General features: G+C 67.8%; 116 protein-coding genes and 1 tRNA gene (2 of these 117 cut by a window edge). 66 read left to right on the top strand and 51 right to left on the bottom strand.

Features of this window, described 5'->3' with window-relative positions:
- On the top strand, positions 1-328 hold the end of the coding sequence (locus tag OYT95_RS08600) for a PucR family transcriptional regulator (RefSeq protein ID WP_268791182.1). It extends 1,199 nt beyond the left edge of the window; the window shows 328 of its 1,527 coding nt (coding positions 1,200-1,527); the start codon falls outside the window, past its left edge; it ends in the stop codon at positions 326-328.
- A gap of 24 nt (positions 329-352) precedes the next feature.
- Here the strand turns inward: OYT95_RS08600 and OYT95_RS08595 are convergent, their stop codons facing one another.
- The 5 genes from OYT95_RS08595 to OYT95_RS08575 all read right to left on the bottom strand — a co-directional run bounded on the left by OYT95_RS08595 (position 353) and on the right by OYT95_RS08575 (position 7,671).
- Positions 353-1,714, bottom strand: coding sequence for a flavin monoamine oxidase family protein (locus OYT95_RS08595; protein ID WP_037243721.1), 1,362 nt, complete (start codon positions 1,712-1,714; stop codon positions 353-355).
- A gap of 51 nt (positions 1,715-1,765) precedes the next feature.
- Positions 1,766-4,948 carry an NAD-glutamate dehydrogenase domain-containing protein gene (locus tag OYT95_RS08590; protein WP_268791181.1) on the bottom strand — a complete coding sequence of 1,061 codons (3,183 nt, stop codon included), beginning with the start codon at positions 4,946-4,948 and terminating at the stop codon, positions 1,766-1,768.
- A gap of 149 nt (positions 4,949-5,097) precedes the next feature.
- Entirely contained in the window at positions 5,098-6,258 is a 1,161-nt protein-coding gene (locus tag OYT95_RS08585) for an MFS transporter (RefSeq protein ID WP_268791180.1), read from the bottom strand.
- A gap of 4 nt (positions 6,259-6,262) precedes the next feature.
- Positions 6,263-6,727, bottom strand: a complete 465-nt coding sequence (locus OYT95_RS08580) for a hypothetical protein (protein ID WP_037243727.1) — start codon at positions 6,725-6,727, stop codon at positions 6,263-6,265.
- A 14-nt stretch (positions 6,728-6,741) separates the two neighbouring features.
- Positions 6,742-7,671: an AEC family transporter gene (locus tag OYT95_RS08575; protein ID WP_268791179.1), complete on the bottom strand. Its 930-nt coding sequence runs from the start codon at positions 7,669-7,671 to the stop codon at positions 6,742-6,744.
- A gap of 141 nt (positions 7,672-7,812) precedes the next feature.
- Between OYT95_RS08575 and OYT95_RS08570 the strand changes: the two genes are divergently transcribed.
- From OYT95_RS08570 to OYT95_RS08560, 3 genes are all read left to right on the top strand, one after another.
- Positions 7,813-8,865: a serine hydrolase domain-containing protein gene (locus OYT95_RS08570; protein ID WP_268791178.1), complete on the top strand. Its 1,053-nt coding sequence runs from the start codon at positions 7,813-7,815 to the stop codon at positions 8,863-8,865.
- 81 nt (positions 8,866-8,946) lie between these two features.
- Complete coding sequence (locus OYT95_RS08565) at positions 8,947-9,336, top strand: DUF6153 family protein (RefSeq protein ID WP_268791177.1); 390 nt, start codon at positions 8,947-8,949, stop codon at positions 9,334-9,336.
- 71 nt (positions 9,337-9,407) lie between these two features.
- Positions 9,408-10,001 (top strand): DUF305 domain-containing protein, encoded by a 594-nt coding sequence (locus OYT95_RS08560; protein WP_268791176.1) that lies wholly within the window; start codon positions 9,408-9,410, stop codon positions 9,999-10,001.
- A 61-nt stretch (positions 10,002-10,062) separates the two neighbouring features.
- Here OYT95_RS08560 and rpsR read toward each other — a convergent pair whose 3' ends face one another.
- From rpsR to rpmB, 4 genes are read right to left on the bottom strand one after another with little or no spacing between them, the layout of a single operon-like run.
- Complete coding sequence (gene rpsR, locus OYT95_RS08555; protein WP_005238639.1) at positions 10,063-10,317, bottom strand: 30S ribosomal protein S18; 255 nt, start codon at positions 10,315-10,317, stop codon at positions 10,063-10,065.
- Between the two features lie 9 nt (positions 10,318-10,326).
- Positions 10,327-10,632: a 30S ribosomal protein S14 gene (rpsN, locus tag OYT95_RS08550; RefSeq protein WP_005259913.1), complete on the bottom strand. Its 306-nt coding sequence runs from the start codon at positions 10,630-10,632 to the stop codon at positions 10,327-10,329.
- A 12-nt stretch (positions 10,633-10,644) separates the two neighbouring features.
- The gene (gene rpmG, locus OYT95_RS08545) at positions 10,645-10,812 is read right to left on the bottom strand and encodes a 50S ribosomal protein L33 (protein WP_268791175.1); all 168 of its coding nucleotides are present in this window, start codon (positions 10,810-10,812) and stop codon (positions 10,645-10,647) included.
- Positions 10,812-11,048, bottom strand: a complete 237-nt coding sequence (gene rpmB / locus OYT95_RS08540) for a 50S ribosomal protein L28 (protein WP_268791174.1) — start codon at positions 11,046-11,048, stop codon at positions 10,812-10,814. The genes rpmG and rpmB overlap by 1 nt, the downstream gene beginning before the upstream one ends.
- A 97-nt stretch (positions 11,049-11,145) precedes the next feature.
- Here rpmB and mrf point away from each other — a divergent pair, with 97 nt between their 5' ends.
- The 12 genes from mrf (at position 11,146) to OYT95_RS08480 (ending at position 21,779) form a co-directional block, all read left to right on the top strand.
- A complete protein-coding gene (gene mrf, locus OYT95_RS08535; protein ID WP_268791173.1) occupies positions 11,146-12,411 on the top strand; it encodes a ribosome hibernation factor-recruiting GTPase MRF in 1,266 nt (421 codons plus the stop codon).
- Complete coding sequence (locus tag OYT95_RS08530) at positions 12,408-12,662, top strand: type B 50S ribosomal protein L31 (protein WP_037243740.1); 255 nt, start codon at positions 12,408-12,410, stop codon at positions 12,660-12,662. The genes mrf and OYT95_RS08530 overlap by 4 nt, the downstream gene beginning before the upstream one ends.
- Positions 12,663-12,726: 64 nt before the next feature.
- The gene (gene rpmF, locus OYT95_RS08525) at positions 12,727-12,900 is read left to right on the top strand and encodes a 50S ribosomal protein L32 (RefSeq protein ID WP_268791172.1); all 174 of its coding nucleotides are present in this window, start codon (positions 12,727-12,729) and stop codon (positions 12,898-12,900) included.
- Positions 12,901-12,924: 24 nt separating this feature from the next.
- On the top strand, positions 12,925-13,533 hold the full coding sequence (locus tag OYT95_RS08520) for a trimeric intracellular cation channel family protein (protein WP_037243742.1): 609 nt from the start codon (positions 12,925-12,927) through the stop codon (positions 13,531-13,533).
- 68 nt (positions 13,534-13,601) lie between these two features.
- The gene (locus tag OYT95_RS08515; protein WP_005238656.1) at positions 13,602-14,288 is read left to right on the top strand and encodes a response regulator transcription factor; all 687 of its coding nucleotides are present in this window, start codon (positions 13,602-13,604) and stop codon (positions 14,286-14,288) included.
- Positions 14,288-15,766, top strand: a complete 1,479-nt coding sequence (locus OYT95_RS08510; RefSeq protein ID WP_037243744.1) for a sensor histidine kinase — start codon at positions 14,288-14,290, stop codon at positions 15,764-15,766. The genes OYT95_RS08515 and OYT95_RS08510 overlap by 1 nt, the downstream gene beginning before the upstream one ends.
- Before the next feature lie 122 nt (positions 15,767-15,888).
- Entirely contained in the window at positions 15,889-17,376 is a 1,488-nt protein-coding gene (locus OYT95_RS08505) for a S1C family serine protease (protein WP_268791171.1), read from the top strand.
- On the top strand, positions 17,376-17,936 hold the full coding sequence (locus OYT95_RS08500; RefSeq protein WP_005567398.1) for a MogA/MoaB family molybdenum cofactor biosynthesis protein: 561 nt from the start codon (positions 17,376-17,378) through the stop codon (positions 17,934-17,936). The genes OYT95_RS08505 and OYT95_RS08500 overlap by 1 nt, the downstream gene beginning before the upstream one ends.
- Before the next feature lie 799 nt (positions 17,937-18,735).
- On the top strand, positions 18,736-19,356 hold the full coding sequence (locus tag OYT95_RS08495) for an MspA family porin (RefSeq protein WP_037243746.1): 621 nt from the start codon (positions 18,736-18,738) through the stop codon (positions 19,354-19,356).
- A gap of 65 nt (positions 19,357-19,421) precedes the next feature.
- Positions 19,422-20,123, top strand: a complete 702-nt coding sequence (locus OYT95_RS08490; RefSeq protein WP_037243748.1) for an MspA family porin — start codon at positions 19,422-19,424, stop codon at positions 20,121-20,123.
- A 251-nt stretch (positions 20,124-20,374) separates the two neighbouring features.
- On the top strand, positions 20,375-20,995 hold the full coding sequence (locus tag OYT95_RS08485; RefSeq protein WP_112300809.1) for an MspA family porin: 621 nt from the start codon (positions 20,375-20,377) through the stop codon (positions 20,993-20,995).
- 82 nt (positions 20,996-21,077) lie between these two features.
- Complete coding sequence (locus OYT95_RS08480; protein ID WP_112300810.1) at positions 21,078-21,779, top strand: MspA family porin; 702 nt, start codon at positions 21,078-21,080, stop codon at positions 21,777-21,779.
- Positions 21,780-21,847: 68 nt separating this feature from the next.
- On the opposite strand, the gene mscL is transcribed toward OYT95_RS08480, so the two are convergent.
- The 4 genes from mscL to OYT95_RS08460 all read right to left on the bottom strand — a co-directional run bounded on the left by mscL (position 21,848) and on the right by OYT95_RS08460 (position 24,201).
- Positions 21,848-22,315, bottom strand: coding sequence for a large conductance mechanosensitive channel protein MscL (gene mscL, locus OYT95_RS08475; protein ID WP_037243754.1), 468 nt, complete (start codon positions 22,313-22,315; stop codon positions 21,848-21,850).
- 82 nt (positions 22,316-22,397) lie between these two features.
- Positions 22,398-23,111 (bottom strand): SAF domain-containing protein, encoded by a 714-nt coding sequence (locus OYT95_RS08470; RefSeq protein ID WP_268791170.1) that lies wholly within the window; start codon positions 23,109-23,111, stop codon positions 22,398-22,400.
- A gap of 97 nt (positions 23,112-23,208) precedes the next feature.
- Complete coding sequence (locus tag OYT95_RS08465; RefSeq protein WP_005238679.1) at positions 23,209-23,517, bottom strand: FmdB family zinc ribbon protein; 309 nt, start codon at positions 23,515-23,517, stop codon at positions 23,209-23,211.
- Positions 23,518-23,622: 105 nt separating this feature from the next.
- Complete coding sequence (locus OYT95_RS08460; protein ID WP_037243758.1) at positions 23,623-24,201, bottom strand: 5-formyltetrahydrofolate cyclo-ligase; 579 nt, start codon at positions 24,199-24,201, stop codon at positions 23,623-23,625.
- 105 nt (positions 24,202-24,306) lie between these two features.
- On the opposite strand from OYT95_RS08460, the gene OYT95_RS08455 reads away from it, so the two are divergent.
- The 8 genes from OYT95_RS08455 (at position 24,307) to OYT95_RS08420 (ending at position 31,367) form a co-directional block, all read left to right on the top strand.
- A complete protein-coding gene (locus OYT95_RS08455) occupies positions 24,307-25,227 on the top strand; it encodes a UTP--glucose-1-phosphate uridylyltransferase (protein ID WP_009478891.1) in 921 nt (306 codons plus the stop codon).
- 19 nt (positions 25,228-25,246) lie between these two features.
- The gene (glp, locus tag OYT95_RS08450) at positions 25,247-26,506 is read left to right on the top strand and encodes a molybdotransferase-like divisome protein Glp (RefSeq protein ID WP_005238688.1); all 1,260 of its coding nucleotides are present in this window, start codon (positions 25,247-25,249) and stop codon (positions 26,504-26,506) included.
- A gap of 25 nt (positions 26,507-26,531) precedes the next feature.
- Entirely contained in the window at positions 26,532-27,167 is a 636-nt protein-coding gene (locus OYT95_RS08445; RefSeq protein ID WP_037243762.1) for a GNAT family N-acetyltransferase, read from the top strand.
- 274 nt (positions 27,168-27,441) lie between these two features.
- Positions 27,442-28,182: a divisome protein SepX/GlpR gene (gene sepX / locus OYT95_RS08440; protein WP_037243764.1), complete on the top strand. Its 741-nt coding sequence runs from the start codon at positions 27,442-27,444 to the stop codon at positions 28,180-28,182.
- Positions 28,183-28,279: 97 nt separating this feature from the next.
- Positions 28,280-28,355: transfer RNA gene (locus OYT95_RS08435), tRNA-Ala, on the top strand.
- Positions 28,356-28,921: 566 nt separating this feature from the next.
- Positions 28,922-29,845, top strand: a complete 924-nt coding sequence (locus tag OYT95_RS08430) for a cell surface protein (RefSeq protein WP_268791169.1) — start codon at positions 28,922-28,924, stop codon at positions 29,843-29,845.
- A gap of 2 nt (positions 29,846-29,847) precedes the next feature.
- Positions 29,848-30,348, top strand: coding sequence for an ImmA/IrrE family metallo-endopeptidase (locus OYT95_RS08425; RefSeq protein ID WP_011597782.1), 501 nt, complete (start codon positions 29,848-29,850; stop codon positions 30,346-30,348).
- The gene (locus OYT95_RS08420) at positions 30,348-31,367 is read left to right on the top strand and encodes a hypothetical protein (RefSeq protein WP_112300814.1); all 1,020 of its coding nucleotides are present in this window, start codon (positions 30,348-30,350) and stop codon (positions 31,365-31,367) included. The genes OYT95_RS08425 and OYT95_RS08420 overlap by 1 nt, the downstream gene beginning before the upstream one ends.
- On the opposite strand, the gene OYT95_RS08415 is transcribed toward OYT95_RS08420, so the two are convergent.
- Together OYT95_RS08415 and OYT95_RS08410 are read right to left on the bottom strand one after the other, a co-directional pair.
- Positions 31,348-32,766 (bottom strand): glucose-6-phosphate dehydrogenase, encoded by a 1,419-nt coding sequence (locus OYT95_RS08415; RefSeq protein ID WP_268791168.1) that lies wholly within the window; start codon positions 32,764-32,766, stop codon positions 31,348-31,350. The genes OYT95_RS08420 and OYT95_RS08415 overlap by 20 nt on opposite strands.
- A 132-nt stretch (positions 32,767-32,898) precedes the next feature.
- Complete coding sequence (locus OYT95_RS08410) at positions 32,899-33,315, bottom strand: helix-turn-helix domain-containing protein (RefSeq protein WP_005238699.1); 417 nt, start codon at positions 33,313-33,315, stop codon at positions 32,899-32,901.
- Positions 33,316-33,959: 644 nt separating this feature from the next.
- On the opposite strand from OYT95_RS08410, the gene OYT95_RS08405 reads away from it, so the two are divergent.
- Positions 33,960-34,103, top strand: a complete 144-nt coding sequence (locus tag OYT95_RS08405; RefSeq protein WP_005561362.1) for a hypothetical protein — start codon at positions 33,960-33,962, stop codon at positions 34,101-34,103.
- 140 nt (positions 34,104-34,243) lie between these two features.
- On the top strand, positions 34,244-35,083 hold the full coding sequence (locus OYT95_RS08400; protein ID WP_037243772.1) for an SDR family oxidoreductase: 840 nt from the start codon (positions 34,244-34,246) through the stop codon (positions 35,081-35,083).
- 3 nt (positions 35,084-35,086) lie between these two features.
- Here OYT95_RS08400 and OYT95_RS08395 read toward each other — a convergent pair whose 3' ends face one another.
- The 7 genes from OYT95_RS08395 to OYT95_RS08365 all read right to left on the bottom strand — a co-directional run bounded on the left by OYT95_RS08395 (position 35,087) and on the right by OYT95_RS08365 (position 44,836).
- The gene (locus tag OYT95_RS08395; RefSeq protein ID WP_268791167.1) at positions 35,087-37,135 is read right to left on the bottom strand and encodes an ABC transporter ATP-binding protein; all 2,049 of its coding nucleotides are present in this window, start codon (positions 37,133-37,135) and stop codon (positions 35,087-35,089) included.
- A 76-nt stretch (positions 37,136-37,211) separates the two neighbouring features.
- Positions 37,212-37,841, bottom strand: coding sequence for a hypothetical protein (locus OYT95_RS08390; RefSeq protein ID WP_268791166.1), 630 nt, complete (start codon positions 37,839-37,841; stop codon positions 37,212-37,214).
- Between the two features lie 76 nt (positions 37,842-37,917).
- The gene (locus OYT95_RS08385) at positions 37,918-39,153 is read right to left on the bottom strand and encodes an RNA polymerase sigma factor (RefSeq protein ID WP_268791165.1); all 1,236 of its coding nucleotides are present in this window, start codon (positions 39,151-39,153) and stop codon (positions 37,918-37,920) included.
- Entirely contained in the window at positions 39,150-39,554 is a 405-nt protein-coding gene (locus OYT95_RS08380; RefSeq protein ID WP_268791164.1) for a YciI family protein, read from the bottom strand. The genes OYT95_RS08385 and OYT95_RS08380 overlap by 4 nt, the downstream gene beginning before the upstream one ends.
- 107 nt (positions 39,555-39,661) lie before the next feature.
- Positions 39,662-41,101, bottom strand: a complete 1,440-nt coding sequence (locus OYT95_RS08375; protein WP_037243782.1) for an HAD-IB family hydrolase — start codon at positions 41,099-41,101, stop codon at positions 39,662-39,664.
- Between the two features lie 4 nt (positions 41,102-41,105).
- A complete protein-coding gene (locus OYT95_RS08370; protein WP_037243784.1) occupies positions 41,106-43,364 on the bottom strand; it encodes a glycerol-3-phosphate 1-O-acyltransferase in 2,259 nt (752 codons plus the stop codon).
- Positions 43,365-43,381: 17 nt separating this feature from the next.
- Positions 43,382-44,836, bottom strand: coding sequence for a wax ester/triacylglycerol synthase domain-containing protein (locus OYT95_RS08365; protein WP_037243786.1), 1,455 nt, complete (start codon positions 44,834-44,836; stop codon positions 43,382-43,384).
- 124 nt (positions 44,837-44,960) lie between these two features.
- Here OYT95_RS08365 and OYT95_RS08360 point away from each other — a divergent pair, with 124 nt between their 5' ends.
- Positions 44,961-45,404: a GNAT family N-acetyltransferase gene (locus OYT95_RS08360; RefSeq protein ID WP_268791163.1), complete on the top strand. Its 444-nt coding sequence runs from the start codon at positions 44,961-44,963 to the stop codon at positions 45,402-45,404.
- A gap of 50 nt (positions 45,405-45,454) precedes the next feature.
- On the top strand, positions 45,455-45,949 hold the full coding sequence (locus OYT95_RS08355) for a DUF2505 domain-containing protein (RefSeq protein WP_128639412.1): 495 nt from the start codon (positions 45,455-45,457) through the stop codon (positions 45,947-45,949).
- 3 nt (positions 45,950-45,952) lie between these two features.
- Here OYT95_RS08355 and soxR read toward each other — a convergent pair whose 3' ends face one another.
- Both soxR and OYT95_RS08345 read right to left on the bottom strand, forming a co-directional pair.
- Entirely contained in the window at positions 45,953-46,432 is a 480-nt protein-coding gene (gene soxR / locus OYT95_RS08350) for a redox-sensitive transcriptional activator SoxR (protein WP_112300822.1), read from the bottom strand.
- A 42-nt stretch (positions 46,433-46,474) separates the two neighbouring features.
- Complete coding sequence (locus OYT95_RS08345) at positions 46,475-47,005, bottom strand: FABP family protein (protein ID WP_128639410.1); 531 nt, start codon at positions 47,003-47,005, stop codon at positions 46,475-46,477.
- Positions 47,006-47,112: 107 nt separating this feature from the next.
- On the opposite strand from OYT95_RS08345, the gene arcA reads away from it, so the two are divergent.
- Positions 47,113-48,330 (top strand): arginine deiminase, encoded by a 1,218-nt coding sequence (arcA, locus tag OYT95_RS08340; RefSeq protein ID WP_128639408.1) that lies wholly within the window; start codon positions 47,113-47,115, stop codon positions 48,328-48,330.
- Positions 48,331-48,341: 11 nt separating this feature from the next.
- Here arcA and arsC read toward each other — a convergent pair whose 3' ends face one another.
- Positions 48,342-48,698, bottom strand: a complete 357-nt coding sequence (gene arsC / locus OYT95_RS08335) for an arsenate reductase (glutaredoxin) (RefSeq protein WP_037243798.1) — start codon at positions 48,696-48,698, stop codon at positions 48,342-48,344.
- A gap of 86 nt (positions 48,699-48,784) precedes the next feature.
- On the opposite strand from arsC, the gene OYT95_RS08330 reads away from it, so the two are divergent.
- The 4 genes from OYT95_RS08330 to OYT95_RS08315 all read left to right on the top strand — a co-directional run bounded on the left by OYT95_RS08330 (position 48,785) and on the right by OYT95_RS08315 (position 52,105).
- Positions 48,785-49,468 (top strand): NAD(P)H-binding protein, encoded by a 684-nt coding sequence (locus OYT95_RS08330; RefSeq protein ID WP_268791162.1) that lies wholly within the window; start codon positions 48,785-48,787, stop codon positions 49,466-49,468.
- Positions 49,469-49,526: 58 nt separating this feature from the next.
- Positions 49,527-49,901, top strand: coding sequence for a GntR family transcriptional regulator (locus OYT95_RS08325; protein WP_016883479.1), 375 nt, complete (start codon positions 49,527-49,529; stop codon positions 49,899-49,901).
- A 50-nt stretch (positions 49,902-49,951) separates the two neighbouring features.
- A complete protein-coding gene (locus OYT95_RS08320; protein ID WP_011597793.1) occupies positions 49,952-50,383 on the top strand; it encodes a DoxX family protein in 432 nt (143 codons plus the stop codon).
- A gap of 90 nt (positions 50,384-50,473) precedes the next feature.
- The gene (locus OYT95_RS08315) at positions 50,474-52,105 is read left to right on the top strand and encodes a BCCT family transporter (RefSeq protein WP_370184603.1); all 1,632 of its coding nucleotides are present in this window, start codon (positions 50,474-50,476) and stop codon (positions 52,103-52,105) included.
- Between the two features lie 63 nt (positions 52,106-52,168).
- Here the strand turns inward: OYT95_RS08315 and OYT95_RS08310 are convergent, their stop codons facing one another.
- On the bottom strand, positions 52,169-53,677 hold the full coding sequence (locus tag OYT95_RS08310) for a dolichyl-phosphate-mannose--protein mannosyltransferase (RefSeq protein WP_268792219.1): 1,509 nt from the start codon (positions 53,675-53,677) through the stop codon (positions 52,169-52,171).
- A gap of 74 nt (positions 53,678-53,751) precedes the next feature.
- Between OYT95_RS08310 and rsmI the strand changes: the two genes are divergently transcribed.
- Positions 53,752-54,582, top strand: a complete 831-nt coding sequence (gene rsmI / locus OYT95_RS08305; RefSeq protein WP_268791161.1) for a 16S rRNA (cytidine(1402)-2'-O)-methyltransferase — start codon at positions 53,752-53,754, stop codon at positions 54,580-54,582.
- A gap of 14 nt (positions 54,583-54,596) precedes the next feature.
- Here rsmI and OYT95_RS08300 read toward each other — a convergent pair whose 3' ends face one another.
- From OYT95_RS08300 to OYT95_RS08290, 3 genes are all read right to left on the bottom strand, one after another.
- Complete coding sequence (locus OYT95_RS08300) at positions 54,597-55,772, bottom strand: DUF2786 domain-containing protein (RefSeq protein ID WP_112300526.1); 1,176 nt, start codon at positions 55,770-55,772, stop codon at positions 54,597-54,599.
- Between the two features lie 108 nt (positions 55,773-55,880).
- Complete coding sequence (gene metG, locus OYT95_RS08295) at positions 55,881-57,440, bottom strand: methionine--tRNA ligase (RefSeq protein ID WP_112300525.1); 1,560 nt, start codon at positions 57,438-57,440, stop codon at positions 55,881-55,883.
- A gap of 53 nt (positions 57,441-57,493) precedes the next feature.
- Positions 57,494-58,387 carry an SDR family oxidoreductase gene (locus tag OYT95_RS08290; RefSeq protein ID WP_268791160.1) on the bottom strand — a complete coding sequence of 298 codons (894 nt, stop codon included), beginning with the start codon at positions 58,385-58,387 and terminating at the stop codon, positions 57,494-57,496.
- A 35-nt stretch (positions 58,388-58,422) separates the two neighbouring features.
- Between OYT95_RS08290 and OYT95_RS08285 the strand changes: the two genes are divergently transcribed.
- A complete protein-coding gene (locus tag OYT95_RS08285) occupies positions 58,423-59,265 on the top strand; it encodes a TatD family hydrolase (RefSeq protein WP_268791159.1) in 843 nt (280 codons plus the stop codon).
- Between the two features lie 138 nt (positions 59,266-59,403).
- The gene (locus OYT95_RS08280; protein WP_112300522.1) at positions 59,404-59,844 is read left to right on the top strand and encodes a DoxX family protein; all 441 of its coding nucleotides are present in this window, start codon (positions 59,404-59,406) and stop codon (positions 59,842-59,844) included.
- 50 nt (positions 59,845-59,894) lie between these two features.
- Here OYT95_RS08280 and OYT95_RS08275 read toward each other — a convergent pair whose 3' ends face one another.
- Positions 59,895-60,665 (bottom strand): amino acid ABC transporter ATP-binding protein, encoded by a 771-nt coding sequence (locus OYT95_RS08275; protein WP_112300521.1) that lies wholly within the window; start codon positions 60,663-60,665, stop codon positions 59,895-59,897.
- A complete protein-coding gene (locus tag OYT95_RS08270; protein ID WP_370180812.1) occupies positions 60,662-62,131 on the bottom strand; it encodes an amino acid ABC transporter substrate-binding protein/permease in 1,470 nt (489 codons plus the stop codon). Before OYT95_RS08270 ends, OYT95_RS08275 begins: the two co-directional genes overlap by 4 nt.
- A 241-nt stretch (positions 62,132-62,372) precedes the next feature.
- Here OYT95_RS08270 and OYT95_RS08265 point away from each other — a divergent pair, with 241 nt between their 5' ends.
- From OYT95_RS08265 to OYT95_RS08245, 5 genes are all read left to right on the top strand, one after another.
- Positions 62,373-63,488 carry a resuscitation-promoting factor gene (locus OYT95_RS08265; RefSeq protein ID WP_268791158.1) on the top strand — a complete coding sequence of 372 codons (1,116 nt, stop codon included), beginning with the start codon at positions 62,373-62,375 and terminating at the stop codon, positions 63,486-63,488.
- A gap of 22 nt (positions 63,489-63,510) precedes the next feature.
- The gene (locus tag OYT95_RS08260) at positions 63,511-64,638 is read left to right on the top strand and encodes a resuscitation-promoting factor (RefSeq protein WP_128639396.1); all 1,128 of its coding nucleotides are present in this window, start codon (positions 63,511-63,513) and stop codon (positions 64,636-64,638) included.
- Positions 64,639-64,648: 10 nt separating this feature from the next.
- Positions 64,649-65,539 (top strand): 16S rRNA (adenine(1518)-N(6)/adenine(1519)-N(6))-dimethyltransferase RsmA, encoded by an 891-nt coding sequence (gene rsmA, locus OYT95_RS08255; protein WP_112300518.1) that lies wholly within the window; start codon positions 64,649-64,651, stop codon positions 65,537-65,539.
- Positions 65,540-65,618: 79 nt separating this feature from the next.
- Positions 65,619-65,804, top strand: coding sequence for a hypothetical protein (locus tag OYT95_RS08250; protein WP_128639394.1), 186 nt, complete (start codon positions 65,619-65,621; stop codon positions 65,802-65,804).
- Between the two features lie 213 nt (positions 65,805-66,017).
- A complete protein-coding gene (locus tag OYT95_RS08245; protein WP_005255446.1) occupies positions 66,018-66,221 on the top strand; it encodes a cold-shock protein in 204 nt (67 codons plus the stop codon).
- A gap of 89 nt (positions 66,222-66,310) precedes the next feature.
- Here the strand turns inward: OYT95_RS08245 and OYT95_RS08240 are convergent, their stop codons facing one another.
- Positions 66,311-66,745, bottom strand: coding sequence for a hypothetical protein (locus OYT95_RS08240; protein WP_128639392.1), 435 nt, complete (start codon positions 66,743-66,745; stop codon positions 66,311-66,313).
- A gap of 107 nt (positions 66,746-66,852) precedes the next feature.
- Positions 66,853-67,821, bottom strand: coding sequence for a helix-turn-helix transcriptional regulator (locus OYT95_RS08235; RefSeq protein ID WP_268792218.1), 969 nt, complete (start codon positions 67,819-67,821; stop codon positions 66,853-66,855).
- Positions 67,822-68,048: 227 nt separating this feature from the next.
- On the opposite strand from OYT95_RS08235, the gene OYT95_RS08230 reads away from it, so the two are divergent.
- Complete coding sequence (locus OYT95_RS08230) at positions 68,049-68,891, top strand: YdcF family protein (RefSeq protein ID WP_037244232.1); 843 nt, start codon at positions 68,049-68,051, stop codon at positions 68,889-68,891.
- Here the strand turns inward: OYT95_RS08230 and OYT95_RS08225 are convergent.
- Entirely contained in the window at positions 68,885-70,270 is a 1,386-nt protein-coding gene (locus tag OYT95_RS08225; RefSeq protein WP_037243830.1) for a cation:dicarboxylate symporter family transporter, read from the bottom strand. The two genes, OYT95_RS08230 and OYT95_RS08225, sit on opposite strands and share 7 nt — an antisense overlap.
- A 138-nt stretch (positions 70,271-70,408) precedes the next feature.
- On the opposite strand from OYT95_RS08225, the gene OYT95_RS08220 reads away from it, so the two are divergent.
- From OYT95_RS08220 to OYT95_RS08185, 8 genes are all read left to right on the top strand, one after another.
- Positions 70,409-70,711: an urease subunit gamma gene (locus tag OYT95_RS08220; protein WP_037243832.1), complete on the top strand. Its 303-nt coding sequence runs from the start codon at positions 70,409-70,411 to the stop codon at positions 70,709-70,711.
- Between the two features lie 8 nt (positions 70,712-70,719).
- Positions 70,720-71,034, top strand: a complete 315-nt coding sequence (locus OYT95_RS08215) for an urease subunit beta (protein WP_128642177.1) — start codon at positions 70,720-70,722, stop codon at positions 71,032-71,034.
- Positions 71,031-72,752, top strand: coding sequence for an urease subunit alpha (locus OYT95_RS08210; protein WP_128639390.1), 1,722 nt, complete (start codon positions 71,031-71,033; stop codon positions 72,750-72,752). Before OYT95_RS08215 ends, OYT95_RS08210 begins: the two co-directional genes overlap by 4 nt.
- Positions 72,752-73,384 carry an urease accessory protein UreF gene (locus tag OYT95_RS08205; protein WP_112300515.1) on the top strand — a complete coding sequence of 211 codons (633 nt, stop codon included), beginning with the start codon at positions 72,752-72,754 and terminating at the stop codon, positions 73,382-73,384. The genes OYT95_RS08210 and OYT95_RS08205 overlap by 1 nt, the downstream gene beginning before the upstream one ends.
- A gap of 34 nt (positions 73,385-73,418) precedes the next feature.
- Positions 73,419-74,108 (top strand): urease accessory protein UreG, encoded by a 690-nt coding sequence (gene ureG / locus OYT95_RS08200; RefSeq protein ID WP_112300514.1) that lies wholly within the window; start codon positions 73,419-73,421, stop codon positions 74,106-74,108.
- Positions 74,108-74,761 (top strand): urease accessory protein UreD, encoded by a 654-nt coding sequence (locus tag OYT95_RS08195; protein ID WP_128639388.1) that lies wholly within the window; start codon positions 74,108-74,110, stop codon positions 74,759-74,761. Before ureG ends, OYT95_RS08195 begins: the two co-directional genes overlap by 1 nt.
- A gap of 73 nt (positions 74,762-74,834) precedes the next feature.
- Positions 74,835-75,770, top strand: a complete 936-nt coding sequence (locus OYT95_RS08190) for a 4-(cytidine 5'-diphospho)-2-C-methyl-D-erythritol kinase (RefSeq protein ID WP_037243841.1) — start codon at positions 74,835-74,837, stop codon at positions 75,768-75,770.
- Positions 75,770-77,554 (top strand): ABC-F family ATP-binding cassette domain-containing protein, encoded by a 1,785-nt coding sequence (locus OYT95_RS08185; protein WP_037243842.1) that lies wholly within the window; start codon positions 75,770-75,772, stop codon positions 77,552-77,554. The genes OYT95_RS08190 and OYT95_RS08185 overlap by 1 nt, the downstream gene beginning before the upstream one ends.
- Positions 77,555-77,567: 13 nt before the next feature.
- On the opposite strand, the gene OYT95_RS08180 is transcribed toward OYT95_RS08185, so the two are convergent.
- Positions 77,568-78,746, bottom strand: coding sequence for an FAD-dependent oxidoreductase (locus OYT95_RS08180; protein WP_128639386.1), 1,179 nt, complete (start codon positions 78,744-78,746; stop codon positions 77,568-77,570).
- A gap of 52 nt (positions 78,747-78,798) precedes the next feature.
- On the opposite strand from OYT95_RS08180, the gene OYT95_RS08175 reads away from it, so the two are divergent.
- On the top strand, positions 78,799-79,359 hold the full coding sequence (locus tag OYT95_RS08175; protein ID WP_128639384.1) for a PadR family transcriptional regulator: 561 nt from the start codon (positions 78,799-78,801) through the stop codon (positions 79,357-79,359).
- A 10-nt stretch (positions 79,360-79,369) separates the two neighbouring features.
- Here OYT95_RS08175 and OYT95_RS08170 read toward each other — a convergent pair whose 3' ends face one another.
- Complete coding sequence (locus tag OYT95_RS08170) at positions 79,370-80,866, bottom strand: acetyl-CoA acetyltransferase (protein WP_268791157.1); 1,497 nt, start codon at positions 80,864-80,866, stop codon at positions 79,370-79,372.
- Between the two features lie 428 nt (positions 80,867-81,294).
- Between OYT95_RS08170 and OYT95_RS08165 the strand changes: the two genes are divergently transcribed.
- From OYT95_RS08165 to OYT95_RS08155, 3 genes are read left to right on the top strand one after another with little or no spacing between them, the layout of a single operon-like run.
- Complete coding sequence (locus tag OYT95_RS08165; protein WP_009478940.1) at positions 81,295-81,771, top strand: nuclear transport factor 2 family protein; 477 nt, start codon at positions 81,295-81,297, stop codon at positions 81,769-81,771.
- A gap of 45 nt (positions 81,772-81,816) precedes the next feature.
- On the top strand, positions 81,817-82,230 hold the full coding sequence (locus OYT95_RS08160; protein WP_005238756.1) for a VOC family protein: 414 nt from the start codon (positions 81,817-81,819) through the stop codon (positions 82,228-82,230).
- 28 nt (positions 82,231-82,258) lie between these two features.
- Entirely contained in the window at positions 82,259-82,936 is a 678-nt protein-coding gene (locus OYT95_RS08155; RefSeq protein ID WP_005238757.1) for a pyridoxine/pyridoxamine 5'-phosphate oxidase, read from the top strand.
- Between the two features lie 19 nt (positions 82,937-82,955).
- Here OYT95_RS08155 and OYT95_RS08150 read toward each other — a convergent pair whose 3' ends face one another.
- From OYT95_RS08150 to OYT95_RS08120, 7 genes are all read right to left on the bottom strand, one after another.
- The gene (locus OYT95_RS08150; protein ID WP_037243851.1) at positions 82,956-83,462 is read right to left on the bottom strand and encodes a hypothetical protein; all 507 of its coding nucleotides are present in this window, start codon (positions 83,460-83,462) and stop codon (positions 82,956-82,958) included.
- 110 nt (positions 83,463-83,572) lie between these two features.
- Positions 83,573-84,370: an IclR family transcriptional regulator gene (locus OYT95_RS08145; protein ID WP_052033786.1), complete on the bottom strand. Its 798-nt coding sequence runs from the start codon at positions 84,368-84,370 to the stop codon at positions 83,573-83,575.
- Between the two features lie 72 nt (positions 84,371-84,442).
- Entirely contained in the window at positions 84,443-85,603 is a 1,161-nt protein-coding gene (locus OYT95_RS08140) for an enolase C-terminal domain-like protein (protein ID WP_037243853.1), read from the bottom strand.
- A gap of 27 nt (positions 85,604-85,630) precedes the next feature.
- The gene (locus tag OYT95_RS08135; RefSeq protein ID WP_037243855.1) at positions 85,631-86,953 is read right to left on the bottom strand and encodes an ABC transporter substrate-binding protein; all 1,323 of its coding nucleotides are present in this window, start codon (positions 86,951-86,953) and stop codon (positions 85,631-85,633) included.
- Positions 86,954-86,979: 26 nt separating this feature from the next.
- Positions 86,980-87,861 (bottom strand): carbohydrate ABC transporter permease, encoded by an 882-nt coding sequence (locus OYT95_RS08130; protein ID WP_037243858.1) that lies wholly within the window; start codon positions 87,859-87,861, stop codon positions 86,980-86,982.
- Positions 87,862-87,866: 5 nt separating this feature from the next.
- A complete protein-coding gene (locus OYT95_RS08125) occupies positions 87,867-88,826 on the bottom strand; it encodes a carbohydrate ABC transporter permease (RefSeq protein ID WP_268791156.1) in 960 nt (319 codons plus the stop codon).
- 269 nt (positions 88,827-89,095) lie between these two features.
- Positions 89,096-90,181 carry a hypothetical protein gene (locus OYT95_RS08120; protein ID WP_128639373.1) on the bottom strand — a complete coding sequence of 362 codons (1,086 nt, stop codon included), beginning with the start codon at positions 90,179-90,181 and terminating at the stop codon, positions 89,096-89,098.
- A 57-nt stretch (positions 90,182-90,238) separates the two neighbouring features.
- Between OYT95_RS08120 and OYT95_RS08115 the strand changes: the two genes are divergently transcribed.
- Positions 90,239-91,420 (top strand): hypothetical protein, encoded by a 1,182-nt coding sequence (locus OYT95_RS08115; RefSeq protein ID WP_128639372.1) that lies wholly within the window; start codon positions 90,239-90,241, stop codon positions 91,418-91,420.
- A gap of 46 nt (positions 91,421-91,466) precedes the next feature.
- On the opposite strand, the gene OYT95_RS08110 is transcribed toward OYT95_RS08115, so the two are convergent.
- Positions 91,467-92,291, bottom strand: coding sequence for an NAD-dependent epimerase/dehydratase family protein (locus tag OYT95_RS08110; protein ID WP_037243863.1), 825 nt, complete (start codon positions 92,289-92,291; stop codon positions 91,467-91,469).
- A 173-nt stretch (positions 92,292-92,464) separates the two neighbouring features.
- Here OYT95_RS08110 and OYT95_RS08105 point away from each other — a divergent pair, with 173 nt between their 5' ends.
- Positions 92,465-93,544, top strand: coding sequence for an ABC transporter ATP-binding protein (locus tag OYT95_RS08105; RefSeq protein WP_037244246.1), 1,080 nt, complete (start codon positions 92,465-92,467; stop codon positions 93,542-93,544).
- A gap of 52 nt (positions 93,545-93,596) precedes the next feature.
- Entirely contained in the window at positions 93,597-94,502 is a 906-nt protein-coding gene (locus OYT95_RS08100) for a 5-dehydro-4-deoxyglucarate dehydratase (protein WP_037244248.1), read from the top strand.
- A gap of 68 nt (positions 94,503-94,570) precedes the next feature.
- Here OYT95_RS08100 and OYT95_RS08095 read toward each other — a convergent pair whose 3' ends face one another.
- On the bottom strand, positions 94,571-96,274 hold the full coding sequence (locus OYT95_RS08095) for a peptide chain release factor 3 (RefSeq protein ID WP_128639370.1): 1,704 nt from the start codon (positions 96,272-96,274) through the stop codon (positions 94,571-94,573).
- Positions 96,275-96,486: 212 nt separating this feature from the next.
- On the opposite strand from OYT95_RS08095, the gene OYT95_RS08090 reads away from it, so the two are divergent.
- Entirely contained in the window at positions 96,487-98,118 is a 1,632-nt protein-coding gene (locus OYT95_RS08090; protein ID WP_128639369.1) for a fatty acyl-AMP ligase, read from the top strand.
- Positions 98,119-98,184: 66 nt separating this feature from the next.
- Here the strand turns inward: OYT95_RS08090 and pth are convergent, their stop codons facing one another.
- Together pth and OYT95_RS08080 are read right to left on the bottom strand one after the other, a co-directional pair.
- Positions 98,185-98,757 carry an aminoacyl-tRNA hydrolase gene (gene pth, locus OYT95_RS08085; RefSeq protein ID WP_037243869.1) on the bottom strand — a complete coding sequence of 191 codons (573 nt, stop codon included), beginning with the start codon at positions 98,755-98,757 and terminating at the stop codon, positions 98,185-98,187.
- 107 nt (positions 98,758-98,864) lie between these two features.
- Positions 98,865-99,491 carry a 50S ribosomal protein L25/general stress protein Ctc gene (locus OYT95_RS08080; protein ID WP_128639368.1) on the bottom strand — a complete coding sequence of 209 codons (627 nt, stop codon included), beginning with the start codon at positions 99,489-99,491 and terminating at the stop codon, positions 98,865-98,867.
- A 288-nt stretch (positions 99,492-99,779) separates the two neighbouring features.
- On the opposite strand from OYT95_RS08080, the gene OYT95_RS08075 reads away from it, so the two are divergent.
- Both OYT95_RS08075 and OYT95_RS08070 read left to right on the top strand, forming a co-directional pair.
- A complete protein-coding gene (locus OYT95_RS08075) occupies positions 99,780-99,938 on the top strand; it encodes a hypothetical protein (protein ID WP_268791155.1) in 159 nt (52 codons plus the stop codon).
- A gap of 348 nt (positions 99,939-100,286) precedes the next feature.
- On the top strand, positions 100,287-101,537 hold the full coding sequence (locus OYT95_RS08070) for a GAF domain-containing protein (RefSeq protein WP_052033788.1): 1,251 nt from the start codon (positions 100,287-100,289) through the stop codon (positions 101,535-101,537).
- Between the two features lie 6 nt (positions 101,538-101,543).
- Here OYT95_RS08070 and OYT95_RS08065 read toward each other — a convergent pair whose 3' ends face one another.
- The 3 genes from OYT95_RS08065 to OYT95_RS08055 form a co-directional block, all read right to left on the bottom strand.
- Positions 101,544-103,016 carry an FAD-dependent oxidoreductase gene (locus OYT95_RS08065; RefSeq protein ID WP_268791154.1) on the bottom strand — a complete coding sequence of 491 codons (1,473 nt, stop codon included), beginning with the start codon at positions 103,014-103,016 and terminating at the stop codon, positions 101,544-101,546.
- A 96-nt stretch (positions 103,017-103,112) separates the two neighbouring features.
- Entirely contained in the window at positions 103,113-103,556 is a 444-nt protein-coding gene (locus tag OYT95_RS08060) for a PPOX class F420-dependent oxidoreductase (RefSeq protein ID WP_268791153.1), read from the bottom strand.
- Positions 103,557-103,596: 40 nt separating this feature from the next.
- A complete protein-coding gene (locus OYT95_RS08055; RefSeq protein WP_128639366.1) occupies positions 103,597-104,772 on the bottom strand; it encodes an aminotransferase class V-fold PLP-dependent enzyme in 1,176 nt (391 codons plus the stop codon).
- A 146-nt stretch (positions 104,773-104,918) separates the two neighbouring features.
- On the opposite strand from OYT95_RS08055, the gene egtA reads away from it, so the two are divergent.
- The 6 genes from egtA (at position 104,919) to OYT95_RS08025 (ending at position 110,948) form a co-directional block, all read left to right on the top strand.
- Complete coding sequence (egtA, locus tag OYT95_RS08050; RefSeq protein ID WP_037243878.1) at positions 104,919-106,133, top strand: ergothioneine biosynthesis glutamate--cysteine ligase EgtA; 1,215 nt, start codon at positions 104,919-104,921, stop codon at positions 106,131-106,133.
- Positions 106,133-107,437: an ergothioneine biosynthesis protein EgtB gene (gene egtB / locus OYT95_RS08045; RefSeq protein WP_268791152.1), complete on the top strand. Its 1,305-nt coding sequence runs from the start codon at positions 106,133-106,135 to the stop codon at positions 107,435-107,437. Before egtA ends, egtB begins: the two co-directional genes overlap by 1 nt.
- Position 107,438: 1 nt before the next feature.
- The gene (egtC, locus tag OYT95_RS08040; protein WP_268792217.1) at positions 107,439-108,185 is read left to right on the top strand and encodes an ergothioneine biosynthesis protein EgtC; all 747 of its coding nucleotides are present in this window, start codon (positions 107,439-107,441) and stop codon (positions 108,183-108,185) included.
- Complete coding sequence (egtD, locus tag OYT95_RS08035) at positions 108,182-109,156, top strand: L-histidine N(alpha)-methyltransferase (protein WP_268791151.1); 975 nt, start codon at positions 108,182-108,184, stop codon at positions 109,154-109,156. The genes egtC and egtD overlap by 4 nt, the downstream gene beginning before the upstream one ends.
- 73 nt (positions 109,157-109,229) lie before the next feature.
- Positions 109,230-110,438: a PQQ-dependent sugar dehydrogenase gene (locus OYT95_RS08030; protein ID WP_268791150.1), complete on the top strand. Its 1,209-nt coding sequence runs from the start codon at positions 109,230-109,232 to the stop codon at positions 110,436-110,438.
- A 24-nt stretch (positions 110,439-110,462) separates the two neighbouring features.
- A complete protein-coding gene (locus tag OYT95_RS08025; RefSeq protein ID WP_112300496.1) occupies positions 110,463-110,948 on the top strand; it encodes a hypothetical protein in 486 nt (161 codons plus the stop codon).
- Positions 110,949-111,023: 75 nt separating this feature from the next.
- Here the strand turns inward: OYT95_RS08025 and OYT95_RS08020 are convergent, their stop codons facing one another.
- Positions 111,024-111,965: the 3' portion of a flavin monoamine oxidase family protein gene (locus tag OYT95_RS08020; RefSeq protein ID WP_328286557.1), read on the bottom strand. Its footprint extends 459 nt past the window's final position; 942 of the gene's 1,401 nt are visible here — the last part of the coding sequence; its start codon lies off the right edge, out of view; it ends in the stop codon at positions 111,024-111,026.

Here is a 111,965-nt window from a genome sequence, read left to right as displayed (position 1 = left end):
GGGGGCGGAGCCGTTGGAGTTCGCGGCGCTGACCGGTAGCGCGCTGCTCGCCTTCAGCTCGACGCGGGAGGTGCTGAACTCCCTGGCGGACACGATGATCGCGCCGATCGACGATTACGACCGCACCAACGGCACGGAACTGCTGGGATCGCTGCGGGCGTTTCTCGAGGCGAACGGGCACTGGGAGTCGGCGGCGGCGGCGATGGGCGTGCACCGGCACACCCTGCGCAGCCGCATGGCGCGGATCGAATCGTTGATCGACTGCCGGCTGGACGTGGCGCGGGTGCGGGCCGAACTGCTGCTCGCGATCATCGCCCGGCAGTCGTGACTGCCGGGCGATGATCGGACGGGACTACTTTCCGAGGCGGGCGACGATGTCTGCGGCGGTGCGCTGACCCATCCGCACGGCGCCGTCCACGTGCTGGTAGCCCTCGGCGGCGATGTCCGAGCAGGAGAAGTGGAACGGTCCGACCGGCGTCCGCGAGTCCTTGCCGTACCGGTGCAGGCCACCGAGGTCGAAGCTCGCGGCGTACGCGCCCCGGGTCCATTCCTCGGAGCCCCAGTCGGACTCGTAGTAGACGACCGGCTCGGCGGCCTTCGGTCCGAGGTAGCGGGCGAGCGAGCCGAGAATGGTGGCGCGACGCTCCTCCTCGCTCAGTTCGAACATCGCGTCGGCCTTCTCGTCCGACACGAACGCGACGAGGGTTCCCCGGGTGTCCTCGTGGTTGGTGTTGTCGTACACCTCCTGGACGACCTCGGACGCGCCGAATCCGGTGCCGGCGAGGCCGTCTTCACGCCAGAACGGGGTCTCGTACACGGCGTGCACCTTGATGACGAGTCCCAGCGACTGGTGCTGGTGCATCTGGTGCTGGCGGCGCGGCAGCGGCGGGTCGTAGGAGATGCGGGAGTACAGGTTCGGCGGGACGGCGAGCACGACGCGGGACGCTTCCACGCGAATGTCCCCGTCCGCCAGCACTACTGCGCCGTCCTCGCTCCACTGGACGGTGCGCACGGGCGCGTTCAGGAAGACGTCGTCGCCGAGGGCGGCCGCCATCCGGATCGACACCTGCTGCATGCCGCCGATGACGCGCTTGTCGAGGATGAAGTCCTCGTCCACCAGGTGCGAGAACGATCCGGCGGACGCGGCCATGAGCACGGCCTGCAGCGCCGAGAACGAGTGAGCGGGCTTGGTCAGCATGCCGCCTGCGATGAACAGGCCGATGTTGTCGCGGGCCTCCGCGTCGTCGGACTGCTCGATCAGCCAGTGCTTGAACGAGATCGTGTCCAGTTCGCGGGCCAGCGGGTGCGCCCAGGGCTCCTCGGCCCCGACCTGCGCGGCGAGGTCGTCGAGGATCTGGATCAGCCGGTCCATCTCCTTGCGGGTCGTCTCGTCGACGGGGAAGGATTCGCCGGTGTAGCGGGTGCGTTCGCCCGCGGCGGAGATGTAGACGGACTCACCCTCGCGGTACCGGTCGAACGTCTCGAGGCCGAGTTCGTCGAGCAGGGCGATGAGCGTCGTCTGGTCGGGGGAGACCCACTGGCCGCCGATCTCCAGCATCGCGCCGTCGATGGTGTCGGTCCAGGTCCGACCTCCGACGCGGTCGCGCGCCTCCAGGACCGCGACGGACAGCCCCGCCTTGCGCAGCGCGGTGGCTGCGGCCAGGCCGGACGGGCCGGCGCCGACGATGGCGACATCACGTTGGAGAGTAGGCACTTTCGAGCTCCTTTGGTTGAAGTGCTGACGGGTTCGTGAAAGGGGGTTCTGTTAGCAGCGGGTGAGCGCGAGCGACAGTTCGGCATCGATGACGCAGATGCTCGAGTTGTCCACGCGGTCGTGGCTCCGCAGCTCGCCGAGCATCTGTGCCAGGCGGTCCGCGGCGGTGGTGTGTTCGGTCAGCCACTGGGCGACGGCGTCGGCGGCGGACGTCGCGGGCGAGGCGTCGCGCAGCACCAGTCCGATCAGGCCGTGCCAGTGTTCCTGCAGGTTGTCGACGAGGACGGCGCCCGCCATCGCCTCCCAGTACGCGGTCCCGGTCTCGCCGACGGAGAACCGTTCCGACAGCCAGTCGAGGCCCACGACACGGCCGAATTCGCGGTACGTCTCGGCGACCTGGGTGATCGGCAGGTCGAGTGACTGCGCGGTGGTCTCCAGTGCGAAGGCCTGCGCGAGGATCCGCAGCGTGCCCAGGTCCTGGGCGGGGGCACCCGTGAGTCGGGGCAGCGCCGCGGCGAGTTCCTGGACCGGCTTCGCGAAGCGCTCGATCAGCTGCTGCGCGTCCGTGCCCGCGGCGCGATGCCGCAGCAGCCAGGACGTGGTGCGCTCGATCAGGTCCTGGATGCCGAAGTGCAGGTTCAGCCGGGTCCGGTGGGACGCGCCGGGCAGGGTGAGGACCTCGTTCCACAGGCGGTCGATGTCGAACACCTGCCGCACCACCGCGTACGCGACGGTGATCTCGGGGGTGCCGACGCCGAGCCGCTCCTCGAGGCGGTGGATCAGGCCCGGTCCGACACGGTCGATCATGTCGCCGGCCACGATGACGGCCACGATCTCCCGGGCGAGCCGGTGACCGCTGATCTGCTGGGGAACGCGTTCGCGGATGGACGCCGGGAAGTAGTCGGCGAGAACACCGTCGAACACGGCGTCGTCGAGCACGGGGGAGGCGAGCAGTTCGGTGACGACGAGGTTCTTCGACTGTGCGAGCAGAACCGCGATCTCCGGCCGGACCAGTCCCTGGCCGGCGCGGTGCCGCGCGGACAATTCCGCCGCCGACGGCAGGACCTCCGCGGCCCGGCTGATCCCGGCGTCCCGCTCGAGGTTCTCGATCAGCCGCTCGTGACGTCCGAGCAGGAACGGTGCGTGGACCTCGGCGAGGCTGATGGCGAGCGTCTGGGAGGCGGCGTCGGCGAGCACCGATTCGCCGATCTCGTCCTGCACGCGGGCGAGCAGCGTGTTCCGTTCCGCGGCGGGCAGTTCGCCCGCCGCCACGGCCGCGTCCAGCGCGACCTTCAGGTTCACTTCCCGATCCGAGGTGGCGACCCCGGTGGCGTTGTCGATGAAATCGGCGTTGATCCGGCCGCCGTTCAGCGCGTACTCGATCCGGGCGCGCTGCGTGAGACCGAGGTTGCCGCCCTCGCCGATCACCGCGGCGCGCACGTCGCTCGCCTCCACCCGGACGGCGTCGTTGGCCGGGTCCGCGGCGTCGGCGTGCCCCTCGGTGGAAGCCTTGACGTACGTGCCGATTCCGCCGTTCCACAGCAGGTCCACGTCCGCGGTCAGCAGTGCCTTCACCACCTCGTGCGGGGGCAGTTCGGTGGCGGTGACGCCGAGGCGTTCACGCACCTGCGGCGACAGCGGGATCTTCTTCGCGGTCCGCGGCCACACGCCGCCGCCCGCCGAGACGAGGTTCCGGTCGTAGTCGTCCCAGCTGCTGCCGGACACGGACGCGAGGCGCTCGCGTTCGCGGTAGGAGGCCTCGGAATCCGGTTCGGGGTCGAGGAAGATGTGCCGGTGGTCGAACGCGCCGACCAGCCGGATGGCGCGGCTGAGCAGCATGCCGTTGCCGAACACGTCGCCGGACATGTCGCCGATGCCGACCACGGTGAACGCGTCGGTGTCGACGTTCTTGCCCATCTCCGCGAAATGCCTGCGGACGGAGACCCATCCGCCGCGCGCCGTGATGCCCATCGCCTTGTGGTCGTAGCCGGCGGAGCCGCCGGACGCGAACGCGTCGCCGAGCCAGAATCCGCGGCGCGTCGCGATGCTGTTGGCCAGGTCGGAGAATCGGGCCGTGCCCTTGTCCGCGGCCACCACCAGATACGGGTCGGCGTCGTCGTAGATCACCGTGTCGCGGGGATGGACCACCTCACCGTCGACGATGTCGTCGGTGACGTCGAGCAGTCCGTCGATGAAGCTCGTGTACGCCGCGCGGACCGCGTCCGGGGTTGTCTCGGTGCGCACCACGAACGCGCCCTTCGCGCCCATCGGGACGATCAGCGAGTTCTTCACGTGCTGCGTCTTCATCAGACCCAGAACCTCGGTGCGGAAGTCGTCCTTGCGGTCCGACCACCGCAGGCCTCCGCGCGAGACCGGACCGCTGCGGACATGGCTGCCCTCGACGATCGGCGAGTGCACGAAGATCTCGCGATACGGAGTCACGGCCGCGGACAGCGACAACAGCGACGGGTCGATCTTGAACGCCGCGGGGGCGGCGCTGATCGTGCGGTCGTGCTGGAACCAGTTGGTGCGCAGCACGGCCGACGTGAACGACAGCAGGCCGCGGAGCAGACGGTCCTCGTCCATCGTCGCGGTGCGATCGATCGCGGTGAGCAGCACGCGCTCCGCGTCCGCGACGGCGCTGTCGCGGTCGGTGCCGGTGACGGCGGGGTCGAAACGGGCGGTGAACAGGTCGCGGAATCCGCGCACGAAATCGTTGTGCCGCAACAGGATCGCCACGATGTTGGGTTCCGACAGTCCCAGCCCCACCTGGCGGAGGTAGCGGCAGGCCGCCCGGACCAGGACGGCGTCCGTCCACGTCAGGTTCGCCGCGGCGACGAGCCGGGTGAATCCGTCGACCTCCAGATGACCGGCGGCCGCGGCCTCGAACGCGTCGGACAGCAGGCCCGGAGTGTCCGCGTCCCAGGCGAAGTCGCCGGTGCTGAAGTCGAACCGGTGGACCAGCGGGCTGCCGGGCTCACCCGCGGGCAGTTGTTCGTGGGACGCGACCCGCAAACCGAGGTCCGCGAACAGCGCGACCAACTCGGCGAGCAACGGGGTGCCCTGCGGCCAGACCATGACGGCGGCCGGTTCGGGCGGTGCATCCGCCGTGTCGACGAACCGCAGCCGCGGAGTGGTCCCTCCGGACGCCAGGACCGCGCTCGACACGGCGGCCTCGTCCTGGCGTGGACGGGGTGTGTCGGTCGTGCTCGGAATGACACCGGTATAGCTCATCGTGTGGCTCCTGACCCCTGATCTGGCAAACGCGTGACTTGGGAACCAGTGTGTCGAGAAGAGACGCACGCCACATCCGACGAAGTGGAGCGTCGTGCCGCGGCGGACGCGACGTTTCGGAGCTGTGAGTACTTGTTAACCGCGGGCGGTTAACAAGTACTCACAGCTCGCCAGGTGGAGACCGCTGCCGTGCCGAGCAGCCCGCCGGTGATCACGAAGATCGACGACGTGCCCGCGACCCCCGCCGCGGCGCCCGCGGTCAGCGGAATCAGTACCTGCCCGAGCCGGTTGCCGGTCAGGCGCAGCGACAGCGCCGCCGCCCGGTTGGCGGCGGTGACGAGCCCGGCCACCCACGTCATCGTCAGTGGTTGACCGATGCCCCAGAAGAATCCGGCCACGACGAGGAGCAACGCCATCCCGACCGGGTCTGGGACAAATGGCAGCAGGGCGGTGGGCAGTGCCGAGCACAGCGTGGCGGAGATCAGCAGTTTCTGCCGCGGCACGCGGGTGAGCAGCCACGGCAGGAACGCGCGCGACACGATCGACGCCGCGGTACGCGCGGTCAGCAGCAACGTCACCAGCAGAACGCTGAAACCGAACTCGTGCCCGAGAACGGGGAGATACGCGACGACGACGTCGACCGACGCCAGCACGATCAGGCTGCTGAACACGGCAGGCCGCATCCCCGTCGTCGAGATCATGCTGAACACGGACTGCCGGTCGCCCTTCGACGCCGACTCCGCCGGCTGCGGGCGTTCGCGGATCGGCCAGGCGAACGGGATCGCGGCCAGCGACACCACCCCCATCACCGTCAACGCCAGAGTGGTCTCGACGCCGCCGCCGTCCGAGCTTCCCGCCGCGATCAGCCCGACCAGCGGAACTCCGATGGCCTGGCCGACCGAGACGCCGAGCGTCAATCCGGCGAAACCCCGGTCCAGCTCACCGGGTGGGGAGAGGAGCGTGACGAATCCCTGCGCGGCGACGGTCACGAGGATCTGGCCGAATCCGAGGATCACGTTGCCGAGCCCGAGGACGATCAGGTCGCTGCTGACGGCGATCACCAGGACCCCGAGCGACGTCAGCACCACACCGGTCCGGAGGATCGCGGCGGCGTGCCGCCGGTCCACGGCGCGTCCGATCCGGACCGCCACGAGCAGCGGTGCCAGCGAGAACAGGGCGGTGACGATGCCGATCGTGACGGCGTCGCCGCCGAGCGCGAGGACGCGGTAGGAGACGAGAACGCGGACGGCGTGATAGACGGCCTGGAGCAGAGCAGTGGCGATGCAGACGTTGAGGAACCAGTGCTTCACCGGGTCATCCGTTGATCACCTGGCGATTGCCGAGTGGCGCCTGCAACGGGACTTCGAGGGTGCCGAACACGGCGACGAGAATGCACATCTTGTCGGCTGCCTCCGGGAGGGTGCCGGTGCGCAGCGAGATCGTGACCGTGGTGTCGGTCTCGGTGACCGTCGCGGCGGCGCCGTAACACTCCGGGGTTCCGGTGACGAAGTGGATCGCCACCATGTTGCCGTCCGCACGGGACCACGACTCGAACGGCGTGGGATTCGCCCGGACGATGTCGGGTCGCGACTCGAAGACGGTGCCGAACTCGTCGCCGGGCACTTCGGAGGGAATGGGCATCCCCGACGACGGATTGGTCGGGCTGGGATCCACTGCGGACGCGATCTCCGGGGGAATCGTCGGTTCGTCGGTGCTCGAACCGGACCCGCATCCGGCGAGGGCGAGGCAGGCCAGCACTGCGAGGGCGATTACGCGCATATGCCACGGTAACCTCATCCCGCGAGCAGGCCGGAGACCAGCGCAATCCCCGGAATCGCAGCCAAAGTGGTGACGAAAGCGGTGTCCCGCGCCAGGACGGTTCCCACCCCGTACCGGCTGGCGTAGACGAAGACGTTCTGTGCCGTCGGCAGCGTCGCCACCACCACGATGGCGAACAGTTCGTGGCCGTCGAGCCCGAGCAGATAGCGCGCCATCAGGTAGGCCAGCACCGGTTGCACGACGATCTTGAGCACCGACGCCAGCGCGACGTCGCGTCGCGGACTCGTCCCCTTCTCCAGCACCCGCACCCCGTAGAGCGAGATGCCGAATGCGAGCAGCGCACCCGGAACCGACGCGCCACCCATGAGCCGGAACGGCTGCATCAGGGCTTCCGGGGGTGTCCACCCGAGGAGAGCGATCAGCAGTCCCGCGGCGCCCGCCACGACGATCGGGTTCTTGAACGGCGCGGTGATCGTGTCGAGTCGCGACGCACCGCGGCGGAGCGTGGTGACGTCGAGGATGGTGAGGGCGATGGGGGAGTACGCGATGATCTGGAACAGCAGCAGCGGTGCCACGAACGACGCGTCGCCCAGGACGAACACCGCGATGGGGATGCCGAGATTCGCGGAGTTCACGTACGACGCCGACAGTGCGCCGATCGTCAGTTCCGGAAGGGACCTGCGTAGCCACACCCGCGCGACGACCATGTACAGTGCGCCGACCGTCAATGCCGTGACAGCCGCGACGGCCAGAGTGGGCGAGAAGATCACGGAGAGGTCGGACGATGCGAGCGAATCGAACAGCAGCGCCGGTGTGGCGACGAAGAACACCAGCCTGCCCAGGACGGATTCGCCCTCCGCGCCCAGCGTCCCGCGACGGCCGAGCAGGTAGCCGATGGCGATGATGACGAATATGACGGTGAATCCCGCAACCACTCCCGACACGCTGCGGGGCACCTCCTCGACAGGTCAGCCTCCTGTCGGCAAACCTTCCGAAGTCTAGTGCTCGGCATTCGGGTGGGTGACAATAGCCTCCGGTCGGGGAGATCGTCTGTGCGCGTGTTCCGTCGCGCTCGAGGAGTCGCAATGCTGCGTCGAACGACCGTCCTCTGTGCGCTGTTCTGCGCGTGGATCCTCGCCTGGGGTGCCGCTCCCGTGGCGTCCGCGCTCGCCCCGCCGTCGAGTGGGGATCCGCAACTGATCGCACTCGCCGGGCAGGTCCTCGGGCGCAGCTACCGCGAGAACGCGAGCGTCGCGTACATCGACGCGTCCGGCACCCGGTTCGCGAATTTCGGGGCCACCGAGGACACCGACTTCGAGATCGGTTCCGTCACCAAGACGTTCACCGCGGAGCTGTTCGTCGACGCCGTCGCCCGGGGCGAGGTGCGCGAGGACACGAAGGTCGGAGATTTGCTTCCGCTGCAGGGCGCACCGGTCGGCGACGTGACGCTGCTCGAGCTGGCATCCCACACGTCCGGGCTGGCGCAGTTCCCGATGAGCACCGACACCGTGGTGGCCGTCGGGCACTGGGTGGTCGCGTCCAACCCGTTCACCTACGACCGGGCGACGCTGCTGCAGCAACTGCAGTCGGCGCCGCTCGCCACCCGCGGCAGCTACTCGTATTCGACCGTCGGCTTCGCGCTGCTCGGTCAGGCGCTGGCCGCTGCCGCGCACACCGACTACCCGTCGCTGCTCCGCGAGCGCATGCTCGTCCCCCTCGGACTGTCGCAGTCGTGGATGCCGCTCACCGCCGCCGACCTGCCCCCGAACGTCACCCGCGGATTCGACGTCCTGCACCGGTCGCAGGACCCGTGGCCGCTGGACGCGTACGCCCCGGCCGGCGGATTGCGGTCCACGGCGAACGACATGTCGACGTACGTCCGGGCACTCCTCGACGGGACGGTCCCCGGCGCCGCGGCCATGGACCCGCGGTGGATCGGCGACAACTACCGCGCGCTGACGTGGTCGATCGTCCCGTTCGAAGGTCGCGACTACACGCTGCACGGCGGCGCGACCGGTGGTTTCCAGTGCACCGTCGTGCTCGACCGCGCGAACGACCGCGGGCTCGTCATCCTCACGGACACCATCGGCGGACTCGAGCAGCAGGGTCTGGAGATCCTCGCCCACACCCCCATGTGAGTGCTTCCGCGTCCCGGGACACACAACGCCACTCACATGCGCTGATACCCCCGCTGGGTATGTCCGGTTACAGTGGGTGGTGTGGAGACGGCAACCGGGCGGAGGCGCACAGTCGTGGCGCGTGCCGCGCTGCTGATCGCCGTCGCCGCCGGGGTGCTCCTCATGCACAGCCTGATCGCGCCGACCGCGATCGCGGCGGTGCACGAGCAGCCCCCGGCCGCCGCGTCCCACGCCGAGGACCCCCACGGTTGCGGCGGGGACGGCTGCGAGCAACCCCATCTCACCGGACATCAGTGTGCCGGGGTGATCGTGGTGATCGCCGCGCTGACGTCGGTGATGTTGCTGTGGTGGCATTCCGCCGATCCCGTCGGCCGACGGTCCCGGGTGAGCGCCGCCCGTGTGCAGTCGGGGCGCGGTCCACCACCGTGGACGGTGTTCTCTTTGGCGGAACTCTCGATTCTGCGGGTGTGACAGGGAGCCCGGGGCGTGTGCCCCGGCGGATCCGACTGTCATTTTCCCGAACTGATCTCGAGGAGTTCCTCATGCGTACCACCAACACTGTCCTGATCGCCGCCGCTGCAGGCGCGGCTCTCGTCCTGACCGGCTGCGGCACCGACTCGGCAGGCACCTCGTCGACGTCCGGTGCCTCGACGTCCGTGGTCGAATCGCAGGCGCGGTTCAACGACGCCGATGTCGCGTTCCTGGAAGGGATGTACCCGCATCACGCGCAAGCGGTCGAGATGGCCGACCTGGTCGCCGGCCGCACCGACAACGCCGACGTGGTGGCTCTCGCCGCCGCGATCAAGGCGGCGCAGCAACCCGAGATGGACCGGATGACGACCTGGCTCCAGCAGTGGGGGAAACCGGTTCCGACGCCCGACATGTCCGGCATGCACGGCATGAGTCACGGCGACGGAATGATGTCGGCCGATCAGATGGACGCCCTGACGGCACTGTCGGGCACGGAGTTCGACCGGCAATGGCTGACCATGATGATCGAGCACCACGAGGGCGCGATCGACGTGGCGAACACCGAACTGGCCGACGGTGAGAACCCGGAGGCCAAGCAGATGGCCACCGACATCGTGACCGCCCAGCAGAAGGAGATCGCCGACATGCAGGCCGCGCTCGGCTGACCGGAATGACGAAAGGCCGCGTAATCCGAGGATTACGCGGCCTTTTCGGTGCCTGCGCGAGTTACCGGCTCGTGAAGGGCAGCAGAGCCATCTCGCGAGCGTTCTTGACGGCGACGGCAACCTGACGCTGCTGCTGCGGGGTCAGGCCCGTGACGCGGCGGCTACGGATCTTGCCGCGGTCCGAGATGAACGTGCGGAGGAGGTTGATGTCCTTGTAATCGACGTACTCGATCTTGGCCGCGAACAACGGGTTCTTCTTGGGCTTGCGGCCCTCGACGGGACGCGGCTTCTTCGACGGTGCTCTCTTGACTGCCATCTTCTTCCTTTACCAGCTCGACTTGTGGACGCCTGGCAGCTCCCCGCGGTGCGCCATCTCGCGAACACGCACGCGAGAGAGCCCGAACTTCCTCAGGTGGCCGCGCGGACGTCCATCCGCAGCGTCTCGATTGCGCAATCGTACCGGACTCGCGTCGCGGGGCAGACGCTGCAGTGCCGCCCGGGCCTCCGCGCGCTCGTCTTCGCTGCTCGACGGACGGCGGATGGTCTCCTTCAGCTCCGCGCGGCGCTCGGCCCAGCGAGCCACGACGATCTTTCGCTGCTCGTTCTTTGCGATCTTCGACTTCTTGGCCATGTGCGGTGTCTGCTACTTCTCTTCTCGGAAATCGACGTGCTTCCGCACGACCGGGTCGAACTTCTTCATCACGAGACGATCGGGATCGTTGCGGCGGTTCTTGCGGGTCACGTACGTGTACCCGGTGCCTGCCGTCGACTTCAGTTTCACGATCGGGCGGATCTCGTTGCGGGTGGCCATCAGGTCTTGTCCCCGCGGGCGCGGATCCGGGCGACGACGGCCTCGATGCCGTCCCGGTCGATGGTTTTGATGCCCTTGGCGGAGAGCGTGAGGGTGACCCGCCTGCCCTCACTGGGCAGGAGGTAGGTCTTCTTCTGGATGTTGGGATCCCAGCGCCGGTTGGTTCGCTTGTGGGAGTGCGACACGGACTTGCCGAATCCTGGCTGGCGTCCGGTCACCTGGCAGTGCGCCGACATGGTGTTCCTCTCCTGTCCCCTCGCGGAACCGCCACGAGAGGTTATGACAATCATTTTCGACAACGACGAGATTCCAATGTAGCGTTCTGCCCACGTAATGACAATCGTTATCGAAAGGGTGCTCGTGAGTGAGATACTCGACGGCCGGACGCCGCTGATCCTGGTTTCCGGGTGGAACGGCCCCACCGAGGGCGCGGCTCGGTCGCTGCTCCGCGAAGGCACCGTCGTCGTGCATCACGACCTCGACCTCGTGCACGAAGGCGTCGTCCGCCGGACCGTCACCACGCTGGAGTCGGGGGCGCCGCTCGAGCGCCTCGGCGTCCTCGAACTGGCGCACGGCTGCATCTCCTGCACGCTCCGCGAGGACCTTCTCCCGCTGCTCCGCCGCCTGCACACCCGCAGTTCGGTGCAGCGCATCGTGCTGCACCTCGACCGCAGGCTCGAACCCGAGGCGGTGTGCTGGGCGCTCGAGCACGTGGCGGTGTCCGGCGTGGTGGGGCAGATCGACGGTCCGGCATCGCGGGACGTGCGCGTCGACGGCGTCGTCACCTGCCTCGACGCGGGATCGTGGCTGGCCGACGCCACCGGCGACGAAGCGCTGGACGACGACCGCACCGTTGCGCAGGTCACGGTCGGGCAGGTGGACTTCGCCGACGCACTGGTGGTGTCGGGCAGTGCGGGCGACGGCTGGCAGCAGGCCCGGCTCCACGCCGTCCTGTCCCGGCTCGCACCGGGCGCGCCGATCGTCTGGGGCGGGGACCCGCCCGACGTCGAGCGCCTGCTCCTCGACATCCCGGCCGGCGCGCGGCGGGGTGAACCGTCCCACGCCCACTCACCACTGCTGCGCGGGCAGCCGCCGCTGTCCCACGACTGCGGCGTCATGCTCGTCGAGTTCACCGCCACCCGGCCCTTCCATCCGGAGCGACTACACGAGGCCGTCGACGTGCTCCTCGACGGAGTCGTCACGTCTCGCGGGCGCATATGGGTCGCGACGCAGCCCGACGAGGCGCTGTGGCTCGAATCAGCCGGTGGGGGACTGCGGGTGGCCGGTGCCGACCGATGGCTGGCCGCGATGACCCCGGAGGAACAGGAACAGGTCGGGGTCGCGCGCCGCGCGATGGCAGCGCTGTGCTGGGACGAGCGCTTCGGCGACCGGCACACGTCGATGGTGGTGCTGGTGCATGCCGCCGACCCCACCGAGATCGACCGCACGCTGCAGTGGGCGCTCGTCACCGACGACGAACTCGCGGACGAGGCCGCCTGGCAGTCGTGGCCCGACCCGTTCGGGCAGTTCCACGAAGACCCCTGCGAGAGCAGCGAATCACCCTACGCAGAACCCGAATCGAGAGAGGGACACGAATGAAGCCCCACATCCACCCCGACTACCACCCCGTGGTGTTCCAGGACGCGAGCACCGGAACGACGTTCCTCACGCGGTCGACGGTGACCAGCGACCGCACCCTCGAATGGGCGGACGGTAACACCTATCCGCTCGTGGTCGTGGACGTGACCAGCGAGTCGCACCCGTTCTGGACCGGCGCGCAGCGCGTGATGGACACCGCGGGCCGCGTCGAGAAGTTCGAACGCCGCTACGGAGTGCGCAAGCGCCCGTGAGTACTTGTTAACCGCGGGCGGTTAACAAGTACTCACGGGTCGACGACGAAGGAGGAGACACACCATGGCAGTACCGAAACGCAGAATGTCGCGGTCCAATACGCGCAGCCGGAGATCGCAGTGGAAGGCCCAGGCGACCGACCTCGTCGACGTGACGGTGGGCGGCGCCACGCATCGCGTGCCGCGCCGGCGGGTGAAGGCCGTGAAACTGGGATTGGTGGACCCGGCCGGGAAATGACGCTCCTCGTGCGAACCTTGGCGGGTGCTGCTGTACATCCTGGAACTGGTGGGCATCGCGGTGTTCGCGGCCTCGGGCGCCCTGGTGGGGGTGACGAAGCGCCTCGACATCTTCGGTGTGTGCGTGGTCGGTGTCTTCACCGCTCTCGGTGGCGGCATCGTCCGCGACGTCCTGCTGGGCATCCACCCGCCGACGTCGCTGGGCAGCTGGCCGAACCTCGGTACGTCGTTCGGCATGTCGTTGCTGGTGTTCTTCCTGCATTCGACTGTCGGGCGACTGCGCCGGGAGATCCTGGTGCTCGACGCTCTGGGCATGGGCCTGTTCGCGAGCACGGGCGCGGTGATCGCGCTCGAGCACGGGGCGAGTCCGCTCGCGTCGTGTCTCATCGGCGGGACGGCGGCGATCGGCGGCGGGATCTTGCGCGACGTGCTGGTGAACGAGGTCCCGTTGCTGCTGCAGCGGGACTTCTACGCGGTGCCGGCGCTGCTCGGTTCGGCGCTGGTGGTCGTGGTGAGCGAGTGGGGTTCGGGCACCGACGTGGCGCTGGTGGTGGGCACGGTGTTCGCGTCGGCGCTGCGGGTGCTGGCGTTGTGGCGGAACTGGGGTCTGCCGGGCCCGCGGGTCCTCGAGTGACCGGCGCCATCGCACTTCGATGATCCCTTCTCAGACATATCTCAGTTGATCGGGCCAAACTGTCGGGTATGCGCATTTTGGTGGTCGACGACGATCGCGCCGTGAGGGAGTCCTTACGGCGGTCTCTCAGCTTCAACGGATACTCGGTGGAACTGGCCGTCGACGGTATCGATGCCCTCGAGAAGGTCGCGAACGCGCGCCCCGACGCGCTCGTGCTCGATGTGATGATGCCGCGCCTGGACGGTCTCGAGGTGTGCCGACGGCTGCGGAGTACCGGCGACGACCTCCCGATTCTCGTCCTCACGGCGCGCGACTCCGTGTCGGAGCGGGTGTCGGGCCTGGACGCCGGAGCCGACGACTACCTGCCGAAACCCTTCGCCCTGGAGGAGTTGCTGGCCCGGCTGCGCGCACTGCTGCGCCGCGCCGCACCGGAGCCGGGCATCGACTCGGAGAAGATGACGTTCGAGGACCTCACGCTCGACCCGGTCACCCGCGAGGTGACGCGTGGCGAGCGGTCCATCAGTCTCACCCGCACCGAGTTCTCGCTTCTCGAGATGCTGATGGCCAACCCGCGCCGGGTGCTGACCCGCGGCCGCATCCTCGAGGAGGTGTGGGGTTACGACTTCCCGACGTCCGGCAACGCGCTGGAGGTGTACGTCGGGTATCTGCGTCGCAAGACGGAGGCGGACGGAGAGACCCGCCTGTTGCACACCGTCCGCGGAGTCGGCTACGTGCTGCGGGAGACTCCTCCGTGATGGCAGTTCCGTTCCACAAGACCGCCGACAAGTCGGGGTCGGCGAAGCACGACTCGCACCACATTTCCCGGCACCCCACAGGTCCGATCCCGTTACCACCCGAGATGCGGCCTCCGATGCCGTTGACGCGGTCGGTGTCGCTGCGGTGGCGGGTGACGCTGCTCGCCGCGTCCGTGGTGGCCATCGCGGTGGCCGTGATGGCCATCGCGGCGTACGCCGTGGTGTCGCGGGCTCTGTACGCGGATGTGGACAACCAGCTGCGCACCCGGGCGTCGGCGCTCATCGACAGCAATCTCGTGACGTTCGATCCGCGCTACATCGCGGGCGCGACGCTGTACACGACGGATATCAGTGTGGCGCTGATCTTCCCGGACCTCGACACGTACACGCCGCCGGGGTCGAGTGTCCCCATCGGAGAACCCGAACTGTCGGTGGCCCGCGGCGAGCGCGACACGTCGTTGCGGACGGCGGAGAATCAGCGGGTGCTGGCCGAGCGCACCCAGGACGGCAGCACGCTGGTGATCGCGCAGCGACTGGCGCCGACGGGTGCTGTGCTCGACCGGCTCGCCTGGGTGCTGTTCATCGTCGGCGGGTGCGGAGTGGTCCTCGCGGCTGCCGCCGGAACGACGGTGGGGCGCACCGGTCTGCGTCCGATCGCCCGGCTCACCGCCGCCACGGAACGGGTGGCTCGGACCGACGACCTGACGCCCATGCCGGTGACGGGCAACGACGAACTCGCCCGGCTCACCGAGAGTTTCAACACGATGCTGAGGGCGCTCGCGGAGTCGCGGGAGCGGCAGAGCAGGCTCGTCGCCGATGCGGGACACGAACTGCGGACCCCGCTGACGTCGCTACGCACCAACATGGAGTTGCTGATCGCATCGAGTCGTCCTGGCGCACCGCATATTCCGGACGAGGACATGGCCGAGTTGCGTACCGACGTGGTGGCGCAGATCGAGGAACTCTCACAGCTGGTGGGCGACCTCGTGGATCTTGCCCGTGAGGACGCGCCGGAAACCATCTTCGAGAGAGTCGATCTCAGCGAAGTGGTGGAACGGAGCCTCGAGCGGGCACGCCGCCGGCGCAACGAGATCGACTTCACCGCAGTCACCGTGCCCTGGTTCGTCTACGGCGACCACGCGGGACTGTCGCGGGCGGTGCTCAACGTGCTCGACAACGCGGCCAAGTGGAGTCCCACCGGTGAGCAGGTGCGTGTGGCGATGAAGCCGGCAGGCGACGGACTTCTCGAACTCACGGTGGACGACGCGGGACCGGGCATTCCGGAGGAGGATCGGGAGCTGGTGTTCGACCGCTTCTACCGGTCGACGGCCTCGCGCTCGATGCCCGGCTCCGGGCTGGGCCTGGCCATCGTCAGGCAGGTCGTGGTCAAGCACGGCGGCACGATCGCCGTCGACGTCTCCGAACGGGGCGGTGCGCTCATCCGGATCGTCCTTCCGGGCGAACCCGAAGCGGAATAGTCTCAGGGTCTCGGCTAACTCAAAGGCCGGTCTCAGGACCTTCTCAGTCCCACCGGGCACTCTCGTACACAGAGACGGTGCGACTGCCCCTGCGGGCGGTCGCAGGAGATGGAAGTGATGCGATGACCGAAGATCGAAACAGTCACGACGGCAACAGCCGCGACAATGCCGGTGGCGACCAGGGCGCGCGCCCCGATCAGCCCGCCCACCCGCAGTCGACGCCGGGTTACCACCCGACCGAGCAGTTTCCGGCCACTCCGCAGAACCCCGCGGGCGGTCCGATGGGGCAGCAGGCCTACGGCGCGGCCGGGTACCCCCAGGGCAATCCGTACGGTGCGCCGCACCAGCCCACACAGCAGTTCGGACAGCCTCAGCACGGCGCCTCGGGACATCCGGGTGCCCAGCACGCGGCCGGGCAGCACGGTGCGCCTCAGGGCCCGTTCCCCGGCCTTCAGGGCCCCGGACAGGCCGGGGAGGGATCGACGGCGACCGTGACCAAGCGTCCCGCCCGCACCGCCATCGTGGTGGGCGCTGTGGCGCTCGCCCTCGTGAGCGGTGGCATCGGTGGCGTCGTGGGCTCCCTGGCAACCGACCGGAACGGTAGCGGCGCCGCGGTGACCAACTCCCTCGACGCCCCCAAGAACAACACCGCGACCCCGGCCGCGAACGCACCGGCCGGTTCGGTGCAGGCGGTCGCGAACAAGGTGGTCCCGAGCGTCGTCCAGATCGAGGTGGCGACGGCGGGCGGTTCCGGTGGAGAAGGATCCGGCATCGTCATCTCGTCCGACGGCATGATCCTCACCAACAATCACGTCGCTGGCGCGGCCGCCAAGGGTGGCAAGCTGACGGTCGCCTTCTCGGACGGCAGCACGGCGGACGCCAAGCTGGTCGGCGCCGACCCCGTGTCCGATCTTGCGGTCATCAAGGTGGACGGCAAGACCGATCTCACTCCGATCGAGCTGGGAACGTCCGGCAACGTGCAGGTCGGACAGCAGGTCGTGGCGATCGGGTCGCCCCTCGGCCTGGCCGGGACCGTCACCGAGGGCATCATCTCGGCGCTCAATCGCCCGGTGTCCACCAGCGGTGAGTCCGGCAACCAGAACACCGTCATCGACGCCCTCCAGACGGACGCGGCGATCAACCCGGGCAACTCCGGCGGCGCCCTCGTCAACATGGACGGCCAGCTGATCGGCATCAACACCGCCATCGCGAGCATCGGTGGTTCCGGTGCGGGTGAGCAGAGCGGATCCATCGGCCTCGGCTTCGCGATCCCGGTCGACCAGGCCCGGCGCATCGCGGACGAGCTGGTCAAGACGGGCAAGGCCACCCAGGCCGTCATCGGGATCCAGGTCCCATCGCAGGACGCCGCCAACGGTGCCACCGTCGTCGAGGTCACGTCGGGCAGCCCGGCGGAGAAGGCGGGAATTCCGAAGGGGTCGGTGATCACCAAGGTCGACGATCGCGTCATCACCAGCGGCGACGCACTCATCGCCGCCATCCGTTCACACGCACCGGGAGACAACGTGTCCATCACTTACACCGACGGGAACGGATCCAATACGAAGACCGTCGACGTCACGCTCGGAACCGCCGAACAGGGTGGCCGCTGATGAACACGGGGATTCTCGGGCAGGTCGAGTCCGTTCTGAACGGGGCCACTACGGTAGGGACCATGGACATCGAAGCCTCGCTGGCCGGCCGCGCGCTGGTGGTAATCGTCGACGACCGCACCGCTCACGGTGACGGCAAGGACTCCATCGGGCCTCTGGTGACGGAACTGCTGAACGAGGCCGGCTTCATCGTCGACGCCATCGTGGCGGTGGCGGCCGACGAGGTGGAGATCCGCAACGCGCTCAACACGGCCGTCATCGGTGGCGTCGACCTCGTCGTCTCCGTCGGCGGCACCGGCGTGTCGCCCCGCGACGTCGCTCCCGACGTCACCGCCGAGGTCCTCGACCGCGAGATTCCGGGAATCTCGGAGGCCCTCCGGTCTTCGGGTCTCGCCGCCGGTTCCCTGGACGCAGGGCTCTCCCGCGGGCTCGCCGGAGTGTCCGGCAGCACACTCGTGGTAAACCTCGCTTCCTCCCGCGCCGCGGTCCGGGACGGCATGGCCACCCTGACGCCGCTCGCGGCGCACGTGATTTCCGAATTGTCCGGTCTGGAAGGCTGAGACGATTTCTCGTTCCGACGAGCCGGACTCGCCCAGCGAGCCCGACGAGCAGGCAGTTCCGAGCCGGGCCCCGATCGACAGGGCCCGGCTCGAACGCATCTTCGGGGACGTCTTCCCCGACACCACCGCGGACGAACGCGAACCCGGGGACGGGCCCGGCGCCGCTGCCGGCGACGAATGGCTGCGCCGTCAGCGCCCCCCACATCACGGGTAGTTATCTTCGAAACCCTCACCTTAAGCGAATCGTGATCTGCGGTCGCGCCCTGCGATCACCCTGAGTTTTTGTGCGTCCGCCCGGGCTGAATTTTCCCGGGCCCGGGGTGCTCTTCAGCGTTCTTTCAGGCATCACATTCCGGTCAGAACAGACATCCTTCGAGCTTGTGAACCGAATGTAAACGTTACCGAACTTAACGTGAACAGCCAGTGAACCTGCAGGTCAGGGGAGTGGCAAGTGGTCGGAATTCTCGCGCAAATCCCACACGTTGGACACGTTTTCGGGTGTGGCATACATCACGATTCCGTTTCCGATGGAATTAATTGCTTAGGCAACCACCTGCCGGTTACTGTCCTCGGCGAGTCAGTACTGGAGATGGAGGGCAGGGTCGATGTGCCGTTGCCCAGTCGGAACTCTGACAGTTCGTCAGTGATTTCGTCTTCAGCGCGGTTATCGAGCTGTGATCATCCGTAGTTCACTCTGCGGACATCACAGCTCTGGATACTGCGCTGGGCCCGACATGGACCACTCCTCAGTCTCGAAGGTCGTGACTGGGAACCAGCAGAATCCTGATGAGGGGAACGAATGAGCGAGAACCGAAAGACCGGCCTGCGCCGTGGAGCCCGCATTGCCGGCCTTGGTGCCGCTGCGGCTGTAGTCCTCGGCCTGATGTCCACGGGTGCGGCCAACGCCGACACCTTCGTGCCGCTGCCGGGTGGCGAAAAGGTCGTCAACGCGGGAAGCGTCACGGCCAAGATCGCCCGCAACGCGGAGAGCGCTCTGGTTTCTCCGTCGCTCGCCGCCAATGGTGCGGGCCGCACAGCATGGGTGTCGGGTGATGTGTTCGCCGAGCTCGGCGGCGAGATCCCGGAGGAAGGCGCGACGCTGACCACCGGTTACATCGTGGGTTGCCAGGCCGACATCACCGGCCTCGAGGGTGGTCTGAGTGCCGATCTCGGTCTCGACTCGCTCGGCCTGGGTGGTTCGCTGTCGATTCCGATCAGCGCCGGTGAGGTGAAGTTCGCGAAGGTGAAGTCCAAGACGGACCTGAAGCCGGGTGTGTCCGCGATTCAGTACCGCGACCAGCAGATCGAGGTCCAGGGTTGCGGCGGCTACGCGCAGGCCCGCGCGTACACGGTCCTCGAGATTCCGGGGAACCACTACGTCAAGTCGACCCTCTACGGGCAGCCGTTCAGCATCGGCTGATTGCTCGTCAGCAGATCCCACTTCACGACTTCTCGCGTCAGCGACTTTCACCCTAGAGGGGAACAATGAACAGCAAGACCCTGCGCCACGGCGCCAAGGCTGCCGGCGTGGTCGCCGCGGCCACCGTCGCGATCGGCCTCTTCTCCACCGGTGCGGCCAACGCCGACACCTTCGTTCCGTTGCAGGACGGCACCGTCACGCAGACGCTGCTCGACGGCACCGTGGTGACCGTGCGCCAGACCGGCAACACCGCGAACATCAGCCCGTCGATGGGTTCGACGCCGCTGCACCGCAACGTGTGGACGTCGGGCTCGATCGACGTCTCGCTCGAGGGTGGCACCGCCAAGGGCGGCACCATCGACGCCGGGTACATCGTGGCGTGCCAGCTCAACTTTGGCGGCTCCGTCGACGCCGAGGCCGGCGCGAGCATGGCGCCGTCCGACCTCATCGGCGCAGCCACCGGCGGCGCTGCTGCCGCGATTCCGGCCGAGGGTGGTGCCGGCAGCGGCATCACGATCGGACCCGGCCAGGCCACCAACGTGCCGATCCTCGACATCGAGTACGAAGACGACTACGGCGCCGAGGCTCACAAGAGCAGCTTCAAGTTCACCGGCAAGAGCGGTGGATTCACGTACTCGGACGAGACGTTCGGTATCTCCGGTTGCGCCGGCTACGCGCAGGCCCGCTCCTACGTCAAGGTCGCGGTCTCGACCGACTCGGTCGACGGCACCGTCACCCTGTGGGGACAGCCCTTCAGCCTCGGCTGACGCAATGACGCCGAAGAAAAATTGAACAATGTAGTACCTCGAGGTTGGGGGCGTACGGCACTTCCGTACGCCCCCAACCTCGCTCTATGCGCTGTTGTGCATGTCACAGTTAGGACACGGGGGCTGGCGCGGAGGCAGATTCGGACACGTGGCTATAACATTTGGACGTTGTTTCAGCTAACTTTATCCCGTCAAGAGGTAAAGACTGCCTAACCGAACGCCGGGTAGGTGGTACCTGATGAGGGGAAAGAATGAGCGAGATCCGTAAGTCAGGCCTGCGCCGTGGGGCCCGCGTTGCCGGCCTCGGTGCTGCCGCGGCTGTTGCACTCGGCCTGATGTCCACCGGTGCAGCCAACGCCGACACCTTCGTGCCGCTGCCGGGTGGCGAAAAGGTCGTCAACGCAGGAGGCGTCACTGCCAAGATCGCCCGCAACGCCGAGAGCGCTCTGGTGTCGCCGTCGCTGGCCGCCAATGGTGCGGGCCGCGTTGCGTGGGTGTCGGGTGACGTGTTCGCCGAGCTCGGTGGCGAGGTGCCCGAGGAAGGCGCCACGCTGACCACCGGTTACATCGTGGGTTGCCAGGCCGACATCACCGGCCTCGAGGGTGGTCTGAGTGCCGATCTCGGTCTCGACTCGCTCGGCCTGGGTGGTTCGCTGTCGATTCCGATCAGCGCCGGTGAGGTGAAGTTCGCGAAGGTGAAGTCCAAGACGGACCTGAAGCCGGGTGTGTCCGCGATTCAGTACCGCGACCAGCAGATCGAGGTCCAGGGTTGCGGCGGCTACGCGCAGGCTCGTGCGTACACGGTCCTCGAGATTCCGGGGAACCACTACGTCAAGTCGACCCTCTACGGGCAGCCGTTCAGCATCGGCTGATCAGCGCGCACCCGAACAACCAACCTTTTCGAGTCGTGTGGGCTGCCACTGTGCCCACTGTAAGAAACCCTAGAGGGGAACAATGAACAGCAAGACCCTGCGCCACGGCGCCAAGGCTGCCGGCGTGGTCGCCGCGGCCACCGTCGCGATCGGCCTCTTCTCCACCGGTGCGGCCAACGCCGACACCTTCGTTCCGTTGCAGGACGGCACCGTCACGCAGACGCTGCTCGACGGCACCGTGGTGACCGTGCGCCAGACCGGCAACACCGCGAACATCAGCCCGTCGATGGGTTCGACCCCGCTGCACCGCAACGTGTGGACGTCGGGCTCGATCGACGTCTCGCTCGAGGGTGGCACCGCCAAGGGCGGCACCATCGACGCCGGGTACATCGTGGCGTGCCAGCTCAACTTCGGTGGCTCCGTCAATGGTGAAGCAGGTGCCAGCCTGACGCCGTCCGAGGTGATCGGTGCAGCTACCGGCGGTCCTGCCGCATCGATCCCGGCCGAGGGTGGCGCCGGTAGCGGCATCACGATCGGACCCGGCCAGGCCACCAACGTGCCGATCCTCGACATCGAGTACGAAGACGACTACGGCGCCGAGGCTCACAAGAGCAGCTTCAAGTTCACCGGCAAGAGCGGTGGATTCACGTACTCGGACGAGACGTTCGGTGTCTCCGGTTGCGCTGGCTACGCGCAGGCCCGCTCCTACGTCAAGGTCGCGGTCTCGACGGCTTCGGTCGACGGCACCGTCACACTGTGGGGACAGCCCTTCAGCCTCGGCTGATAATTCGTTCCACCCATGACTCCGGGCCCGTGCACGCAGCTGCTGCACGGGCCCGGAGTCGTCGGAAGCTACTCGCGAGTCTGCTCGAGGTTCGCTGCCTTGTCGGAGGTCATGGCATGCGCTCCGTCGGAACTCGCTGCCGCTCCGTCGGGTTGGAGGCTCACTTCGAGGATGTCGCGGATCTGGATCAGCAGGTCGGCCTCACTGGCCTTCTTGTCTGCGGGCTCGGTGATGAACCGCTTCTTCGCGGCGTTTGCCGGGACGATGAGAATGAAGTACACGACCGCGGCGATGATCACGAAGTTGATCACGGCCGTGATGACGGCGCCGATGTTGATGAAGGTGGCCGGGTTGTCGGAGAGAATCTGGTAACCCCAGCCCAGATCGTTGGCGCCGCCCGCAACGGCGATCAACGGATTGATCACGTTGTTCGTGAACGCTGTGACGATGGCGGTGAACGCGGCTCCGACTACGACCGCGACGGCGAGGTCGAGGACGTTCCCCCGGAGCAGGAAGTCCTTGAATCCCTTGAGCATGTCGACGTCTCCTCGAGTGGGGGGCAAGTCATCCAGCACTATTCGGAGAAAAGCCTAGATCAGCGCGGCTCCGCGTGACGGATCACTGAAAGGTCACGGTGATCGCGCTCGTGAGGGATGCGGCGGCCACCGTCGTGGCCTCGGATGCCGGAAGGGCCAGCATTACCACGCGTTCGCGCTGGTCACGTCCATTCTCGGACGGTGTCACCAACACCACGACGGCGCGGGACGCCAGCACGGTGGCGCCGGACCGCCGGTCCGGATTCGCTGGTGTGTCGGGATCGACCGTGAGCACGTCGACGCGATCGCCCTCACGCAGAAGTTCCGTGACCGCGGGATCGGCGAGCCGGACGGGGACGATCCGGGCGTCGTCCATGCCCGCCGCGGCCGCGGCCAGGCGGGGTCCCAGTACTCGGACGTCGGTGAGGGCTTCACCGGCGCGTGTCGGTCCGGCGAGGGTGCGCCCGTCTATGTCGGACACTGCGGTGACGGCGCCGTCGGGCAGGGTCCCGACCTCGAGTTCCACCAGTTTCACGTCGGCCTGCGTGAGAACGACGCCTGGTTGCAGATCGTGGGCGGCCACCACGACTGCGGAGCGGGCCGAGTCGGGGTCTCCGCGGGCGAGGAGAGCCAGTGCGAGGCAGACCAGCGCGGCGGCCAGGACGCGTCTGGCGACGAGGGCGCGGGCCCAACCGGGATGGGCGAGATCCGACAGCCGGTCGGCCCACGACGGGCTCAGACTTCGGTGTGCTCGGTTCGACCGGCGGCGACCGGTCTGGACAGGGTCGAACGACATGGTTCGACGCTACGAGACCGGCGGGCCCGTGGGTACGCCGAAAGGGCCCGCCTGTGGATGGACGAGAAGTTGTGGATAACTCGCGGAGAAGCGAGAACTAGCTGGCAGCGGCCTTGGCCGGTGCGGCAGTCGCGGTGCTCGACGAGCTGGACGAGGCAGTCGACGAACTTTCCGACTTCGCGGCGGGAGCAGAATCGGTCTTGGCCGGCTCGCTTGCTGCGCCGGACGTGCCGCGGCTGTCGGTGCGGTAGAAACCGCTGCCCTTGAAGACGATGCCGACGGAGTTGAACAGTTTGCGAAGCTTGCCCGAGCATGCGGGGCAGACGGTCAGGGAGTCATCACTGAACGACTGGACGATGTCGAAACGGTTGTCGCATGCCGTGCACGCATATGAATAAGTGGGCACCGGGGTTCCTCCGCACTGTGTAGTCAAACCGCAGGTTTTAGCACTCTACAGTCGACAGTGCCAACAACGCTAATCAGAGAACTATTCCGGGCCGGAAACGCGTCGTCAGCGGTCGCCGAGCGGGACGAGGCCCGATCCGGGGGTGAGTGCCCATCCCATACGTACGTCATGGGGATCCTCGGGCAGCTCCGACACCAGTTCCTCGTCGCGGACCACCGTGATCAGCCGCGCGTCGGAGGCGGCGAGGCCGAGCGTCCGGTCGTAGAAGCCCGCGCCGCGGCCGAGCCGCACGCCCCGCCGGTCGACGGCCAGGGCGGGAACGAAAATGGTTTCGGCCGAACGTATCTCGTCGGGTTCCCACACCGGACCGGTCGGCTCGCGCAGGCCGTAACGTGCGTCGGTGAGACCGTCCGCGCCCGTGAACTCGGACCAGTGGAGCGGACCCGGTTCACGGGTGACGGGCACGAGGACACGTCCGGCGACCTGTCGGAGGGCGTCGAGAAAATCCACCGATCCGGGCTCGAGCGCGGTGGGAACGTAAGCGCAGACGGTCGCTCCGCCGGCGATTCCCTGTGTGACGAGTGCGACGAGCGCCCGGTCCTCGGCGGTGCGGAGTTCGGGGGTCAGGGCGCGCCTCCCGGAGAGCACCAGTTGCCGCCACTCGTCCTTCGTTCGTGCGTGCATGCCCCAACCTTAGAGCCGGCCGGAGAGCGTCCCCGACGGGTTCCGGGAGGTTACTGACAGGATCTTGGTGACTGTCGAGTAGGTCCGCACAGTTATGGTGTGGGCATGACAGACGCCGCACCGCACACCGCCAGCGCCTTTCGCACGGCTGTAGTGCCCGCAGCGGGAATGGGTACGCGATTCCTCCCCGCGACCAAGACCGTGCCGAAAGAGCTGCTCCCGGTGGTGGATACCCCGGGTATCGAACTCGTGGCCGGAGAGGCCGCGGATTCGGGTGCCGGCCGGCTCGTGATCGTGACGTCGCCGGGCAAGGACGGAGTGGTCGCCCACTTCGTCGAGGACCTCGTTCTCGAGAGCAAGCTCGAGGCCAGCGGCAAGTATCACCTGCTCGAGAAGGTGCGCAAGGCTCCCGGCCTGCTCGAGGTGGAATCCGTCGTCCAGGACGAACCTCTCGGCCTGGGCCACGCGGTCGGCTGCGCGGAGTCGGTCCTCGACGACGACGAGGACGCCATCGCCGTGCTCCTCCCGGACGACCTGGTGATGCCGCGCGGAGTGCTCGAGACGATGTCGCGGGTCCGCCGCAAGCGTGGCGGCACCGTCCTCTGCGCCATCGACGTCCCCAAGGATCAGGTGAGCTCGTACGGCGTCTTCGAGGTCGAGACGGTTCCCGACGCCACCAACCCCGACGTCCTCAAGGTCATCGGCATGGTCGAGAAGCCGGCTATCGAGGATGCGCCGTCCACGTTCGCCGCCGCAGGTCGCTATCTCCTCGACCGCGCGATCTTCGATGCGCTGCGGCGGATCGAACCCGGCGCAGGCGGCGAGCTCCAGCTCACCGACGCCATCGCCCTCCTCATCAAGGAAGGCCATCCCGTTCACGTCGTCGTGCACCGAGGCACGAGACACGATCTCGGAAATCCCGGCGGCTACCTCCGAGCTGCGGTTGACTTTGCGTTGGACATGGACGAGTACGGCCCATCGTTGCGCGAATGGCTGATCGACCGATTGAAGCGGACGGATTCCTAGAAGCTCGGGAGGCAAGAACTTGCGGTCGGTCGAGGAGCAACAGACGATCGTGACCGCGGCCGCGGTGGCGCCGCGGCCGGTCCGTGTGGCGATCTCCGAAGCCCAGGGGCTGCTGTGTGCCGAAGAGGTGGTCACCGAGCGTCCGCTTCCCGGTTTCGACCAGGCCGCGATCGACGGCTATGCCGTGCGCAGCGTCGACGTCCAGGCTGCCGGAACCGACATCCGGGACGACGACGGTGCGCCCGTCGAACTGTCGCTTCCCGTGGTCGGTGAGGTCACGGCCGGTTCGCGGCAGCCGATCCGGCTGCAGCCGCGTCAGGCCGTCAAGGTCGACACGGGTGCTCCGCTCCCGACGCTCGCCGACGCCGTCCTTCCGCTCGACCGCACGGACGGTGGCCGGGCCCGCGTCAAGATCTACAAACCGGTCCGTTCCGGCGACTACGTGCGCCGGGCCGGCGACGACGTGCAGCCGGGAGACGTCGCAGTCCGGGCAGGCACCATCATCGGAGCCGCGCAGGTGGGGTTGCTGGCGGCGGTGGGTCGCGACAAGGTGCTCGTGCATCCCCGGCCCCGGCTGTCCGTCATCTCGGTCGGTGGCGAACTCGTCGACGTCGACCGGACCCCCGGTCCCGGCCAGGTCTACGACGTCAACTCCTACGCTCTGGCCGCGGCCGCCCGCGACGCAGGAGCCGACGTCAACCGGGTCGGTATCGCGAACGCCGACGCCCGCCGCCTGCGCGAGGTGGTGGAAGGTCAGCTGATCCGGTCCGAGATCGTCGTCATCGCGGGTGCCGTCGGCGGCGGCGCCTCCGAGGACGTGCGGGACGCACTCGCCGATCTCGGCAACCTCGAGGTCGACCGGGTCGCGATGCATCCGGGATCGGTCCAGGGTTTCGGTCAGCTGGGCCGGGACGAGGTCCCGACGTTTCTGCTCCCGTCCAATCCGGTGAGCGCGCTGGTGGTGTTCGAGGTGATGGTGCGCCCGCTGATTCGCATCGCGCTGGGGCGCAGGCAGCCGATGCGACGCGTCGTCACCGCCCGCACCGTCGCGCCGATCACGTCCATCGAGCACCGTAAGGGGTTTCTGCGCGGTCAGCTCATGCGCGACGAGGCCACGGGGGAGTACCTCGTCCAAGCTCTCGGCGGGGCGCCGGGCGCCTCCTCGCACCTGCTCGCCACGCTGGCCGAGGCCAACTGCCTCGTCCTCATCGACCCTGAGATCACCGAGGTCCGGACCGGTGACCAGGTGGACGTGGCCTTCCTGGCGCAGCGGGGCTGATGACACCGCGACAGTGTGAGACGGGATGACACAGCATCCGGGTTGGCCGCCGCATCTCGGGCCCCTGCGGGTGAAGGGTGGCGTCGTGACCGTGCGCGCCATCAGGTTGCGTGACGCGGCCGCGTGGAGCCGTCTGCGCACCCGTGACCGTGCGCACCTCGAACCGTGGGAGCCGACGGGGGAGGCGCCCTGGGAAGCGCGCCACCATATTTCGGGATGGCCCGGACTGTGCAGCAGTCTGCGTTCGGAGGCCCGGAAGGGTCGCATGCTGCCGATGGCCATCGAACTCGACGGCAATTTCTGCGGCCAGATCACGATCGGCAACGTGGTGCGGGGTGCACTGCGCTCCGCCTGGATCGGTTACTGGGTAGCCAGCGACGTCAACGGGCTCGGGGTGGCCACGGGCGCACTCGCGCTGGGGCTCGACCATGCGTTCGGGCCCGTGGGTTTGCATCGCGTGGAGGCCACCGTGCGGCCGGAGAACCTGGCGAGCCAGGCGGTGCTCCGCAACGTCGGCTTCCGCGAGGAGGGTCTCCTCGAGCGCTACCTGGATGTCGACGGGCAGTGGCGCGATCACATCCTGGTCGGCATGACCGTCGAGGACGTGCCCGGCACGGTCGCGGATTCGCTCGTGCGGAGTGGCAAAGCCACCTGGGCCTGACCGACGTAGCGGACATGGACAAACGTCCAGCTACGCGGCAGTTATCTCACGGTATCAAAGCTTCCCGACCGGGACTCGGCTTTCGGCGAGTCTTTGCCGGATCGTTTCCTCTGCCTCCTCGAGGCATGTCGAGCACCACATTTTCGCGTTACGCATGTGACACCTGAGTATGGTGAGATCGGCGCGTCTGCGAAGATGTGCGTGTTCATGCGGTTAGCCTGGGTGGGTCAACAGCGGTATCCATGCTGGTAGACGATTGGGAGGAGGTCGCCGTATGCCGAACTCGTTTCTCTGGATCGGGCTCGTCGTCGTGTGGCTCTTCGTCCTGGTCCCGATGCTGGTGAACAACCGCCCCCGGATTCGGCAAACCAGTGACGCAGCACTCGCGACGCGTGTGCTGCACCGCGGTGACGAACGTCCCGTGCAGCGTGGACCCGCGGCTGGACACCGCAGCGACCCGTACTGGCAACCGGAACCGGACCACTACGGCTACGACGCGGAGGACCTTGTGGACACTCACGCAGAGGAAGACGAGTTCGACGGTGAGCGGGCACCGGTGGGTGAGTACGTACCGGCGCGCCGGGGGCGTGGCGGCTTCGATCCCGAGGCCGATGCCATCGCGCGCGAGGCCCGGTACGCGTTCCGCCAGCGGTCGGTTCTCGGACTGGTGTTCGCGACGATCATGTCGGCGGCGCTCGGGCTGATCATCTCCCCGCTGATGTGGTGGGCGTTCGCGGCCGGTGTGATCGGACTCTTCGGCTACTTGGCGTATCTGCGCCGGCAGGTTCAGATCGAGCAGGAGATCCGTCGTCGGCGGACCGCGCGTCTGAATCGTTCGCAGTTGGGTGTCGAGTCCCGCAGTGACGAGGAGCTCCGCCTCATCCCGGCCCGGTTGCGGCGTCCAGGTGCCGTCGTCCTCGAAGTGGACGACGAGGACCCCGAATTCGATCATCTCGAACACTTCGACGACGCGCCGATGCAGCAGGCCACGATGCGCCGAGCTGCCGGTGAGTAGCCGGCCGAATCGGGCCGAAAGCCACGCCGGTGTAGGCGATTCGCTCCCGCCGCGGGTGGCCTGCTAGAGTTTGCCGAGCGGATCGCAGGATCCGCACGGGGCTGTGGCGCAGTTGGTAGCGCGCTTCGTTCGCATCGAAGAGGTCAGGGGTTCGATTCCCCTCAGCTCCACCACAGAAGAGGCACTCACTCCAATCCGGAGAGAGTGCCTCTTCTGCATTCCGGCGCCCTTTTCTGGGTTCCGGCCCAGGTGGGCGCCGTCGCCGGGGGTGCAAGAGCGTGGCGCAGCGCGAACCCCCGCCTCTTGGATTTGCCAAAAGGTAACTGAATGCTGTGTACTGTCCGTAGGTCATCAAGGGGTCGATCGCACGGGGTGGAAATACATGCAGGCAATGGACAAGATCTCGAAGTTCTTGGAGCCGGCGACAGTGGTCGCGACCATCACCGCGACGATGTTGCTGGTGAACGTCCTGTGAACTCCGGCCGACCAACCGACGTCGCGAGGGCCGCGTCGGAGACGCCGACCTTCCGCTGACCGATCCGCACCTCCAGGCGGCAACGCCGAACCCGCAGGGGTTCTCGGAAGCTGCTCGAGTCCCACCTGGCTCGGGCACCGCTGGTGGTGCCGGTTCCCCGACACCGGCACCACCAGTACCTCCGCTCGGTTCGCTCGATACCATGACACCGGCGACGTCGCCGTAGACGTGGTGTCGTGTCGTGAATACGAGGGGGGGTGCACAGTGAGCGCGCGTCGTGTTGTTCGAAGGCTGACCATGGTCGGACTGGCGCTGGCCTTCTTGTCCGGGCTCGGCTGGGTCACCGTCTCGGTGTTCCCGTCCGACGCCTCCGCCGACCCCCAGTACCACGACTGCGCCAGCAGCCGTTGCGACGACGGTTCCTCGGAGTCCACCGGCGGCGGCAAGCCTCAGCATCCTCACCCGCCGTGCGAGAGTCGTCGCGGCTGCGGGGGCGGAGAGCCCAGCGAGACACGGGAACCCAGCGAGACCCGGGAACCCAGCGAGACTCGGGAACCGAGCGAGAGCACGAAACCGTCCGAGACGGCCGAGCCGTCGGAGACCACGGAACCGTCCGAGACCGCCGAACCCACGGAGACGCCGACTCCTTCCACGTCACGGGTCGTTGTCGCCCCGCCCCGTTCGATCAAATTGCCGCCGGTGGCCGAACCGGACATCGCGCGCCCGGACACGTCCGGGGACGGTGATTCCGGAAACGACTCCGGTTCCGATGCTGCTGATGCCGCCCCGGGCTCCGAGGGTCCTGCCGCACCCCCGGCGTTCGGGGGAGCGCCGGCCGGAGGTTCCGGCACCGGTCCCGGAGCCGCCGCGGCAGGCCAGGGGGCGAGTGGTCCCGCGGATTCCGCACCCCAGGATCGGCCTGCCGGGGAGACCCCGGGCAGCGGCGGACCGCCGCCCGCCGCGGAGGTACCGGCTCAGGGCGATCCGGCTGCTGCGCCGCCGGGAATGGTTCCGGTGGTCCACAGCGAGCCGTTGCCTGCGATCACCGTTCTCGGTGGGGTCGGCGTGCTGCTGTGCTTCGCCGGCGGCGCGGGTGCGCTGACCTTCAAGGGTGCTCGCGCACAACAGGCGCGCATCGCGGCCGCGCGGGCGGAATTCTTCCCGCCCGCTTCGAGTGGAGGGATGTAGTCGTGGGGGCGAACAGATCTCATCGTCGGGTGGCAGCGGCCGTGGACGCGGTGTGTGACGCGGCGGCCCGGGCCGAAGCGGTGTCACTCCGGCACGTGGTGGACGCGGTGGCCCGCGAACGGCAGCGTCCCATCGAATTGGATTTCACGAAGCCGATGGCGCCCGGAGTGTGCGGCCAGAGGCGCGCGTACCCGGATCGGGACGTGATCGTGCTGGCGCCGGGCCTACCGGACCTCGACCGCACGCTCGCGCATGAGCTGGGTCACATCGTGTTTCGGCACGAGGGAGCCGAGATCGTCGCCGCGACGCTCGAAGCCGGCGACGATCTGATCGCCTACATGCTGAGCCAGCGGTCGCGGCGGCGGGGAGACGAGCAGCCGTCCGACGAGGTGGCCGAGTGGGAGGCCGAGACGTTCGCGTCGATGCTGCTCATCCGGTTGAACACGATGCAGGGGCGCGGAACTCCCGTGTCCGTGCTCCGCTACGACGAGGCGATCGGCTGATGGGCTGGCTGGTTGCGCTCGTCGTCTGGACTGCCGCGGGTGCCCGGATCGGCCGGGTCGCCGCGCGCCAGCCGACGCCGCTGCGCGTGGCGATGGTGGTGGCGGTGTCCAGTGCGGCCCTCGCATCGACGCTGGCAGTCCCGGACGTCGCCGGGCGCCTCGACACCGTGGCCCCGACGGTCGGCCTGTCGGAGATCCTCCTCGAACTGGCGTGGACGCTGTTCGCCGCCGCGAGCGCGGTCGGCGCGGTCTCCGTGTGGCCGATACTCCCGCGTCCTGCGCTGCGTGCCGTCGCCGTGGTCGTCTACACCGTGGCAGTGGTGCTCGGAATCGGGCTGGCCGGTGGGTATCCCGTTCCTGCGCTCGTGTTCATCGTGATCGCACTGACCGCGGTGGTCGTGACCGGGATCCGGCACGTCGCGTGGACACCCCTCGGCCGCGGAATCTCACTGATCGTCGTCGGATCGGCGATCGTGCTGGCGGCGGCGGTCGTGGGACTGGTGCGTGAGGTGTCGGGGGAGACGTGGGCGGTCGGCTCCTCCTCGGCGTACACCGTCGCGGCCGTGGTCGTGTCGGTCGGAACCGTCTGGGTGCTCGTCGAAACCTGGCTGCGCGCACGGCAGGACCTGCGCCGCATGGACACTCTGCATTCGGTGCTCGTCGCACGGTTCCCCGAGGTGGTCGAGGGCGACGGCAAGGGGAGCACGACCGTTCTCCGCGCCTCCGACGCCGTCGCGCACGTCATGGATGCCCTGTACCTGCAGGCGGGTGCGGGCATGCTCGATACGGACGAACAGGATCTTCCGGAATCGACGGCCGAACGCACCTGGATTCTCGCGCACTGGATCGACGACCCGGTCGCCTCGGACGTCCTCGACACCGAGTGGATCGCGCCGCCCCAGGGCACGTCGCCGCGCCGATGGGTGCTCGATCTGGCGGACGCGTACGCCGAGTTCCGGAAGTCGGCCCCGATTCCTGCGGACCAGCCGGAGCCGCCGGTCAGTCCGGCGAACCGGTAACGAGCCACCCGCAGGGCGAGGCGAGGTCTTCTGCCTCCGGCGGTCCCATGGATCCCGCGGGGTAGGGCTTGGCAGGGGGAGGGTCACGCAGCAGCTCGTCGGCGACGGTCCAGACGTGCGCCAAGCCGTCGGGGCGCGTGAACAGCGACCGGTCGCCGTGCAGGACGTCGAGGATGAGCCGCGAATAGGGTGCGAGGGCGTGGGCGAGCGGCACCGTGTCGAGGGGCAGGCCCAGATGACCCACCGACAGACTGTCGTCGGGTCCGGGTTCCTTGACGACCATGGAGATGTCGATCTCGCCGTCCCCGGACAGATCGAATGTCAGGACGGCGCCGTCCGGCGGAATGTCCGTGAGCGGTCCCTGGGGACTTCGGAAGACCAGACTGACCCGTTGCCTGCTGACGCCCAGCATCTTTCCGGTCCGGAGGAGGAACGGCACCCCACGCCAGCGGTCCGTGTCGACCCACAGCCGGGCGGCGACGAACGTCTCCGTCGTCGAATCGTCCGCGACGCCGTCGACGTCGCGGTACCCCTCGTACTGGCCGAGCACCACGTCGGCCGTGTCGAGGGGACGGAACGCCCCGATCACGGATTCCCGGGCGGATTGGAGGTCGTCGGCGCCCAACGTCTGCGGCGGCTCCATCGCGATCTCGGCGGCGACCTGGAACAGATGGGTCACCAGCATGTCGAGGACGGCGCCGGTGGCGTCGTAGAACCGGGAGCGGTCGTCGATGTCGAGCGTCTCCGGCACGTCGATCTGCACCTGCTCGACGTGTTCCCGGTTCCAGACGCCCTCGATCATCCCGTTGGCGAAGCGCAGGATGTGCAGATTCTGGGTGCTCTCCTTGCCGAGGAAATGATCGATCCGATAGATCTGCTTCTCGTCGAGGACGTGGTGCACGGCTTCGTCGAGTTCGGTGAACGCCGCCTGGGACGTCCCGAACGGCTTCTCGTAGACGACGCGTGCGCCACGGGCCAGGTCGTGAGCGCCGAGCGCACGGGTGGTCTCGGCGAATGTACTGGGGGGCAGGGCCAGGTAGTGCACCAACTGCGCGTCTGCCGCGTGAAGGTCTTCCCGCGCCTGCCGAACGGCTGCGGGTAGCGTTCCCGGGTTGTCGGGGGTGAAACCGCCGCCGGCGAATCTCAGCCGCCGCGCGAACGCCTCCCAGTCGGTGTCGTCGTGCGGTACTCCGAACTGGTGCAGGACGTCGCGCACGTGGTCACGGAACTGATCGTCGGAGACGTTGCCGCGGCCCGTGCCGATCAGCATCCACTCGGAGTTCAGGAGCCCTGACTGGGCGAGCTGGAAGAACGCGGGGATGACCATGCGTTTGGACAGGTCCCCGGTGGCGCCGAAGAGGACGAAGATCGTGGGACCGAGCTGCGGTCTGTCAACCATTGCTCCATCATGCGCCACGTGGACACACCGGGCAGGGCATTCCGGCGGTGTCGTCTTGTGCGCCCGGTGACTTCTACCCGGATGTCGGGTGCGACCTGCGGCGAACTCGTTGCCGCCCAACGGATCCGGTGATCAGCGGGACGCGTCCGGTGGGACCTCCGGCAAACCCTCGCTGGCGCGGAGTTTCTCGGCCATCGTGGTGAGCAGGTTCTGCGACTCTTCGGAGAGGTCGAACGCGCGGCTGGAGAGCTTGCGAAGTCCGTATCCCTGGAGTTGAGAGAGAAGCTCGAGATCGTGGTCGATCTTCGCGGCGTAGATGTCGTTGAAGAAGTAGTCGGGCTTCACCTTGAAGAAGCGAGCGAATGCCGCGACCGTTTCGTCGGAGGGATTGGTGCGTTGTCCTGATCGGAGCTGGGAGATGTAGGGCTTCGAGATCTGATGCCCGTCCGCGATGAGTGCCGCCGCGACCTCTGCGTTGGTATGCGGTTTACGTCCCGGAGGGTGGACCGTGTCGAAGAGCTTGTTCAACCGCGCAGCAAAATCTGCCATTGTGAGCCGCCGGGTCCTCTCTCGTGCGCGCGTCAGTCGTGTGAACGACACCGTACCACGATGATAACCGATTGATAACTCACGGACATAGAGGCAAAACGTCGCTCGTCGACGCCGGGCTTATCTCATATATGTTTCAACGATCGCCTGCTCCTCGCTTGCGGATCGCCGACAATTCGGGCGCCCTCTGTGCTCGTCACGCGCGTTCTACCGTTGAAAGTTCAAGAGAGGCGTCGGTGCGGGGCGCGAGACGGCTGCCTCGTCGGTGGCGGCCGCCGGCGCGGCTGCGTGGTTGCCCTTTCAATCACTGGGAGTTAGCTGGCAACGTCGCAGGGGTGTCTGCCGTCGGGTTGCGGTGCCTATACCCCCAGTTCAGGGCAATTGTGTTGCGTTGCGCATCGCAACGTCGAGAGGTCGCTCGCGGCCCGCGGGGCTTTGTGAACAGTACTGTGAAGGAGGGGCAACCGCACGGGCGCCGGGCCGCGCGCCGCCGATCCGCCCCCCGTTCGCCGGGTGATCCCGGTGGATTCCCTCCGTCCAGCTGGACGATTGTCCAGCTCAGATGGGGTTCCGCCACTGCGGCGCACCCCTCGAGTCTGGCCAAATCTGAAGCCGTCGGGGATGATTGTGATATGGAACACAGAATGAGTGACGCCGAGCTTCGGAAGGCGATTCGAGTTCTGCGCGAGCGCGCCGACGACGCCCGGCACCGAGGAAACGACGACGACGCCAACGGAATCGAGAGGACGATTCGCACCTATCAGGAAGAAATGACCCAGCGGTTGTGAACCGTCACGAACCGGCCCGGAGAGGGCCGGTTCGCGTTTTTCCTCGGGAAAGGCGCCCGTGCAGTTGCGTGCGCGCAATCAGATTGCGTGCGTAGACTTCCAGCCGACACGGATCGGTGACGACGGGGGCGCGCACGGCTATGGCGATCAAAACTCTGGACGGCAAGAAGTGCCTGATCACGGGTGCAGGTAGCGGGATCGGGCAGGCGACCGCACTGGCGGCCGCGGCGGAGGGCGCCGAACTCTTCCTCACCGACATCAACGAGGTCGGCCTGGCGCAGACGGTCGAACAAGTCGGCAGCCGCGGGGGCACCGTCAGTTTCTCGCGCGCCCTCGACGTGTCCGACTACGACGCCGTCGCCGCATTCGCCGCCGATGTCCACGATCAGTTCGGCAGCCTCGACGTCGTCATGAACGTCGCCGGTATCTCCGCGTGGGGGACCGTCGAGAATCTCGAACACCGCCACTGGAAGTCCATGGTGGACGTGAATCTGATGGGTCCGATCCACATCATCGAGAGCTTCCTGCCGCCGATGGTGCGGGCGGGACGCGGCGGTCACCTGGTCAACGTCTCTTCCGCCGCCGGTCTGCTGGCACTCCCGTGGCATGCGGCCTACAGCGCAAGCAAATTCGGGCTCCGCGGAGTGTCCGAGGTTCTGCGGTTCGATCTCAAACGGCACGGTATCGGCGTGAGCCTGGTGGTTCCCGGGGCAGTCAAGACGCCGCTGGTGGGCACCGTCGAGATCGCCGGGGTCGATCGCGACGACCCGCGCATCCAGAAGGCGATCCACCGCTTCGAGAAGCGGGCCGTCACGCCCGAGAAGGTCGCGTCCTGCATCATCGCCGGCGTCAAGAAGGACCGGTACCTGGTGTACACGTCGCCGGACATCCGGTTCGGCTACTGGTGGGCCCGCAAGTTCTCGCCGCCGTACGACTTCGTGATGCAGAGGGCCAACGACCAGTTCAGCAAGTTCCTGTAGAACCTAGAACTCTCCGCCCCGGGTGGGGGCGCTCGGGGCGAGCACCGTCCCGTCGGTGAATCGGACGCCGTCGGTGCACCGGCACTCGACCTGACCGCCGCCGAACTGCTCGGCGTGGAGCCGTGCGTACAACCCTTGCCGTGCAAGGAGTTCGGTGTGCGTGCCGCGCTCGATCAGCGTTCCTTCGTCGATCACGAAGATCACGTCGGCGTGCTGAATGGTGGACAGCCGGTGGGCGATCGCGAGGGTGGTGCGTCCGCGCATCACCTCACCGAGAGCTCGCTGGACGAGTCGCTCGGAGACCGTGTCGAGCGCGGACGTCGCCTCGTCGAGGATCAGTACGCGGGGGTTCTTCAGCAGCACCCGCGCGATGGCCAATCGCTGCTTCTCCCCACCGGACAGGCGGAATCCTCTTTCGCCGACCAGGGTGTCGTATCCGTCGTCGAATCCGAGGATGCGGTCGTGAATGTTGGCGGCCTCGGCCGCGGCCTGCAGTTCGGCATCGGTCGCGTCCGGTTCGGCGTATCGAAGGTTGTCGGCGATCGAGGCGTGGAACAGATACGGGTCCTGAGTGACCATTCCGACCGCCTCGGCGAGCGAGCTCATGGTCAGGTCGCGCACGTCGTAGCCGTCGACCCGGACGGCGCCACTGTCCACCTCGTACAGGCGCGGCACGAGGTAGCAGAGCGTGGTCTTGCCCGCGCCGGACGGTCCGACGAAGGCGGCGAGCTGACCAGGCTCGATCTCCAGGGACGTGCCCGCGACCGCCCAGCGCCGGCTGCGGCGTTCCGCGGGTTCGGTTTCGGGCGCCGCCGCTGCCGGAAGGCGAGGTGCGACGGTCGCGACGCCGCGCATGCCGCCGCCCCCGCCGCCGCGACCCAGGCTGCGCAGTGCCACCGGGTCGGGATCGGCGGTGGCCAGCCGGATGGGCGCGGGATACGCGAAGTACACGTCGTCCAGCTCCACCCGTCCGGGTGAGTCCGCGGGCAACTCGACGGCATCCGGGCGGTTCACGATCGCGGGTTGCAGATCGAGGTACTCGAAGATGCGGCGGAACAACGCCATCGACGTCTGGACGTCGAGGGTGACCCGCATCAGCGAGACCAACGGTTGCAGCAACCTGGCCTGCAGGGTCGAGAACGCGACGAGTGTGCCCGCCGAGAGCGCCGCGGAACCGCCACTGACGAGATAGCCCGCCAGCAGGTAGACGAGAGCGGGAGTGATCGCCATGAACGAGCTGACGACGGCGAAGAAGCCCTGACCCGTCATGGCCTGCCGCACCTGCAGTTCGGTCTGCCGGGCGTTCTCGGTTCGATACCGGTCGAGTTCGGTGTCTGCCTGGTTGAACACCTTCGTCAGCAGCACACCCGAGACGCTCAGCGCTTCCTCGGTGATTGCGGTCATGTCCGACAACGACTCCTGCGTCTTGCGCGCGAGAACCCGTCGCCGGGCGCCGACCCGCCGCTGCAGGTACACGAAGCCGGGGAGCAGCGCGACCGCGAGAAGCGTCAGCTGCCACGACAGCAGCAGCATCGCGATGAGGGACGCCGTGACGGTGACGACGTTCGACAGGATGCTCGATGCCGTGGACGTGAGGACCGACCGCACCCCACCGACGTCGTTGGCCAGACGCGATTGGATCGAGCCGGTCTTGGTGGACGTGAAGAATGCCAGTTCCATCTTCTCGAGATGGGCGAACAGGCGTTCCCGGAGATCCGCCATCGACAGGTTGCCGACCTTGGTGGTGAGGTAGCTCTGGCCGACGCCGATCAGCGAACCCGCCAGCGTCACCGCGATCATCGCCACGACCAGCCACAGCAGCAGTGTCAGATGGACACCGCTGCCGTCGGTGGGAAACAGGGCGCGGTCGAACACCGCCTTCGTGAGGAACGGGTTCACGATGCCGAGCAGTGAGGACACGACGATGGCGGCCGCGACGAGCACCAGCCACCCGCGGTAGGGACGCAGGAGCGCCCAGATGCGGGGGAGCAGCGAAGGCTCGGCGGGTGCCTCCGGGGCCTGCTGGGTGGATGTGGGACCGGTCGCGGGCATCTCCCCATCGTGCCCATCCGCCGCGGTCCTGGCGAGCGGATTGGACGCGACCCGTCCTGCTGCATCGGTCCGGTGGTTACGGAAGGTCCCCGTGCTCGGGGATGCCGAGCTCGTTTCGCACCGCGGTGAGGAAGTCTTCCTGGGCGCTGATCCCGGCCTGGAAGTGGTCGGCGAACTGTTGCTGACTGGCGGCCAGGGCGTCCGCAGCCACGACGTCATCGGTCGCGAAGTCGGTAGTCAGCCAGCCGATCGTCTCGGATCCGGCGAAGTATTCGACCACCATTCGCCGTGCCGATTCCACGACCGGTTCGGAGCCGATCAACTCCACCGCGGTGAACTTCGAGCCGAGGACGATGTTCTGCCGAGGTAGCGGGCGGAGGACGTCGACGATCATGGTCTGGAGGTCGGTGCCGTCGAAGCGATCGAAGGCCACCGAGACGGAACCCGAGGTGATGCGCACCTCGTTGGCCGCGGTCAGGAGTTCCGAGTAGATCTGCTGCCGCTGCGTACGCAGGAACTCGTTCGAGGATTGGTTCACCGCCGCCTCGACCTGATTCGACGTGTTCAGCAAGGTGAACACCCCTCCACACACGGAGCCGATCAGGGTGCCGACGATGGCCATCGAGGCCACGAGCACGCTGAGCCGAAACTCGTGGCGCCGCACGTCCGTTCGGTCGAGGGGTTTGACGCCGTCACGCTCGTTCATCGTCCTGCTCCTTTCGGCCCACCACCGCTTTCCCCTGACCTTCCCGTGCGGCCGGCGTCCCGTCGCGCGTAGTCGACTACTCAGGTTGTGACACCCCGTCGAGAGCGCTGAGCCGGGCCACCTGCGCCGCGAGGTACTGCTGCTCCGGCACACTGGTGGTGCGGTTGGCCGCCGAGCGGTAGTGCGTGCGGGCCGATTCCGGGTCGCCGGCCATGTCGAACAGGTGAGCGCGCACGGCGTCGAGGCGATAGTGCCCGGCCAGGGTGTCGTCGAGGGGCTCGAGCATCGTCAGCCCCGTGGCCGGTCCGTGCACCATCGCGGCGGCCACGGCGCGGTTCAGTGTCACCATCGGGTTGTCCGACATACGCTCGAGCACACCGTACAGCGCGAGGATCTGCGCCCAGTCGGTGTCTTCGACCCGATCCGCGTCGTCGTGCACCGCCGCGATTCCGGCCTGCAGTTGGTAGGCCCCAATCGAGCCGTGGGCGACGGCGTCCATGACCACCCGCTGACCCTCGACGATCAGTTCCCGGTTCCACAGCGTGCGATCCTGCTCGGCCAGCGGGATCAGCTCGCCGTGCGGGCCGGTACGGGCGGGGCGGCGGGCATCGGTCAACAGCATCAACGCCAGCAGCCCACCCACCTCACCGTCGTCCGGCAGCATCGCGTGCACCGCCCGCGTGAGCCGGATCGCCTCGGCGGACAGTTCGGTGCGATGCAGCTGATCGCCGATGCTGCTGGCGTAGCCCTCGTTGAAGATCAGATACAGCACGTGCAGCACCGACCGCAGGCGTTCCGTCCACTCGTCACTCGTCGGCCGTCGGAACGGTATCCCCGACGCCGTGATGCGTTGCTTTCCGCGACTGATCCGTTGTGCCATAGTCGCTTCCGGAACCAGGAACGCGTTGGCGATCTCGGCGGTGGTGAGCCCCCCGACCGCGCGCAGTGTCAACGCGATGGCCGAGGCCGGCGTGAGCGCAGGATGGCAGCACAGGAACAGCAGGAGCAGCGTGTCGTCGCTGTCCGGCACGTCCGGCGCCGGCGGCACCTGCCGGGCGACCACTTCCTCTCGCGTGCGGCGGGCGATCTCGCTGCGGATCTGATCGGTCATCTTGCGGGTGGCGGTCTGGATCAACCAGCCACGCGGATTGTCCGGCAACCCCTCCAGTGGCCAGTGCCGGGCCGCCGCGAGCAGCGCCTCCTGCACCGCGTCCTCGGACCCCTCGAAATCACCGGACCTCCGCACGAGCGCGCCGAGGACCTGCGGCGCGAGTTCGCGCAGCAGGCCCTCGAGAGCGGCGTCGGTTCTCACAGATCGCTGTCGGGAGCGCCCATCACCTGCCGGACCTCGATCGGTTGCCGGATCGGCAGCCCGTCGGGGCCCGGTGCCGCCGACGTCCGCGCGGCGATCTCCAGCGCCCGCTCCTCGGATTCGACGTCGATCATGCGGTACCCGGCGAGCAGTTCCTTCGATTCGGGGAACGGTCCATCGGTCACCACCGGAGCGCCCTTGCCGTCGAACGTGACACGTTTCGCGACGTCCGGTCCGGCGAGCCCCTGCGCGTCGACGAGTTCACCCTGCGCGACGAGCTCCGCGTTGAGGTCCTGCTGAAACCGGATGTGCGCCTGCACGTCCTCCGGCTTCCACTCGGTCATCGGCACGTCGCACCCCGCGCCGCCCTCGTAGTGCTGCAGCAACATGAACTTCGGCATCTCTGTCTCCTCACCCGGTGTGGCGCCCATTCTGGCGCTTTCAGGAACAGGACGGAGCACATCCGAGGTTCTCTACACACTTCGGGAACTTTCTTCGAAGAATTTCTTCAGCGGTGCCCGGCGTGCAGACAGTCCTCGAACAGGGTCCGCACCTCGTCGACGTGCCGGTCGAGATCCGCGAGGTCCCAGCCGTCGGTCGGCACGGGTGCGAGTACGTCGACGTCGACGGTGCCGGGATGCGCGACGAGGGAGTTCCGCCACATCCGTTCGCCCGCGTTGTGGATGACGATCGGCACGATCGGCACGCCCGCCTGCATCGCCAGGTGGAACCCGCCCTTCTTGAACTTGCCGAGGCGCGGAGTCGGCGAGCGGGTGCCCTCGGGGGCGATCGCGATGGAGATCCCGGACTGCAGTTTCTCCACGGCCGGGCGGAGGGCAGCCCTCGCCTTCGTGCTGTCCGCCCTGTCGATGTACGCGACGTCGAGCAGCGCCCCCACGGGAATGAACCGGGGATCGCGCGCGGCCTCCTTCTTCGCGACGCCGGTGACATCGCGACGGATGACGCTGCCGATCACCAGCATGTCGAGCGAACTCTGGTGATTGAACATGAAGACCGCGGGCCTGGCCGACCACGCATTCTCCTTGCCCTTGATGCGCACGTTGATCCCGCAGATCGCGAGCGCGAGATCCGGGCCGAAGCTGCCGACCAGGTTGGCGCCCGTCTGCCGGTTCTGGGTGAGCAGGCCGGCGGAGACGCCGAACGCGGCCGCCCCCATCAGGGCGCCGATCGCCGTGGTGGTGCGGGCGATGGACATCGGGTCGGCGCCGCTCTCCGGCGGTCGCAGATTCACCGACGGCCACCCGTTCTGCCGCGCCGTCGCCGCCAGCTTGCGGTCGGGGTTCAGTGCCACGGGATGTCCTACCGACTTCAGCATCGGAATATCTTCTGCGCCGTTGGAGTACGCGAAGCTGTCACCCAGATCCGCTCCGTACTTCTCGGCGTACTCGCGCAGTGCCTCGGCCTTGGCCGGACCCCACAGCGGCGGCGATTCGAGCTTCCCGGTGAGCATCCCGTCCAGAACCGCGGGCCGGGTGCACAGCACGTCCTCGGCGTCGATGTCGAGGTCCGCGGCCACCGACAGTGCCTGATAGGGGGTGGCGGAGGTGGCCATCACCACCCGGTGACCGGCGTGCCGGTGCGCGGCGAGCAGTCCGCGGACCTCCGAGAAGATCATCCTCGCGATCTCCTGGCGGAACAGCCGCTGCCCCCACTCCTGCATCTCGTCCTCCATACGCCCCGCCAGGCTCTGCACTCCGATGCGCATCAGGTTGCCGACATCGGCGCCCCGGAAGCGGGTCTCCACCGCGGCGCCCGTGGTGCGCAGAAGCTCGGCCACGCTGATGTCGAAGCGACGCAGACGGTCCCGGTAGACGACGCTCGCCGAGTACCCGCTGATCAAGGTCCCGTCCAGGTCGAACGCGGCGAGGGTGCCCGGGCCGGGAACGGCGGCCGCGATGTCGTCGTGGAGACTGCGGAGATCGCTCATCTACTCACCTACCACCCATCTGGTCGAGATTCTCGTGCGCGATGGCCCGGATGCGCAGCACCTGATCGATCAGGGTCTGGAGTTCGGCGTCGAACTCGACTCGCCGTGCCGCCATGTTCTCGGCGTTCGGTTCGACGAGCCCCCGATTTCGTGCCAGCTTGAGCGCAGTTGTGAAGAGTTCGGCCGAAATCGACTCGCTGCTCCCGATCTGCTGCCGGAGGCGCCGCTGCTCGGCGAGCGCGAGGCACGACGTCATGAACGCCTTCTCGTCGAACTTCCGGTCCACGGGAGTGCGGAGCAGCTGACCCGCGACCACGGCATACGCCTCCAGGAACGGCTGCAGAACCCGGTGTGCCAGGTGAATACGCATACCGGACAACAGGTTCGCCGCATGTTGCGGGTCACCGAGATTCGACTCCCATGCCGGGTCGATCAGATCCAACTCGGCTCGCAGTTCCTTCCGGAAGCTGTCCTTCTCGCTGAAGAAGAATTCGAACTTGAGGAGATCGCGAATGCGCAGCGCCGCATCCCATCCGTCGTTCAGCGGATCGGTGAACTGCTGATCGACGGCCGCCCGTAGCACCATCTCCGCGATCGCCCGCATCACCAGGAAGTGAATCGTGTTGTTGCGGTAGAACGCTGCCACGAGATGCTGATCCCGGCCGAGGTAGAACACCCGTTCGCTGCCCTGATCGAAGCTCTTCAATACCCCGGAGTCGAGGTGGGTGCGGACGGCCTTGCGGATCACCTGCGGATCGGTCAGGTCCACGTCGCCGGCGGTCGGCAGCGAGCGCGCCGTGATGTAGTCCACGAGGGGTCCGAGAATGGCACCGACCTCGGCGACGGTGAGCGCCCGGTCCTCGATGCCGAGGAACGCGAGCATGACGAGCGACGACGCCGTGACAGGGGTGACCTCGTTGATGCGGTGACACACCTCGAACGCCGTCTTCTGCACCGCCAGCCGCAGGTCGTCCTCCTGGCCCAGGTAGTCCGCCAGCGACATCGGCCTGCCGACGTTGACGTGCGCGACACCGTGCCGTTGACCCTGGGCCCGAACGTATCCGAAGAGCCAGCGCAGACTCTCCTTGCTCTTCGCCTGGCCGTGCGCCTCCGCCGCCATCGCCCCGACCTCGTAGAGCTGGTCGTACGTCAGCGACACCGGGACGAGGTACACGTCGGACATCCCGCTGTCCTGGAAGGCTTTCGCGAGGTAGTTGAGCAGACCGAACCGCGGCGGCCGCAGCTTCCCGGTGCGGCTGCGCCCGCCCTCGATGTACCACTCGAGGTTGAACCGCTTCGTGAGCAGGTAGCGCATGTACTCGCGGAGCGTCCACTTGTAGATCTCGTCGCCCTCGATCTTCCGGCGGATGAACACGGTGCCGCTGCGCTTGCCGATCGGTCCGATCGGCCAGAAGTTGATGTTCAGACCGCCCATCACGTGGTTGAGCGGAAGGTCGTTCGCGAGCAGCGCCGGGCGCAACACCAGAGGGTCGAGGTACGAGCGGTGACTGGGCAGGAACACCAGGGAATGTTCCTTGTTCAGCTCCCGCAGCTCGTCGAGGCGGGTGGTGTCGACGTCGAGTCGGTAGGCGCGGGAGAAGTAGCGGCCCAACTGGTCCCACAGCGCGATGGCCCGCCTGCTCTGCGCGGCGACCATCTCGTCCAGCGCCCCCCGGGCCCGGCGATCCACCTCGGCGACGGGGAGGTTCAGTTTCGCGGACAGCTCCCTGGTGCCGGCGTGGTACCGGCTGGCGTCGGTGATCTCGTCGACGACGAACTTCGACACCTTGTACTGCGTGCCCAGGAGGGTGCGTTCCGCCCGCTCCAGGGTCAGCGCTGCCTGGCGGCGAATGAAGTCCGGAAGCGACCCGCCACCGTTCTCGGCGAGCCGGCGTTCGAGGTCGCTGAGCGGGGCCGGGTCGCCTTCCAGGACCTGGCAGCGGGCCGGGTCGTCGCGCATCACCCGGCGCTGCATGTTCTGGCCGGGGTGCAGCGGATCGCGCAGCGACAAGGTTTCCCGGAATCGCTGCGCGCCGTCCGGATGGGTCTCCTTCGGCAGCCAGACCACCCGGAGCGGGGTGAGCAGCGGGTCATCCTTCCGGCGTACGAGATCGGCGAGGGCCTGGTCGGTGACGCGGACCGTCGGCGGCGGCTGACCGGAGTCGTTCGCCTGCCGCTCCAGCCACGTGCGGAGAACGTCGTCCTCCATGTCGCTCATCGTCTCGATGAGATAGACCCGCGGCCGTGTCGTCTGCTCGTCCATCGCGCCAGCCTTTCCTTTCACCCGCGGCCCAGTTCGACGATCTCGTCGAGACTCTCCTGCAGGCACATCATGAACCGCGCCGGCTCGGTGACGGCGGCGGTGTCGAGATTGACGCCGATGCAGCACGTGCCGACGTGGGAGACGAGGGTGGCCATCACCGCGCAACCGGGGGCCGGGCCGAACGGGAACATCCGCTCGATCCGGGCGCCCGCCAGGTACACGGGCACGGGGACGCCGGCGACGTTGCTGGCCTGCAGATCGAGACCCGTCGACTGCGAGAGGTACCAGTTCGCCAGCACCACCGTCGGAAGCCGGACCAGGAGCGGGGCGGCCGAATCCAGCAGTCCGAGTGCGGGTTCCTGGCGCAGCCCCAGGATGATCGCGCGCACCTTCTTGATTCGCGCGACCGGGTCGCGCTCACCGACCGGTCCGGCGAATCGGGCCGCCGCGAATCGGTTGCCGCCCGTCGGATCCGACGCCGAACGCATGCTCACCGGCATGCCCACCGGAATCGTCTCGAGGTCGTGGCCGAACGATTCGTGGTAGCGGCGGAAGCCGCCCAGCAGGGCCGCCACGTACGCGTCGTTCAGTGACCCTCCCGCGACGTGAGCGGCGGAACGCAGTTCGTCGACACTCACCTCCAGCACCCCGAACCAGCGTCCGAGCCCGCGGTCGCGCAGCAGGTCCGAACCCGTGGTCGGGGGAGGGGTCACCACCCTGCGGATCGAGTTCGCGTAACCGGCGACCTCCGTGACACTGCCCACCGGGTCGCCGACGACGGTCATCGCCGTCCGCACCGCGCCCCGGATCAGGCCGCCGAGTCGGCCGGGGGCGCTGCGCACGTTGTCGAGCGCCTGCTCGAACAGGGCGCCGCCGCCCGACATCTGCTCCGGCAACGGCGCGGGCCGATCCGGTTTGTCCGGCGACGGTTCGGGGCGCCTGCTGTGCAGCAGCGTCATCAACTGGATGCCGCCGAGTCCGTCGGTGATGCTGTGGTGCGTCTTCACCACGTAGACGGCGCGGCCGTCGTCGAGTCCCTCGATGAGCATGGCGCTCCACGGCGGCCGGGCGCGGTCGAACGGCTCGGTCGCCATGTGCCTGCACATCCGCAGCGCGTGGTCGAACGTCGCAGGCTCCGGCAGCCGCACCCGCGACAGGTGATAGTCGAGGTCGAACTCCGGGTCGACCGACCACATCGGATTGCCCAGCCGCAACGTCGGCTCCACCACCCGCATCCGGATGCGCGGCACCATGTGCGACGCCCACTCGTGGGCGCGCACCAGGCGGTCCCAGTCCGGCGGTTTGTCGAGGACGTCGACCGCGACGATCGGTGAGCGCAGCTTCGGCTGCACCTCCTCCATCCGCCACATCCCGGTCTCGAAGTCGGACATCGTACGGTCCGCTCCCCAGGCGACGTCGGAGAAATCCACGTCGACGGCACTCGGCGGTATCAGAGGTTCGCCGTCGGCCATGCCCACCCTCATTCGGTTGCTCGAGTTGCCCTCAGCTGCTGCTTTTCCAGTGTGGACCCGCCCCGCAGATCGCGCCCCTGGTTCCGGCGGATTGCGCACCGGACTTTCTGTCTAAGGTGAGGACGTGCCGACTCTCCACCACGCGACGCTCGACAGGATCGACCCGGCCACGCTCTACCGGATCATGGTCCTGCGGACCGACGTGTTCGTCTTCGAGCAGGGCATCGTGTCGGAACCCGAACTCGACGGACGCGACCTCGAACCGACCACCACCCAGTTCTGGGCGGAGGAGGACGGCGAGGTTCTCGCGACTCTGCGGGTGCTGGCCGACGAACCGACACTGCACCTCGGACGCGTCGCCACCGCAGCCCACGCCCGCGGTCGGGGACTCGCGGGGCAGCTGCTCGAAGCCGTGTTCGAGGCGTTCCCGGGACCCGTCGAGATCTCCGCTCAGGCCTACCTCGAAAACTGGTACGGCCGTTACGGTTTTCGCAGAACCGGCGCGAACTACCTCGAGGTCGGCATCGACCACCTGCCGATGAGGCGCTCCGCGCCCGTGCGTGGCTGACGAGTCTCCGGACTCCTTCGCCGCTCACGGAGTTGTCGTAGGCTGCCGTCATGGCGAAGAGCTTCGAATACTCCGAACAGATCGCGTACCCCGTCGCGCGCGTGCACGCGACCGTGACGGATCGGGCGTTCTGGCAGCACCGGTTCGAAGAGGCGCCGGAGAAACTCACCCTCGACGACAGCCGCGGCCCCGGCACGCTGACGGCGACGATGCGCGACACCATCGGCGCGTCCTCCCTCCCCGGGCTGGTCCGCAAGGTCGTCTCGGGTGAACTGAAGGTCGAGCGTGCCGACGAATGGGGCACCCTCGACGGCGACCACGCCGACGGCCGGATCAGTGGCAGCTCCACCGGGATCCCGGTGAAGATCGAGTGCACGTCGGTGCTCCGTGCGTCGGGCGACGTCACCGTCCTGGATGTCGCCGGATCGGTGCAGGTCAAGATTCCGCTCGTCGGCGGACAGATCGAGTCCCTCGTCAGGAAACTGGTCGGCGACATGGTCGGCCAGGACCGCGACGCGATCGAGAAGTGGCTGGGCGACAGCTGACGTTCACGCCCCGGACACCGGGCGGTCGAGTTCGACGTCCAGCGTGCGGGCACCCGGCCCCGCCGTGCCCAGCCGGTCGTGGGAGTTGACGATCGCGCAACTCCCGAGCGACAGGCACCCGCAGCCGATGCAGCCGGTCAGGTTGTCGCGGAGCCGGATCAACTGCTCGATCCGCTGATCCAGATCGGCGTGCCACCGCGTCGACAGTTTCTCCCAGTCCTTACGGTTCGGTGTGCGGCCCTCGGGAAGGGTCCCGAGGGCGTCCCGGATCTCGGCCAGCGGAATCCCGACCCGCTGAGCGATGCGGATGAACGCGACCCGCCGCAGCGTGTCCCTGCGATAGCGACGCTGATTGCCGGACGTCCGCCTGCTGGTGATCAGCCCCTCGCGCTCGTAGAAGTGCAACGCCGACACCGCCACGCCACTGCGCTCCGACAGCTGTCCCGGCGTCAGTTCCTTGGCTCTCCACTCGGGCATCTCCACGACAGGCAACCTTTCACGCGGTTACCTGAACAATACTCGAGGTCAGTTGCGGCGGAGATGTCCGTGGAGGTGGTGTGTGAGCGGAGTCAGGTCGTGCGCCATCCACAGGTCGTACGTGAGGTCGCCGCCACGCACCGACAACTGTCGCCGGATGCTGTGCACCGGTTTCGCGTCCGGGGACGCGCTCAGCGCCACCATCGACAACTCGATGGTCCCCTCCCGGATCTGACCACGGTGGATCTCGGTGAACCCGGTCGGCTGGGCCACGAGCAGTTCCGCCTCGTCCTCGGCGACGAGCCGCAGAAACCCGGACTCCGAGTGCAACGGCCGCCCGCTGCCCGACTCCCGCGTCCGAGACCGGTACGCCAGGAACGGTTTACCGGTGGGGGCGAATTCGATCTCCTCGGTGTACGCGAACTCGTCGATCGTCGGGTACGCGCCCTCACCCTCGCCGCGCCACAGACCGGCGAACGGCGCCAGGGCTGACGGCACCGACGGAAAGGGGGGCGTGTCCGCAGACGAACTCGCCGCCGCATCCGAGTGCGCCGGCGAGAGAGTCGAGTTCTCGTCCATGAGATACCTCCGCCGTTTCACGGTACTCGCCTGCGGCGCCGAGGGACACGGTCGGCAGCGGAGCGTTTGAGCGTGCCTGCCGGGCCCGCCGGCATTACCGTCTAGACATGAACGCGTCCGGTTCTGCACCGCTGGGAGCCAACTCCGAAGTCGGGCAGCTGCGTGCCGTCCTCCTGCACCGGCCCGGGGACGAACTGAAGCGGCTCACGCCCCGCAACAACGACCAACTGCTCTTCGACGGACTGCCCTGGGTCGACCGCGCGCAGGAAGAGCACGACGCGTTCGCGGACCTCCTGCGCAGCCGCGGCGTCGAGGTCCTGCTGCTGTCCGACCTGCTCACCGAGACACTCGGCGCCAGCGGCGCCGCCCGCATACAGGGCATCGGCGCGGCCGTTGACCCACGCAAACTCGGGCACACCCTGGCGCAGGAACTGGCCGCACATCTCCGCGGTGTCCCGGCCCCCGAACTCTCCACCATCCTCACCGCGGGCATGACCTTCGACGAATTGCCCGTCGCCGCCAACACGGCGTCGCTGGTCCGTCGCATGCACCACGGCGGCGACTTCGTCATCGACCCGCTGCCCAACCTGCTGTTCACCCGGGACTCGTCGTTCTGGATCGGACCCCGCGTCGCGATCACGTCCCTCGCCCTGCCCGCCCGGGTCCGCGAAACGTCCCTCACCGACATCATCTATGCCCACCACCCGCGTTTCCGCGGCGCCCGGCGCGCCTACGAATCCCACACGGCCCCCGTCGAAGGCGGCGACGTCCTGCTCCTCGCACCGGGAGTCGTCGCCGTCGGGGTGGGGGAGCGCACCACGCCGGCCGGTGCCGAGGCGTTGGCGCGCAGCGTCTTCGAAGACGAACTGGCGCACACCGTGCTGGTGGTGCCCATCGCGCAGGCCAGAGCGTCGATGCACCTCGACACCGTGTGCACGATGGTCGACCACGACGCCGTCGTGATGTACCCGGTCATCCAGGACACGCTGTCGGCGTTCACCATTCACCGTGAGGACAAGGGCGTGTCGATCCGCGGAGCCGATCCGTTCCTGACCGCCGCCGCCGAGGCGATGGGCATCGGCAAGCTGCGCGTCATCGACACCGGACTCGACAACGTCACCGCCGAACGCGAACAGTGGGACGACGGAAACAACACGCTCGCACTCGCACCCGGCGTCGTCGTCGCGTACGAACGGAACGTCGAGACCAACGCCCGGCTCGAGGCGTCGGGCATCGAGGTACTGCGGATCGCCGGTTCCGAACTCGGCTCGGGCCGCGGCGGCCCCCGATGCATGTCCTGTCCGGTGGCCCGCGACCCGCTGTAGGCGCGAAGCGCCTAGAGGACCTCGCGGACCTTCTCGGCCGGGCGGGCGAGGACGGTGCCCTTGTCCGTCACGACGATCGGTCGCTCGATGAGGATGGGGTTGTCCACCATCGCTTCGAGCAGTTCGTCCTCGGACGCCTCGGCGAGCCCCAGTTCCTTGAAGACGGTCTCCTTCTTACGGATCGCCTCGCTCGGCTTCAGACCGGCGTCGTCGAGAAGTTTGCGCAGCCCGTCCCGGGAGGGCGGCGTCTCGAGGTACTTCACGACGGTCGGTTCGATGCCCGCGTCCCGGATCAGCCCGAGGACGGTGCGGGACGTGTTGCATCGCTGGTTGTGGTAGATGGTCGCGGTGTTCGCCATACCCGACATTCTGCACCGGGGAACAAACGCGCCCGCAGGGAGCGCTGAACCAGGGGTAGTAACTCGTGAATAGTCGACGAAAGAGGAGATCGATCATGGCCGAGCACAGGGACGCGACTCCGCGGCGCATCGTCATTGCGGGTGGGCACGGGAAGATCGCCCGCCACCTCGTCAAAATTCTCACCGCGCGCGGTGATCGGGCGGTCGCGCTGATCCGCAACCCCGACCACGAACACGAGGTGGCGGCACTCGGCGCCGAACCGGTGGTGATCGATCTGGAGACGGCGAGCGCGGACGACGTGGCGAAGACCCTCGTCGGTGCGGACGCCGCGGTGTTCGCCGCGGGCGCAGGCCCGGGCAGTGGCATCGCACGCAAGGACACCGTCGATCGCGGGGCCGCGGTTCTCCTCGCGGACGCCGCCGAGAAGGCGGGAACGCGGCGATTCGTCCAGATCAGTTCGTTCGGGGCGGGGGAGCCGATCCCCGAGGGCACCGACGAGGTGTTCGCCGCCTACCTCGTCGCGAAGACGGCCGCCGAGGAAGACCTGCGCGCCCGCACCCACCTCGATTGGACGATCCTCCGTCCGGGCGGTCTGCTCGACGACGACCCGACGGGTCACGTCACGCTCACCGCGCCTCCCCTCGAACCCGGCACCGTGACCCGAGCCGACGTCGCCGCAGTGGTCGCGGCGCTCCTGGACCACCCGGTGACTGCCAAGAAGACGCTGATGCTGACGTCCGGCCCGACGCCGATCGAGGATGCCGTCGCCGCGGTGTAAGCATTGCGGCGCCGCAACCGCGCAACTACGGTCTGATACAACGCGTGGAACAACGGAGGTGGCGCCGGCCGTGGACATCGACATCGATCCGGATTCGTCGACCGCCCCGTTCGATCAGTTGCGATTGCAGATCATCGAGCAGGTGCGCAGTGGGCAGTTGATCGCGGGAACCAAGATTCCCACGGTCCGCGCACTCGCCGTCGAGGTGGGTCTGGCCCCGAACACGGTGGCGAAGGCGTACCGGGAACTCGGCGAGCAGGGTGTCATCGAAACCCGGGGCAAGCAGGGGACGTTCATCGCGAGCGGCGGTGACCCCATTCGCGCCGGGGCCGAGAAGGCCGCAACACGGTATGTGCAGGACCTGCGGAAGCTGGGGGTGTCCGACGAGGAGATCCTCGGCTTCGTGCAGTCCGCTCTCCGCGGCGCCGAATGAGGACGGCGCCGCATCCAGAAGGTGTGACCCCAGAAAGGTAGACGCTCGGTATGGCTTCCGCACTCTTCCGCGACCTCGCACTACTGATTGCCCGGATCGGACTCGGCGTCGTCTTCGTCGCGCACGGCTGGCAGAAGTTCTTCGACTACGGAGTGAAGGCCACACAGGCGTCGTTCGCCGACATGGGCGTCCCACTGCCCGACATTTCGGCTGTTGCGGCCGCCACTATCGAACTCGCGGGTGGATTTGCTCTCATCGTGGGAGTGGCCACGCCGATCGCCGGAATCCTGCTGTTCCTCGACATGCTCGGAGCGCTGATTCTGGTACACGCGGACAAGGGCGTCTTCGTCGCGAACGGCGGGTACGAACTCGTTGTCGCACTCGGCGTCGGGTCACTTCTTCTCGCCGTGATCGGTGCCGGACGCCTCAGCATCGACGGGCTTCTCGGAAGAGGCTCGGGATGGGGAAAAACCGCAGCGTAACGATGCCGTAGGCTGGGTCTCGATTCGGTGTGAAGCGGTGGGCTAGCTTGCTTTTACCATCGAAAATGACCAACGTAGTTGTTCATGGCAATGAATACTGATCTGCCTGATCAAGGTTCCGAGACCGCTGACGCGAGCGTCGGCGGAGGGCTCAAACGGGTCGGTGTTCGCACCGACCACGTGGTGTTCTCCGCCGCTGCCGCCGCGGTCTCGGCAATCGTCGTCTGGGGGCTCGTGGCCCCCGACAATCTCGACTCCACGACCGGTAAGGCGCTCGACTGGCTGGTCACCGACATGGGCTGGTTGTTCGTCCTGTCGGCGTCCGGGTTCGTCCTCTTCTCACTGTGGCTCGCGTTCAGCAAGTTCGGCCAGATTCCGCTCGGCAAGGACGGCGAGAAGCCCGAGTTCCGGACGGTCAGCTGGATCGCGATGATGTTCAGCGCCGGCATGGGCATCGGACTGATGTTCTTCGGTGTCGCCGAACCGCTCGCGCACTACGTGACGCCCCCTCCGGGTTCCAACGGGGGCATCGGAACTGCGATGGCCACCACCATGTTCCACTGGAGCCTGCACCCCTGGGCGATGTACGCGGTTGTCGGACTGTCGATCGCGTACGGCTCGTACCGCAAGGGTCGCAAGCAGCTGTTCAGCTCCGCATTCATCCCGCTGCTCGGCCGCCGCGCGGAGGGGCCGATCGGCAAGTTCATCGACGTCCTCGCGATCTTCGCGACACTGTTCGGCACCGCCGCTTCGCTGGGTCTCGGCGCACTGCAGATCGGTTCCGGCTTCCAGGTCGTCGGGTGGATGTCGGAGGTCAGCACATTCCTGTTGGTCGCCATCGTCGCCCTGCTGACCCTCGCGTTCGTGGCGTCCGCCGTGTCGGGTGTCGCCAAGGGCATCCAGTGGCTCTCCAACACCAACATGGTGCTCGCCGTCATCCTGGCCCTGTTCGTGTTCGTCGTCGGACCGACGGTCCTGATCCTCAACCTGCTGCCCACGACGATCGGCGCCTACGCCGCGCAGCTCGCGCAGATGTCCGCCCGCACCGGAGCGTCGTCCGATCCGGCGACCGGCGAATGGTTGTCCTCGTGGACCATCTTCTACTGGGCGTGGTGGATTTCCTGGACCCCGTTCGTCGGCATGTTCCTGGCCCGCATCAGCCGCGGCCGGACAATCCGCCAGTTCGTGGTCGGCGTGATCGTGGTCCCGAGTGCCGTGAGCCTCGTGTGGTTCGCGATCTTCGGTGGTGCCGGAATCAGCGAGCAGCGTGACGGAATCGACCTCGCCGGACAGGACACCCAGGAGGGGCAGCTGTTCGGCATGCTCAACCACCTGCCGCTCACCGGCATCACGACCGTCCTGGTGATGATCCTCGTGGGGATCTTCTTCGTCTCCGGCGCCGACGCCGCGTCGATGGTGATGGGCACCTTGTCGCAGCGCGGTTCGCTGGAGCCGCAGCGCTGGGTGGTCGTGTTCTGGGGTGTGCTCACCGGTGGCGTGGCCGCGCTCATCTTGTGGACCGGCGGCGACACCGCGCTCGACGGACTGCAGACGATGACGATCATCGCCGCGGCGCCGTTCGTCCTCGTGATGATCGGGTTGTGCTTTTCGCTCTACAAGGATCTGTCCCGTGACCAGATGATCGTCGACGGCCGGGAAATGCGGAGAGAGATGCGGAGAGTGGCGGCGAAACGTCGTCGCGACCGGATCTCGTCCCGCTAGAGAAACAGTCTGCGAGCCGCTCGGTGTCCCACGGGGACCCGGGCGGCTCGACTCATTCCGGTGTCAGCGCCAGCTGGGGAGCCACAGTTGGTGCTGCCACGTGTCCGGGGTGATCGGGACGGCCGTGAGGATCGGCCACAGCCAGATGAAGTTGGCGACCACGAGCCCCACATAGAGGCAGACGGCGAGCAGGCCCGTGGTGCGGCGTTCGAACGACGCCTTCGCGCTGCCCAGTATGTCGCCAAGGATCAGCGCGAGACCCATCACCATGAACGGCGCCAGCGCCACCGCGTAGAAGTAGTACATCTGGCGGTCCAGGGTGGTCAGCCACGGCAGGAACGCGGCGCCGTAGGCGGTGAGGACGGTGGCGTAACGCCAGTCCTTCCGCACCACGGTCTGCCACAGCGCCCACGCGAGCATCGGCAGTGCCAGCCACCACATGGCGGGCGTCCCGATGAGCATGACGGCTTTGACGCAACTCGACGCGCCGCAGCCGGTGACGTGATCACCCTCGGCGAAGTAGTACAGCATCGGGCGCAGACCCATCGGCCACGTCCACGGCTTCGACTCCCACGGGTGATGATTGCCCGCCGAATTGGTGAGGCCCTCGTGGAATTCCAGGACGTTGCCGCTGTAGTACCACAGTGAGCGGAGCGCGCCCGGCACGAACGACCAGGTGCCGCCCGTTCCGATCTCATTGCCCACCGCATGCCGGTCCACACCCGTCTCGCTGGCGAACCACGCCCAGTAGCTGGCGAGGTACACGAACAGCGGCACGACGACGAGCGCGTACAGCGCCGGGCCGACATCGCGGACGCCGGCACCGAACCACGGGCGCCGCACCCCGTAGGCGCGCCGGGCCGACACGTCGAACGCGACGCTGAGCAGTCCGAAGAACACGATGAAGTAGACGCCCGACCATTTGGTGCCGCACGCCAGACCCAGCGTGATCCCGGCGCCGAACCGCCACCAGCGCACACCGAGCCGCGGTCCCCAGTCGCTGTCGCCGATCCGGCCCTCGTCGTACGCGCGGGCCATCCGCTCGCGGACCTGGTCGCGGTCCACGATCAGGCAGCCGAGAGCGGCGACCGCGAACAGTGCCAGGAAGATGTCGAGCATGCCGAGCCGGGAGGACACGAACGTGACGCCGTCCGCGACCAGCAGGATCCCGGCGAGTCCGCCGATCAGAGTGGATCGGGTGAGCCGGCGGACGATGCGGATCACCAGCAGGACCATGATCGTGCCCGCCACCGCGGAGGCGAAACGCCAGCCCCAGCCGTTGTAGCCGAAGATCGCCTCGCCCACCGCGATCAGCTGTTTGCCGATCGGCGGATGCACCACCAGCCCGTAGCCGGGGTTGTCCTCGAGCCAGCCGCCGGTGAGCACCTGCCATCCCTGCGGCGCGTAATGCTTCTCGTCGAACACGGGAGTGCCCGCGTCGGTCGGGTAACCGAGCATCGTGAACCGGGTGATCGCCGCGATCGCCGTGACGAACAGGGTGACCACCCAGCCGCGGGCGCGGTCGACGGGACCGAAGTCGGGGGGCGGCACGAGCGGCGCCGGTCCGAGCATGGACGGCTGTCGTGCGGAGGGCGTCGGTCGCTCGTCCGTCAGCATCGTCACGCCGCAATCGTAGGCTGTGGGTCATGACTGGTCGCCTAGTGCTCGCCGCAACACCGATGGGGGACGTGGGTGACGCCTCGCCGAGGCTGCGTACGGCGCTCGGGACGGCCGACGTCGTCGCCGCCGAGGACACCCGCCGCACCAAAGCTCTCGCCTCCGCTCTCGACGTGACGATCACCGGCAAGGTCGTCAGCTTCTACGACCAGGTCGAGACGGCCCGGCTGCCCGCCCTCGTCGCCGACGTCGCGTCCGGCAAGACCGTTCTCCTCGTCACCGACGCCGGCATGCCCTCCGTCAGCGACCCCGGGTACCGGCTGGTGTCGGCGTGCGTGGCCGAGGATCTGGCGGTGACGTGCCTGCCCGGACCGTCGGCGGTGACGACGGCGCTAGCGCTGTCCGGACTGCCCGTCGAACGGTTCTGCTTCGACGGTTTCCCGCCCCGGAAGCAGGGGCAGCGCAAGACGTGGTTGCAGGCCCTGGTCGCCGAGCAACGCGCGTGCGTGTTCTTCGAGGCGCCGCATCGGCTCGCCGACTGTCTGGCGGACGCGGTCGAGGTGCTCGGGGGAACCCGTCGCGCCGCCGTCTGCCGGGAACTGACCAAGACGTACGAGGAGGTCCGCCGCGGCACTCTCGCCGAACTCGCCGAGTGGGCCGCCGAGGGTGTCCGCGGCGAGATCACGGTGGTGGTGGAGGGTGCCACCCTCGTCGCGTCCGACCCCGCCGACCTCGTCGACGAGGTGGAGCGACTCGTCGCGGACGGCACCCGGCTCAAGGATGCATGCGCGCTCGTCGCCACCACCGGCGTGTCGAAGCGGGAACTCTACGAAACGGTGCTGGCGGCCCGGAGGGACTAGACGGCCAGCGGGCCCTACCGCCGGAGGGCGCGCTCCCCGGGAGCCAGGGAGGCGTCGTCGGCGGCCGCCTGCCCGGCGTACCAGCCGTTGGCGTCGACGGCCCTGCCTCGTGCCTTCTTGGTCCGCGGAAACAGACGGTCGAACTCGGCGTCGACGGCCTCGGACTTGGTGGCCAGAATCGGGAGCAGAGCGTCGACGGGAATCGACGCCTCGTCGGCGGCCTCGGCCGTTGCCCGGCTGTCGGCGTCGCGCAACCGCTGCCCGATGCGGCTGGCGAAGCCCGCGAGGAAACCCTTCCGGAACGACGTGGTGCGTGAACCGCCGCGACTGTCGGCGTCCGCGAATTGCATTGCGCGCGTCGCCTGCACGAGCAGCGACGTGAACAGCATGTCGACCTGCTGGAGGTCGAGGGGGGTTCCGACCACGGTCGCGATGGCGAGAGAGCTGAACCACACGGTGCGCACCCGGTTGGAGTCACCGATCTCGGTGAGAAGGTGCACCTTCTCCTTGACGTACGGATTCTCCAGGTGGATGCGGCGACTGTGCACCGCCGTGTTGCCCACCCCGTTCTGGGTGTGGAGGAGGGCGGCGTTGATCGCGTAGCGCGTCATCAACTCCTGCGCCTTCGCGGTGAAGATCTCCGCCTCCTCAGCGAAGTCGGTGGCCTCGGCCTTCGCGAGCAGCCCGCGGATCCTGTTGAGCACCTTCGCGTCGGCCTCGGTCTCGCCCGGCACGGCCGCGGTGGGGTCGGCGACCCGCACGACGGGCCACGTCGACGGTGGGGGAGCGAGCACCGTCCAGCCGGGCAGATTCGTCCACGTCAGGGACAGGTCGGTGAGCTGATAGACGGAGTGGTACGGATCTTCGAACAGCAGCCCGGCGGCCAGGGCCCGAACGTCGGGACCGTCGACCGGAACCCGCCCGGCCAGGTGCGACGCACCCGGGTACTGCTCGCCGATGGTGCGGAGTTGCTCCACCCAATCCCGCGGCGCCCGGTGCGCGGCCCGCGTGCGCTCCGCCTCGTGCAGCACCAGGGCTGCCGCCAGCGCCGCGTCGGACGGCTCCTTCGATCTCCGCGCCAGATGCACGACGTCGGCGGGCTGCCACCCACGCTCGTACGCGGCCGACAACTCACCCATCAGGGTGTGGACTGCCGCGGCGGCCTGGGGGCTCACTTCGTCGTCGAACACGCGCGCTCCGTTCCCGAATCCACCGTGAGGAGATCGAATGTATGTTCTATTCGGCGTCATGGGGGAGAGTGTGCATGCGGGGTCCGACAAGAACGAACCCCGCCCGGATCAGTCCTCCACGTAACGCGGGAACACGCCCGACGGCGCGGGCAACGGGGTGCCCGCCACGATGCGCGTCGGAAGGTCGCCGAACTGCCGCGCGTCGGCCTTCTGACCCAGCAGGTCGAGGATCTTCTCCGCTGCGTCCGGCATCACCGGCTGCACGAGGATGCCCACGATCCGCACCACCTCGAGCGTCACGTACAGCACCGTCGCCATCCGCTCCGGATCCGTCTTCCGCAGAACCCAGGGCTCCTGCTTGGAGAAGTACCGGTTGGTCTCGCCCAGAACCGACCAGATCGCCTCCAGCGCGAGATGCAGTGCCTGGACGTCGTATTCGGCGCGAACCCGCTCGAGCAGCGCATCCGCCTGCGCGAGCATCGCCGTGTCGTCCTCCGTCAGCTCGCCGGGGGCCGGGACCTGGGCGTCGCAGTTCTTCGCGACCATCGACAGCGACCGCTGCGCGAGGTTGCCGAGCTCGTTCGCCAGGTCGGCGTTGATCCGGGTGACGATGGCCTCGTGGCTGTAGCTTCCGTCCTGACCGTAGGAGATCTCGCGGAGCAGGAAGAAGCGCACGGCGTCGAGGCCGTACTGCTCCACCATGGCGACGGGGTCGACGACGTTGCCGACCGACTTCGACATCTTCTCGCCCTTGTTGTAGAGGAATCCGTGCACGAAGACGCGCTTCGGCAGTTCGATTCCCGCCGACATCAGGAACGCCGGCCAGTACACGGTGTGGAACCGGGTGATGTCCTTGCCGATGATGTGCAGGTTCGCCGGCCAGTACTTGCCGAACTGCTCGGAGTCGGTATCCGGGTATCCGGCGCCGGTCAGGTAGTTGGTGAGCGCATCCACCCACACGTACATGACGTGCTCGGGATGGTCGGGAACGGGAACGCCCCAGTCGAACGTCGTGCGGGAGATCGACAGGTCCTTCAGTCCGCCCTTGACGAAGCTGACGATCTCGTTGCGCCGCGTCGCGGGTGCGATGAAGTCGGGGTTCTCCTCGTACAGCCGGAGCAGCTTGTCCTGGTACTCGGACAGCTTGAAGAAGTACGTGGACTCCTCGGTCCACTCGACCGGGGTGCCCGTCTCGGTGGACAGGCGTGAACCGTCGTCCTGCAGCGTGGTCTCGGCCTCGGTGTAGAACGCCTCGTCGCGGACCGAGTACCAGCCCGAGTACGTGTCGAGGTAGATGTCGCCGTTGTCGAGCATCTTCTGCCAGATCGCCTTGCTGGCTTCTTCGTGATCGGCATCCGTGGTGCGGATGAACCGGTCGAAGGAGATGTTCAACGTCTTGTCCATGGCCTCGAACACGTCCGAGTTCCGCGCGGCGAGCTCACGGACGTCGATGCCTTCCTTGGCCGCCGTCTGCTGCATCTTCAGACCGTGCTCGTCGGTTCCCGTCATGAAATAGACGTCGAACCCGTCCAGACGCTTGAAGCGTGCGAGGGCGTCGGAGGAGATGTACTCGTAGGCGTGGCCGATGTGCGGGACGCCGTTCGGGTACGCGATCGCCGTCGTCAGATAGAAAGGTGGCCGCGAGGCGGTGGAATCAGCAGCATTCATGGTGCGACCACTCTATCTGCGCGCCACCGTTTCGTGACGCGCAGATTCGGGTTCTAGGCCGGTCCGGTGCCGTCCTCGTCGGTGACGGCGCGTGACTCGTACGCCGCGCGGGCCGACTTGTTCGTGGACCTGACCTGGTCGGGGACCATCCGTCTGATCGCGAAGTCCCGGGCGAACTGCGGAAAGACGGTGACCAGCCGGGCGAGCGGGCCGACGTACCGGGGGATGGTCACCTCGAACCGGGGCCGGTGGATCACCGCGACCACGGTCTTCGCGACGTCGGCGGGTGTCAGCAGTTTTGCCGCCCCCGTCGCCGTTCCGGCGGCGAGTTCGGTGTCGACGACACCCGGCATGATCACCGAGATCTGCACGCCCGACCCGCGCAGCTCCTCGCGGACACCGGTCAGGTAGCCGAGCACGCCGTGTTTCGTCGCTGCGTACGTCGACTCGCCGGGTGGTGCGACCTTCGACGCTGCCGACGCGACCGTGACGATCTGACCGTGGCCGCGCGCACGCATCGCCGGCGCCGCCAGTCTCACCCCGCGGATGACCCCGTGCAGGTTCACGGCGAGCTGCCGGTCCGTCGCGGATTCGGGTTCCTCGTCGAACCTTCCGACCCACATGACGCCCGCGTTGTTGACGAGCACGTCGATCGGGCCCCAATGGTCCTCGACGGCCGTGAGGAATGCCGAGAACGACCCGGTGTCGGTGACGTCCAGTTCGAGGCCCTCCACCGTCCCGCCCGCCCGGCCGAGTTCGTCCGCGGTCCGGCGGGCCGCGGCGCCGTCGACGTCGCCGATCGCGACCCGTGCACCGGCCAGTGCCAGCTGTCGGGCGATCTCCCTCCCGATTCCCCTCGCACCGCCGGTCACCGCGATCACGCGGCCGTTCATCGAGCTCGAAGTCATGGACACGGCTCCCTCCCCGTCCGGGAGAAAGTACCGCATGTGACACGTGCGGCGGCGGCGTCGACAATGTCCGCATGAGCAAAGACCGTCCCGCCCCGGATGCCCCTGCGCCGCTGTTCCCGCTCGTCGATTCGCACACCCATCTCGACGCGTGTGGAGCATCGGACGCCGCGAGCGTCACGGCGATCGTCGACCGGGCCGCCGCGGTCGGAGTGGAGCGGGTGGTCACGGTGGCCGACGACCTGGCGGCCGCGCAGTTCGCCGTCGACGCGGCCCACTGGGATTCCCGCGTGTACGCGGCCGTGGCCATCCACCCGACCCGGGCGAATGTGCTCGACGACGCGACCAGGACGGAAATCGAACGGCTCGCTCGTGATCCCCGGGTGGTCGCGGTGGGGGAGACGGGACTCGACTTCTACTGGCCCGGGAAACTCGACGGCTGTGCCACGGTCCCCGAGCAGACCGAGGGTTTCCGCTGGCACATCGACCTCGCGAAGCGGCTCGGGAAGACGCTGATGATCCACAACCGGGAGGCCGACCAGGCGCTGCTGCAGGTGCTGCGCGAGGAGGGTGCGCCGGAGTCGGTGATCTTCCACTGCTTCTCCTCGGACGCCGAGATGGCGCGCGAGTGCGTCGACGCCGGTTACGTCCTGAGCTTCTCCGGCACCGTCAGCTTCAAGAACGCGAAGGCCTTGCGGGAGGCGGCCCCACTGGTGCCGTCGGATCAGCTGATCGTCGAGACGGATGCGCCGTTCCTCACCCCGCATCCGTTCAGGGGCGCTCCCAACGAGCCGTACTGCCTCCCGTATACGGTCCGGGCGCTCGCCGAGATCCGGTGCGAGGATCCGGACGACCTGGCGAAGGCGTCCACCGCGACCGCCGAGCGTGTGTACGGCTTCCGGCCCGTGAGTGGTTAGCGAGTCCCTGGACTCGTCGGGCGCGCCCAGGGCCGATTGCCTTATGTTGAAGTTTCAAGTTAGAGAACTTAGGATCGTTGCTTGTTCAACCAACGGTCGTCCCGGTCGCGCGGGGACACCTCGATGAAAGGCACATCCATGAACAACCCCGCAGTTCGGAGCCTGGGAATCCTCGTCGCCCGCGTGGGCATCGGCATCATCTTCCTCGCCCACGGCTGGCAAAAGGCCTTCACCAACGGCCTCGACGCCACGACCGCCGGCTTCGAGGCCATGGGAGTTCCGCTTCCCGGCGTCTCGGCGTTCCTCGCGACGTGGATCGAGCTGATCGGCGGGATCGCACTCATCATCGGGGCGGCCGTCCCGATCTTCGGCATCCTGCTCTTCCTCGACATGGTCGGCGCCTTCTTCCTCGTGCACGTCGACAAGGGAATCTTCGCGAGCGAGGGCGGCTACGAGCTGGTGCTGGCCCTCGGCGTCGGCTCGCTGCTGCTCGCCGTCGTCGGATCGGGACGGTTCGGTGTCGACGGACTGCTCGGCGACAAGGTGCCGTGGGCCGCGAAGGAACGCGCCACCGTCTGATCCCGATGTGAGTGGCGAAGCGTGCCCCGGCACGCTTCGCCACTCACATGTCAGAGGACCTTGTTCAGGAAGTCCTGGGTGCGGGGCTGCTGCGGGTTGCCGAAGATCTGCTCCGGAGTTCCCTCCTCCACCACGTAACCGTCGGCCATGAAGATCACCCGGTCGGACACCTCGCGGGCGAAGCCCATCTCGTGCGTGACCACGACCATCGTCATGCCGCCCTTCGCGAGGTCGCGCAGAACCTGCAGCACCTCGCCCACCATCTCGGGGTCCAGAGCGCTGGTGGCCTCGTCGAACAGCATGATGTCCGGGTTCATCGCCAGGGCCCGCGCGATCGCGACGCGCTGCTTCTGCCCACCGGACAGGTTCGCCGGTTTCGCGTCCGCCTTCTCCGCCAGCCCGACCTGCTCCAGGAGCCGGACCGCCGTCGCCCGCGCCTCCTCCTTGGAGGCGCGCTTGGTCTGCACGGGCGCGAGCATCACGTTCTCGATCGCCGTCATGTGCGGGAACAGGTTGAAGTGCTGGAAGACCATGCCGATGTGCTGACGCACCTGATCGATGTCGATCTTCTTGTCGCTCACGTCGAACCCGTCGACCACGACGTTGCCGTCCGTGATGTCCTCGAGCCGATTGAGGCAGCGCAGGAACGTGCTCTTGCCGGAACCCGACGGCCCGATCACGCAGACCACTTCACCGCTCGCGATGTCGACGTCGAGACCCTTGAGGACCTCGTTGTCGCCGAACGACTTCTTCAGACCCTTCACCCGGATCTTCGGGTCGGCGGTCTCGGCCTTGTTCTCTGTCACCGGTGTCTCGGTCACTTGTTGATCCTCTTCTCGAGCCGGTTCGACAGCTTCGTCAGCGCCATGATGATGATGAAATACATCACGCCGATGATCAGCCACATGTTGAAGGACTGGAAGTTGCGGGCGATGATGATCCGCCCCGTCTGAGTCAGCTCGGCGAGCCCGATCACGGACAGGATCGACGTGTCCTTCAGCGTGATCACGAACTGGTTGATGTACGACGGGATCATCGTCCGCACGGCCTGTGGCATCACGACCTTCCGCATCGACTTCAGGTAGCTGATGCCGAGGCTTCGCGACGCTTCCATCTGCCCCTTGTCGACGGACAGGATGCCGCCGCGCACGATCTCGGCCATGTACGCGCCGGCGTTGAGGCTCAGCGTGATGATGCCCGCCGTGAACGCCGACATCTGGAAGTCCAGTGCCGCCGGGATGCCGAAGTAGATGAAGAAGGCCTGCACCAGCAGCGGGGTGCCGCGGAACACGTCCACGTATGTGGTGCCGATGCCGCGCAGGACGATGTTGGTCGACACCCGGAACAGGCCGAAGATCGCGCCGAGGACGAGCGCGATGGCGATCGAGATCACGGTCAGGACGATCGTGAGCCACAAACCCTCGAGCAGCAGCGGGTAGGTGCTCTTGATCAGGCCCAGGATCGAGTTGTCGTCGTCGGATGCGTCGGAGTTGAGGTAGGTGTCGAGGATCTCGTCGTACTGGCCGCTGGCCTTCAGGTTGGCGAGGCCGGTGTTGAACTCCTGCAGGAGCTGCGCGTTCTGGCCCTTCGCGACGGCGAACCCGTAGCTGGCGCCCGGGACCTTGTCGGTGACGGTCTTGAAGCCGTTTCCCTGCTTGATGCCGTACGCGAGGACGGGGTAGTCCTCGAACACGGCCGCCGAGTTACCCGTGCGGACCTCGTCGAACATGCTCGACGAGTCGGCGAAGTACTTGGTGGTGAAGCCGTACTGGTCCTTGATGGACTCGGCGTACGTGGCGCCCTCGGTGCCGTTCTTGACCGCGACGGACTTGCCGCGCAGGTCCTCGTACGAGGTGATCGAGTCGTTGCTCTCGAGCACGCCCATCTGAACACCCGACTCGAAGTACGGATCGGAGAAGTCGAACGTCGCCTTGCGGGCGTCGGTGATCGACATGCCGGCGATCATGCCGTTGGCCTGACCGCCCGTGACCGCCTGGAGTGCGGCGTCGAATCCGACAGCGTTGACCTGGTAGGTGAACCCCTGGTCCTCGGCGATGGCGGCGAGGAGGTCCATGTCGATTCCGACGAGCTTGCCGCTCTCGTCCTGGAACTCGAACGGGGCGAACGTGATGTCGGTGGCGATGGTGTAGTTGTTGCCCGGAGCGGGCTCTTGTGCGCCGGCGAGGCCGGGCGCGACGAGTGTGACGAGCAGCGTCAGCGCGGCGATCACCGCGGGCACTCTCGGACGTCTGACGAGTCTCAGAAGTCGATCGGATCTGCTGCGCACGGAACCCCAGCTTTCTCAGTCAGTAGTGCCCGGTCGCTTCCGGGCTTCTTGGTGCATGTCGCAAGATACTGCGTTCCGGGCGTGGTCCGGACCAGAAGGGATCCTTCGCGGTGAAGCGAAAACTGTCCCCGATCTCAACCTTTTCGTGATCTCGCACGCAGGTCGTAGCGGCAAAGTTGCCAGACCATCGCCGATTCGTTACCGTACCGTGATCAAACCTTCGCCAGCCTTGGGATTTCATGTGTCGCCTTTAGCCAGAATCAACAACGCCAAATCGCCCTTTCTCTACGTAGTCGTCGCGGCACTGCTCGCGACGCTCGTCGTGGGCGGTGCGCTGGCAGTGGCGCGGCACAAGACCGTCACGCTCGACGTCGACGGTGAGACCATCTCGCTCGGCACGATGGCCTCCGACGTCGGCGGCGCGCTCGACGACGCCGGGTACCCCGTCAGCGAGCGTGACGCCGTCGCTCCCGCAGCCGACGCATCACTCTCCGACGGCGACACCGTGGTGTTGCGGCGGGCCCGCGAGATCGACCTCACGGTCGACGGGCAGCCGAAGACCGTGTGGACCACCGCCCTCACCGTCGACGACGCACTGAAGCAGTTCGAACTCGCCGACGACGTCCACGTCTCGGCGTCCCGCTCCGAGCGCCTGCCGCTGGAAGGCACCTCGCTCGAGGTCGTCAACGCCAAGCTCGTGAAGGTCGCCGACGGCGGCGCACCGCTCACGGACGTCCGACTGGCAGCCCCCACCGTCGGTGAGCTCCTCGCCGCCAACGGCGCCCCGCTCGAGCAGGCCGACACCGTCGTTCCGCCCGCCGACGCCCCCGTCGTCGAAGGCACCGAGATCCACGTGACCCGCGACCGCACCGAGACCCGCACCGAGACGCTGCCCATCGCACCGCCCGAGAACCGCGTCGAGGATCCCGCGCTGGACAAGGGCAAGACCGTCGTCGAGAACCCGGGAGCCCCCGGCGAGCGCACCGTCACCGCATCCGTGAAGACGGTCAACGGTGTCGAGGCCGGACGTCAGGAGCTCAGCTCACAGGTGCTCCGCGAGCCCGCGCCGGCACTGGTCAAGGTCGGTGTGAAGGAACTCGCCATCTCCAACGCCTCCACCTGGGATTCGATCGCGCACTGCGAGGCCACCGGCAACTGGGCCATCAACACCGGCAACGGGTTCTTCGGCGGACTGCAGTTCACCCAGAGCACCTGGGAGGCGTTCGGCGGAAGCCAGTACGCCGCCCGCGCCGACCTCGCATCCCGCGAACAGCAGATCTCCGTCGCCGAGAAGGTCCAGGCGGCGCAGGGCTGGGGCGCATGGCCCGCCTGCACCAGCAAGCTCGGACTCCGCTGACGGTCTGAAGTAAAGGAACACGATGTCGCCCTTCGCGAAGATCAACTCGGCTCGCTCGCCGCTGCTCTACACCGTGGTGGCCCTGCTTCTCGCCACACTGATCGCAGGCGGAGTGATGGCCGTGGTCCGGCACAAGAACGTCACACTCGACGTGGACGGCGAGAAGATCTCGCTGAGCACCATGACCACGAGCGTCGACGCCGCCCTGTCCGACGCCGGTTATTCGATCAGCGACCGCGACGCCGTGGCACCGGAACGCGACGCGACCCTGTCCGACGGGGACACCGTGGTGCTGCGCCGCGCGCGTGAGGTGTCGCTGACGGTGGACGGTCAGCCCAAGACGGTATGGACCACCGCGCTCACCGTCGAGGACGCGCTGAAGCAGTTCGAACTCGGCGAGGACGTGCACGTGTCCGCATCCCGTTCGCAGCGACTTCCGCTCGACGGTGCGGCCCTCGAGGTGCTCAATCCGCTCGTCGTGAAGCTCGCCGACGGCGCGCTGCCGGCCACCGACGTGCGCATCGCCGCGCCGACGGTCGGAGAGTTCCTCGCCGCGCACGGCGCACCGCTCGAGCAGGCCGACACCGTCGTCCCGCCCTCGGACACCCCGCTGACCGAGGGCACGGACGTGACCGTCACCCGCGACCGCACCGAGACGAAGGTCGAGACGTTGCCGCTGGCTCCGGAGGAGCAGCGCATCGAGGATCCGACGATGAACAAGAGTCGCACCGTGCTCGAGAACCCGGGAGTGCCCGGCGTCCAGGACGTCACGTTCGCGGTCAACACCGTCAACGGCAAGGAAGTCGGACGCAACCAGGTGTCCGCGACGGTCACGACGCCGGCCCAGCCGAAGGTGATCCGCGTCGGCGCGAAGCCGGGCACCGAGGTGCCGCCCGTCGAGAACGGTTCGGTCTGGGACGCGCTCGCCCAGTGCGAGGCCACCGGCAACTGGGCCATCAACACCGGCAACGGATTCTTCGGCGGCGTCCAGTTCGACCAGAACACGTGGGAGCGCCAGGGCGGCCTCAAGTACGCGCCGCGCGCCGACCTCGCGACCCGCGAGGAACAGATCGCCGTCGCGTCGCAGACGCAGAAGACGCAGGGCTGGGGAGCGTGGCCGTCGTGCTCGGGCAGGCTCGGCGTGCGTTAAAGTTCGCCTGGTGTCCGAAGCCGAAGTACCCCCCGTCGCTCGAGGTCAGGCCGCACTGCTCGGCCCCGCCGAGGTGCGCGCGTTAGCCGAGGAGTTCGGCGTGCGCCCCACCAAACAGCTGGGGCAGAACTTCGTGCACGACGCGAACACGGTGCGCCGCATCGTCGCGACCGCAGGCGTGGGACGCGAGGACACGGTCCTCGAGGTCGGGCCCGGCCTCGGTTCGCTGACGTTGGCGCTACTCGACGTCGTCGACAAGGTGATCGCCGTCGAGATCGACCCCAACCTCGCGGCGCGGCTCCCGGTCACGGTCGCCGACCGTGCTCCGGAACTCGCGGACCGGCTGACCGTGGTCGGCGCGGATGCGATGCGGGTCAAGCCGTCCGAGATCCCCGGTGAACCCACGGCGCTCGTCGCGAATCTGCCGTACAACGTGGCGGTGCCCGTGCTGCTGCACCTGTTCTCCGAACTTCCCAGTCTCCGAACCGCTCTGGTGATGGTGCAGGCCGAGGTGGCCGACCGGCTGGCGGCGTCCCCCGGCAGCAAGATCTACGGCGTGCCGAGCGTGAAGGCCAATTTCTTCGGCGCCGTGCGGCGCGCGGGCGCCGTCGGGCGCGCGGTGTTCTGGCCCGTCCCGAAAGTCGAGTCGGGTCTCGTGCGCATCGACCGGTACGCCGAACCGCCGTGGCCCGTCGACGACGCACACCGGCGCCGCGTGTTCGCCGTGATCGACGCGGCTTTCGCTCAGCGCCGCAAGACTTTACGAGCCGCGCTCGGTGGTTGGGCGGGATCGCCCGCCGAGGCGGAGCGACGGCTGCTCGAGGCCGGCATCACGCCGTCCACCCGCGGCGAGACTCTCGACGCCGCAGCCTTCGTGCGCCTCGCCGCCACCCAGCCGTGAGTACTTGTCAACCGCGGGACGTTGACAAGTACTCACGGGGGCCGGTTCCGGGACAACCGGGGCCTCGGGTTCGTACCGGGTGAGCAAGGACTTTCCGCAGTTCGCCGGCTTCTACGACGAGCGCGTCGTGCCCACCGGCAGCGGGACCGTGGTGGTGTCGGTGACGGGGAGCGTGACCGTCCTCCCCGGTCAGGGTGCGCCGTGGGCGCCGGAGGGGATCGTGGCGCCCGTTGCCCCCGGTGTGTACGCCAATTTCATCCCCTGACCTGCGCGAGTTCGGCCCGGGGGAGACAACCGACCAGATGTGTGGTTCACTATTGGAGGTCGTAAGTTTTGTGTTTGTGTTTCCCACGCTCGCAAATCGATGGTTGCGAGCGTTTGGACGTCCTCCACAGGAATTGTCATAGACGGTCGTGTTCAATGACCCAGGTAACCGAGCCGGTTGCCTGAAGAAGTTACTGTGTTAGAGGAGATTTACATGGCAGAGGGCATCGTGAAGTGGTTCAACTCCGAGAAGGGGTTCGGCTTCATCGCCCCCGAGGATGGCAGCGCTGACGTGTTCGTCCATTACTCGGAGATCCAGAGCGGCGGCTTCCGCACGCTCGAGGAGAATCAGCGCGTTTCGTTCGAGATCGGCCAGGGCAACAAGGGCCCGCAGGCCACCGGCGTCACCCTGATCTGAGAACGGCCATGACTTCCCGGTTCGCCGGGACATGACGTTCGAGCAAGGCCCCACTCGTCAGAGTGGGGCCTTGACTCGTTTCTGCCCGGCTACGCCGACCGCAGGTGAGCGGCCTGGTACCCGAGATTCATGGCGCAGACCAGCCAGAGTTGCAGCGCGGAATTCTCCGACGGACCGAACAGCCCGATCACCGCAGCGGCACCGAGCGCCGCGGCCACGAAGAACGTGGCCGTGCCGAGCGCCCGCCGGGGTGTCGACGAGAAGATCACCACACCCGTCACGAACAGCGCCCACAGTGTGGTGGCGAGGATGGTCGCGGTGACGAACCAGGCCGTCGAATACCTGTTCGGCCACGTCCACGGCTGGGTTCCGTTGTCGAGGGTGCACACGAACGCCAACGAGAACGCCATGATCACCACCGTTGCGCCCCCGAGCGCCAGATGGCCCCCGACGAGCACCTTCCCGACTGTTCCCGTCCCCGCAGGCGCCCGCGCGCGCCCCTCCTCGACAATCGTGTGCTGCATCCCCGACTACCCCGACCTTTCCTTGTCGTCTCCTGAGTTGGACGCCGCGCAGGACCGTTCGGTTCCACGGATTTTCGGTCCACGGTGAGGGCTGAACGGCGTCTCGGTCAGGCGTTACCGTAGCGGTCGGCGAAGAGGCGGTGACGCTCACCCACCCGTCGGCACTCTTCGCGCAGCTCAGGAGGGTCGAGGACGGTGAAGTCGACGCCGAATGCGCTGAGCCAGTTGGCTATCGACGGCACGGAGTCGCCGCCGAGCGCCACCGCGCATCGTCCGTCGGGCATTTCTTCGAGGGTTCCCCAGTCTTCGTGCACCAGGGCTGCCATCTCGTCGATCGACGCGTGCAGCAGCACCCGTGCGCGGATCCGGGTGACGGCGCGGTTGATGCCCCGTGCGACGAATTCGGCGGCGCCGCCGGGCGGCAGTTCGCGGGGCACGAACCGCGGTCCGGTCGGGATCTTGGGTGTCAGGCGGTCCAGCCGGAACGACCGCCAGTCCGCGCGGGTGAGGTCCCAGGCGACGAGGTACCAGCGCAGCCCGGAGCGGACGAGCCGGTAGGGCTCCACTTCACGGCGGCTCTCGGTGCCGTCGTGGGTGCGGTAGTCGAACCGGAGTCGTTCGTGGTTGTGGCACACCGAGGCGACGGCTGACAGGACCTGCGCGTCGACGGCGCTCTTCGCGGGCTCGCGGTGGACCACGTCGACCTGCAGCGCCTCGAGGCGGTGCCGCAGGCGGGACGGCATCACCTGCCGGAGTTTGGTGAGCGCTCGTATGGACGCCTCCCCGATGCCGACCACCGAGCCGGTTGCGCCGGATTGCAGGCCGAGTGCGACGGCCAGGACTTCTTCGTCGTCGAGCAGCAGGGGCGGCATTTCCGCGCCCGCGCCGAGCTGGTAGCCACCGCCCACCCCGACCGTCGCGTCGACGGGGTAACCGAGGTCGCGGAGTTTCTCCACGTCTCGCCGGACCGTGCGTGGGGTGATGCCGAGCCGGTCGGCGAGTTCTGCCCCGGACCAGTCCTTTCGGGTCTGAAGCAGGGACAGCAGCCGGAGGAGTCGTGCCGAAGTTTCCCGCATGCGTTTCAGGATGCCATCGATAGCGGACATCTTCTGTCCTCTATCGGCGGCGGGTAACGGTAAGTAACGATTTTCCCACCAGCCCCACGAGTGTCACTACACTGGCGCCGACGCTCCACGGACCATCGCATGTGTACTTCGTGAAAATCCGACGGAAAGGTCTCAGCGTGACGCAGTTTCGTGTTCGGCCCATTTCTTCAGCAGTCAGGGTGCTGCTCGCCACCGTCATGACCGCCGCCTTCTGCCTGGCTCTGGCGGTCTCGACCACCGCGACGGCGTCCGCCTCGGCCGCCGACCTCTTCAACAGCGCGCAGGGCAGATTCGCTGCCGGTGACACCCGTGGCGCCCTCGCGGACATCGGTGGCGCCGTCGCCGGAGAACCCGGCGACACCAATGCGCTGGCATTGCAGGCCATCTACGCCGACGCCGCGGGCGATCTGATCACCCGGGAGACCGCGCTCGCCCGGCTGGGCGCTATGGACGGTGGGATGCGCGCCGGCGTCGACGGGATGCTGAACGCGATCAGAATTGCGTCGTTCACGCCGCCGAACCCACTTCCGGCCATCCAGGGTCCGTCCACCGCGATCATCGTCCTCGGTTACGGGCTGCTTCCCGACGGCGCGATGCGACCGGAATTGATCAACCGACTGCAGGCCGCGCTCGTCCAGTCGTGGGCCTCGCCGATGTCGCCGATCATCGTTACCGGCGGCAACCCGCAGAACGGCATCACCGAGGCGGCCGCGATGCAGGGCTGGTTGCAGTCGCACGGCGTCCCGGCGCAACGCATCCATCCCGAGCATCGTGCCGGATCGACGGTGGGCAACGCGCTCAACTCGGTTCCGCTCGCGCGCTCGCTCGGTGCGGGCGGCGCGATCATCGTCACGTCGGCCAACCACATCCGCAGGGCAACGGTCGATTTCAACGTCGCCGGACTACCGGTGGTCGGGGCGATGAGCGCGATCACCAGCGCCGGTCAGCTGATCGCCGAAGTCATGCCCCTGACCAAGGACCAGCAACTCGGAATGTACCGCGACGCGATCCGGGTGTTCGGCATCCCCGCCGGCTACTGACGCGACTCGTACCCGGCCACGACCGGCGGCTGCTCGACGGGATCCGCGCCGCCGGGGCTGAGCCTTCCGTGGACGGCGTCCTGCATCTTTTGCTTGTCGAGCTGGCCTTCCCAGTTCGAGACGACGAAGGTGGCGACACAGTTGCCGAGGAGGTTCACGAACACCCGCATCGAGTCCATGATCCGGTCGGCGCCGAGCAGCACCGCGACGGCCGCGACGGGGAAGATTCCGAGCGCGGTTGCGGTCGCCGACAGCGCGAGGAACGACGATCCGGGTACGCCTGCCATCCCTTTCGACGTGAGAAGCAGGATGAACAACGCGCCGAGCTGGTCGGCGACGGACAGGTCGTGGCCGGTGGCCTGGGCGAGGAACAGCGTCGAGATGGACAGGTAGATCGCGGCCCCGTCGAGGTTGAACGAGTATCCGGTCGGCACCACGAGCCCGGTCGCGGCCTGCGAGTTCCCGGCCCCGACGAGCTTGGTCATGATGCGGGGAAGCACCGCCTCGGACGAGGCGGTTCCCAGGGCGAGACCGAACTCCTCCTTGGTGTACCGGATGAACGTGAAGATGTTCAGTCCCACGGCGAACTTCGCGATCAGCGCGAGGACGAGGACGAACAGGGCTCCGGCGAGGTAGCAGCAGGCGATGAGCTTGGCGAAGCTGCCGAGTGTGGAGATTCCGTACTGGCCGATGATGAACGCCATCGCGCCGAACGCGCCGATCGGGGCGAGCCGCATGATCCAGCCGATGATGATGAAGATGATGTGGCTGAGGTGGTCGACGAATTCGAGGACCAGCGGGGGACCGTGCTCGCCGTACTTGGCCAGCGCGATGCCGAAGAGCACCGCGAAGAAGAGGACCTGCAGCAGTATGTTGTCGGCGAACGCGCCCACCACACTGGTGGGGACGATGTCCATGAGGAACTCGACGGCGCCGGGGAGTTCGCCACCGCCGGTCTTCTCCGCGACCTGCTCGGTGCCGTCGGCGAGGGTGGCCGGGTCGATGTCGAATCCGGCGCCCGGCTTGACGATGTTGCCCATGACCAGCCCGAAGAGCAGGGCGAACCCGGTGACGGCGGTGAAGTAGATCAGTGCCTTGACGCCGATTCGTCCGACGGCCTTGACGTCCCCGACCTTGGCGATTCCCGTCACGACCACCGTGAAGATCAACGGTGCGATGAGCATCTTGATCAGCTTGACGAACGTGTCGCCGATCGGTTTGAGCTCCGATCCCACCGTCGGCCACAACCAGCCGAGAGTGATGCCGCCGACGATGCCGAGGAGAAGCTGGACGAACAGGTTGGTGTACCAGGGCGATCGCGTCCCGGTCGTCGACACGTTGCCGCCGGGTGGGGGATGGGCGTCAGTGGAGATGGCCATGGGGGAACGCTAGGAAGGTGCTGTGACAGGTTCGTGTCACGAATGTTTCCGCGGTGAGAACGGCGCCCGTTCCGGGCGTGGGCGGTGCCACACTGCAGTTCGTGGCAGTATTGCGACGCACCGACCGCAGGAGGACACATGCGCTTGTCGCCCCACGAGCAGGAGCGTCTGCTCCTGAGCTACGCCGCGGAACTCGCGCGCAGGCGCCGGCAGCGCGGTCTCGTGTTGAACCACCCGGAGGCGGTGGCCCTCATCACGGATCACATCCTCGAGGGGGCCCGCGACGGCCGGTCGGTGGCGGACCTGATGGTGTCCGGTCGCGAGGTGCTCACCCGGTCCGACGTGATGGAAGGCGTCCCGGAGATGCTGCACGACGTGCAGGTGGAGGCCACGTTCCCGGACGGAACCAAGCTCGTCACCGTCCACGATCCGATTGCGTAGGGGTGACCGTGATTCCAGGTGAAGTCGTGTGCGCCGAGGGCGTGATCGAGCTCAACGAGGGTTCTCCCCGCACGGAACTCGAGGTGGTCAACACCGGTGACCGTCCGGTCCAGGTCGGGAGCCACGTTCATTTTCCGCAGGCCAACCACGCCCTGCGGTTCGACCGTTCCGCCGCCCACGGGCTACGGCTGGACATTCCCGCCGGCACCGCAGTGCGTTTCGAACCGGGTATCGCGCAGACGATTTCACTCGTTCCCCTGCGCGGGACCCGTGAAGTGCACGGGCTGAGCCTCACTCCTCCCGGAAAGCTGGACGCGTCATGACCGAACTCAGCCGCGCACGCTACGCCGAGCTGTTCGGTCCCACGACCGGTGACCGCATCCGGCTCGCCGACACCGACCTTCTGATCGAGATCACCGAGGACCGCAGCGGCGGTCCGGGACTGGCCGGCGACGAAGCCGTGTTCGGTGGCGGAAAAGTGTTGCGCGAGTCCATGGGTCAGGGGCGCGCGACCCGCGCCGAGGGTGCGCCGGACACGGTGATCACCGGCGTGGTGGTCGTCGACCACTGGGGAATCATCAAGGCGGACATCGGTATTCGGGACGGACGCATCGTCGCGCTCGGCAAAGCGGGCAATCCTGACACGATGTCGGGGGTCCACCCCGATCTTGTGGTGGGTCCGTCCACCGAGATCATCGCCGGGAACGGCAAGATCCTCACTGCCGGTGGTATCGACTGCCACGTGCACTTCATCTGCCCGCAGATCATGGACGAGGCGCTGGGCGGCGGCATCACGACGATGATCGGCGGCGGCACCGGCCCCGCCGAGGGCAGCAAGGCCACCACCGTCACCCCCGGTTCGTGGCACACCGCCCGGATGCTGGAGGCACTCGACGGCTGGCCGATGAACATCGCCCTGCTCGGCAAGGGCAACACGGTCAGCTCCGAGTCGATGTGGGAGCAGTTGCGCGGCGGCGTCTCCGGGTTCAAGCTGCACGAGGACTGGGGTTCGACTCCGGCGGCCATCGACGCGTGCCTCACCGTCGCGGACGCTGCGGGAGTGCAGGTGGCCCTCCACTCGGACACGTTGAACGAGGCCGGCTTCGTCGAGGACACTCTCGCGGCCATCGCCGGCCGGGCGATCCACGCCTATCACACGGAGGGGGCGGGCGGCGGCCACGCGCCGGACATCATCACGGTGGCCGCGCACGCGAACGTCCTGCCGAGTTCGACCAACCCGACCCGCCCGCACACGGTCAACACGCTCGACGAGCACCTCGACATGCTCATGGTGTGCCATCACCTGAGCCCGAAGATCCCGGAAGACCTGGCGTTCGCGGAAAGCCGCATCCGGCCGTCCACCATCGCGGCGGAGGATCTGCTCCACGACCTCGGCGCCATCTCCATGATCGGCAGCGACTCGCAGGCGATGGGACGCATCGGCGAGGTCGTGTTGCGCACGTGGCAGACGGCGCACGTGATGAAACGCCGACGGGGTTTCCTGGCAGGCGACAACGGCGCCGACAACCAGCGCGTCCAACGCTACGTGGCGAAGTACACGATCTGCCCCGCCGTCGCGCACGGGCTGGAGGACGAGATCGGATCGGTCGAGGTCGGCAAGCTCGCCGACCTGGTGCTGTGGGATCCGGCGTTCTTCGGTGTCCGGCCGCACGCGGTGATCAAGGGCGGGATGATCGCCTGGGCTGCGATGGGAGATGCCAACGCGTCCATACCGACTCCGCAACCGGTGCTTCCGCGCCCGATGTTCGGGGCGGCGCCCAAGGCGGCGGCCGCCACGTCCGTGCACTTCGTCGCACCGCACGCGCTCGAGGACGGACTGGCGGATCGGCTCGACCTGAGCCGTCGGCTGGTGCCGGTCGCGAACGTGCGGTCGCGGGGCAAGGCCGACATGCCCCGCAACGACGCGCAGCCGCGGATCGAGGTGGACCCGGACACGTTCACGGTCCGCATCGACGGCGACGTGTGGGAAGAGCAGCCGGCGGCGGAACTGCCGATGGCCCAGCGATACTTCCTGTTCTGATGCGCCTCGCTCACCTGATGTCCCTCGCCGACTCGAGGCTGCCCACGGGCGGTCACGTGCATTCGGGCGGCATCGAGGAGGCCGTCGCCAGCGGTGTCGTCCGCGACGTCGCCACGATGGAGGCGTTCCTGCGGCGACGGATCCGGACCGCCGGGCTCGTCGGGGGATCGATCACCGCGGCGGTGTGCGCCGGCCGTCTCACCGCCGAACGCGCCGACGCCGAGATGGATGCGCGAACCCCGTCCCCGGCGGCGCGGTCGTCGTCGCGGGCGCAGGGGAGAGGTCTGCTGCGGCTGGCCCGCACCACGTGGCCGGAGCACGACTGGTCGCCGGTCGGGATGCGTCCGCACCTGCCCGTGATCTCCGGGGTGGTCGGATCCGTCACGGCGGTCGGGCCCCGCGAAGCTGCGCTGGTCGTCGTCTACACCACCATGACCGGGTCCGCGATCGCCGCGCAGCGTCTGCTCGCTCTCGACCCCGCGCAGGTCGCCGCGTGCACGTTCGCACTGTCCGACCTGTGCGACGACGTCGCCGACCAGTGCGTGACCGGACTGTCCAGCGTGTCCGACCCCTTCATGGATGTCGTCGCCGAGCGGCACGTTCTACGGGATCGCCCCCTGTTCGTGTCGTGACACTCAGCTGTACCCCAGTAAGGAGAGATCAACCATGCCACCGCATTTCATCGATGGTGAACCCCACGACCACCAGCACGACCGTCCCCGGCGGGTCCGGGTGGCGGGGGAGCCGGTCCGGATCGGGATCGGCGGGCCCGTCGGATCGGGCAAGACGGCGCTCGTCGCCGCGCTGTGCAGGCAACTGCGCGAAGAGTTGTCGCTGGCCGTGCTCACCAACGACATCTACACCACCGAGGACGCGGACTTCCTGCGCCGCCACGCCGTGCTGCCGGACGAGCGCATCGCCGCTGTGCAGACCGGTGGCTGCCCCCATACGGCGATCCGCGACGACATCACCGCCAACCTCGACGCCATCGACGACCTGATCGCGGCCAACCCGCCGCTCGACCTGATCCTGGTGGAGTCGGGCGGCGACAACCTCACCGCGACGTTCTCCTCGGGCCTGATCGATGTGCAGATCTTCGTCGTCGACGTCGCGGGTGGTGACAAGGTTCCCCGCAAGGGTGGTCCCGGTGTGACGTTCTCGGATCTCCTCGTGATCAACAAGACCGACCTCGCCCCCATGGTCGGAGCCGACCTCGGGGTGATGCGCCGCGACGCCGAGCAGGTCCGCGAGGGGAGGCCCACGGCGCTGATCTCGTTGACGGAGGACCCGTCGTCCGGACCGGCTCTGGAGTGGGTGCGCGAGCAGGTGCGCACCCTCGCCGACGTGCACCAGTAGTGCGCACCGAACTGACGATCGTCGCGTCCCCCGATCGCAGTCCGCGGATCTCCGCGGTCGGGGGATTGGCGGCGCGGATCACCGGCCGCGACACGGTCCACGTGATCGGCACCGCCGCGACCCCGCTCGGCGGCGACCACTGGGACGTCACCGTCCGGGTGCTGTCGGGTGCCCGGCTGACGCTGCGCAGCGTCGCGGCGTCCCTGGCCCTGCCCGGCCGGGGTCGTGTGCTGTCCACGGCGCAGTGGTCGGTGGAGGTCGAGGACGACGCCGTGCTCGACTGCGCGCTCGAACCCACGGTGATCGCGGGCGGCGCGGAGCATCGCGTCGAGACGACGGTGACCCTCGCCGAGTCGTCCACCCTGTTGTTGCGTGAGCGGGTGCAGATCGGGCGGGCAGGGGAGACGACGGGACGCTGGGTCGGGGTCACGAACGCCGATCTCGGCGCCCTGCCGCTGCTCCGGCACCAGCTGGAACTCGGCGTCGGCACCGTCTCGCACGACGTCCTGGACGGCCCGGCGGCCGTCACGAGTGAACTGCGGTACCCGGACGATCGGCCCGCGGACGTCACGGGCGACATCCGGTCGGCGCGGACCCGTCTGCCCCTGGCGCGCGGCGGCAGCCTCACCACCCGGCTCGGCCCGCACCTGTGACGCAGGTGAGCGGCAAAGTGCGTGATGGTGCGCATTTCCGCACCCGTACCGGGAGCGCCTAAGCTCTACCCTTGTGCTTTCCGTCGTTCCTCGCCCCGTCGTAGTCAGGGCCCCGTCCAAGGTCAATCTGCATCTGGCCGTCGGGGACCTGCGCGACGACGGCTATCACGAGCTGAACACGGTGTTCCAGGCGCTCTCGCTCAGCGACACGGTGTCCGTGGTCCCCGCGGAGACGCTGTCGGTGACGGTCCGCGGCGAGGACGCCCGCGTCGTACCCACCGACAGCGGCAACCTCGTGTGGCAGGCCGCCGAGATGCTCGCGGCCGAGTCGGGGCGGCGCCCGGACGTCGAGATCGCCATCGACAAGGGCATCCCGGTGGCCGGGGGTATGGCCGGTGGCAGCGCGGACGCCGCGGCGACGCTGGTCGGGCTCAACGCGCTGTGGCAACTCGACCTGTCGCGTGAAGAACTCGACGGGTTCGCCGCGAAGCTCGGCAGCGACGTTCCGTTCTCCCTCCACGGTGGCACCGCGGTCGGGACGGGACGCGGCGAGCGTCTCCTGCCGGTGCTCTCCCGCAGCACGTTCCACTGGGTGCTCGCGCTCGCGAAGGGCGGCTTGAGCACACCGACCGTGTTCCGGGAGCTGGACCGGCTGCGTGCCGACGGGAATCCGCCGCGCCTCGGCGGACCCGAAGACCTGATGCACGCGCTCACGACGGGGGACGCCGCAACGCTGGCCCCGTTGCTGGGCAACGACCTGCAGTCGGCGGCGCTGTCGCTGAATCCGGGCCTGCGGCGGACGCTGCGTGCCGGGGTCGCGGCGGGCGCATTGGCCGGCATCGTGTCCGGGTCCGGCCCGACCTGTGCTTTTTTATGTGCTGAAGCGGATGCCGCGGTCCGGGTCAGCGCAGAACTCGCAGGTGCGGGGGTGTGTCGCACGGTGCGAGTCGCCAGCGGACCCGTACCGGGCGCCCGAATAATCAATGACGCGGCGGAGGGATCGCACTGATGGCGAATCTGATCAATCTCGAGCAGGTATCGAAGTCCTTCGGCATCAAGCCGCTGCTCGATTCGGTATCCCTCGGAGTGCAGGAAGGCGAACGCATCGGCGTCGTCGGCCTCAACGGCGGTGGCAAGACCACCATGCTCGAGGTGCTCGCCGGAGTGGAGGCGCCCGATTCCGGACGTGTCAGCCGGGTCGGCGGCCTGCGGATGGCGGTGGTGACCCAGCGCGGCGTCCTGCCACCCGGCTCGAGCGTCGGCGACGTGGTGCTCGGACCGCTCGGTGTGGCCGACCACGAGTGGGCGGGCGACGCCCGCATCCGGTCGATCCTGGCCGGCATCGGGATCGACAACCTGGGGCTCGAGGTGTCGGTCGACGGGCTGTCGGGTGGTGAGCGGCGGCGCGTCGCGCTGGCCGCCGCGCTCGTCCAGGACCTCGATCTGCTGGTGCTGGACGAGCCGACCAACCACCTCGACGTCGAGGGTGTGCAGTGGCTGGCGGAACATCTCGTCAGCCGGCGCAGCGCGCTCGTTGTCGTGACCCACGACCGGTGGTTCCTCGACACCGTGGCCAACCGCACGTGGGAAGTGGTGGGCGGCAAGGTCGAAAGCTACGAGGGCGGATACAACGACTGGATCTTCGCCCGGGCAGAGCGCTCCCGGCAGGCCGACGCGTCCGAGGAACGTCGCCGCAACCTCGCCCGCAAGGAATTGGCCTGGCTGCGGCGCGGTGCACCCGCCCGCACGTCCAAGCCCAAGTACCGGATCGAGGCCGCCGAGGCGTTGATCGCGGACGTCCCACCGCCCCGCGACAACGTGGCGCTGGCGTCGTTCGCGCAGCGCCGCCTCGGCAAGGTCGTCATCGAACTCGAGGATGCGCGCCTGGAGACGCCGGACGGCCGGGTGCTCGTCGACGACCTCACCTGGCGGTTGGCGCCGGGGGAGCGTGTCGGTCTGGTCGGCGTCAACGGCTCCGGCAAGACGACGCTTCTGCGCACACTCGCCGGGGAGATCGCGCCGGCGTCGGGCAAGCGCATCCAGGGGCAGACGGTGCACATCGGCTGGCTCCGTCAGGAACTCGACGACCTGCCGACGAACATGCGGGTGCTCGAGGCCGTCAAGGATGTCGCCGAGCGGATCACGTTGGGCGACAAGGAGGTGTCGGCCGGGCAGCTCGCCGAACGGCTGGGCTTCACGCCGGCCCGGCAGCGGACCCCGGTCGGTGACCTGTCCGGTGGCGAGCGGCGGCGGCTGCAGCTGACCCGTGTGCTGATGTCGGAGCCGAACGTACTGCTGCTCGACGAGCCGACCAACGACCTCGACATCGACACGCTGCAGCAACTCGAGGACATCCTCGACGGCTGGGCGGGCACGATGGTCGTCATCAGCCACGACCGGTACCTGATCGAACGCATCTGTGACTCCACGTGGGCGTTGTTCGGCGACGGCAAGCTGACCAACCTGCCCGGTGGGATCGAGGACTATCTGCGTCGCCGGGCGAAGATGGTCGACACCGGCGCACCGTCGGTGGCGTCGACGGCCACCGGTGCGTCGGCCCCCAAGCAGGTGCGGGACGGGGCCGCCGAACGCACCGCGCGCAAGGAACTGTCGCGGCTCGAGCGTGCGGTGGCGAAGCTGGACGACCGGGAGCGGAAGCTGCACGAGAAGCTGGCAGAGGCGGCCACCGATCCGGACAGACTGCAGAAGCTCGACACTGAGCTCAAGCAGGTCGTCGCGGAGAAGGAAGCCACCGAGGAACAGTGGATGGAGCTGGCCGCCGAGCTGGACTAGCGACCCCGCCCGGTCACCACTCGATCCGGTAGTCGTACATCCAGCGCAGACTGTCGCGGCGGCCGACCATCCGCATGACGGTCGGCAGGGTCAGGTCGCGGATCACGCGCCCGATGGGTCCGGGTGCCTTGCCGCTGCCGTTTCGCTTGCCCTGGGCGACGATTCGCTCGACCCGGGTGCGGCGGGCGGTCTCGTACGCTGCGAGGGCGCCGGCGGTGTCCGGGTGTTCGCGCAGGCATCGCGCGAGCACGACGGCGTCCTCGATCGCCATGGACGCCCCCTGCCCGGACGACGGTGACGTGGCGTGCGCCGCGTCCCCGATGATCACCATCCGCTCGTTGCGCCACGTCGGCACGGTCGGAAGGTCGTAGGTGCTCCAGCTCCGGATGATGTGCTCGGTGGCGTCGATGATCTGCAGGGCCGGTCCGGCGTCACGGGAGAACAGCTCGGTCAGTTCGGCGCGCTGCTGCTCCGGCGTGATCGAGGCGAGTTCCTCGGTCGACGGTTCCGTGCGGCGCCCGGGGTTGGCGAACCACCAGACGTCACCGCTCGGATGGATGAGATAGCCGAAGAAGCACCGCTTGCCGAAGAGGAAGTGGGCCGCGCCGGGTTCGCCGTCCAGGGCGAGACCGGTCGCGAATCCGCCGGTGTTGAGGAGGCCGAGATACCGGGGGTCGGGTGCGTGCGGGTCGAGGACGGACCGGGTGCGCGACCGGAGCCCGTCGGCCCCGACGAGCAGATCGCCTTCGGCCGTCGTGCCGTCCGTGAAGTCGGCGTGGACTCGATCCCCGTCCAGGCGGGCGTCCCGGAGTTGCTTGCCGTACTCGATGCGTACGCCCCGTCGCACTGCCTCGTCGCGCAGGGTGCGGTAGAGGTCGGCGCGGCGCAACGTCTGGGACGGCGTGCCGAAGGAGGTGAGGCCTCCGTTGTCGAATTCGGCCAGCTGTTTCCCGGTTCCGCTGACGATCCGCATTCTGCGGGTGTCCATCCCGAGTCCGGCGACCTGACGATCGAGATCCAGTAAGTGCAGTCCCTCCAGGCCGTTGGTCGCGAGGGTCAGGAATGCGCCCACGCCGTCCGCGCCGTGATCGTGCGCTTCGTACACCACGGGGTCGAGGCCGGCCCGTTGCATGGCCATCGCCGTGACCGGGCCGGCGATGCCTCCTCCGATGATCGAAACGGTGATAGTCATAATGTGACTATACATAGAATGACCAACTCGCATCTGCGGATATGCTCGACGAATGTCTTCACCTCGTAGATCCGTGCTGGCGATGGCCGTGCTGTCGATGCTGTCGGAAGGGCCGATGCACGCCTACCGCATGCAGCAACTGATCAAGGAGCGGCACAAGGACGAGGTCGTCAACGTCGCGCAGCGCAACAGTGTGTACCAGACGATCGAACGCCTGCTGCGCGACGGATTGATCGAGGTCGAGTCGACGGAACGGGCCGAGAATCGCCCCGAACGCACGACGTACCGGCTCACCGGAACGGGCGCGACGACGTTGACGCAGTGGCTGCGGGGGATGGTCGCGGAGCCGGCCCGCGAGTTCCCGGAATTTCCGGCCGCGCTGGCATTCCTGCCGAGTCTCGGCTCCGACGACGCGCTCGGTGCCCTGCGTTCGCGGATCACCGTGCTCGAACAGCAACTGGCCGGGCTCGACGCCGGCCTCGCCGAGGCCGGGACGTTTCTTCCGCGACTGTTCGTCGTCGAGGACGAGTACCGGCGGGCGGTCCTGCTCGCCGAACTCGACTACGTCCGCTCGCTGGCCGACGACGTCGCGGCGGGCGAACTGCGCTGGTAGGGCCGGCCCGTCAGAACCGCACCGACAGGACTCCGTCGCGGTCCGTGACGTGCACGGACCTCCCGATCGCCGACCGCGCCGGGGTCTGTGCGAACGCGGACAGCGCGACCGCCTCCTCGGGGCCGGTATGTCCGGCGAGACGCCTGCCGTCGGGGGTGTGGGCGACGACGAAGCCGGTCGCCGGGGCGCCGTCCCGGCCGTACTCCACCGTGGAGGTGACGATGTCGGCTTGCCCGTCGTAGCCGGTGACGAGTTCCGGCGCCTCCGACGAGAGTTGCGCCGGCTCCGGATCGCCGACGTAGCCGCCCGGATGCGGGGCGCCCGCCAGCACCACGACGTGCTGGTACGTCAGATAGCCGCCGTTGCCGTGGACCAGGGCCGGTCCCGCGCCCTCCCGCAGTCGGCGGGTGACCTCGGCGATCGAGTGCAGCGTGTAACTGTTGAGAGGACCACCGAAGAAGGAGTGACCGCCCGTCACGCTCGGCACGGTGCTTGCGGGCAGGCCGAGCGTGCGGACCAGTAGCTTCGGCACCACCGGGAAGCAGCTGTACGCGTCGACGATGTCGAGCGCCGAGGCGTCGATCGAGGCCCGCGACAGTGCCCGGTGCACAGCGTCCGTCATCGCCGCGGACGTGCCGAAACCGTTGCGGCTCAGTACGTCCACGGGATCGGTGGCTCCCGCGCCGCCCCACAGGTACACCGTGCGGTCGTCCGGAACGCCGTGGTCCCGAGCGACCGCCAGGGAGCACACCAGCACCGCGGCGGCCTGATCGACGAACGGCATGGCGTTGAGCATCAACGGGTACGGCTCGCACACCATCCGATTGCCCGGACTCACCGTGGCGATCTCCTCGGCGGAATACACCTCGGACGTCCACGACGCCGGGTTCTTCGCCGCCAGTTCGGAGAAGGCCGAATACATCCGGGCCGACTCCGACAGAGACTCGTCGGGGCCCAGACCCGATTCGTGCGCCACCCGGTTCTCGAACAACGGGTACACCCGGGTCGGAACGATCAGGCCGGCCCGCTGCATCGCGGGACTACCGAGATCCGCCGGATCGAAGGCGGGAGGACCGCCCGGCGCCGACGTCCAGCCCAGTGACGCCGGATCGGTGCCCGACTTCCGGAGCCCCGTCATGGTCGCCTGCGACTCACCGCCGACGAGGAGCACTGCTGCCGACCGGCCCGCGGCGATGTCGTCACCGACGCGGTCGAGGAGCGCGGCGGGCCAGTGGCCGCCGATCGGGGAGGTGCTCGATCGTGGCGACGGCAGATTCAGCCGGGCGGCCAGCAGTCCGGGGAGGTCGTCGTACGACCAGCTGACGGTCTTCACCGCATGGATTGCGTCGATCCGGGAGCCGAGGTGCGCGGAGCCGCTGTCGGCGAGAGCGGCACGCGCGGCCTCCGTGATCAGGTCGAGCGGTTCACGCGGGGCGGCCGGATCGCCTGCGCGGCCGGAGCGGATGTCGCCGACTCCGACGATCACCGGTATGCGGCTCGGATCCATGGATTCCCCTCTCGCGTGACCACGTCAGCGTCACGATAGCGCCGGACGAGATACCTGTGGATTCGGGGTCACAGCAATCTCGTCCGGCGTCCGGTCTTTCGGGTCCTTCGGCCCGGCGGAGATCGGCCGGATATCAAAAAGTACTGTGCAGCAGGTGAATTCGGACGACGGTGGGCTGGGGTGTGGAGTCCTCGGGCCGGCGGAAGTGCGCAGGCCCGGGCAGTCATCAGGTGAGGCTAGCCTAAGGTAGTGTGAGTGGCGTGCTGTTGCGCAGGCCATGCAGTCATTTCGTAACCTTTTCGTGTCCCGGATCACGGCCTGAATATGCATGATCCGGGCAAAACGGGGGAAACCAAGGCGAACCTGCAGATTATCCGACTAATCTGCAGTCCAGGGCTTGCATGTTCGCTGCACAGGAGGCGGGGGTCATGGATCTCGAAGCAATCAAACAGATCGAGCAGCTCAAGCACCGTTACTCACGTGCTCTCGACACGAAGTCGTGGGTGGAGTTCGCCGACACGATGGTTCCGGACGTCACGGCGACGTACAGCGAATACCTCACGTTCGATTCCCGTGACTCATTCGTGTCCTTCCTCGAGAACACTCTCGGGACCCACGTCATCACGGAGCATCAGTGCGGCCAGCCCGAGATCACCGTCACCGGTGACACCGCGGTAGGGGTGTGGTTTCTCGCGGACACCACGCTGATTCCCGAGGACGGCATGCTGTTGCGCGGCTCTGCCTATTATCACGATCGTTATCTTCGGTGCCCCGACGGGAACTGGCGGATCACGCACACCGGCTACGAACGCACCTGGGAATCGGTTGCGGCGCTCTCCGATTTCCCGAGTTTCCGGCTCACCTCCAACAAGTGGGCGATGTTGCAACCTCCGGCGTCCGCCTGAGGGAGCACACTGGGAACCGACCCACACGGACACTGGGAGGTGACGATGGCTCCGGACGTCCCCGTTCCCGGCGCGCTGCCGTACCTGACGGTGCGGCGGGGTGTCGAGGCCATCGAGTGGTATTCCAAGGTGTTCGGCGCCGAGGTGGTCGGTGAGCCGATCGTCATGGACGACGGCCGGGTCGGTCATGCGGAACTGCGGTTGCCGACCGGCATGATCTATCTCGCCGAGGAGTTCCCCGAGATGGGCCTGACCGCGCCGGAATCCGGTTCGACGTCCGTGAGCCTGATGTTGTCCGTCGACGACCCCGATGCCGTCCTGGTGGGGGCCCGCGACGCGGGCGGCAAGGTCGAACGGTGGATCTCGGAAGGTCACGGACACCGCAACGCGACACTCATCGATCCGTTCGGTCACCGCTGGATGCTGGTGGGGCCGACGGATCCGGCCGCGTCGGCCTGAAGGTCCGGGCCGCGGCTACTGTCGGCACATGCCGACCACACCCGACCGTTCGTCGTTTCCGGACACCCGCGCATGGATTCGCGCCCTGCCCGCACTCGGCGGCGAGACACCTCCGCCCGTCGACACGCTTCCGGATGCGCCGACCACACTGTTTCTCGACTGGATCACGCAGGCCGCAGCGGCCGGAGTTCCGGAACCGCACGCGGCTGCGCTGTCGACCGTCGATGCCGAAGGCAATCCGGACGCGCGTTTCCTGCTCCTCAAGGACGTCACGGAGCAGGGTTTCTGGTTCTCGGGTGACACTCGCTCGCCGAAGGGTCGTGAGCTGGCCGCGAATGCCGTTGCGGCACTGTCGTTCTACTGGCGAGAACAGGGCAGGCAGGTGAGGGTGCGGGGGTCCGTCGTCGAAGGCGATCCGGCACTCTCCGCCCGCGACTTCCGCGAACGGTCGGTGACCGCCAGGGCCGTGGCCGCCGCCAGCCGGCAGAGCGAGGTCCTGGACGATCCCACCGAATACGAACGTGCCGTCGCGGCGGCGGTGGCCCGCATCGACGCCGACCCCGACTTCGTGTCGGGAACCTGGCGGGCATGGTGCATCGTCCCCGACAGTGTCGAGTTCTGGCAGGCGGATGCCGGGCGCAGGCATGTGCGCCAGCTCTACCGCCGCGAGTCCGAAAAGTGGATCCGCGAGGTGCTGTGGCCCTGACCGCGCCCGGCGGCGGGGGTCAGCGCGCGGTCGCGGACGGCGAGCGCAGGTCGACGACGATCGACTGGCCGTTCAGCTTCGCATGGATCTCGGGGCGCTCGAACCCGGCTGCGACGAGGTACTCGCCGAGTAGCTCCAGCAGTTCGTCGGCGTCCACGGTGGGATCGGCGGAGTGACTGCTCGCCGACGCGAGGTGCTCCTCGAGCAGTTCGGTGTGTGCAAGACGGCCCGCGACTCGCACGGCTGCCACTCCCATCGCGTTGCGTCGCATGACGGTGCGTCCACGAGACTCGGGCGACGCCGTCGCGTCGGACGCCTCGGCCGGCTCCTCGGTGCTGTGTGAGCCCGAGCTGCGCGTCGGCAGCGGGAAGGTGAACGTCTCGGCGGAGCTGGTCGTGGACTTGCCGTTGCCGTTGCTGCCGGTCAGCCCGCCGGTGCTCGGTTCAGCGAAAGGGGAGTCCGTCGCCGAGCTCGTTCCGGCGGAGCCGTTGCTGCCCGATCCGTTGGGGGAAATGCCGTTCTCCATCGTGTCGCTTCCTGCTCGTGGCCAAACGGGTACCGCGCAAAGCCCGTCAGTGTGCTCGATTCGACCTGAAAGCTACCAGGAGGGTCCGGCGGGCCGCACACCTCGACGGCTCACCGAACCCCCTCGGCCCTCAACTCCCGGGCCCAGGCGGACGCGTGCTTCGTGAGCACGCCGGCGATCCGCTCCAGCTCACCCGGGTACGACGCGACCTCGGCGGGCATGGACACGCTGAGGGCGTCGGTGGCGGGGATGCGGTAGGGCACGACGGTGGCAATGCACACCACGCCGACCGTCCCCTGTTCTCGTTCCAGGGCCCACCCACGGTTGCGCACCTCGCCGAGTTCGGCGACGAGGTCGTCGACGTCGACGATGGTGTTCTCGGTGAAGCGTTCGAGTTTCGCGGGCAGCATCTGCCGGACCTCGCTGGTCGTGAGCTCGGCGAGCAGGGCCTGCCCGAGCGCGGTGACGTGGCACGGCAGTTTGCGGCCGACGCGGTGCATGCGCCGAACCTCGACCTTCGATCCGCGGCTCGCGAGGTAGATGACGCTGGCCTCGTCGCGCCGCGCGAAGTGGACGGTGTGACTGACCTCCGACCGGAGCGCCTCGAGCACTGCTGCTGCCCTCGAGACGACCGAGTCCTTGTCGAGGTACGACGTGCCTGCGAGCAGGGCATGGGTGCCGATGCCGTAGCGCGACCCCGACTCGTCGGCTTCGATCCACCGCAGATCCTTGAGCGTGCGCAGGAGAGCGTGCAGGCTCGAGCGCGGATACTTGCACGCTTCCTGCAATTCGCCGAGGCTCATCCGGGTCGGTGATGCGGCGAGCGTCTCGAGGATGTGGATGGTGCGCTCGGCAGATTTGACCGGTTGGGATTCCGGCGCTGCCCCACGCATGTCTTCTGTCACCATGAAGACACTATCTCTCATTCTGAACGCGATATCACCTACTGACCCGTGTTCGGTGCCGGCGACGCGGCGCACTCAGTACTCCGCGACGAGGTTGGCCGCGATGTACTCGAGATCGATGTCCTCGCCGAGGCCCGGTCTCTGCGGCATCGCCACCATGCCGTTCTCGTCGACGGGGTCGACGATGGACTTCAGATGCGGCGGCACCCAGTCGTAATCGACGTGCGGGTGCAGCAGGCCGCGCTCGTACCACTGGACGTTGTTGCCCGCTCCCACGAGTGCGAGGTTGGGGGCGCCGTTGCCGTGGATCTCGCACTCGAGTCCGAAGCCCTCGGCCATGTGCATCGTCTTCAAGGCCGGTGTGATGCCACCACCGTTCATGGCCCCGACGCGCAGGATGTCGCACGCGTCGTTCGCAATCCAGTCGGCACGAGATCGATGCCGGCCCGGGGTGGTCTCGGGTCCGATCACCGGGGTGTCGATCTGGTCGGCGAGCCACTTGTACGAGCGCAGCGAGAACTCGTCCATCGGCTCCTCGAACCAATCGAACTTCAGCCGGTCCAGCTCGCGACCGAGCTTCAGAGCGTCGGTGCGCGAGTACCAGTGGTACCCGTCGAGCATCAGCGAGAAGTTCTCGCCGACGGCATCACGCACCGCGGCACACGCGTCGATGTCCCGGGTCAGGCTCGGGGAGCCCGGTAGCGGAGGCATCCACGTGTGCAGCTTGATGCCCTGGTAGCCCCGCCTCTTCAGCGCGACCGCGAAGTTCGCGTAATCCTCCGGGGTGGCCAGGCCGCCTTCGATGTCGTCGCCGCACATGGTGCTGGCATACGCCTTGATCTCGGTGCGCGCACCGCCGAGCAGCTTCCACACCGGCGTGTCGAACTTGTTGCCCACCAGGTCCCACAATGCCTGGTCCAGGTAGCTGCAGCTGTGCTCGGGAAGTTCGACCGCCCGTGTGCGCTGACGGATCGCGAACTTCTTGTCCATCGCCTCGCGTGCCAGCGGATCGGCGCCGATCAGGACAGGCCGGAAGTGCTGCTCCACCTGATCCTGCCGAAGGTAGTTCGGCTTGCCCAGAACGTAACCGCTGACGCCGTCGGAGTCGGTGATCCGCAGGAGCGCCCCCGTCGAAGGCACGGACGGGCCGGGATGGCGATGACCGTACGAGTCGACCGAGGTGCGTGCCTCGGTCTTGAAAACCTGCACGGCGACTTCTGTGATCACGCTGGACATGATGATTCGCTTCCTGTTCGAAATCTTCTACTTGCCCTGGCGGGCGATGTACTTGGCCATGGAGCGATCGAGTTTCTCGGCGAAGTCGTCGGCGAAATCCTGTGCGCTGAGCTGCCCGATGAGCACCTTCTGCCACTGACCGAGCATCTGCACCTGAACGATCTTCCCGAAGTCGGGGAGGTAGTCCGGAGGCGTGACCAGTACGGTTTCCGGGTCGTCCAGTGCCGCGAGCGCAGCCTGCACCGACTGCATGTTCGCGAACTCGGGAGCCGAGCGCGCAGTCTTGTTCACCGGGATCTGTCCGACGCGCTCGTTCCAGTACGCCTGCGATTCCTGGGATGTCATGAACTCGACGAACTTCCACGCCGCGGCCTGATGCCGGCTGCTCTTGAACACGGTGTACGACGGGAACGGGTCCGTCATGACGGTACGCTTTCCGTCCTCGTTGCGCGGCAGCGCCACAGCTCCGGCCTTGTCGCCGAGAGCCTTCTCGTGGTTGCTCAGCGAGCCGAGGTTGTGCTGCATCATGGCCACCGAGCCGCCGCCGAAGCTCGCGACCATCTGCGGGAAGCCGTTGTTGACGTCGGCGGTCGGGGTGTCGACGTCGTAGAGCGCTGCGAAGCGTTCGATGGCGTCGACCATCTCGGGACGGTTCAGCGTCGATTCGCCGTCTTCGAAGAAGCTCTCGACTCCGGTGCTGGCGAACATGTACTGCAACAGTGGGTAGATCGATCCGGCCCCGCCGCGAATCGTGAATCCGTAACGGCCGTCGTCCTTGTCGGTCAGAGTCTGTGCGGCTTGGTAGAACTCGTCGTAGGTGTCGGGGGGTTCGATCCCGGCTTCGGCGAACCAGTCGGCGCGGTACCAGAGGGTGGCGTTGTTGCTGGTGTAGGGGAGACCGTACAGGTGCTCGCCACCGCCGGATTCACGCGCCGACTCGAGAATTCCGGCGTCGTATTCGTCGTGCTGCGGTGACGCCGCCACGAAGTCGTCGAGTGAGATGACGGCGTTCTGGGCGACGAGCGGGGCGAGGTAGGCGGTCGAGACGATCCCGAGATCGGGTGCCGAACCGCCGGCGAGCGCGGTCTGGTACTTCTGCTGGGCGCTGTCCGACGGCAGGCCCACGTATTCGATGTCGATGCCGGGGTTGGCGGTCTCGAATCGCCGGATGAGCTCCTCGTACAGCGGAGTGCGGTCCGGACCGGCGTTGTTGTCCCAGAAGGTGAGCCGGGCGTTGTTCGGGTCGCCGAGGGCGCCGTCGGGAAGTGAGGTTTCGGAACTGCAGGAGGCGAGCACGAGCGTGGCCGCCGCGCCTACCAGGGTGGTACGCAGGAGCGTTCGCCGGTTCATGGGGGTCCTCTTTTCGAAAGTCATGATCAGCCCTTGACCGCGCCGGCGCTCAGGCCCTGGACGAGGTACTTCTGGATGACGGCGAAGACGGCGACGACCGGCACCGCGGCGATCAGACCGCCGGCGGCGAGAACTCCGAAGTCGACGTTGTAGGAGCCGATGGTGTAGCTGAGCCCGACCGGCAGGGTGAACTTCTCCTGGCTGCTGATGAACATCAGGCCGAACAGGAAGTTGTTCCAGCTGCCGATGAAGGCGAACGATCCGACGGCGATCAGGCCGGGCCGCAGCAGCGGCAGCATGATGATGCGGAACGCGCGCAGGCGTGAGCAGCCGTCGACCATCGCGGCCTCTTCCAGTTCTACCGGAATCTGCGCGATGAAACCTGCCATCAGCATGGCGGCGAGTGGAAGCTGGAACACGGTGTCGGCGATGATGAGGCCGGTCAGATTGTTGACGAGGTTCATCTCGCGGAACACCTGGAACAGGGGGATGAGCAGCATGGCGCCGGGCACGAACTGGCTGCAGAGCAGCGCCATCACCAACGGGATCTTGGCGCGAAATTTGAAGCGGGCCAACGCATATCCGGTGGCCAGTGCGACGAACGTGGTCAGGACGAGCGACAACGCGGCAACGATGAGGCTGTTCTTGAAGAAGAAGCTGAAGCCGAGGGTGTTCCACACGGTGTCGAAGTGCTCGAACGTGATGGGCCAGGGGAGCATCGAATTCGATCCGGCGGGCCGGAAGGCGAACACGATCATCCAGTAGAAGGGGACGAGGGTGAACAGCAGGTACAGCGCGAGCGGCAGTCCGACGCTGAACAAGCGCGGCTTCGTCTTGTGTACGCGCAGCTTCCCGGTGGTGTCCGGCTCGGACAGCGCAACGGCGGGACGATCGGTGGTGGTGGTCACGACGGTCAGACCTTCTCACTGTTGAACTTGCTCAGGCGCAAGTAGAGGATCGAGCAGAACAGCAGGATCACGAATGCGACCGTGGTGAGCGCCGAGCCGTATCCGAAGTCCTGGGCAGTGGTTGCGAGCTGTGAGACGTACAGCGGCAGTGTGGTGGTGACGTCGGCCGGGCCACCCGCCGTGAGGGTGTACAGCAGATCGACGTTGTTGAACTCCCACACACCGCGCAGCAGCGTCGACAAGATGATGACGGCCTTCAGGTGCGGAAGGGTGACGAAGCGGAACCGCTGCCAGCGGTTGGCGCCGTCGACGTTGGCGGCCTCGTAGAGGTCCTTGGGAGCGCTCTGCAGTTCGGCCAGGATGAGGATGGCGAAGAACGGCACCCCGCGCCACAGCTCCGCGACGCCCGTCGCCCAGAACGCGGTGTCCGGATCGGCGATGGGAGCGGCCGTGCCGTCGCCGATTCCCATGTTTGCGAGAAGCTTGAAGAGGCCGGTCGACGGGTTGTAGATGAGCAGCCAGATGCCGGTGGTGAGAACGCCGGACACCGCCCAGGGGGAGAACACGAGAGCGCGGGCCAGGCCGCGGCCCCGGAACACCTCGTTGACCAGCAAGGCCAGTCCGAGTCCGAGGATCAACTGGAACACGACCTGAAATCCGACCCACTTCGCGGTGGTGACCAGGCTGGTCCAGAAGAGGGAGTCGGCGAACATCAGCCGGAAGTTGTCCAGGCCGGCGAAGCCGTTGTCCCACGGCGTCGTCGGGTTGTAGTACTGCAGGCTGTAGTAGAAGACGCTGCCGACCGGGTAGAAGATGAAGACGGCCAGCAGGATGACCACCGGTGCGATCAGGATGTAGGGGGCAGAGGCTCTGCGCCAGGCCGGTCTGCGACGGGTTCGACCGGGAGAGGCCGGCGCCGCCGGCGCGGACTGCCCTCCTGGCCGGGGGGAGGTGGTGGTGACCATGGTGCACGCTCCGAAGTTTCGGTGCCGGTCGCGCCGGCGGGTCAGGGGATTGTGGCTACTGCTGCTGAGGCGAGATCACGGGGGTGGCTCGTCAGCGTGGAAAGCGAGGGGAACGACGCGGTCTTCGGCCTGCCCGGGGCACTCGGTGTGTGTCAGGGGTTCCCGTGGCGGCCATTGCGCGTCACGTTCATGTATGTGAACTCACGTCCTCTATGTGAATTGTCGAACTCACTATGACGGCAGTCACAAGGTCTGTCAAGGGTGACCGCCTAGGCATTGCGGACGAGCCACTCGGCGGCCTCGACCTGCATTTGTGCCGAAAACCGGTGTCCGCCTGCGAACCACTGCGTGGTGAGCGCCTCGGACCCGTCGTACCCGCGCCGCAGCACGGCCTCGGAGTCACGCATCCCCTGCCGGCCGAAATGGGAGTCGTCCAGCGCGAACTGAACCAGCAGCGGCCGCGGCGCATGGCACGCGGCGATCTCGGGCCAGTCGCACACGGCCGGCAGGCCCGGAGTGATCATCAGCCACGTCGTATCGTCTGCCCTGCCGTCCGCGACATCCGCGAAAGTGCTCATCATCGCGGTGATCACCCCCGCTCGCAGGCGTGTCGAACACGCCAGCAGGTGTGCGACACGAGCGCCGCCGCCCGAGAATCCCGCGGCCGCGACCCTGTTCGGATCGACGCAGTCCGTCGTGAGGAGCACGTTCAGCGCCCGAAGGTCCTCGGCGACGACCTTGCCGGCCAGTGAGGTGCCGGTCAGGGCGGCGGCTTTGGCAAGGCCGTGTTCGTGCTCGCGGGCGGCCGCGTCGTATCGGCTCCGACGGATCCCGGGAGTGTCCGGACCGGGTGGGAATGCGGCGTATCCGGCTGCTGTGGCCCGGTCCGGTAGTTCCGGCCAGGGCACGCGCCGGCTACCCCACGGAAACACGTCGTGGACGAGTACCACGAAGCCCGCGTGCACGAGCGCAGTCGCGACTGCCCTGCCGTCATAACCGCGGGTCCGGAGTTCGCGAATGCCCGGTGGGACTCCGTCGGGACCGTCCGCCACCTTGTCCTTGCCGTAGAACTTCACGCCGTCGTGCGCGTGCATGAGCAGCACGGCCGGACGAGCCGTGGTCTCGCCCGGGTGGTCGGGGCGCAGGAGCCAGCCCGCGGTGTCCGGACCGTCGTCGCCGGCGGCCCAGGTGAGTTCGCGGCCTGCGACACCGTGTCGACTCCACGACCTGCCGTATCGCACGTCGGGTGTGCCCACCGTGGGTTCGTCCGTCACGCCGAGGACCTCGCGAACGGCGTCGCGACGCGCGTCCGCCGGGGTCGGTCGTGGACAGCCGGCCGAAAGGTGTGTTCCCATGTGTGAACTCCGTCTTGTCTATCGAACTCTGTACTCGAACCGTTTGAGGGGACCCGCATGTCCGGAAGAACAGTCGACCGCATCGTCGCGCACGCGTATCCGTGGGACGTGCTCGGTGATCCGCACTTCGTCGACCGAGCGCGCACGCTCGGGGTCGCCGAGATCTCGCTCGCCGCCAGCTATCACTCGACCCGCGCGGCAACCCCGTTGCATCCGGCCCACAAGGTGGTCGACGCGCATCACGCCGCGCTGTACCGCCCCATCCGGCCTGCGGCGTGGGACGGACACCCGGTCACGGCCCGGGCGGCGACGTGGGGCGGATCCGAGGATGCGTTCGCCGATGCGGCTCGCATCCTGATCGACGCGGGCATCCGCGTGAACGCATGGATCGTTCTGTCCCACAGCACAATTCTGGGGCACGCGCATCCCGACGTCACCGTCGTCAATTGCTTCGGAGACCGCTACCCGTACGCGCTCGCGCCCGGGCATCCGGACATCGTCCGCTACGCCCGCACCCTGGCGGCGGAGTCGGTCCGCGGTGTCGACCTGCACGGGGTGTCGATCGAAGCATGCGGACAGCTGGGGATCGCCCACGTCGGCCCGCACGAGAAGACGGACGGCGCATTTCCGGGAATCGGCGACACGTTGATGTCGATCAGCTGCACCGAACGGGAACGCGCACTGTGGGCGGAGCGGGGCGTCGATCCGGACAAGATGACCGCGAAGCTGCGTTCCGGCGTGGACGCGCTGGCCATGGGGACGCTCGCTGCGGACGCCGCGATCACCGACGTCCTCGGCGAGGCGGAGGCCGACGCGGTGCTGTCCGTGCGCCACGCGGACGCCGATGCGCTCCGGGGTGCGGTGCTCGGCGCCGTACGTGCGGAGATCCCGTCGGCCCGCGTCACGCTGCACTGCCACCCGAACCCCTGGAAGACCGGGCCGTCGCCCGCGCTGACCTCGGCTGCTTCGGGAGACGTCGACGCCGTGCTCGTCTCGGCCTGGCCGGGGACGGCCGAAACCGTCGCCGTCACGAAGGACACCCGGGCGATCGTCGGAGAGACCGTCGACGTCGGCGCTTACGTGTCGGTGTTGCCGCCGAAGAATCTCGACGACGTGAGCGGTCATGTCGCGGCCACGGTCGCGGCCGGAGCCAACGAGCTGCACCTCTATCACCTCGGGTTGGTCAACAAGGTGCAACTCGACGCATTGGGGCGCATCGTCGGCGACCACTCCCTCTGACGCATCGGGGGTGGGCACCACCGCTGGTGCCCACCCCGGCTCGACGTCAGCGCATCCGTTGTCCGAGCGGGTGATCGCAGAACGCGCCGCCGACACGCTGGAGGATCGGGTCGTCGAAACTCCATTCGTGGTCGGCCAGGAACTCGTCGGCGAACACCTCTGCGTCGTCCTGGGGTTCGTACCCGATGGCTGCGCCCTCTGCTGCGGACCACCAGCTGCGCGTGTTCCGCGAGATACCCCACACGGTGTGAAATCCCTTGGCGGAGTCGGACAGTGCGGCCTCGATCAGGCGAGCGGTGTCGGCCGGTGACATCCAGGAGGCGAGACCGCGGTAGTTGGGCGGCCGGTCGAAGCTCGAGCCGATCCGCAGGTTGACGACGTCGATGCCGAAGCGATCGTGGTACAGCCGGCCTAGCGCCTCGACCGCTGCCTTGCTCCAGCCGTAGAACCCGTCCGGACGCGGCGGGACGTCGCCGGGCAGCGGGTTCGAGCCGGCTTCCGCGTGTGTCCAGAAGCCGACGGCGTGGTTGCTCGACGCTGCGATCACGCGCGTCACGCCGTGTGCGACGGCGGCCTCGAACACCGCCTGGGTGCCGTCCACGTTGACGGACAGAATGTTCTCCCACGAGTCCTCGGTGCTGAGTCCGCCCAGGTGAAGTACGGCGTCGACGCCGTCGACCGCAGCAGCGACGGCCGCGCGGTCGGTGACCGAGCCCTGGACGAACTCCTCGTGTTCGGGGTCGGTGTCGGTGATGTCGGCGATGTCGAACAGACGCAGTGTGCGGCCGGGCTTGCGGAGCAAGGGTCGCAGCATCTCGCCCATGTTTCCTGCGGCGCCGGTGATCAGCAGACGCGAGGCGGTGTCGGTCATGTCTTCTCGTACCTCTCTGGGGGTAAGCCTTGTAATGCACATCACGGTAGTACATACTTCGAAACGAAGTCACTATCTTGACGAAGATTCACGTATGTGAACAAATCACGTGCTTCGTACTCCCACTCGGATCGTCCGGCACGTTCCTGCCGGTGAAGGGACCACCCACCATCATGGCAACAGTCGCATTCCAAGGCGTCACCAAGTTGTTCCCCGGCGGCGACAAGGCCGCCGTCGATCACCTGGACCTCGACATCGAGGACGGCGAGTTCCTCGTCCTCGTCGGACCGTCCGGCTGCGGCAAGTCGACGTCCCTGCGCATGCTCGCGGGACTCGAAGACGTGGACAGGGGCACGATCGCCATCGGCGGCAACGACGTCACCGAGTTCCAGCCGAAGGACCGTGACATCGCCATGGTCTTCCAGAACTACGCTCTCTACCCGCACATGACGGTGGGCGAGAACATGGGCTTCGGCCTCCGCATCGCCGGTGAGGACAAGGCCGAGATCAAGCGTCGCGTCCAGGATGCCGCCAAGATCCTCGACCTCACCAAGTTCCTCGACCGCAAACCCAAGGCCCTCTCGGGTGGTCAGCGGCAGCGAGTTGCCATGGGACGCGCCATCGTCCGCAAGCCGCAGGTGTTCCTGATGGACGAGCCGCTGTCCAACCTCGACGCCAAGCTACGTGTCCAGACCCGTGCGCAGATCTCGGCGCTGCAGCGTCGTCTCGCCACCACCACCGTCTACGTGACGCACGATCAGGTCGAGGCCATGACGATGGGTGACCGCGTCGCCGTCCTGAAAGACGGAGTGCTCCAACAGTGCGACACTCCGCGCCGCATGTACGAGCACCCGAACAACGTCTTCGTCGCCGGTTTCATCGGCTCGCCCGCGATGAACCTCCTCGAACTTCCCCTCGTCGACGGCGGTGTCAGCTTCGGCGGCTCCGTGGTCCCCGTCCCGCGTGGTGCGATCGCGGGCATCGGCGAAAGCTCGGTCACGCTCGGTGTGCGTCCGGAGGATCTCGTGATCACCACCGGGAGTGGACTCGACGTCACCATCGACGTCGTCGAAGAACTCGGCGCCGACGCGTACGTCTACGGCCAGGCGGACATCCACGGGCGCAAGCAGCCCATCGTCGTTCGTGCCGACGGTCGCATCCCGCCGAGGCGCGGAGAGGTGATCACCCTGTCGTACGCGGCAGAGCGCACCCACCTGTTCTCCACCGTCACCGGTGAACGACTCGTCGACTAGTCGCGACCCAGCTCTTCGACTGCCACACCCGACATGATTCAAGGAGTCAACCATGCTTGACGGAGTTCTGTTCTTCCCCGTCACACCGTTCGACAGCAACGGCGACGTCGACCTTCCCGCACTGGCACAGCACATCGAATCCGGCGTCGCGGCCGGGCCGGGTGGAGTGTTCGCCGCGTGCGGCACCGGCGAGTTCCACGCGCTGTCCGCGGCCGAGTTCCGGACCGTGGTGGACACGGTCGTCACGGCCACGAAGGGCCGTGTCCCGGTCTTCGCCGGCGCCGGTGGAGCCCTGCCCGTCGCGAAGGAATTCGTGGCCATCGCCGAGGAGGCGGGAGCGGACGGCATCCTGCTCCTGCCGCCCTACCTCGTCGGCGCCCCTGCCCAGGGCCTGGTGGAGTACGTGAAGCAGGTGTCGGAGGCGAGTGACCTCCCGGTCATCGTGTACCACCGCGCGAACGGTCAGTTCACCGAGCAGAGTGCTCTCGCGGTCGCGCGACTGCCGAAGGTCGTCGGGTTCAAGGACGGCGTCGGTGACCTCGACCTGACGTCACGAATCGTGCGTACTCTGCGTGATTCTCTCGGCGACAAAGAATTTCAATTCTTCAACGGACTCCCGACCGCGGAGGTCTCGCAGCAGGCCTACCGGAGCATCGGCGTCACGCTCTATTCCTCCGCGACGTTCGCATTCGCTCCGGATGTGTCTCTCGCCTATTACCGGGCGCTCGAGGAGGACGACACCGAGTTGGTCGCCTCGCTCAACCGCGAGTTCTTCCATCCGCTGGTCCGGCTTCGCGACACCACCCCCGGATACGCCGTCGCGCTGGTGAAGGCGGGTGTGACGTTCACCGGCCTCGACGCCGGATCGGTCCGGGCGCCGCTCGTCGACGCCAGCGCGCAGCACCGGTACGAATTGGAGCAGATCGTGGCGGCGGGGCGGAAGGTGCTGGCGCAGTAACGTCTTCGACCATCGGCGGGGTGGGGACCCCGTCGATGGTCGAAGCGTTCGTCAGCGGCTCGTGGACACTAGTCGGCGGCGGCCACGAGAGGCTCGAGCGTGAGGTCGGGCAGTTCCTTCTGGATGTACTGCAGGCGCCACTTGTCGCTGACCAGTGCCAGCATCACCCCGTCCGAGCGGGTGAACACCTCGACGCCGCGCTGACGGTTCAGCTCGTCGGCCGACTCGGCGTCGGTGCGCCGCGCCAACGCATAGCCCAGAGGTTCCATCCGGGCCTCGACGTTGAACTCGGCCTTCATCCGCGCCGCGACCACCTCGAACTGCATCGGACCGACGGCCGCCATGACCGGCGAGGCGTCGCCACGCAGGTCGTTGCGGAGGATCTGCACGACACCCTCGGAGTCGAGCTGATCCACCGCCCGCCGGAACTGCTTGTACTTGCCCGCGCTCTCCGCCCGCAGGATGGAGAAGTGCTCCGGCGCGAACGACGGGATCGGCGGGAACTCCACCTTCTTCTCGAAGAACAGGGTGTGGCCGGGTGCGAGCGCGGTCGCGTTGACCAGTCCCACCACGTCGCCGGGGTACGCCGATTCCACGGTCGAACGCTCGCGACCGAACACGGTCTGCGCGTACTTCGTCGTGAACGGTTTGCCGGTCTGGGCGTGGGTGACCACCATGCCGCGCTCGAACACGCCCGACACGATGCGCATGAACGCCAGCCGGTCGCGGTGCGCGGTGTCCATTCCGGCCTGGACCTTGAAGACGACCGCACTGAACGGGTCGGTGACCTCGCGAGGGGTGCCGCCGACGTCCTCCCGGCCGCGCGGCGGCGGCGCCAGCTCGACGAGCGTGTCGAGGATCTGGCGGACACCGAAGTTGAGCATCGCCGACGCGAAGATCACCGGTGACGTCTGGCCGCCGAGGAACAGTTCCTGGTCGTGGTCCTGGCCGGTGGCCGACAGCAGCTCGCTCTCCTCCGCGGCGGTCTCCCACTCGGAGCCCTCCTTCGCGAGGGCGGCGTCGGCGTCCATGACCTCTTCCGGGGCGATCTTCGCGCCACCCGCGGTACGGGTGAACCGGATGTACTCCCGCGGGGCACCGTCCTCGCCGCGCCGCAGCAGGCCCCGGAAGTCGCCGGCGATCCCGACGGGCCAGTACAGGGGAGTGGGGGTGAGACCGATGCGTTCCTGAATTTCGTCGAGGAGCTCCAGCGGCGTCTGGCCCGGCCGGTCCCACTTGTTGATGACGGTGATCACCGGGATTCCGCGGTGACGGCACACCTGGAACAGCTTCAGCGTCTGCGGTTCGAGACCCTTCGCGGCGTCGATCAGCATGACCGCGGCGTCGACCGCGGTCAGAACGCGATACGTGTCCTCCGAGAAGTCGGAGTGACCGGGAGTGTCCACCAGGTTGATCACGTTGTCGACGGGGTCGTCCGCCGACGCCTCGGTGGAGCGGTAGTTGAACTGCAGGGCCGTGGAGCTGACCGAGATACCGCGGGCCTTCTCCATCTCCATCCAGTCGGACACCGTCGACTTGCGGCCCGCCTTGCCGTGGACCGCACCCGCTTCGGAGATGACCTTCGCGTGGAGTGCGAGAGCCTCCGTCAGTGTCGACTTACCGGCGTCGGGATGGGAGATCACGGCGAACGTGCGGCGACGCGACGCCTCCGCCCGGACACCCTTCTCGGATTTCCCCTCCGGTGAGCCGGACGTGGCGACAGGCGCCCCCTCGGCTGGAATGGTGTCGGCCGAGTCGGACGGGGTAGTCAACGAAGAACCTCTCGGGGGACGTGATGCGTGCAGGAAGGCCGTGTGGCCGCATACCAGGTTACTCGGGTGCCGAATACGTACTCGCAGCACAGTCACATCCAGGGAGGAGTAACGATCGGAGGCCGGTGAGGGATTTATATGGGTGAGTCGTCGGGGCGCTCCGGAGTTCACCGTTTCTGCGTTCGGACACCCGTATGTGCAGGAGGAAGACTGTGAGCAAGTTCACCGACGAGATGTACGCGACCGCGGCGAGCAGCACCCGTGGCCTCAACACGGGTGAGCCCGACGCGCCGCTGCGGCAGCCGTGGGGCGAGATCCACAAGGCCGCGCGCCGCATGGCGGGGGCGCTCGCCGAGACGGGTATCGGCCACGGCGACGCCATCGGCATCCTCGCCGGTCAGCCCGTCGACATCGCACCCTCCTGCCAGGGCACCTGGATGCGCGGGGCGTCCGTCACCATGCTGCATCAGCCGACGCCGCGCACCGACCTGGCCGTGTGGGCCAAGGACACCGAGACCGTCATCAACATGATCCAGGCGAAGGCCGTCATCCTCGGTGCGCCGTTCGACGCCGCCAAGCCGCTGCTGGAGGAGCGCGGCATCACCGTGGTGACGGTGGCCGAGCTGAACGAGGGCACGGAGACCGACCCGGTCGAGACGTTCGAGAGCGACATCGCGCTGCAGCAGCTCACGTCGGGTTCCACCGGTTCGCCCAAGGCCGTGCAGATCACGCACGAGAACTTCTACACCAACGCGTACGCCATGATCGACCGCATCAAGTTCTCCATCGAGGACGACGTGATGATCAGCTGGCTGCCCCTGTTCCACGACATGGGCATGGTCGGGTTCCTGAGCGTGCCGATGCAGGTCGGCGCGGAGGTCGTGAGCATCACCCCGATGGACTTCCTCCGCACGCCGCTGCTGTGGGCGGAACTGATGGGGAAGTACAAGGGCACAGTCACAGCCGCCCCCAACTTCGCGTACTCGCTGCTCGCCCGCCGCCTCAAGCAGGCGGAGGACGGCGCCGTCGACCTCAGCACCGTCCGGTACATGTGGAACGGTGCCGAGCCCGTCGACCCCGAGACGATGAACAAGCTCGCCGAGGCGGGCGCCCGCTTCGGCCTGAACCCGTCCGCACTCGCCCCCGTCTACGGCATGGCCGAGACCACCCTCGCCGTCTCCATCCCGGATCCGGATCAGGGCCAGGTCCTCGACCTCGTCGACCCGGATCTCCTCGAGGCGATGCAACGCGCCGTCCCGTCGAGTAAACCGAACGCGCGTGCCCTCGCCACTCTCGGAAAGATGGTGCCGAACCTGGAGGGGCGCGTCGTCGACAGCGAGGGTGACCTGCTCCCGACCCGCGGTGTCGGCATCATCGAGGTCCGCGGCAAGGCGGTCACCCCCGGATACATCACGGTCGACGGGCACAAGCCCGCGCAGGACGCGGACGGCTGGCTGAACACCGGCGACGTCGGCTACTTCACCGAAGAGGGCCTCGTCGTCGTGTGCGGTCGCGTCAAGGACGTCATCATCATGGGTGGCCGCAACATCTACCCGACCGACATCGAGCGGGCCGCGGGCACCGTCGCCGGAGTGCGTCCCGGCAACGCGGTGGCCGTCCGCCTCGACGCGGGGCAGAAGCGGGAAAGTTTCGCCGTCGCGGTCGAAACCAACGATTACCAGGACCCCGAAGTGGTCAAGCGCATCGAGCACGAGGTCGTGCATGCGGTGTTCTCCGAGGTCGGTGTGCGACCCCGCACCGTCGCCGTCCTCGGCCCCGGCAGCATCCCCAAGACGTCGTCGGGCAAACTCCGCCGCGCCACGTCGGCGAATCTGGTCAGTTAGGCCCTTCGGGCCCGTGCGTGGTTGACGAGTCTCTGGACTCGCTCACCACGCACGGGCGCGAAGCGCCTAGTGCAGGCGGTTCTGCGCGGCCTCGAGCCCGACGCGCAGGACCAGTTCGACGGCGTCGGCCGACTCTTCGCAGACGAGGTCGAGTTCCTTGCGTTCCACCGACGAGAACGGCTTCAGGACGTACGACGCCGGATCCATCCGTCCGGGGGGACGACCGATCCCGACGCGGGTGCGCAGATAGTCCTTGGTGCCGAGTGCACTCGAGATGGACCGCAGTCCGTTGTGCCCACCCTCGCCGCCGCCCTGCTTGAGGCGAATCGTCCCGAAGTCGAGGTCGAGTTCGTCGTGGATGACCACGATATTGCCCGGATCGACGGAGAAGAACCGGGCCAGGCCGGCGACGGCGGAACCGGACAGGTTCATGAACGACCGCGGTTTGGCGAGGATCGTCGGACGGCCCTCGAGTCGTCCCTGGACGATCTCGGCGCCGCTTTTCTTGTGCGCGCTGAACTTGCCACCCATGCGAGAGGACAGCACGCCGGCCACCATGAAGCCGACGTTGTGCCGGGTCTTCTCGTACTGCGGTCCGGGATTGCCCAGGCCCACCACCAGGGCGGTGTCTTCACTCACCGACAGGGTCCTTCCGTGCGTGAGGGGGTCGTGTCAGACGACAGCGGCGCGTCACCCCGGACAATCCGGGACGACGCGCCGCCGACATCAGTGCGGTTGCGAGAGGATCAGCCCTCGGCGCCCTCTTCGGCCGGAGCCTCGGTGGGCTCGGCCGCGGCTTCGCCGGTCTCCTCTTCGAGGTCGGCAGCGGTCGGGGCTGCGACGACGTTGACGATGAGCAGTTCCTCGTCGGCCTGCAGGGTGGAACCCTTGGGCAGCTCGAGCTGGTTGGCCAGGATCTGGGTGCCGACCTCGAGGCCCTCGACCGAGACCTCGATCTGCTCGGGGATGTGCAGCGCGTCCGCTTCGAGGGAGATGGTGGCGGCGTCCTGCGCGACCAGGGTGCCGGCAGCGGCCTCACCGGTGACGACGACGGGAACGTCGACGGTGACCTTCTCGCCCTTCTTGATGACGAGGAGGTCGGCGTGCTCGATGTAGTTACGGATCGGGTGAACCACGACCGACTTGGTGAGCGCGACCTGCTCCTTGCCCTCGATGTCGAGGGTCAGGATGGCGTTGGTGCCGTGCGCGCGCAGGATGGCGGCGAAGTCGCGGGAGGGGACGTTCAGGTGGCGGGGGTCCTCACCGTGGCCGTACAGGACCGCGGGGACCTGGCCGTCGCGGCGCGCGCGGCGGGCGGCACCCTTGCCGAACTCGGTGCGCACGGCGGCTACGAGGCGATTTTCGTCAGACATGGTGAAACGGCTCCTACAACTCACGGTGGTAACTGGCGGGCGGTTCGAGTCGACGAGGGACGAACACGCGACGGCCAGGAGCGAAACGCTCGAGCAGAGCCGTCGCCGCGTCGATCACGGTGAGCCAGTCAATGGGAACTTCTGGTTCACCCTCGCCGAGACAACTTATGGAACTCTACCGGATGGCCCGCTGACCTGCTAATCGGGTCTCCTCGGGCGGGCTGCGCGGCGCCGTGGCCCGTATCCCAGAGGTATCGAACGTCTCGATTCCCGACGGCGGAGGACCTGGTGACCGCCACGCTCGACGCCACCATCCCGCAGCCGGGACACATCGCCGGGCGGTGGCTGACCGGATTCGGCGGTCGCGGTGTCGTTCGGCTGTGGCGCGACGACGACGGCGAGCGGCGCGCCTGGATCTGGTCTGGTACGACCACCTGCCGTACCTGAACTCCCCCGACCACTGGCCGGTGTTCGCCCAAGGGCGGCTCGCGAAGTGGTTCGAGTTCTACGCCGACGCAATGGAACTCGACGTGCGGATGGGAACCGAGTTCACCCGCGGCAGCTATGACGACGCCACCGGTGCACCCGCACGTTGCACCCACGGCACGTCGTCCCGCCACGGGAATGAGTGGGGTGCCGAACATTCCGCAGATCGCGATCGCCGACACGTTCGGGGGAACCATCGAGCATTCCAGCTGTTCGCCGGCGGCACCGAGATGCCGGTCGGTCGCGGCACTACTCGAAGTATCTGGCCGTCCAGATCGAGGCTCAGGAGGAAGGGTTGCAGCCGATCCGATGACGGACAGTGGTGTGGCTCACAGCGCCGGGGGTAGCCTCGGCGTTGTGAGCGCTGAACGTCCGACCACAGACCGGCTGACCGCAGTGGCAACCGGTGTGGATCTGCCGCGGCATGCGCGGCTGCTCAGCCGGGTGCACGACGCCGTGCTGTCCGGGCAGCAGCCGCCCGCGCTTCCGCGGGACGTGGTGGCGCGGTCGTGGTCCCGACTGCAGGCCGGCGGGGTGAGCCCGGACCACTGCGCGGAGGTGGAGCCCGCCGACTTCTCCGAGATCGAGGCGCGGCGTACCCGGACGGCGCTGCGCACGGTGCTCCCGGAACTGCGCAGCACGCTGACGCAGGTCGCGGACGACGCGAACTTCATCGTGGTCATCGCCGACGCCGACGGTGTCCTGTTGTGGCGGGAAGGATCCCGCGGGGTCCGGAAAGCGGCCGATGCCCTCGGGTTCACGGAGGGTGCGCGCTGGGCGGAGCAGGCGGTCGGTACCAACGCGATCGGCACGGCGCTGATCGAAGATGCTGCGGTGCAACTGTTCTCGGCCGAACACTATGCCCCTTCACATCACGGCTGGTCGTGCACCGGGTCGCCGGTGCACGACCCGCGCACCGGTGAGATCCTCGGCGTGGTCGACATCAGTGGGTCGGCGATGTCCGTTCACCCGACCACGGTCGCGCTCGTCCGTACCGCGGTGCGCCTGGCAGAGGCGACGCTGTGGCGTGAGCACACGGCGCAACTGGACAAGCTGCGCGGCCGGGCGGCACCGTTGCTGGCGTCGGCGGGTGGTCCGGCGCTGGTCGTCGACAAGCACGGGTGGGTCGCGGAGGCGAGTGGCATCGCGGCGCCGGAGCGGGTCGCGCCGCCGAGCCTGGACCGGCCACTGCTCGTCCCGGGGCTCGGGCTGTGCGTGCCCGAACCGCTCGGCGACGGCTGGCTGGTGCGCAGGCGCGTCGACGGGGCGGCCATCGAACTGGAACTCGACCTCGGTGACGCGCCGCACGTGACGGTCCGGGGCGACGTCAACTGGACGCGGGCGCTCTCCCCCCGGCACGCCCAGATCCTGCGGGTGCTGTCGGTCGCGGGACCGGCGGGCGTCGACGCCGCCTCGCTCAGCGAAGCGTTGTTCGGCGACCGCGACCACGTGGTGGCGGTCCGCGCCGAGGTCTCGCGTCTGCGCAAGAGTCTCGGCGCGGTACTGAGCACCCAGCCCTACCGGTTCGCAGCCGGTGTGACGGTCCGGCTCGTCGGGTAGGCCCGGTCAGGCCTGCCCCGCCGCACTGATGCCGGCGCGGCGGCCGTAGAAGCTGCCGTCGCCGAGGGAGGTGCCGCTGGCGTAACCGCCCGCGCACACGCCGGACGTGCACCGCCCCGCCGCGAAGAGGCCGGGGATCGGTTCGCCGGAGACGTGCAGTACCTCGGAGTTCACGGTGGTCCGCAGTCCGCCGAGAGTGAAGCCGAGGGTGAACCCGCGCAGGTCGAGTGCCGCGACGGGGGTGCCGATCGGCTTCACCCACTCGGACTTCTTGTGCAGCAACGGGTCCGATCCTGCGGCGGCGTGCTTGTTGTACACCTCGACGGTCGACTGCAGTGCGCCGGCGGGCAGGCCCATGTCGGATTCGAGTTCCTCGACGGTCTCCGCCGCCCACTTCGGCTGGACGCGCAGGAACGGCGTGGCCGTGGTGGCGGCCGCGCCCTCCTCGTACGACGCCTCGTCGATGATGAGGAACGCCTGGTTGTCCTGGTGGAACAGGGTCATCTGGCCGATCCGCCCGGAGTAGGTGTCTTCCGGGACGTAGCGCTGCCCCCGGCCGTTGACGAGGATGCCGCGGACGATCAACTGGGGGTCGCAGACGAACGCGACCTCGGTGGCGTCCATGTGGGCGAGATCGGCGCCGAGGGCCTGCGCCATGAGGATCGACCGTCCGTCGTGTTCCTCGATGGCGGCACCGGGGCGGCCGATGAGCCGCGGCGCGTGGGCCTCGATCATCTTGTCGTTGTAGGCGAAGCTGCCGGTGGCGAGGACGACGCCGCGGCGCGCCCGGACTGCCACTTCCTTGCCGTACTGCTTGGCGACGATCCCGACGACGCGACCGGTGTCGTCCGTGACGAGAGTCTGGACGCGCATGTCGTATTCGGCTCGGACCCCGAGCTTTTCGGCGGTCTCGACGAGCGGCTTCATCAGCATGTAGCCGCCGCCCTTCTCGCCGGTCCGCTTGCCGTCCATCTGCGGAACGTGGCCGCGCGGTGCGGGGGTCGCGATCTCGTTGAAAGGCGCCGCGTTCTCGCCGCCGGAGTACATGAGTCCGTCGTCGAACGGGGGTTCCCAGCCGGGTTCGCCCCAGAAGCTTTCCTTGAACGGGACACCGCAGTCGACGAGCCAGTTGTAGTGCTCGACGCTGCCGTCGCAGTAGTCGGTGATCTTCTCCTCGTCGGCCCCCGGGCCGAGCGCGGCCATCATGAACGTCTTCATGTTCTCGGGGGAGTCGTCGAACCCGCACGCCTTCTGCAGCGGCGTCCCTCCGCCGAGGTAGATGAAGCCGCCGGCGAGAGCGGCGGCGCCGCCCCAACCGCTGGTGCGTTCGAGGACCAGGACGTCGGCGCCGGCGCGCGCGGCCTCGATGGAGGCGGACACACCGGCGATGCCGTAACCGGCGACCACGACGTCGGCCTCGTAATCCCAATCGGCGACCGTTGCTGCGGACCGGGGGCGGATCGGTGTGGCGTCGACCATGGGTGGAAGTCCTCTCGGGCGGTCACAGGCGAGGTGTGACGTGGGTTACCCTCAAACTGTAACCTGTTACAAAACCCGATTCGGTGGATCTCCCGGTCAGTGGGACGTCGAGTCCGGAGGTCGGCGAGGGCCCGGCTGTCCGGGGAGGTCCGTCACGCCGGACAGCTCGTAGTGCAGCGTCGACGTGCGTGCCAGCCGGTGCGCGAGATGCACCCCGATCCGCTGCACCACCGGGTACTTCTCGTCGATCAGGGCGCCCGCGGCCCGCGCCTCCTCACCGGACAGCAGTCGCGCCGTGGCCTGCGCCTGCGGACCCGTCGGCTTGCCGGACCACGTGCACGGGCGGATCCGGACGTCCGGGAAATTGCGCAGCCGCTTGTTCTTGGACGCCCGGCCCGGGGTGCGGAAGTACGCCCGATCGCCCTTCACGGCGAAATTGACGGGAGTGTCCACCCACGAGCCGTCGCGTTTGCGCGTCTGCAATTGCACGACCTTCTCCGCAGCGAAGCGTGGCAGCGCCGGTGATCCCTGGTCCGTCATCGCGAAGTCCTGGTTCTCGGGTGAATTCAGCCTACTGCGCCTAGTTCGCGAGTGTCCGCACCTCCGCGAGGAACCGGTCGAGGTCGTCCGGGGAGCAGAAATAGTGCGGCGACGCCCGCACCACCGCGTCCAGTCCGCGGGCGCTCATGTCCAGCAGTGTCGATCCGCGCAGGCTGGCCGTGACGGTGACGTTGCGGGCGGCCAGCTGCTTCCGGACGTCGCCCGGATCGAACCCGTCGACGGTGAACGAGACGATTCCGCAGCGGCGGGCGCCGAGATCGCGCACGGTGACACCGGGGATCGCCGCGAGCCCCGACCGGAGGTGCTCGGCCCCGGCCGCAACGGCCGCCTCGACGTCGTCCACACCGAGGTCGAGGAGATAGTCGGCCGCCACCCCGAGACCGAGGCGTGCGGCGACGTCGCACTCCCAGAATTCGAACCGGCTCGCATCGGTCGCGAGCCGGTACGCATCGGCCGCGGTCCACTCCGCGCTGTGCAGGTCGAGGGCGGCAGGCTCGAGGGTCGAGGCCAGTTCCGGCCGGACGTACAGGAAGCCGGTGCCACGCGGCGCGCGGAGCCATTTGCGGCCCGTGGCGGAGAGTGCGTCGACGCCCAGTTGGCCCACGTCGAGGGCGATCTGACCGACGGACTGGCACGCGTCGAGCAGCACCAGCGCGCCGTGCGAATGTGCCAGCTCCGACACCTCACGGACGGGGTTGACCAGGCCGCCGTTGGTCGGCACGTGCACGAGGGACACGAGACGAACCCGATCGTCGAGAAGCGCCTCCAGGGCGGCGACATCGATCTGGCCTGCGGTGTCGCTGGGGATCACGTCGACCGTCGCGCCCACGGACCGCGCCCGCTGCAGGACGGCGATGGCGTTGCTGGCGTACTCGACCTCCGAGATCAGCACGCGATCGCCGGCCCGGAGCGGGACGGCATGGAAGAAGTCGTTCCAGGCGGTGGTGGCACTGTCCACCAGGGCGATGCTGTCGGCGCTCGCCCCGATCAGCCGGCCCAGGGACGACTTCACGGCCGCGAGATCGTCGGCCCGTTCGGCGGCCGCGACGTAGCCGCCGACGTCGGCCTCCCGGCGCAGGTGCGCGAACACGGCATCCAGGACGGGGGTCGGCGGAAGCGAGGAGCCCGCGCTGTCGAGGAACACCTTGTCGAGGCAGCCCGGGGTGTCCCGTCGCGCCTGCTCGAGGTCGAGCATGTCCGATACCTCCCTATTTGCAGTGAATGGACTCGAACGTACCCGTGCAGGTTCCTCGAAAAGTATGCCGTTGGGGCGTGCATCGACGGCCGAGGCGCTCTAATGTCGATAACGACGTTCAGGCGGCGCCCGAAGGGGAGGGTCGAATGGCTACTGCAGTTCAGTCCGTCGAGGCAACGTGTTTCACGTCGCGGCCGGCGGCAGAGGCGTACTTGGGTGGTGTGTGCTTCAAACTGGGGCCACCGCAGCTGATCGGCGCGGAATTGGAGTGGCTGACCGCGCAACTGCCGGATTATGTGCGACCCGACCTCGCCGCTCTCGCCGAAGCTCTCGGGCCGCACACCCCCAGAACCATCGATCCTTCCTCTCCTGCTCAGCCCCTTCCCGGTGGCAGCGCCGTCACGGTCGAACCCGGCGGACAGATCGAACTGTCCAGCGCCCCCTATTACTCCGCACGCGAATTGTGCGACTATCTCGCCGCCGATCAGGCGGTTCTCGCGGAACTGTTGTCGTCCCGATCGATCCTCATGTCGTCCGAGGCCGCGGACACCCGACGGCCCGCGCAACGTCTCCTCCAATCGCCGCGGTACTGCGCCATGGAATCCCGCTTCACCGGCATCGGGCCCTTCGGGAAGCTGATGATGTGCAACACCGCCGCAACGCAGATCAGCGTGGACGCCGGGGCCGATCCGGTTGCCGTCGAGAAGCGGTGGCACCTGCTGCACGCCATCGGGCCGGCATTGATCGCGGCGTTCGCGTGTTCGCCGCGGCTCTACGGGGTACCCGACGGCCAGTGGGCGTCGCAGCGGATGCGAACGTGGCTCGAACTCGATTCGCCGCGCACCACCGGAACCCCGCACATCGCGGACTATGCGGGGTGGGTGCTGGACGTGCCGTTGCTGTGTATCCGCAACGACGGCACGGACTGGACGGCGCCCGACGGTGCAACTTTCGCGGACTGGGTCGAGGGCGCACTGGACGACGTGATCGGCCGCCCGACGCCCGCCGACCTCGACTATCACCTCACCACCTTGTTCCCGCCCGTTCGTGCGGCCGGTCATCTCGAGGTGCGCTACCTCGACGCACAACCGGGTGACCAGTGGCGGGTACCCATCGCGGCGATCGACGCGCTGCTGTCGGGTCCGGGTGCCATGGCCGAGGCGCTCGACGCGGCGCTACCCACCGCCGAACGCTGGCGGGACGCGGCCGAGTTCGGTCTGGCCGACCTCGAACTGCGCGCTGCGGCAACAGCTCTCCTGTCCCTGGCGGCGGCGTACTCACCCGATCCCGAATTCGTCAGACTGCTCGACGCCGCCGCCGAACGATGTTGCCGGGGCCAGGCCCCGAGCGAGGACCGCTGATGGGTATCCGCGAAAAGATCGAGACGGTGTTGACACGGGCGCGGGAGCGCACCGCCGGGTTGACGGACTGTGTGGACGGGGAGGACCTCGTCGCACAGCATTCCCCGTTGATGAGCCCGCTCGTGTGGGATCTCGCGCACATCGGCAATCAGGAAGAGTTGTGGCTCGTGCGGGACGTCGGTGGCCGGGAACCGGTCCGCCGCGACATCGACGAGTTGTACGACGCATTCAAACATTCGAGGAACTCCCGGCCGTCCCTGCCGCTGCTGACCCCGGACGAGGCCAGGGAATACGTGCGTACTGTCCGAGCCAAGGCGTGGGACGTGCTCGACGGCAGCACGTTCCGTGGCCGGCCGCTCGAGGAGAACGGATTCGCGTTCGGCATGATCGCGCAGCACGAGCAGCAGCATGCCGAAACGATGCTCGCCACCCATCAACTGCGCTCCGGTGCCGCAGTGCTGGCCGCGGAGAGCGCGCCGCGTGTCGGCGGGGCGATCGACGAGGACGAAGTGGTCATTCCCTCCGGTGAATTCACGATGGGAACGTCGGACGATCCGTGGGCACTCGACAACGAGAGATCCGCGCACCCCGTGCACGTTCCGGCGTTCGTGATCGACGCCGTCCCCGTCACCAACGGCCGCTACCTCGAGTTCATGGACGACGGTGGTTACGTGCGGCCCGAGTTGTGGAGTGAGCGGGGATGGGCGCACCGCCTCGAAGCGGGGTGGGATGCACCCCAGTTCTGGGAGAACGACGGCTGCGGAACCTGGTGGCGCCGGAGGTTCGGGGTGACCGAGCCGATCCATCTCCAGGAACCGGTCGTGCACGTGAGCTTCTTCGAGGCCGAGGCGTTCGCACGCTGGGACGGCAAGAGGCTTCCGACCGAGGCCGAATGGGAGAAGGCCGCGCGGTGGGACCCGTTCACCGGCCGCTCGCGCCGATTCCCCTGGGGTGATGGCGAACCCGACTCCTCGTTGGCCAACCTCGGGCAGCGCCACCTCGGTCCCGCGGTGGTCGGGGCATACCCGTCGGGGGCGTCCCCGCTCGGCGTCCATCAGTTGATCGGTGACGTGTGGGAGTGGACGTCGTCGTCCTTCGAGCCCTATCCCGGTTTCTCGGCGTTCCCGTACCGCGAGTACTCGGAGGTGTTCTACGGCGGCGACTACCGCGTGCTGCGCGGCGGTTCGTTCGGTACCGATCCGGTGGCGTGCCGTGGGACGTTCCGCAACTGGGACCACCCGATCCGCAGACAGATCTTCTCCGGATTCCGCTGTGCCCGAGACCTTCCGGGGGACGACCGCTGAGATGTGCCGACACCTGGGCTATCTGGGACCGGAACAGTCGGTGGGCGACCTCCTGGGTCGCGGCGAGAACTCGCTACTGTGCCAGTCCTACGCGCCACGCGACATGAGGGGCGGCGGAACCATCAACGCCGACGGATTCGGTGTGGGGTGGTGGGGAACGGACGGATTCTCCCGCTACCGCAGTGCTCAGCCGCTGTGGTCCGACCCCGCCGTGCGAGAGATGTTGCCGAACATCCGCTCCCGCGCCGTGGTCGCCGCCACGCGGTCGGCGACGGTCGGCATGCCCGTGCAGCACACGGCCTGTGCGCCGTTCTCCGACGAGACCTGGGCCTTCAGTCACAACGGGGTGGTGCGTGGGTGGCCCGAGTCGCTCGCGGGGCTCGCCGCGGAACTCCCCGTGCGCGATCTGCTGCAACTCGAGGCGCCGACCGATTCGGCCGCGCTGTGGCTGCTCCTGCGCCGGGCGCTCGGTGAGCAGGACCCTGAAAAGGCGATGTGTTCACTTGTACAGGCCGTGGTCGCTGCGGCCCCGAACTCGCGAGTGAATCTGCTGCTGGGCAACGGCAGCGAACTGTGGGCCACCACCTGGCATCACTCGCTGTCGGCGCTCGTCGACGACGAGCGGGCCATCGTGATGTCCGAACCCTACGACGACAACCCCGCATGGCAATCGATTCCGGACCGTCATTTCGTCAGCGCACGCCCCGGACACCTGATCGTCACCCCGCTCGAGATGGGAGCACGATGACCACCACACCGACACTCGAGGTGTACCTGCAGCCCGAGCAGCTCAAGGCAGGTCTGCGCAAAGACGCCACCGTCGGGCTCACCTCGAACCCGAAATGGCTGCCTCCCAAATACTTCTACGACGCCCGCGGGAGCGAGCTGTTCGAGCAGATCACCGCGTTGCCCGAATACTTCCCGACACGCACGGAACGGGAACTGCTCAGACGATATTCGGGAGAGATCGCCGAGGTCGCGGCGCCGGAGATTCTCGTGGAACTCGGATCCGGGTCGTCGGAGAAGACACGGCTCCTGCTGGACGCAGGCACCCGCCGCGGAAACCTCCATACGTACGTACCGCAGGACGTGTCGGTATCCGCACTCGAGGGCGCCGCGGGGCAGATCGGCGCGGACTTCCCGAATCTGACCGTGCACGGCGTCGTCAGCGACTTCACCGAGTCGCTGCACCACCTTCCACGCGGTGGTCGTCGCACGATCGCGTTCCTCGGTGGCACCCTCGGAAACATGGTGCCCGCCGAGCGGGCGGAGTTCCTCTCCGGAATCGCCGACGTCCTCGAAGCGGGGGAGCACCTCCTCCTCGGTGTCGGACTGGTGATCGACCCCGCCGTCCTCGTTCCCGCGTACGACGACGCCGCCGGGGTGACAGCCCAGTTCAACCGCAACGTACTGCAGGTACTCAACAGTCAGCTCGACGCCGACTTCCCGGTGGACGAGTTCCGGCACGTCGCGCTGTGGGACGCCGACAACGAGTGGATCGAGATGCGGCTCGAGGCCGAGCGTGCGATGTCGGTCCGCGTCGGCGAACTGGATCTGGATGTCGAGTTCACCGCGGGTGAGCAGCTACGAACGGAGATCTCGGCCAAGTTCACCCTCGACGGCATCCGGCGGGAGTTGGCGGAGGCGGGATTCGACGTCGACCGCACCTGGACCGATCCCGACGACCGCTTCGCGCTGGTGTGCGCCGCGCGGAACTGACCGACAAGATCAACTTCGGGCACGATCGCGCTTATAGTGACCGTTCAGTGCGCAATCGACCCGAGGAGAACTTGTGCGTCATTCGAAGCTCGCTGTCCTCGCTCTCGCCACCACCGCCGCGATCGGCCTCCCTGCCGCACAGGTCTCTGCTCAGCCGCTGCCCCTCCCGTTCGACACGGGAAGCCTCGACACGGGAAGCCTCGGCTCGGGTAGCGACGGCCCGGGAGTACCCACGGAGGACACACTTCCGGCGCTGACGGTCACTCCGGTCCTCGACGGGCTCGACCATCCGTGGGATGCGGTGCAGGCTCCGGACGGCGCGGTCCTCACCGGCCAGCGGTCGGGCGGGTTCTTCGTCCGGCGTGCGGATGGAAGCACCGGGCCGGTCACCGCCGATCTCTCGGACCTGTACGCGCAGTCCGAAACCGGATTGATGGGTATCGCACTCGCGAGCAACTTTGCGCAGGCACGCACCGTGTACACGTGCCAGGGATTCCAGGGCGGCGGTGTCACCGACATCCGGATCCAGTCGTGGACCGTCGATGCCGGCTGGACGACGCTGACCCGCGGTGCCGCAATCCTGATCGGTATCCCCGTCAACGAGGGACGTCACGGCGGTTGCCGGATACTGACGGCCGCCGACGGCACCCTGTTCGTCGGCACCGGCGACACCGCGCAGCCGACCGTGTCACAGGATCCGAACTCGCTGGGCGGCAAGACTCTCCACATCAACACCGACGGCACGCCCGCCGCCGGAAATCCGGACCCGGCGAGTCCCGTTTACACACTGGGTCACCGGAACGCGCAGGGCCTCGCGCAACAGCCCGGAACGGGTCGCATCTACGCAGTGGATCAGGGAACGACACGGGACGACGAGGTGAACCTCCTGGTCGCGGGAGGCAACTACGGGTACAAGCCCGATCGGATCCCCGGCATCTACGACGAATCCGTGCCGATGACGGATCCCTCGCGCGTGCCCGGAGCCCTTGCTGCGGCGTGGAGTTCGGGCAGCACCACCCTGGCGACCGGAAGCGCCGCCTTCGTGACCGGCTCCGGATGGGGGCCGTGGGACGGCGCACTCGTCATGGGCGGCCTCAAGACGAAGCAATTGGTCTTCCTCCGTCTGGCCGCGGACGGGCAGTCGGCAACGGCGCAGACGTTCGGCCTGCAGAATCAGTACGGCCGCCTCCGGTCGGTCACCCCGACCGCCGACGGTTCGTTGCTCGTCACCACGGACAACGGTTCCGCCGACCAGGTTCTCCGCGTCACCCCGCAAGCCTGAGTCTGCATTGGAGAGAGGACAAGCATGGCAACGAGGAACAGACGTCTCGGCACGATCGTCGGCACCTGCGCCGCAGCGGTTGCGCTCACCTCCGCGTCGGCCGGCGTCGCTTCCGCCGTACCGGATCCGGTGTCGGTGACCACGACGGCATTCCAGCTCCCGTTCACCGGGGTCATCGGCGACCCGTTCCCCTTCGCCACTGTCTCACTCGCCGCATCCACCGGCGCGAGTCCGGGACCGGGCGTCGCGCGGCTGTCCGCCACCAGCATGTGCCCGGCGTTCACCCCGGGAGCGAATTGCACGACGTACACCTCCGCCACCGTGGTGCGGTGGCTCAATCTCAGCACGGGAGCGGCCGGAACGGTGACCGTTCCGTCGGGCAGTTTCGGAGTGCCCGGGAAGGATCCGGTGGTCGACGTGCCCACGGGATCGGGGCACGTGACGGCGACCGTCCTCGGCGAATCCTCGGCCACGATCGTTCCGGGCCTGGGGTACTTCTTCGTCCCCTGAGCAGTTCTCCCCGGCCACTCCTTCCCCGACGAACGGGACGCTCGTTGCGTCAGATCGAACGAGCGTCCCGTTGGTTCAGCGGGACAGTTGCTTCCGGATCTCCTCGGCCGCACGCGATCCGGAGGAGATCGCTCCGTCGATGTAGCCGTTCCAGATGCTCGCGGTCTCCGAGCCCGCCCAGTGGATGCGGTCCGCGGGAGCACGCCAGCCGTCGTGTCCGTGCGCGAACCACGTTCCGGGGGTGGGGCTCGCTGCGTACCCTCCTCGGGCCCACCGGTCCTGCGGCCAGATCTTCTCGGTGTAGTCGACCGGTGACGCGGCGCGGTCGCCGAAGAGTTCGACGAGAGTGTCGATGATCGCTGCCCGGCGGTCGTCGTCGGAGAGCGCCGACCAGGACCGCTGGCGGTCACCGTAGATGAAGCACACGAGCACACCGTGTCCGGCATCTTCGGGGGAGTTGTCGAACACGACTCCGACGGCGCGGGTGCCGTAGATGGTCGCCTGGCCGGACAGTCCGTCGGCGCGCCAGAACGGGGTGTCGAAGACGGCGTGCACCTTCGCTACGTCGCCCATCGGGCTGCGTTCGACCCATCGTGTGCGCGAGACCGGCAGCGGGGGAGCGAACGTGACCCGCTGGGTGGCCGACGGCGGCAGCGCCATGACGACGGTGTCGGCGAGAATCGTTCCCCGGCTGGTCTCGATCCGAACACCGTCGGTGGTGCGCTCGATGTGGCGCACAGCCGTATTCAGATGGACCCGGTCGCCGAGATGATGTGCGACGGCCAGCGCGGTGGACTGTGCGCCGTCCCGGAATCGGCGCTCCTGCGCGCAGCCCTCGGTTTCCATCAGCTGGTCGAATCCGCCGGCTGATGCGACGTAGAACAGCAGATGGAACAGCGACAGATCGCGCGGCTCGATCGACCACACGCCCTCGACGGCGAGCGCGAGTCGCCGACGGGCGTCTTCGTTCGCGACGGTCCGCTCGAAGTAGGAGTGGACGGTTTCGCTGTCCCACTT

Source organism: Rhodococcus sp. JS3073 (genome assembly GCF_026810085.1).
In the GTDB taxonomy this organism is placed as follows: domain Bacteria; phylum Actinomycetota; class Actinomycetes; order Mycobacteriales; family Mycobacteriaceae; genus Rhodococcus_F; species Rhodococcus_F wratislaviensis.
Note: the sequence above shows the minus strand (reverse complement) of the source record. Positions and strands in the feature narration are given on the sequence as shown.

What these genes read in the sequence shown, in the direction of transcription:
- OYT95_RS08590 (WP_268791181.1), bottom strand. Translation starts at nt 4,948, where the DNA reads ATGAGCTATACCGGTGTCATTCCGAGCACGACCGACACACCCCGTCCA.
- OYT95_RS08580 (WP_037243727.1), bottom strand. Translation starts at nt 6,727, where the DNA reads ATGCGCGTAATCGCCCTCGCAGTGCTGGCCTGCCTCGCCCTCGCCGGA.
- OYT95_RS08570 (WP_268791178.1), top strand. Translation starts at nt 7,813, where the DNA reads ATGCTGCGTCGAACGACCGTCCTCTGTGCGCTGTTCTGCGCGTGGATC.
- OYT95_RS08560 (WP_268791176.1), top strand. Translation starts at nt 9,408, where the DNA reads ATGCGTACCACCAACACTGTCCTGATCGCCGCCGCTGCAGGCGCGGCT.
- rpsR (WP_005238639.1), bottom strand. Translation starts at nt 10,317, where the DNA reads ATGGCAGTCAAGAGAGCACCGTCGAAGAAGCCGCGTCCCGTCGAGGGC.
- rpsN (WP_005259913.1), bottom strand. Translation starts at nt 10,632, where the DNA reads ATGGCCAAGAAGTCGAAGATCGCAAAGAACGAGCAGCGAAAGATCGTC.
- rpmG (WP_268791175.1), bottom strand. Translation starts at nt 10,812, where the DNA reads ATGGCCACCCGCAACGAGATCCGCCCGATCGTGAAACTGAAGTCGACG.
- rpmB (WP_268791174.1), bottom strand. Translation starts at nt 11,048, where the DNA reads ATGTCGGCGCACTGCCAGGTGACCGGACGCCAGCCAGGATTCGGCAAG.
- mrf (WP_268791173.1), top strand. Translation starts at nt 11,146, where the DNA reads ATGACAATCGTTATCGAAAGGGTGCTCGTGAGTGAGATACTCGACGGC.
- OYT95_RS08530 (WP_037243740.1), top strand. Translation starts at nt 12,408, where the DNA reads ATGAAGCCCCACATCCACCCCGACTACCACCCCGTGGTGTTCCAGGAC.
- rpmF (WP_268791172.1), top strand. Translation starts at nt 12,727, where the DNA reads ATGGCAGTACCGAAACGCAGAATGTCGCGGTCCAATACGCGCAGCCGG.
- OYT95_RS08515 (WP_005238656.1), top strand. Translation starts at nt 13,602, where the DNA reads ATGCGCATTTTGGTGGTCGACGACGATCGCGCCGTGAGGGAGTCCTTA.
- OYT95_RS08510 (WP_037243744.1), top strand. Translation starts at nt 14,288, where the DNA reads ATGGCAGTTCCGTTCCACAAGACCGCCGACAAGTCGGGGTCGGCGAAG.
- OYT95_RS08505 (WP_268791171.1), top strand. Translation starts at nt 15,889, where the DNA reads ATGACCGAAGATCGAAACAGTCACGACGGCAACAGCCGCGACAATGCC.
- OYT95_RS08500 (WP_005567398.1), top strand. Translation starts at nt 17,376, where the DNA reads ATGAACACGGGGATTCTCGGGCAGGTCGAGTCCGTTCTGAACGGGGCC.
- OYT95_RS08495 (WP_037243746.1), top strand. Translation starts at nt 18,736, where the DNA reads ATGAGCGAGAACCGAAAGACCGGCCTGCGCCGTGGAGCCCGCATTGCC.
- OYT95_RS08490 (WP_037243748.1), top strand. Translation starts at nt 19,422, where the DNA reads ATGAACAGCAAGACCCTGCGCCACGGCGCCAAGGCTGCCGGCGTGGTC.
- OYT95_RS08485 (WP_112300809.1), top strand. Translation starts at nt 20,375, where the DNA reads ATGAGCGAGATCCGTAAGTCAGGCCTGCGCCGTGGGGCCCGCGTTGCC.
- OYT95_RS08480 (WP_112300810.1), top strand. Translation starts at nt 21,078, where the DNA reads ATGAACAGCAAGACCCTGCGCCACGGCGCCAAGGCTGCCGGCGTGGTC.
- mscL (WP_037243754.1), bottom strand. Translation starts at nt 22,315, where the DNA reads ATGCTCAAGGGATTCAAGGACTTCCTGCTCCGGGGGAACGTCCTCGAC.
- OYT95_RS08470 (WP_268791170.1), bottom strand. Translation starts at nt 23,111, where the DNA reads ATGTCGTTCGACCCTGTCCAGACCGGTCGCCGCCGGTCGAACCGAGCA.
- OYT95_RS08460 (WP_037243758.1), bottom strand. Translation starts at nt 24,201, where the DNA reads ATGCACGCACGAACGAAGGACGAGTGGCGGCAACTGGTGCTCTCCGGG.
- OYT95_RS08455 (WP_009478891.1), top strand. Translation starts at nt 24,307, where the DNA reads ATGACAGACGCCGCACCGCACACCGCCAGCGCCTTTCGCACGGCTGTA.
- OYT95_RS08445 (WP_037243762.1), top strand. Translation starts at nt 26,532, where the DNA reads ATGACACAGCATCCGGGTTGGCCGCCGCATCTCGGGCCCCTGCGGGTG.
- sepX (WP_037243764.1), top strand. Translation starts at nt 27,442, where the DNA reads ATGCCGAACTCGTTTCTCTGGATCGGGCTCGTCGTCGTGTGGCTCTTC.
- OYT95_RS08420 (WP_112300814.1), top strand. Translation starts at nt 30,348, where the DNA reads ATGGGCTGGCTGGTTGCGCTCGTCGTCTGGACTGCCGCGGGTGCCCGG.
- OYT95_RS08415 (WP_268791168.1), bottom strand. Translation starts at nt 32,766, where the DNA reads ATGGTTGACAGACCGCAGCTCGGTCCCACGATCTTCGTCCTCTTCGGC.
- OYT95_RS08410 (WP_005238699.1), bottom strand. Translation starts at nt 33,315, where the DNA reads ATGGCAGATTTTGCTGCGCGGTTGAACAAGCTCTTCGACACGGTCCAC.
- OYT95_RS08405 (WP_005561362.1), top strand. Translation starts at nt 33,960, where the DNA reads ATGAGTGACGCCGAGCTTCGGAAGGCGATTCGAGTTCTGCGCGAGCGC.
- OYT95_RS08400 (WP_037243772.1), top strand. Translation starts at nt 34,244, where the DNA reads ATGGCGATCAAAACTCTGGACGGCAAGAAGTGCCTGATCACGGGTGCA.
- OYT95_RS08395 (WP_268791167.1), bottom strand. Translation starts at nt 37,135, where the DNA reads ATGCCCGCGACCGGTCCCACATCCACCCAGCAGGCCCCGGAGGCACCC.
- OYT95_RS08390 (WP_268791166.1), bottom strand. Translation starts at nt 37,841, where the DNA reads ATGAACGAGCGTGACGGCGTCAAACCCCTCGACCGAACGGACGTGCGG.
- OYT95_RS08380 (WP_268791164.1), bottom strand. Translation starts at nt 39,554, where the DNA reads ATGCCGAAGTTCATGTTGCTGCAGCACTACGAGGGCGGCGCGGGGTGC.
- OYT95_RS08375 (WP_037243782.1), bottom strand. Translation starts at nt 41,101, where the DNA reads ATGAGCGATCTCCGCAGTCTCCACGACGACATCGCGGCCGCCGTTCCC.
- OYT95_RS08370 (WP_037243784.1), bottom strand. Translation starts at nt 43,364, where the DNA reads ATGGACGAGCAGACGACACGGCCGCGGGTCTATCTCATCGAGACGATG.
- OYT95_RS08365 (WP_037243786.1), bottom strand. Translation starts at nt 44,836, where the DNA reads ATGGCCGACGGCGAACCTCTGATACCGCCGAGTGCCGTCGACGTGGAT.
- OYT95_RS08355 (WP_128639412.1), top strand. Translation starts at nt 45,455, where the DNA reads ATGGCGAAGAGCTTCGAATACTCCGAACAGATCGCGTACCCCGTCGCG.
- OYT95_RS08345 (WP_128639410.1), bottom strand. Translation starts at nt 47,005, where the DNA reads ATGGACGAGAACTCGACTCTCTCGCCGGCGCACTCGGATGCGGCGGCG.
- arcA (WP_128639408.1), top strand. Translation starts at nt 47,113, where the DNA reads ATGAACGCGTCCGGTTCTGCACCGCTGGGAGCCAACTCCGAAGTCGGG.
- arsC (WP_037243798.1), bottom strand. Translation starts at nt 48,698, where the DNA reads ATGTCGGGTATGGCGAACACCGCGACCATCTACCACAACCAGCGATGC.
- OYT95_RS08330 (WP_268791162.1), top strand. Translation starts at nt 48,785, where the DNA reads ATGGCCGAGCACAGGGACGCGACTCCGCGGCGCATCGTCATTGCGGGT.
- OYT95_RS08320 (WP_011597793.1), top strand. Translation starts at nt 49,952, where the DNA reads ATGGCTTCCGCACTCTTCCGCGACCTCGCACTACTGATTGCCCGGATC.
- OYT95_RS08315 (WP_370184603.1), top strand. Translation starts at nt 50,474, where the DNA reads ATGAATACTGATCTGCCTGATCAAGGTTCCGAGACCGCTGACGCGAGC.
- OYT95_RS08310 (WP_268792219.1), bottom strand. Translation starts at nt 53,677, where the DNA reads ATGCTCGGACCGGCGCCGCTCGTGCCGCCCCCCGACTTCGGTCCCGTC.
- rsmI (WP_268791161.1), top strand. Translation starts at nt 53,752, where the DNA reads ATGACTGGTCGCCTAGTGCTCGCCGCAACACCGATGGGGGACGTGGGT.
- metG (WP_112300525.1), bottom strand. Translation starts at nt 57,440, where the DNA reads ATGAATGCTGCTGATTCCACCGCCTCGCGGCCACCTTTCTATCTGACG.
- OYT95_RS08290 (WP_268791160.1), bottom strand. Translation starts at nt 58,387, where the DNA reads ATGCGGTACTTTCTCCCGGACGGGGAGGGAGCCGTGTCCATGACTTCG.
- OYT95_RS08285 (WP_268791159.1), top strand. Translation starts at nt 58,423, where the DNA reads ATGAGCAAAGACCGTCCCGCCCCGGATGCCCCTGCGCCGCTGTTCCCG.
- OYT95_RS08280 (WP_112300522.1), top strand. Translation starts at nt 59,404, where the DNA reads ATGAACAACCCCGCAGTTCGGAGCCTGGGAATCCTCGTCGCCCGCGTG.
- OYT95_RS08260 (WP_128639396.1), top strand. Translation starts at nt 63,511, where the DNA reads ATGTCGCCCTTCGCGAAGATCAACTCGGCTCGCTCGCCGCTGCTCTAC.
- OYT95_RS08245 (WP_005255446.1), top strand. Translation starts at nt 66,018, where the DNA reads ATGGCAGAGGGCATCGTGAAGTGGTTCAACTCCGAGAAGGGGTTCGGC.
- OYT95_RS08240 (WP_128639392.1), bottom strand. Translation starts at nt 66,745, where the DNA reads ATGCAGCACACGATTGTCGAGGAGGGGCGCGCGCGGGCGCCTGCGGGG.
- OYT95_RS08235 (WP_268792218.1), bottom strand. Translation starts at nt 67,821, where the DNA reads ATGCGGGAAACTTCGGCACGACTCCTCCGGCTGCTGTCCCTGCTTCAG.
- OYT95_RS08230 (WP_037244232.1), top strand. Translation starts at nt 68,049, where the DNA reads ATGACCGCCGCCTTCTGCCTGGCTCTGGCGGTCTCGACCACCGCGACG.
- OYT95_RS08225 (WP_037243830.1), bottom strand. Translation starts at nt 70,270, where the DNA reads ATGGCCATCTCCACTGACGCCCATCCCCCACCCGGCGGCAACGTGTCG.
- OYT95_RS08220 (WP_037243832.1), top strand. Translation starts at nt 70,409, where the DNA reads ATGCGCTTGTCGCCCCACGAGCAGGAGCGTCTGCTCCTGAGCTACGCC.
- OYT95_RS08210 (WP_128639390.1), top strand. Translation starts at nt 71,031, where the DNA reads ATGACCGAACTCAGCCGCGCACGCTACGCCGAGCTGTTCGGTCCCACG.
- OYT95_RS08205 (WP_112300515.1), top strand. Translation starts at nt 72,752, where the DNA reads ATGCGCCTCGCTCACCTGATGTCCCTCGCCGACTCGAGGCTGCCCACG.
- ureG (WP_112300514.1), top strand. Translation starts at nt 73,419, where the DNA reads ATGCCACCGCATTTCATCGATGGTGAACCCCACGACCACCAGCACGAC.
- OYT95_RS08185 (WP_037243842.1), top strand. Translation starts at nt 75,770, where the DNA reads ATGGCGAATCTGATCAATCTCGAGCAGGTATCGAAGTCCTTCGGCATC.
- OYT95_RS08180 (WP_128639386.1), bottom strand. Translation starts at nt 78,746, where the DNA reads ATGACTATCACCGTTTCGATCATCGGAGGAGGCATCGCCGGCCCGGTC.
- OYT95_RS08175 (WP_128639384.1), top strand. Translation starts at nt 78,799, where the DNA reads ATGTCTTCACCTCGTAGATCCGTGCTGGCGATGGCCGTGCTGTCGATG.
- OYT95_RS08170 (WP_268791157.1), bottom strand. Translation starts at nt 80,866, where the DNA reads ATGGATCCGAGCCGCATACCGGTGATCGTCGGAGTCGGCGACATCCGC.
- OYT95_RS08165 (WP_009478940.1), top strand. Translation starts at nt 81,295, where the DNA reads ATGGATCTCGAAGCAATCAAACAGATCGAGCAGCTCAAGCACCGTTAC.
- OYT95_RS08160 (WP_005238756.1), top strand. Translation starts at nt 81,817, where the DNA reads ATGGCTCCGGACGTCCCCGTTCCCGGCGCGCTGCCGTACCTGACGGTG.
- OYT95_RS08155 (WP_005238757.1), top strand. Translation starts at nt 82,259, where the DNA reads ATGCCGACCACACCCGACCGTTCGTCGTTTCCGGACACCCGCGCATGG.
- OYT95_RS08150 (WP_037243851.1), bottom strand. Translation starts at nt 83,462, where the DNA reads ATGGAGAACGGCATTTCCCCCAACGGATCGGGCAGCAACGGCTCCGCC.
- OYT95_RS08145 (WP_052033786.1), bottom strand. Translation starts at nt 84,370, where the DNA reads ATGGTGACAGAAGACATGCGTGGGGCAGCGCCGGAATCCCAACCGGTC.
- OYT95_RS08140 (WP_037243853.1), bottom strand. Translation starts at nt 85,603, where the DNA reads ATGTCCAGCGTGATCACAGAAGTCGCCGTGCAGGTTTTCAAGACCGAG.
- OYT95_RS08135 (WP_037243855.1), bottom strand. Translation starts at nt 86,953, where the DNA reads ATGAACCGGCGAACGCTCCTGCGTACCACCCTGGTAGGCGCGGCGGCC.
- OYT95_RS08125 (WP_268791156.1), bottom strand. Translation starts at nt 88,826, where the DNA reads ATGGTCACCACCACCTCCCCCCGGCCAGGAGGGCAGTCCGCGCCGGCG.
- OYT95_RS08120 (WP_128639373.1), bottom strand. Translation starts at nt 90,181, where the DNA reads ATGGGAACACACCTTTCGGCCGGCTGTCCACGACCGACCCCGGCGGAC.
- OYT95_RS08115 (WP_128639372.1), top strand. Translation starts at nt 90,239, where the DNA reads ATGTCCGGAAGAACAGTCGACCGCATCGTCGCGCACGCGTATCCGTGG.
- OYT95_RS08110 (WP_037243863.1), bottom strand. Translation starts at nt 92,291, where the DNA reads ATGACCGACACCGCCTCGCGTCTGCTGATCACCGGCGCCGCAGGAAAC.
- OYT95_RS08105 (WP_037244246.1), top strand. Translation starts at nt 92,465, where the DNA reads ATGGCAACAGTCGCATTCCAAGGCGTCACCAAGTTGTTCCCCGGCGGC.
- OYT95_RS08100 (WP_037244248.1), top strand. Translation starts at nt 93,597, where the DNA reads ATGCTTGACGGAGTTCTGTTCTTCCCCGTCACACCGTTCGACAGCAAC.
- OYT95_RS08080 (WP_128639368.1), bottom strand. Translation starts at nt 99,491, where the DNA reads ATGTCTGACGAAAATCGCCTCGTAGCCGCCGTGCGCACCGAGTTCGGC.
- OYT95_RS08070 (WP_052033788.1), top strand. Translation starts at nt 100,287, where the DNA reads ATGACGGACAGTGGTGTGGCTCACAGCGCCGGGGGTAGCCTCGGCGTT.
- OYT95_RS08065 (WP_268791154.1), bottom strand. Translation starts at nt 103,016, where the DNA reads ATGGTCGACGCCACACCGATCCGCCCCCGGTCCGCAGCAACGGTCGCC.
- OYT95_RS08060 (WP_268791153.1), bottom strand. Translation starts at nt 103,556, where the DNA reads ATGACGGACCAGGGATCACCGGCGCTGCCACGCTTCGCTGCGGAGAAG.
- OYT95_RS08055 (WP_128639366.1), bottom strand. Translation starts at nt 104,772, where the DNA reads ATGCTCGACCTCGAGCAGGCGCGACGGGACACCCCGGGCTGCCTCGAC.
- egtA (WP_037243878.1), top strand. Translation starts at nt 104,919, where the DNA reads ATGGCTACTGCAGTTCAGTCCGTCGAGGCAACGTGTTTCACGTCGCGG.
- egtB (WP_268791152.1), top strand. Translation starts at nt 106,133, where the DNA reads ATGGGTATCCGCGAAAAGATCGAGACGGTGTTGACACGGGCGCGGGAG.
- egtC (WP_268792217.1), top strand. Translation starts at nt 107,439, where the DNA reads ATGTGCCGACACCTGGGCTATCTGGGACCGGAACAGTCGGTGGGCGAC.
- egtD (WP_268791151.1), top strand. Translation starts at nt 108,182, where the DNA reads ATGACCACCACACCGACACTCGAGGTGTACCTGCAGCCCGAGCAGCTC.
- OYT95_RS08025 (WP_112300496.1), top strand. Translation starts at nt 110,463, where the DNA reads ATGGCAACGAGGAACAGACGTCTCGGCACGATCGTCGGCACCTGCGCC.